This window comes from Pseudomonas sp. HY13-MNA-CIBAN-0226 (assembly GCF_040310305.1).
GTDB lineage: Bacteria > Pseudomonadota > Gammaproteobacteria > Pseudomonadales > Pseudomonadaceae > Aquipseudomonas > Aquipseudomonas gregormendelii.
Genome location: NZ_JBEOPS010000020.1, coordinates 1 through 113,628 on the forward strand (window position 1 = coordinate 1; position 113,628 = coordinate 113,628).

Genomic DNA, 113,628 nt, shown 5'->3' on the forward strand with positions numbered 1-113,628 from the left:
GAATGAGCCCTGTGGAATACAGAACACAGTCCGCTGGCTAGCAACAAAGACCGTCCAACATTTGGGGGTCAGTTCACTTTATGTCCTGCAGGCGCGTCCGACAGGCCATGCCCTACAGGGGTTGGGTCAATCTGCGGGCAAGCGCTTTGGCCTGCAATGCAACGTCCGTCACCGCCGTACTCTCCCACCACATTCCACGCAACGGCGGCCCCATGGCGAACAGCCGACTGGCGACTTGCCCATCGGCACCGATCACCGCGCCGTCCGCAGTGGCGGCGATTCCCAATGCCAGCGGTCCGGGCTGAACCAGGCCCCGCGCCAGCAACTGCCGGGGCAGAGGTCGGGCAACCCGTCGCCAGTCATATTCGATGCCACTGGAATTGATCAACGCCAGGCCATGTACCACGCACTCACAAGGCTCGCCACGCCGACGGATGCGAATTCCCAGCTCATCCCCCGACGAAGGTTCAAGCCCCTTGAAGGACGCCGCCTGAATCCGCAGCCGCCCTTCCCCGTGCAACCGCGCGACCAGCTCGGCACTCAAGGGTGGCGAGCGGTGGTGATGGCTCTCCCACCACGGCCGTACGTGCCGCACGAACTGCCTACGCTGCAAGTCCGTCGCCTGGCTCCACAGCCGTGGAATGTGCACACGCACAGTGTCCAGGGGCGCTTGCCAGTCGATCCCCCGGGCAATGGCATCGCGGCAATGGCGGCGCAGTTCGCGTACCAGTTGCCGTGGCGTACGGATGCTCGGGTCTTCGCCGAGGAAATCGGCCCAGGCCGGCGGCTGGCGGCGCACATGGGGCAGCAGGCCGTGGCGGGAAAACACTTCGATCGGTCCGCGGTGCCCAGCCTGCTCCAGCGAGACCACAGCATCGACCATGGTCAGGCCGGAACCGATGATCAAAACCGTCGACTGCGGATCAAGCTGGCGCATCGCAGCCACGTCCCAAGGGTCCAGTGCCGCTGCATTCAGGCCACTGGAGTGGGCCTGTGGCGTGCGTGCGGCGGGAAACATTCCAGTGGCCAGCACCGCATAAGTCCCGCGCAGGCGCTGCCCGTCGCTCAAGGTCAACCGCACGCCATCGGCCAGGTTCTCGAGGTCGACGACCTCAGCGCGCACGTGTTCCACGCTCGAACCGTTCGCGGCGCCAGCCACCTGGGCTTCGGCCAGGCGCTGTTGCACATACTCGCCAAATAGCCCGCGCGGGGGGAACAGCTCACTGACCGGCACAGACTGCTGATCGGACTCGGGCCAGCCGCCCGCCGCTATATGTGCCGTCAGCCACTGCGTCAGGTCATCGGCACTGTCCGGGTCGACGCTCATCCGCGCCGCGTTACCGTTGAGCGTGTGACCGAGTTCCACCGCACTGTAGGCCTCGCCGCGACCCAGCTCGGCCCGGGGCTCAATCACCAGCACCGAGCGCCGGCCTGGCAGGCGCAGCAGCTGCACGGCCAGCATCGCGCCACTCAGGCCGCCGCCGATGATCAGGATGTCCGCCTGGCGGATGGCGTCATTCGCCTGCTCGTGGGGGATTTCACTCATGGCGTTCTCACAGGTCAGTGTTTTCCTGGACGATCATAAGCGCCAAACCCGGGCCAGCGTCATAGAGCAGTACCAAAGTAGCGATAGCAGCCTTGGCGATCGGCGCTGCTGGCCGTTCAGATCACCACGTTACGCACGAAACGCGCGGCGACTTCGCCTTCATTGCGATAGGAGTGCGGCTGGTTACTGGCGAACATGTAGAACTCCCCGGCCGCAATAGTGTGGGGAACGTCACCGAGCATCAGCGTCAGGCAACCTTCGAAGACGTAAAGCTGTTCGCTCCAGCCATCAGCATCGGGTTCGGAGGGATAGTGTTCGCCTGGCTCCAGGCGCCATTCCCAGAGCTCCACCTCCCTGGTGGCGCTGGCTTTGGACAGCAACACCGCCTTGCTGCCGGGAATGGTGCCGGCCCAGGCCAGTTCGTTGATGCGACTGGGATCGCGGGCATCGGGGGCCTGGATCAGGTCGCTGAAGGCCACGTCGAGTGCTTCGGCAACGCGGTCGAGGGTGGTCAGGCTGACATTCTTTTCACCGGCTTCGATTGCCACCAGCATCCGCCGGCTGACCCCGGATTTTTCCGCGAGGGCGGTCTGGCTCATATCGGCGGCGTGGCGCAGTCGCCGGACATTAAGGCTGACGTGTTGCAGGACCGAAGCCCGTTGCGTGGAATCTTTGTGCACTATATTGCTCACTCGGTAGGGTTGGGCAGTATACTGCGCAACATACGGCGCATTGTGCGTCCCCCTCCGGTAGCGCGCAAGGACATGACGTCGGTGAACTCCTCCCCCAATACTTCTCCCCGCTTCTCGCGGTTCAGCAAAGCCGAATGCGTGCTGGTGGTGATCACCATGGTCTGGGGCGGGACTTTCCTGCTGGTGCAGCATGCGATGACCGTCAGCGGCCCGATGTTCTTCGTCGGCCTGCGCTTCGCCGCAGCGGCGCTCATCGTCGCGTTGTTTTCCTGGCGGCACCTGCGCGAGCTGACACTGTTCGAGCTCCGGGCCGGGTCGTTTATCGGTGTGGCGATCATGCTGGGCTACGGCTTGCAGACGGTCGGGTTGCAGAGCATTCCAAGCAGCCAGTCGGCGTTCATCACGGCGCTGTACGTGCCCTTCGTGCCGTTGCTGCAATGGCTGGTGCTGGGGCGGCGTCCGGGGCTGATGCCGAGTATTGGCATCATGCTGGCGTTTACCGGCTTGATGCTGCTGTCGGGGCCGGCGGGGGCCTCATTGAATTTCAGCCCGGGTGAAATCGCCACCCTGATCAGTGCCGTGGCGATTGCTGCAGAAATCATTCTGATCAGTCGCTTTGCCGGTCAGGTCGATGTGCGCCGGGTGACGGTGGTACAACTGGCGGTCACCTCGGTGCTGTCGTTCCTGCTGGTGGTGCCGACCCAGGAGCGCATTCCGGACTTTTCCTGGCTGCTGCTGTGCAGCGCCCTGGGCCTGGGTGCGGCGAGCGCGGCGATCCAGGTGGCGATGAACTGGGCGCAGAAAAGCGTCTCGCCGACCCGCGCTACCCTGATCTATGCCGGCGAGCCGGTCTGGGCCGGAATTGTCGGACGGATGGCCGGGGAGCGGTTGCCGGCGATTGCGTTGGTCGGCGCGGGGTTGATTGTGGCAGCGGTGATTGTCAGTGAGTTGAAGACCAAGGGTAAGGCGGTGGTGGCGCAGGAGGACCTGGAGAGCGAAACCCAACGCTGACCGGCAATAGGTGCGGCGTTTGATCGAGAGTCTTCGCGAACAAGCCCGCTCCCACTGTGGATCTGTGCCAAACGCATGCCCTGCATTCACCGATGATCTAATGTGAGAGCAGGCTTGCTCGCGATGAGGCCAGACCTGCATGTCACAGAATGCCAAACCCCCAGACAGCATGACTTTTGCGCACTCCATGTAGGATTCTGCCACAGGTTAGCGTTTGGTAATCCGGGGACTGGCACGTATGATGCTTCATAAACCTCCGCAGATTAGAAGCCTATGTCCCTGATAGTTCTACTGCTTCTGCCCTTTGTTGGCAGCTGTGTGGCCGCCGTTCTGCCGCACAACGCGCGTAATGCCGAATCATTGTTGGCTGGCCTGGTCGCCCTCATCGGCACCGTCCAGGTCGCTTTGCTGTACCCGCAAATTGTCGATGGCGGGGTCATTCGCCAGGAATTCTTCTGGCTGCCCAGCCTGGGCCTGAACTTCGTCCTGCGCATGGACGGTTTTGCCTGGCTGTTCTCCATGCTGGTGCTGGGCATCGGCACACTGGTCTCGTTATACGCTCGTTACTACATGTCGCCGGACGACCCGGTGCCGCGCTTCTTCGCGTTTTTCCTGGCGTTCATGGGCGCCATGCTCGGGCTCGTCATCTCCGGCAACCTGATCCAGATCGTATTCTTCTGGGAGCTGACCAGCCTCTTTTCCTTCCTGCTGATCGGCTATTGGCATCACCGCGCCGACGCCCGACGCGGCGCCTACATGGCGCTGATGGTCACGGGTGCCGGCGGTTTATGCCTGCTGGCGGGGGTCATGCTGCTTGGCCATGTGGTCGGCAGCTATGACCTCGACAAGGTCCTGGCCGCCGGCGAGCTGATTCGCGCACATGCCCTCTACCCTGTCCTGCTTCCTCTTATCCTGATCGGCGCCCTGAGCAAAAGCGCGCAATTCCCCTTTCATTTCTGGCTGCCCCACGCCATGGCGGCGCCGACGCCGGTCTCCGCCTATCTGCACTCGGCAACCATGGTCAAAGCCGGGGTGTTCCTGTTGGCGCGGCTCTGGCCGTCGTTGTCCGGCAGTGAAGAATGGTTCTACATCGTCAGCGGCGCCGGTGCCTGCACCCTGTTGCTGGGCGCCTACTGCGCAATGTTCCAGAACGACCTCAAGGGGCTGCTGGCCTATTCGACCATCAGCCATCTGGGCCTGATCACCCTGCTGCTGGGCCTGAACAGCCCCCTTGCAGCAGTCGCGGCGGTATTTCATATTCTCAACCACGCCACCTTCAAGGCTTCGCTGTTCATGGCCGCCGGGATCATCGACCACGAAAGTGGCACCCGGGACATTCGCAAGCTCAGTGGCCTGATCCGGCTGATCCCCTACACTGCCACCCTGGCCATGGTCGCCAGCGCCTCCATGGCCGGCGTACCGCTGCTCAACGGTTTCCTGTCCAAAGAGATGTTCTTCGCCGAAACCGTGTTCATCAATGCCACGGCCTGGGTCGAAATGGCCCTGCCGATTGTCGCGACCATCGCCGGCACCTTCAGCGTCGCCTACTCGCTACGGTTTACCGCTGACGTGTTCTTCGGCCCGACCGCTACCGACCTGCCCCACACGCCCCACGAGCCGCCACGGTGGATGCGTGCACCGGTCGAGTTGCTGGTGTTCGCCTGCCTGATAGTGGGGATTTTCCCGGCACAGGTGGTGGGCCCGCTGCTGGCTGCCGCTGCGCTTCCCGTTGTCGGTGGCCAATTGCCGGAGTACAGCCTGGCCATCTGGCACGGCTGGAATGCGCCGATGATCATGAGCCTGATAGCCATGAGCGGCGGCATTGTCCTTTACCTGCTGCTGCGCAATCAGCTCAAGCGTGGACGCTTCAAGTACCCGCCGCTGATTGGCCGCTTCAACGGCAAGCGCCAGTTCGAACGCAGCCTGGTGGTGATGATGCGCCTGGCTCGGCGCCTGGAGCGGCGGATCAGCACCAAGCGCCTGCAAACCCAGCTGTTCCTGGTGGTACTGGCCGCCGTACTGGTCGGGCTGATCCCGATGCTGCACGGCAGCCTGACCTGGGGCGACCGACCGAAAATCCCGGGCTCGGCCGTGTTCGTGACCCTGTGGCTGCTGGCGATCGCCTGTGCCCTGGGCGCCGCCTGGCAGGCCAAGTATCACCGCCTGGCAGCCCTGACCATGGTCAGCGTCTGTGGCCTGATGACCTGCATCACCTTCGTCTGGTTCTCCGCGCCGGACCTGGCCTTGACGCAACTGGTAGTCGAAGTGGTCACCACGGTGCTGATCCTGCTTGGCCTGCGCTGGTTGCCGCGGCGGATCGAAGAGGTGGCGCCGTTGCCGAGCACCTTGCGCAAGGCGCGCATCCGGCGCTTGCGCGACTTGCTGTTGTCGACGGCTGTCGGTGGCGGCATGGCGCTGTTGTCCTACGCCATGTTGACCCGCCAGACCCCCAACGACATTTCCTCGTTCTACCTCAGCCGCGCCTTGCCCGAAGGCGGTGGCAGTAACGTGGTCAACGTGATGCTGGTGGATTTCCGCGGCTTTGACACCCTGGGTGAAATCACCGTGCTGGCCGCCGTGGCGCTGACCGTGTTCGCCCTGCTGCGACGCTTCCGCCCCCCCAAGGAGAGCCTGCAATTGCCGGCCCAGCAACGCCTGCTGGCGCCCGACGTGGTGACCGACCTGGTCAACCCGCGCCAGGCCAGTGATACCGCCCTGGGCTTCATGATGGTGCCGGCGGTACTGGTGCGCCTGCTGCTGCCGATCGCCTTCGTGGTGTCGATCTACCTGTTCATGCGCGGTCACAACCAGCCCGGTGGCGGGTTCGTTGCCGGGCTGGTGATGTCGGTCGCGTTCATCCTGCAGTATATGGTGGCCGGGACCCAGTGGGTCGAGGCGCAAATGAGCCTGCGGCCGCTGCGCTGGATGGGCACCGGGTTGTTGTTCGCCACGATCACCGGGCTTGGGGCCATGGCGGTCGGTTATCCGTTCCTGACCACCCACACCTGGCATTTCGACCTGCCGGTGTTCGGCGCCATCCACATCGCCAGCGCCCTGTTTTTCGACATTGGCGTGTATTCAGTGGTCGTGGGTTCGACCTTGCTGATCCTCACCGCCCTCGCCCACCAGTCGGTGCGTGGCCACAAGACCGCGGCACTGCCCAAATCCGTCGCCAGCAAAGGAGCCGTCTGATGGAAGAAGTCATCGCAATCGCCATCGGCGTCCTGGCTGCGTCCGGAGTGTGGCTGGTCCTGCGGCCGCGGACATTCCAGGTGGTCATGGGCCTGTGCCTGCTGTCCTACGGCGTCAATCTGTTCATCTTCAGCATGGGTAGCCTGTTTATCGGCAAGGAGCCGATCATCAAGGACGGCGTGCCCCAGGACCTGCTGCACTACACCGATCCATTGCCGCAGGCGCTGGTGCTGACCGCCATCGTCATCAGCTTCGCCATGACTGCACTGTTCCTGGTCGTGCTGCTGGCTTCCCGGGGCCTGACCGGTACCGACCATGTGGACGGCCGGGAGCCTAAGGAATGAACCTGATGCCGCACCTGATCGCCGCACCGATTCTGCTGCCGCTGCTGACTGCCGCCTTGATGCTGATGCTCGGGGAAAAACACCGTCCGCTGAAGGCCAGGATCAACCTGTTCTCCAGTCTGGTCGGGCTGGGCATTGCCGTGCTGTTGCTGCAATGGACCCAGGAAACCGGCATTCCCGGCTCCATCGGCGTGTACCTGCCGGGTAACTGGCAGGCACCGTTTGGCATTGTGCTGGTGGTCGACCGCCTCTCAGCGATGATGCTGGTACTGACCGGGATCATCGGCGTCAGCGCCCTGCTGTTTGCGATGGCCCGCTGGGACGGTGCGGGCTCGAGCTTCCACGCGCTGTTCCAGATCCAGATGATGGGCCTGTATGGCGCCTTCCTGACCGCCGACCTGTTCAACCTGTTTGTGTTTTTCGAAGTGCTGCTGGCCGCCTCCTACGGGCTGATGCTGCACGGCTCGGGACGCTCACGGGTCTCGGCCGGCCTGCATTACATTTCGATCAACCTGTTGGCCTCGTCGCTGTTCCTGATCGGCGCGGCGCTGATCTACGGCGTCACCGGCACCCTGAACATGGCCGACCTGGCGCTGAAGATCCCCCTGGTGACGGAGGCCGATCGGGGCCTGCTGCATGCCGGCGCGGCGATCCTGGCGGTGGCGTTCCTGGCCAAGGCCGGCATGTGGCCGCTGAATTTCTGGCTGGTACCGGCCTATTCCGCGGCCAGCGCCCCGGTGGCGGCGATGTTTGCGATCATGACCAAGGTCGGCGTCTACACCTTGCTGCGCCTGTGGACCCTGCTGTTTTCCGGGCAAGCCGGGGCGTCGGCGTATTTTGGCGGCGACTGGCTGATCTATGGCGGCATGGCGACCATTATCTGCGCAGCGGTGGCGATCATTGCCGCGCAACGCCTCGAACGCCTGGCCAGCCTGAGCATCCTGGTGTCGGCGGGCATCCTGCTGGCTTCCATCGGCTTCGCCCAGCCCAAGCTGATCGGCGCGGCGCTGTTCTACCTGGTCAGCTCGACCCTAGCGTTGAGCGCGCTGTTCCTGCTGGCCGAGCTGATCGAACGTTCGCGCTCGGCCAATGAAATACCCTTGTTCGATGACGGCGACCTGCTGCCCCGGCCCATGGAATCCCTGCAGCCAGCCAAAGGCATCAACCTCGATGACGAACAGAAAGCCGTGGTCGGCCAGGTGATTCCCTGGACCATGGCCTTCCTCGGCCTGAGCTTCATCGCCTGCTCACTGCTGATCATCGGCATGCCGCCGCTCTCGGGCTTTATCGGCAAGCTGGGTTTGCTGCACGCCCTGCTCAACCCAATGGGCCTGGGCACCGGCAGCGATCAACCGGTATCGAACGCCGCGTGGGGCCTGCTGGCGCTGCTGATCATCTCGGGCCTGGCATCGCTCATCGCTTTCTCCCGCCTGGGTATCCAGCGCTTCTGGACGCCCGAGGAGCGACCGTCGCCGCTATTGCGCCGTTTTGAATGTGTGCCGATCTTCGCGTTGCTGGGCTTGAGTATCGCCCTGACCTTCAAGGCCGAGCCGCTGCTGCGTTACACCCAGGCCGCTGCAGACGCCTTGAACAATCCCCAGCAGTACGTCATGGCAGTGCTCGGCACTCGCGCCGTGCCAAGCCCCGAAGCGCAAGCCGCGATCGTCGAGGTGCGCCCATGAGCCGTCTGTTTCCCGCCCCCTGGTTGTCACTGGCGCTGTGGGTATTGTGGCTGGCGCTGAACCTGTCGATCAGCCCGGGTAATGTTCTGCTGGGGGCCATCCTCGGCATCTGCGCGCCATTGATGATGCGCAAATTGCGCCCACTGCCGATCCGCATTCGCCGCCCTCTGGTGATCCTGCGCCTGTTCCTGCTGGTGGGCCGTGACGTGGTGGTGTCCAACCTCGCCGTCGCCTGGAGCGTGCTCAATGCCGGACGCCGACCGCCACGCTCGCGCTTCATCAAGGTGCCGCTGGAGCTGCGCGACGCCAATGGCCTGGCGGCCCTGTCGATGATCACCACGGTGGTTCCCGGCACGGTCTGGTCGGAACTGGCACTGGACCGCAGCATTCTATTGCTGCACGTGTTCGACCTGGATGACGAAGCGCTGTTCATCGAGCACTTCAAGGCGACCTACGAACGCCCCCTGATGGAGATCTTCGAATGAGCCCGCTGCTGTCGAATGCGATCCTGCTGAGCCTGTTCATCTTCTCGCTGGCCATGGTCCTGACCCTGATTCGCCTGTTCAAGGGCCCTTCGGCACAAGACCGGGTACTGGCGCTGGACTACCTGTACATCGTCGCGATGCTGATGATGCTCACCCTGGGCATCCGTTATGCCAGTGACACCTACTTCGAAGCAGCGCTGCTGATCGCGCTGTTCGGCTTCGTCGGCTCGTTTGCCCTGGCGAAATTCCTCCTGCGCGGCGAGGTGATCGAATGAACGCTGAATTGTCTTTGTGGGTTGAAGTGCCGGTGGCGATCCTGCTGGTGCTCAGCAGCCTGTTTGCGCTGATCGGCGCCACCGGGTTGCTGCGCATGAAGGATTATTTCCAGCGCATGCACCCGCCAGCCCTGGCGTCGACCCTGGGCGCCTGGAGCGTGGCACTGGCGTCGATCATCTACTTCTCGGCGCTCAAATCCGCGCCGGTGCTGCACGCCTGGCTGATTCCGATCCTGCTGGCCATCACAGTACCGGTGACCACCCTGCTGCTGGCCCGGGCGGCGCTGTTTCGCAAGCGCATGGCCGGGGATGATGTGCCGGCCGAGGTAAGTAGTCGGAGCATGGAAAGCGGGAACTGAGCCACGGGCACCCTGGGATACTGTGGGAACGAGGCTTGCTCCCACAGCTCATCGGTAAATCAATGAGTGCAGATTTCTCAAACAGCCTGTGGGAGTTTCCTGTTATCGACCGCCGACTACTGAAGGTTCAGTTCAGTTTTTTTCTAATGGTTCTGGGCGGACGCTGCAATCAACTTGCCGTCGCTTGGTGGGTGCTTCAGGAAACCGGCTCGGCGCTCTACTTCGCCAACATGATTGCCTGTTCCATCGCGGCAGAGGTGTTGGCCAGGCCCCTGCTGGGCTGGATGGGCGACAAGTACAACAAAATCCGGATCATCAAACTCGCCTCATGGCTCAGCCTGACCAGCGCGCTGCTTATGTTGGTGCTGTCTGCCACCGGCGCGTTCAACCCCTGGACGGTGGGGGCGCTGATGATGCTCAGCAGCGCGATCGTTGGCGTGCGTGAAGCGCTGCAGGCGTCGATCATTCCTTTGTTTGCCAGCGACGACAAAGTCTCGCTGGCCTTCAGGAGCAAAAGCGTGATGTCGTCGTTGTCGATGCTGCTGGGACCGGTATTGGCGAGCGGCTTGATTTACGGATTTGGCATCACTTTCGCTTTAGCTGCGGATTTTTTTGCGATCCTCGTCGCCGGGTTATTGATTGCGACCATCCCAAGCGCCATCGGCGCTCCCGACGACAGCCTAAACCCTGCGACCGCCAATGGCTTCAGCATGATCTACTCCGGCTTCAAGGTGGTCTACGGCGTGAAAGTGGAGTTTTACCTGGCGCTTGTTGCGATGTTGATCAACTTTGCCCTCTACCCGTTTTTCACCCTTCTGATTCCGCTGTATGTCAAAGACGTCATCCAATACCCGGTGACTTACATCGGTTTGCTGGATGCCAGCTTCGGACTAGGCATTCTGCTGGGCAGCTACAAGATCATCGGATGGTTGTCCGGCCTAATCCCTCGGGACATGTGTGTGTCCGCAGGGTTCGCACTATTGGGTTGCAATCTGTTGGTGTTCGGGACCGTTACCTCTTCGGTTATCGTCACCGTCGCGTTTTTCTGCGGTGGCGTCGGACTGATGCTGATCAACATCCCTACCTCGTCCGTACGGCTGCTGGCGACACCAAAATCGCACCGCAACCGCGTGTTCGCCACGGTTGCGTTCCTGTCCGCAGCGGCCAGTCCCCTGGGGAGCTTTGCCATGAGCACCTTCATTGGTCAGCTGGGAGTCGCGACGACCATTACGCTGCTGGGTGCCATGGTGCTGCTGTTATCCCTGCTGGTTCTGCTGATACCTGATTTCAAGCGATTCATGCGCTCCCAGGATACCCAGCTCAACGATGCTTACCTGGACAAGTACCCTGCAGCGTTCAGCGGGGCTTCCAGCAAGGCTTGATAGCCCCCTTGCCGTGCCCGCTCTTCAGATCCACGCCACCGCCAGCAACCCTGCCCCCAGCACCACACACAACGGCGAATACGCCCAGGTATCGAGGCGGGCAAATTTGGAATCCTTGACCTGTTTGAAAAACCCTACAAGATTCGAATCGCCAATCGCCCGGGCGAACATCAGCATCGCAATGGCGCTGATCACCCACTGCAGTGACCAGTGATGCACCGTCGGCAGGTACAGGCCGACCCGCAGGCACACCAGCATCGCGATCAGCAGCAGGCCGACCGCTACCAGTAGCGTGGCAAATCCAGAAGGCTTGAAGGCCGGCCTGGAGCCTTGGTCGTCCTCCATGGGCACTCGCGGCACGGCGGCCTCGCTGCCCAGCTTGCCACCGGCCGCCCAGTACAGGTGGACCAGGCTGATCAGGAGGAAGACGGCAGCCATCCATTGCGCAATTACCAGGCTCATAGTCAAACTTCCAGCGTGAAATGTGCGCGCAGGATGAACCTACCCGACCGATTATGTAAGGGCAGCCCCAAACTCACTTCAACTCGGCAGCAACTTTGGCGGCGACATCCTTGGGCACCCAGGCCTGCCACACGTCCGGATGCGCCTTCATGAACGCCTCGGCCGCCTGGCGTGGCGCGGTGTGTTTTTCGCTCATCTGGGCCAACGCCTTGTTCAATGGCTCGATCGGGAAATCAACCTTGCTGAAAAACTCGGCAATCTGCGGGTACTGCTTCTGGAACGGGGTGGACACACCGATCGACAGCTTCGACGCCAGCGAGCGGGTCGGCTGCGGATTGGGATTGTCGGCATCGGTGAGGGTCTTCCAGGCTTCGGCATTGAACGGCGGTTCTTCCAGCTGGATCAGCTTGAAGCGGCCGAGCAGCGGCGTCGGCGACCAGTAATAGAACAGGATCGGTTTGCCTCGACGAATCGAAGAACTGATCTCGGCATCCAGCGCCGCCCCGGACCCGCTGCGGAAGTTCACGTAGCTGTCGTCCAGCCCGTAGGCCTTGAGCTTCTGCTTGTTGACCACCTCGGACGTCCAGCCGATCGGGCTGTTGAGAAAGCGGCCCTTGCCAGGCGATTCCGGATCGCTGAACACGTCCTTGTACCTGGGCAGATCGGTGACGCTGCGCAGGTCAGGGGCCACGGCCTTGATACCCTTGGCCGGGTCACCCTTGATCACATACTCGGGCACCCACCAGCCTTCGGTGGCGCCCTTGACCGTGTCGCCCAGGCTCACCACCTTGCCTTCAGCCTCAGCCTTGACCCAGACCGGACTACGCCCGGCCCATTCTTCGCCGATCACCTGGATATCGTTGTTGGCCAGCGCGGTTTCCAGGGTAATGGTCGTGCCCGGCAAGGTATCGGTGGGCAGTCCGTAACCCTTCTCGACGATGATCCGCAGGATATCGGTGATCAGGCTGCCGCTTTCCCAATTCAGGTCGGCAAAATGGATGGGCGCCTGGGCGGCGGCCACCGGGCCGGATGAAGCGAACAAAGCGCCAGTGGCCAGGGCAGCGGCCAGGAACCGTCGTAATCCTTTCATGCTTTTGCACCTCGTGCTGTTCACAGCAATAGCAGGATGGCCGGGCAGAAGACCGCGAGCCTCAAAATACTCAGTCCACTGACTGTAGTAGAGGTTCCTGCTTTCGAAGGGCGTGAATCTGTTTTCGCAAATGTACTGCAGTGCCGGCCGCTTATTCGCTGGCCTTGAAGGTCACCAGTTCACCCTTGCGCCATTTCGCGGCCTTGGCCGTAACGGCCTTGAGTGTCTTGGTCAAACCTTCCTGCAACTGCTGGTGCGCGGCGAATACCATCACCACGCTATGGCCTTCCTTGAACACGATGCCGTGGCCATCAGCGGTAGTCACGAACGCATAATCGCCAAGGCCGTAAACGGTCAGTTTAATTTCGCGAAACTTGATATCCAGCTTGCCGCCTTCGCGACTGGGTAGCACGGATGCGCTGAAGTGATCGCCAACCTTGAGCTTGAGCCCGGGTTTATCATCAACGACCAACGACTCTTCGGTATCGATTTCGGCAATGTAAATGCCTTCGGCGTTTTGTTCGGTGATGTAAACGAAACGTGACTGAAACTGTTTAACCAGCTTTGCCCGCAGATCACCCAGCACGAACAAAGCATGCATATCGAGATTACTTACTGCCAAGGAAACATCCCCACATCTGAAATGGTGCCGCGCGCGAAACGGGCGCACGGCAGAAAATAGCGGCAATGCCGAAATGAACACATAAACCGGGGTGAATCCCAGGATCAACAGGATAATGGAATACCACCCACGTCGTCCTGTCTGGCGTTTTTCAAGACTTGGAGTACAGCGCCTTTTTTACGCCAGAGAAAACGGACTATCAACTCCGGGGAAAAATCGCTTTGAAAAAAGCATTTTTCCAACAGATCGCCAGGCAAAAATTGCTTTGGAAAGGCACGTACGCCCGGAACTGCAGGTGATTCTAGAGCAGCGACGCTCTTCCAGACTACCCATAACGACGAACAGACGTCGGCAAACCCGTGAAAAGGACTTCACAGGTGCACTTAAACACACTTCAGCCAACTGCCTGGCTCCCCGTGCAATCATTTGCAGGCCACGCCCTCGAGTGCCGCCACTGACTGCGGCTTCGACAGGCGTTTCGTCATGCCGGCGACTTATCTCAGCCGGCGGCAGGCAACTACTGCCATAATGCCCGACCAATGAAATCCGTCCCAACGGCGGGCGGCGTTCAAAACAACAGAATATTCTCATGGGAAGGCTGCGACGTGACGGAATTTGATATCGGCGAATTTTTCATCCGGGGCGAAGTCAGGGAAGTAGAGGGTGAGTTCCAGGCAGTCATCATCATGCGCGCCAAACCGCCGCTGACCACCGTCACCTGCCACCAGGTCGAAAAGGACCGCTGGTTCAAGACCGCCGACGTGGCCGCCATTGCCGCCCAGGATGCCGCCAAGGCACTCAAACTGGCTGTCGATGAAGGCGCGTTAAAGGCCTGATCTTCAGTTTGCCGTCTATGCTTGCCCTGCTTTAGAACATCGCTATCGAACTCCTGGAGCGCGGCCGCCTCAGATGCAATGAGCCGTACTTCAGCACTTGCACTCGACGCGACACTCAAGGAGATCAACATGGATGCACCTACACATGATTTGAAAGGCCTGTTTGACCAGCTGGGCCTGGATTCCAGCGAGAAGGCGATCGACGACTTCATCGCCAGTCACTCTCCCCTCCCCGACGACAAGAAGCTGATCGACGCCGAATTCTGGACGCCGCAGCAGGCAGCCTTCCTGAAAGAACAATTGCGCGAAGATGCTGACTGGGCGCGGGTGGTCGACGACCTCAACCTGCGCATGCACCAGGTTCACTAAGCAGCGGACTCAGTGCAGGCTGCCTTGTTGTTTTGCGCTCAATTGCGCAAGCCAGGCAGCTTTGCACTCCTGCGCTTCATTGCGACTGGCGAACGCCGTACCGCGACGCTCCCCGTTCAGCAGCACCACCCAGCAGACACTCTGCCCCATCGCCCGCAGGTTCGAGGGCACAGCGCTGCCAATCATCACCGCAACATCCACTTTGCTTTGCATATTGCCTCGCCTAATTCATTAGCCACCTAACTATGTCGGTAGGTTAATGAGTTTCCCGGCGAGGAAACAGCAACGCCGCTGCACAGCTTAGTTGCCGAACCGGTAACAATGGCCGCCAGGTCAGCGCGGACTCTCTGGTTTATAGCCCAGGCGCAAACCACCCCAGTGACGCCCTTTGAGCAGAATTGGCACCGAAAGATCGTGCATCAATTCACCGGTGTCGCGGGTATAGGTTTGCAGCAGCACGGGTTGCCGATGGCTGCCACAACGAATGCCCGTGCGATCGGCAAACTTGCGTTTGGTGCGATTGTTCAGCGCGTCCAGTTGCGCATCGCCAGTCAACGGTTGGCTGAACACCTTGTTATGGGTGGGCACGTAGCCCTGCTGCGTGCAGGCGATGGCGAACACCAGGCCCTCGTGACGGGCCAGCAGCGGTTCCTGGATGGCCGGCAACACCTGGTCGGTGTAACGATCGAAGCGGGTCTGAAACTTGCCCGGATGAGTGTTGGGAATCGCCTGGTAATTGCGATCGAACAGGTCATCGAGGCTGACACGTCCCTGGTCGATATCAGCTTCGAATCGCGCCGTGATCTGGCTTGCGCCTTCGCGGGCGAGGTCGTAGATGCGTTGGTGGTAATCATCCAGGCCGACTTCGGCAAGCCGCTCGCTGATGGTTTCGGCCTGCCCTTCCATTTGCACTGCGGCCAGTGCCAGTCGTTGGGTCTGCTGGTCGCTGACGCCCAGGTCGCTGCGCATCTGCTCGATGGCGTGGAACAGGCTGTCCAGTTGCTCGCGGTTGGTCGCCGCGCCCTGGGCGATTTCGCCGACCTGGTGTTCGACCCCGGCTGCCAGCCGCGCGATGTTCTCCAGGTGCTGTCCGGTTTGCTCGACCTGTTCGACGCCCTGGTCCAGGTCGCTGGACAGTTGACGAATCTGCTCCACCACTTGCGCCGTGCGTTGCTGGATATCGGCGACCATCTCGCCGACTTCGCCCGTCGCGGTCGCCGTGCGCGCAGCCAGGCCGCGCACTTCATCGGCAACAACCGCAAAGCCCCGGCCATGTTCACCTGCCCGCGCCGCTTCGATGGCCGCATTCAGGGCCAGCAGGTTGGTCTGGCTGGCAATGGACTGGATCACCAACGTCACTCGCTGGATGTCGTCGCTGCGCAGGCTCAAGGCTTCGATCATTTCCCGGCTGTTGCTCGCGCGCAGACTGAGCTGATGCATGCGCGCGATCGACTCGACCAGTTGCGAACGCCCGGCCGCGCTGCTGTGATGAGCTTCGCTGGCGGCCCCCAGCGCTTGCTGGCTGAGCAGTGATGTGGCTTGTTCGGTGGCAATCAGTACTTCGGCATTGCTGACGATTTGCGCAGCCGCCCCCAGTTGCGACTGCAGGCGGTCGGCCAGTTGCTTGACCGAATAGGCGACGCCGGCGGCTGAAAGCGCATTGTGGCTGGTGGCGTACGACAGATCGCGGGTCAACCCGGCGATGCCGTCGGATGTGTCGGCAGGCGCCTCAGGGGCTCTGCGCTGGCGCAGGCGCGGCAGCCAGATAATCAGCATCGCCAGCGGCAGGCCGACAGCCAGCGACCAGCCTCCCAGCGTGATGCCCCCTAGCAGGAGCAGCAGCGCGACACTTTGCAGCGTCGGCGTGAGCCATTGGTTGCGGGTTGCCGGTACTGGTGCCGGCACTGGCCCAACCAGAGATCCGTCTCTCGTCATCGTCATCACCCCACGTGTCTTCTAATTGTTGTACCCGCATTTAACGCCACTACCTGGCCATTATCCATGGTCCGTTAGTCGCGGTTATTGCAGCAGATCAATAGAAGCGTGTCGGGTTTTCTGCGGACGATAAAAAGCATCGCGGGCAAGCCTGCTCCCACAGGTTCAACGCAAACCTTGCGGGAGCGGGCTTGCCCGCGATTTAAGCGCTACGAAACGAAATCAGGCCTGACGCTGGTGCTTGTCGATCTGTTCGTGACGCTCTTGTGCTTCGATGCAGTACTTGGTGGTCGGGCTGATCAGCAGGCGCTTGAGGCCAATTGCCTCGCCGCTGTCATCGCACCAGCCGAAGCTGTCTTCCTTGATGCGCTCAAGGGCTTGTTCCAACTGAGGCAGCATGCGCTGGTCGCGATCGATCGCGTTTACCAGCCAGGTGCGCTCTTCTTCGACGGAAGCAGCGTCGGCCGGATCGGCTGGGGTGTCCAGGCTCTCGATGGCGATGCGGTTCTGTTCGATGCGCTCATGGGTTTCAACTTTCATGTTTTGCAACAGCTCGGAGAAAAAAGCATGTTGCTCGGCATTCATGTAGTCATCCGCCGGCATGGCCAGCAACTTGTCCTTTGTCATTGATATCTCTATAAAAAAACGTGCATTAAGGCGAATTAGGGAGCGTTCCGCTGGGCCTGGGAAGGCCAACGCAAAGGCGCCATTTATTCCAAGCGCCACCCGGCACTCAATTTACGAGGGGCGGCAGTCTAAGGCCGACTTGAGGCCTCAGCAACTGAAAAGACAGTGAATTCGTCCGACAAGACCCCGAAAATGCTCTACGGCAGTCGTTGCAGTGGTTATCGGAGTGCGTTTATAGCAAGAAATTCAATCGGGTGGCTGTATATAGAGGACAAACGGCGGCTCCCCCGTACATCTATTGCACCGCGCCCAACCTGAGCTAAGGTTGAGCATCCCATAAGCCCGACCCCAAGGAGAATATCCATGAAGTTGATCGGCATGCTCGATTCGCCCTACGTACGGCGCGTGGCCATTAGCGCCAAGTGCCTGGGCATCCCTCTGGAACACCAATCAGTCTCGGTGTTTCGTCACTTCGAGCAGTTCCAGCAGATCAATCCAGTGGTCAAGGCGCCCACCCTGGTGCTGGACAACGGCGATGTGCTGATCGACTCCACGCTGATCATCGACTACCTGGAGGCGTTGGCCGGGTCGGACTACACCCTGATGCCCGGCGAACTCGATCAACGCTTGCGCGCATTGCGCCTGACTGGCCTGGCGTTGGCCGCCTGTGAAAAATCCGTACAGCTGTATTACGAACGCAACCTGCGGCCCGCCGAGATTCAATATGAACCCTGGGTGGAACGGGTGGAGGGACAACTGGCAGCGGCGTATTCGGCGCTTGAGCGCGAGCTGGAGTTTGCGCCTTTGAAGGCCGATGGTTCGATCGACCAGGCCGGGATCAGCGTGGCGGTGGCCTGGAGCTTCTCTCGGCTGGTGGTGCCGGAGCAGGTAGACAGCGAGCGGTTTCCACAGATCAGCGCGTTTACCGCGTATGCGGAGCAGCTGGAAGCCTTCCTGGACACGCCGATCGAATGAATCCCCCTTAAACAAAAACGCCGCTTCTACCAGAGGCAGAAGCGGCAGGAGCACAAGCTCCAGGACTATGAGTGCATAAACAGGGCGATCAGGATAATGATCGGGATCGGTACACCGAGAAAGAACAACAGTAATGAGCGCATGAGGTTTCTCCTGGTTTAACGAATCGAGTTGGTAGTAGTGACGTAGGCGTCGGATTCGACATACACCACGGCATCACGGCGACGACCGCCGAAGGTGGCAGCGAGGCTGGCGAAGAAGGCACCGATCAGCAGCGCAACGAACATCCACAAGGTGGTAGTGGCAGCCACTTTGGCAGCGGTGTCCGCCGCTTCCTTGGCAGCCTGTTTGGCGTCGGCCACGGCTTTCTGGGTACGGGCATACACCTCGTCGACACGACGCTCGGCATCGGCCTGGGTCAGGTTGGTACGCTGGGCAACCAGTTGTGCAAGGTAGGTACGGTCTTCGGCGGCGAGTTGGCCGTCGTTCAGGCTGCGTACGAAGATGCGGGTGACGGTGCCACGGGCGGCGTCATCGCTGACGGCGGCTGGACGATCATCACGGAACAGGCTGTCGATGAAGTAACCATACTGGTCACTGTCGGTGTTACCGGCTGCCGAACCTGCTGCCTGGGTAGCCATGCTGGCTGCACCCCCGACCACACTGGCACCGGCTTGCACGCCACCACTGATGATGCTGCTGACCGAACCGACCACCAGGGTCGCGGCCACCAACGTTGCAACGCACCACGAAAGGAAGCCATGGGCGGTATCACGGAAGTAGACTTCATCGCCGTGCATGTTGGCCCATTTGACCCGCAGGCGGCCCGCAATGTAGCCACCCAGGCCCGATGCGACGATTTGCGTGAAGGCCAGCCAGACGATCGTGGAAATGCCCAGCCCCTTGGCGCTCACGCCTTCATTGGCCCATGGCGAAACCGCCGAGAAGCCAAGGCCAAATCCCAGCAATACGAGGATCAGCGACAACGCCGCCGCTGCAGCGGCACCGGCAAAAATCGCACCCCAGGAAACGCCCGACCGCGCGTTTGATTCTTCTGCGGCAGGATAGAAACCATCCGAGGATCTATTCATTATTGTGTCGCTCCAGGCAGGAAAGATGTTGTTACAAGTAGCTGCCTGAACAATTGCAGTCGGCGTGCCAAGCGCGCTTTTTTGATAAACCTATATTTTTCAATGATTTATAAAAATTGAACTTGCTAAAATCATGCAAATTGCAACAAAACGCCGATATCAGCGGGTTTTATGCACTGCATTCCCGGATGAATTTTTATTTAGAAAGAATGAGCGGTTTTCTTGGCAAAATGGGTCCACCGTTGTGAACCCCAATCAGGCCCGCCAATGACCCGAATCTTGACCATCGAAGACGACGCCGTGACCGCCCGGGAAATCGTTGCCGAACTCAGCAGCCATGGCCTCGACGTAGACTGGGTGGATAACGGCCGAGAAGGCCTGGAGCGGGCAGTCAGTGGCGACTATGACCTGATCACCCTAGACCGCATGCTGCCCGAGCTGGATGGCCTGGCGATCGTCACCACCTTGCGCACCATGGGTGTGGCCACGCCCATCCTGATGATCAGCGCCCTCTCCGACGTCGATGAGCGGGTTCGGGGGCTGCGCGCAGGCGGTGACGATTACCTGACCAAGCCCTTCGCTACCGATGAAATGGCAGCCCGGGTGGAAGTCCTGTTGCGCCGGCAGAACACAGTCACCTCCCAAGTAACTACGTTGCGGGTCGCCGACCTGGAGCTGAACCTGATCAGCCACGAAGCCAGTCGCGACGGCCAACTGCTGACACTGCTGCCCACCGAATACAAACTGCTCGAATTCCTGATGCGCAATACCGGGCAGATTCTGTCGCGCATGATGATTTTCGAGGAGGTGTGGGGTTATCACTTCGACCCTGGCACCAATCTCATCGACGTGCATATCGGTCGCCTGCGCAAAAAGATCGACCCGCCTGGCAATGTCCCACTGATTCGGACCGTGCGAGGCTCAGGTTATGTCATTGCCGAACCCCTCTAACGGTTGGCGCTCCTCCAGCAGCCGGTTGCTGGCGCTTTACAGTTCGCTGTTCGTGATCTGGAGCGGGATTCTGATGGGCGTGATGTACTACGAGGTGTCCACCTACCTCGACAATCTGGCCAAGCACTCGCTGCTGCAACGCCAGCACCTGTTCTCGCATTTCCAGGGTCAGCAACTGCTCGACGCCCTCGCCGTCAGCATGACGTTCGACATTCGCGGCATCGACGCCTATGGCCTGTTTGACGATCAGCACCGCTACCTCAGCGGAGCGCTGGATCACATCCCGAAAGGTCTGCTGCTGGACGGCAAAATCCACATGCTGAGCGACTGCGCCGATTCCGATGACCCGAGCCTGCCAGCCGACAGTTGTGACGCGGTCGCCACCCAGACGAAGGACGGTCGCTGGCTGATCCTGGTGCGCGACAACGGCTCGCTGTTCGCTGTGACGCGGATCATTTTGCACGCGCTGTTCTGGGGAGTGACCCTGACCATACTTCCGGGCATCGCTGGCTGGCACCTGTTGCGCCGCCGCCCCCTGCGGCGAATTCGCGCCATCCAGGCCAGCGCCGAGGCGATCGTCGCCGGCGACCTGACCCGCCGCCTGCCGCTGTCCAATCGCCGTGACGAACTGGACATGCTGGCCGCCATCGTCAACGCCATGCTGGAACGCATCGAGCGCCTGATGAATGAGGTCAAGGGCGTCTGCGACAACATCGCCCACGACCTGCGCACCCCACTGACGCGCCTGCGGGCGCAGCTGTACCGGATTCAGCAGCAGGCGGACGACGGCTCGCCCCTGGCCGCGCAGCTTGATTCAGTGTTGGGTGAGGCGGATACCCTGATGGCACGCTTTCGTGGCCTGTTGCGGATCTCCGAACTGGAAGACCGGCAGCGGCGCTCCGGCTTTGTGCAGCTTGACCCATTGCCCATGCTGCAGGAGCTGCATGATTTCTACTTGCCACTGGCGGAAGAAGGCGAACTGACGTTCAAGCTGCAACTGCCCGCTACGTTGCCGCCGCTCAATGGCGATCGGGCTTTGTTGTTCGAGGCCTTGGCTAACCTGCTGAGCAACTCGATCAAGTTCACGCCACCGGGTGGCGAGGTGATTTTGCGCGGGATCGATGCGGGTGGGCATACGCGAATCGAAGTGCTCGACTCTGGACCTGGCATTGCGCTGGCAGAGAGAGAAGCCGTGTTCCAGCGCTTCTACCGCGCCGAGGGCGGGAATCAACAAAGCGGATTTGGCTTGGGCCTGTCGATAGTCGCAGCGATCGTCAGCCTGCATGGGTTCACCCTGGACCTCGGTGAAAGCGAACTGGGCGGCGCTCGGCTGGTGCTCGATTGCCGGCAACCGCCCATTGCCCAGACTTGAGGTTCATGTGGCGATGGATCGCGATGAGGCCGGCACATTCAAAATGTGCGTCGCCTGACCCACCGCCATCGCGGGCAAGCCCGCTCCCACACTGGCCCCATGTCGATCGGGGTTACCCGGGGTAATTAGCCCGCAAAGCTTGCACGCCACCCTGATAAATCCCGCTGAACAGCTCCACAACCTCCTCCTCGGTCACGCCCACCGGTACAAACCGCCCCGACCACGTCACGCGCGCACCCTCGCCCTGAGCCTCAACGCGGATCGTCGCCAGATAATCAGTGGCCGGAAACGGCGCCTGCAAAATCGAGTAGCTGTAAGTCTTCCCGGCGTTATCAAAAAATTCAAGCCGCTCAACCACTACCGCACCGTCCGAGGTCTGCAGGCTGCGCACGCGCCCGCCTTCGCTCAGTTCGCTTTTTGGAATGAACGGCAGCCAGTCCGGCAGCGAATTGAAGCCACCAATCAATTGCCAAACATCGTCGGCCGAAGCCGGAATATCAATGAACGCTGATGCAGTTGCCATGTAGGTTCTCTCTCAAATCAATCAAAAAAATCAGATCGCCATGCTGTCCACAACACCGCCATCGACGCGCAAAGCAGCGCCGGTGGTGGCCGAAGACAATGGCGAAGCGATGTAAGCCACAAGATTGGCCACCTCCTCGACATCTGCCACGCGCTGGATAATCGAAGTCGGGCGCGCCTTGCGTACAAAGGCGTCAGCTTCCTCCCGGGCGCTGCGGCCGGATTCGGCGGTGGCATCCTTGAGCATCTGCTCCAGGCCGTCGGTGAACGTCGGGCCGGGCAAGATCGCGTTGACCGTCACACCGGTGCCCGCCAGCCGCTTGGCCAGGCCATGGGACACCGCGAGGTTAGCACTCTTGGTCACGCCGTAATTGATCATGTCGGCCGGCGTCGCCACCCCGGATTCCGAGGACAGGAAAATCACCCGGCCCCAGCCTTGCTTGACCATGTCCGGCACATAATGCCGGGACAGGCGCACGCCGGAAATCACGTTGACCTCATAAAAGCGCGTCCATTCACTGTCCGGCGCGTCGAAGAAATCCACCTCATTGAAGATCCCCAGGTTATTCACCAGGATGTCCGCCCGCGGCTCGGCAGCGAACAGCTGGGCTGCGCCTTCTGCGGTCCCAAGGTCCGCCGTCAGGCCCCGCACCTGCGCGCCCGGCACGCTCTGGCGAATGCTCTCAAGGGCCTGCTCGACCTTGGCCGTATCCCGGCCGATCACCACCACCGTCGCACCGGATTCGGCCAGCGCCTTGCTGATGCCCAGGCCAATACCGGCCGTACTGCCACTGACAATGGCCAGTTTTTCGCTCAGATCAATTTTCATCTTCAAGCTCCCATCGTTGGCAACGGCGCCCGCTCGGACACCAGTTTCGCTTCACGCATTGCCTGCCAGAACGCCGCAGGAATAACCGCCGACAGCGCCGCCACATCCTCGGCAATCCGCCCCGGCCGACTGGAACCTGGAATGACCGCCGCCACTGCCGGGTTAGCCAGGCTGAACTGCAACGCAGCAGCCTTGATGTCGACACCATGGGCCGCGGCAATGCGCTTGATCTGTTCGACCTTGCTGACGATCTGCGGGCTGGCCTTCTGGTACTCAAAATGTGCACCGCCCGCCAAGATCCCGGAACTGTAAGGGCCACCGACCACAATCTCGACATTCTGCGCCAGCGCCGACGCCATCAAGCGCTGCAGGGCCCGGTCGTGATCAAGCAAGGTATAGCGCCCCGCCAGCAGAAAACCATCCGGCTGCGCTTCGGTCAGGTCCAGAGTCAGCTCACAGGGCTCGACCTTGTTCACCCCCAGCCCCCAGCCTTTGATCACCCCTTCTTCACGCAGGCGTGTCAGCACCTTGAAGGCACCGGTGCGGGCCTGATTGAAGTATTCGAGCCATTGGTCCCCGTAGAAATCCTGGGCAATATCATGCACCCAGACGATGTCCAGGCGATCGGTTTGCAGGCGTTCGAGGCTGTCTTCAATTGAGCGCAGCGTCGCGTCGGCGCTGTAGTCATTGACGATTTTGTTGGGCCGGCCGTGTTCGAACACTCCGCTCTTCTCGCCCAGGTCCCGCGCCGCGGCATCCTCGACCTCATCGAGAATCACCCGCCCGACTTTGCTGCTCAACACATAGTCGTCGCGCTTGTACCCAGCCAGCGCCGCACCCAAGCGGATTTCCGCCAGGCCCGAGCCATAAAATGGCGCGGTGTCGAAATATCGCACGCCGGCATCCCAGGCTCCGTGCACGGTGGCCAGCGCCTCTTCCTCGGGAATGGCACGGAACATGTTGCCCAGCGGCGCGGTGCCAAAACCCAGGGCGCCGGGCAGTTTGTCTTTCAAGCTCATGATGCAAACCTCGTCGTATTCAGAGATCGGTCAATCGACCGTTGAGCAGATTCTGGATTGTGATGATCGGACCGTCCAAGACATAATGTGCAGCACTTGAGTCCCTGAGGGTCTGACATGATCGACATCCGCCAACTGCGTTACTTCGTCGCTGTCGCCGAAGAAGAGCACGTCGGCCGCGCCGCCGAGCGCCTGCACATTTCCCAGTCGCCCTTGAGCCGGCAGATCGCCCAGCTCGAAGAACGCCTGGGTCTGACCCTGTTCGAGCGCAGCCAGCAACGCATCCGCCTGACCCGCGACGGCCAGACCTTCCTTGCCGAAACCCGCGCCCTGCTGACCCATGCCAACCGCCTGGAATCCCTTGGCAAACGCCTGGGTCGCGGTGAGGAAGGCGGCCTGTGCATCGGCTACATCGAAAACGCCATGCACGCCGGGGTACTGCCCAATGCCTTGCGCGTGCTGCGGGCAGACCGGCCAGGCGTGCACGTCGCGCTGTACAACCTGAGCTGCGCCGAACAACTCGAAGGCCTGCGTCAGCGTAGTCTGGATATCGCCCTTGTCAGCGAACCGCCGACCGACGACGACCCCGACCTCCTCGGCTTTCAGGTCCTCGACGACCCGATGCTCCTGGCCCTGCCCGAGCACCATCCGCTGGCACGGCAAAGCACACTGGCCCCCGCAGACCTGGCCACCCAGGAGTGGATCGGGGTGCAACACCGGCAGAACTGCGCCAGTCGCGAAGACTTCGTCAGTGCCTGCATCCGCGCCGGCTTCACTCCGGACATCCGCATGGAAGCCACCGAACCCTTCACCGCCCTGGGGCTGGTCGCCTCAGGGCTGGGGATTGCGATGATTCAGAAAGGCTTGAGTCGAAATGCGCCACCAGGGGTGGTGTTACGGGAGGTACCGTGGATAGCGTTTACCACGCCGTTGTGGGTGGCCTGGCACCGGATCAACTTGCGGCCGTTGGTGGAAACGTTCAGGAAGGTGCTGACCGAGTAAAGTTTGATCGAAGGCAGCAGCCAGTTGCGTGCCGACGCTCCGCCCTTCGACATTGGGCTGACGCCGCTGTCGAGGGTGTGAAGCGGCGTCAACGATAACGGTCCGGCAAAACGTTGGTGGCGCTCGCGAATAGCCCGACACATGACGGCGCCGCCGCAGGTGCTTTCTGCGTCTTCAGCTGCGGATCATGTTCGCGCAGGAACACCGGCAGGTCCGTTACCGGTGGCATGGCCGGGATCTCGAAGTACATCTGCACCACCCAGCCACGGTGATAGCTGGCATGGTTGATCACGTGCATCAGCATCGCGCCCGCGCTCATGGTGCCGTTTTCGCCGGAAACGAATGCGAACTCGACCGGTTTGAGCAGCGAGGCATCGGTTTGACTGGCGCTCCAGTCGCAGTACCAGTGATCGATATCCTTCTGCGCCTGGCGCAGTTCCGGCAGGTCGGCGTGGAGCAGACCGTGTGAGGTTTTGAAACCGTGTCCGCGGCCCTCCAGGTGGGCTTGCCAGATACAGTCCACCACGTAGATGTGGTTCAAGGTGCCAATCATATTGTTGAACACCGAGACCCGTTGTTTATCGACTTCACCGGGTGGCAGCGCGGCGAGGCTGTCGAACAGGCGCAGGTCCGCCCAGCGCTTGTAATCGGCCAGCATGCAGGCAGTAGCTGTATTGATCATTGCAGTTCTCCCATTGCGATGGGCGCACTGCCAAGTTTAGACCCGCTGAGCCCCGCCAGCCTGGGCGCTGATCACCGGTACAGGTGACGATTTGGGGAAACAGACAGCTGCGGGCAATCTATCCGCGTTGCGGTATCACACGGCATGCCTGCCAGGGCCTGCATAGGTGCACAAGAGCCTTGAAATGGCGAGTGAGGATTGTTGTCTGAAATGATTATCTGCCGCTCAAGGAACTACTGAGCCCCGACACGCATCTTAAGGTATGTGGTAATTCACTTACGCTTCAAGCTGTCGGAGGACACCGTCATGCGCCGTCTTGTTCTGATCTCTTCACTGGTACTTTGCTTGCCGTTCGGTTCCGCCATGGCCAAAGTCGATGCCGGCGATGTCGCCACTTCGGCCGGGGTTTCAGCGTCGCTGTATTCCACGTTCAAGGATCACAAATTGATGATTCCAGCCAAGGATGATGCCTCAAGCTTCGTTGCCAGCGGCGGCGCCATTCGCGGGGTGTATTTGGAGTCGGTGATGCATCAGATTCGCCAGGACAATCCTGGCCTGAACGCCAGCGATGAAGACCTGGCCCGGGCCATCCTGATCAATGATGGTGCTGCGTCGGGGCAGTAAGCCAACCCGACACGTCCTGCGGCGTCCCTGTAGGAGCTGCCGCAGGCTGCGATCTTTTGATTTTTCGTAATTGCTGAAGATCAAAAGATCGCAGCCTGCGGCAGCTCCTACGGACGGAGTTGTTATCGCAGTCTGCGGCAGCTCCTAAGGACGCAGTTGTATCGCAGCCTTCGGTAGCTCCTACGGGCGGAGTTGTTTTAGAGCTGTTGCAAGGTCAGTTGCCCGTCTGCACACAACACAACACCCACCCGTTCATAGCTTTCCAGCGTCGCGTGGGGCGTATCCATCGGGTGCGGATGCGTCGAGGTGATCACCAGCAGATCAGCGCCGGACGTCTCAGCCGCCTGGATGCCCACACTGGCATCTTCAAAAATCAGGCACTCGCCAATCTCTACCCCCAACCGCTCGGCCGCCAGTTTGTAACCGGCAGGATCAGGCTTGCCCGCGCTGACATCCTCGGCGGTGATCATCACGGCGGGCGCCGGGACACCGGCCGCTGCCATCCGCCGCAAAGCCAATGCCTTGGGCGCCGAAGTTACTATCGCCCACTGCCTGGCCGGTAGCGACTGCAAGAACCGCGCGGCCCCCGACACCTCGACAATGCCCTCTACGTCCTCGATCTCGGCCTGGGTAACCCAGGCTGCTTCTGCCTGTGCATCAATCCCCGGCAAACCTTGACGGTTAACCGTGTCGATGGCACGGGCGCCATGAATGGTGGGCAGGAACGACGCGACATCGATGCCGTGGCGCAGGGCCCAGGTAGTCCAGATTCGCTCGGCGGCAGCAATGGAGTTGAGAACGGTGCCATCCATGTCGAAGAGAAAGGCGCGGTAAGCGCGATTGAAAACAGCGTCGTCAGCAGGCAAAAGCAGACTTCCTATCCAGATAACGGGCGGGGTTTCACCCAATGTACAGGATCAACGTTGCACCGGGGCTTTCTTCAGCGCCCCTTCAACGCAATCGAGCAATTGCCCGAGCGCCCAAGGTTTCTTGATGAAAGAAACATCGTGCCGAACCCCGGAAGTCTCCGGCGTTTCGAACCCTGACATGATCATGATCGGCTTGTCCGGCCAGCGATCGCCGAACTGATTCGCCAGGTCGGCACCGTTGAGTTTGCCGGGCATGGTGATATCGGTCAGCAACAAACTGACCTTGTCGGAGTGCTGCTCCAGATAGACCGCTGCCGCGTCCGCACTGACCTGGGGTTCAACGGTAAAACCTTCGTCCTGAAGAATTTCGCAGAGAAACTCCAGGATCAACGGATCATCCTCCACTACAAGAATCAACCCGTCGGGAAGGTGATCGCTTGCCGTTGTGACTGGACTCATGACGGTGCCACTCCCTGATTGCTCAAAAATTTCGCGGGCTCAAATCCGCTGCTTACAGGTATGAGCAGCGGACTCGGCGGAAATTCATTTTTGATACAGGCAGTCGACGAAATCAGGCGTCCAGCCGTTCACGAAGCGTAGATCACTTGGCCATGTCGTCCTTTTTCATGGCGTCTTTGGACATTGCGTCCTTTTTCATCCCGTCTTTGGACATGCTGTCCTTTTTCATCCCGTCCTTGGACATGCTGTCCTGCTTCATGGCGTCCTTGCTCATGCTGTCTTTGTTCATCGAGTCTTTTTTCATCGCGTCCTTGGACATCGAGTCCTTGCTCATACCGTCCGGACTCATGGTATCGGCGGCAAACACGCTGGCGGCCCCTGCTGCGAGGCACATGGACAGGGCAATGCTGGTCAGTTTTTTCATGATGAATCTCCTGGAGCTGAGGTGCGAATGTGCGCAACACGGGCTGCGCGGATGAACCTGGCGGGTGTCCGTCAGCTGCCACCGAACCAGTTGTAACCCTGGTCTTCCCAGTAGCCGCCGGTGTAGGTGTTACTGACGAAAATCGCCTGGATATGCTTGGGATTTTTGTAGCCCAGCTTGGTGGGCATGCGCAGCTTCATCGGGAAGCCGTACTCACGCGGCAGCACCGCGCCGTCGTAGGTCAGCGCCAGCAGGGTTTGCGGGTGCAGCGCGGTGGCCATGTCGATGCTGGTGTAGTAATCGTCCGCGCATTTGAAGCCCACGTATCTGGCGTGCGTATCGGCGCCGATACGCCTGAGGAAATCGCTGAAAGGCACCCCGCCCCAGCGACCTATCGCGCTCCAGCCTTCGACGCAAATGTGCCGGGTGATCTGTTCGGCCTGGGCCATGGCGCGCAGTTCCTCCAGACGCCAGCTGCGTTTGTCGGCGACCAGGCCGGTGACTTCCAGTCGGAAACTGTCGGCCTCGACGGTCGGCGCTTCGTCGATACCGTAGAAGGCATTGAACGGAAATGGCCGGGTGATCATCGACGCCGGATAGGTGGGCGCCAGTGCATTGGGGTTGAACAGCCAGCCCTGCACCCGATCGTTGAAGCGCGACATCGAAGACAACGCGCTCTCGACGCTGTCGTTGCCGGTCAGGTTGCAACCGGACAACATCGCCACCCCGCCGAGGGTCAGGCCACGCAACAGAAACGAGCGGCGCGAGCGGTCTTCGATTTGCGGGGCGATGATTTTGCGAGCGTCGGCGAGAATGGACGCTTCATCCAGCCCGGGTCCTTGAATGCGCTTTTTCATAAGGGTTCCTTGTGACCGAACAGCATGGCAACCAGGGTTTTGGGGACCAGCGCGACCATCACCAAGTGCACCGCGACAAACCCCAGCAACAGCGCCATGGCAATAAAGTGAACGTGCCGCGCCGCTTCGTAGCCCCCCAGCAGCTCGCGCAACAAAGGGAACTGCACGGACTTCCACAGCACCAGTCCGGAGACCACCAGCAGCGCGATGTCGAGCATTACAAACAGGTAGGCAAGGCGCTGCACCTGGTTGTACTGGCGCAGGTCCGCATGCCCCAACTTGCCCCGCAGCGCGGCCAGCAGGTCGTGCCCGACACCTTTGGGCGACAGGGGGAAAAACCGTCGCGACAGGCGCCCACTGATGAGGTTGACCAATAAATAAATGACGCCATTGACGACCAGAAACCACATCGCCGCGAAATGCCATTGCAGCGCCCCGCCGAGCCAGCCACCCAGGGTGATCGACGGGGGAAAACTGAAATCGTAGAGCGGCGAGGCGTTGTAGATGCGCCAGCCGCTGGTGACCATCACCAACACCGCCAAGGCATTGAGCCAGTGAGTCAGTCGTAACCAGCGCGGATGCGTGCTGACCGTGGGTTGCTGCAACATGGTGGCTCTCCCGGCGACTGGTGTTCGATGGAACCGAGTATGTGGGCCATCAGATCGCCAAATCCTCACGAAAAGTTAAATTAAACGTGATAACTCCCGACACCCGGAAAGCAGGCGCTAGCCCAAGTTGTGGTTAAATGCCGCCCCCTCAAATGACCGAACCAGGCCGATGAATCCAGAAGCGCTCGCCCTCCTCCACGCCCATCTGCTGACCGCCCTGGCAGACGCCCCCGCCGAAACCCGCCGGCTGTTCCATGGCCGCGGGCGTTGCTGGCCGGGCCTGGAACAGGTGACAGTCGACTGGTTGCAAGGGGTGGTGCTGGTGTCGCTGTTCAAGGAACCGCAGGCGGCGCAATTGGAGGCGCTGAAGGCAGACCTGTTGCGGCTGGCCGCTTCGCCTGCCTGGGTGGCCTGCGGCGCACATACGCTCGCGTTGCAGCACCGCTACCTGCCGCAAAGCACCACCGAATGGCTGGTGGGGGACGCCCTCGATGACATGACCATCACCGAGGGCGGCCTGCGCTATCGGGTGGACCTGGGCCGCAAGCAGAACAACGGCCTGTTCCTCGATATGCGCTACGGGCGCGACTGGGTGCGGGCCAATGCGCAGGGCAAGCGCGTGCTCAATCTGTTTGCCTACACTTGCGGCTTTTCCGTGACAGCAATCGAAGGCGGCGCCGAGCATGTGGTCAACCTGGACATGTCAAGCGCGGCCCTGAGCCGCGGTCGCGACAATCACCGGCTCAACGGGCACGACCTGGGCAAGGTGACGTTCCTGGGGCACGACCTGTTCAAGTCCTGGGGCAAGGTAATCGGCAAGGGGCCCTATGACCTGGTGATCATCGACCCGCCGTCCTTCCAGAAAGGCAGCTTCCTGCTGACCAAGGATTACCAGCGAGTCTTGCGCCGGCTCCCGGAGCTGCTGGGCTCCGAGGGCACGGTGCTGGCCTGCATGAACGACCCGGCATTCGGTGCAGATTTCCTCATCGAAGGCGTCACCCGGGAAGCGCCGAGCCTGCGGTTCGAGCGGCGACTGGAAAACCCGCCGGAGTTTCCAGACGCTGATATCGAGTGTGGGTTGAAGGCGCTCGTGTTCCGGCTATAGGACCATCGACCCCGCGTCGTGCACGTATTCCGCGCCCGGCGAAGATCCCCTGTGGGAGCGAGCCTGCTCGCGTTCGATCGTGGTGTGCCTGGCCTCCGACTCCGCCTAAGACAACGGCCATGCGGTGCCGGGACTGGACGCACACACGCTGCTCAAAGCCCTGGGTCAGGCCGGCTGGCCGGGCGCTGCGACCCGCTCCCGGTAAGTGCTCGGCCCGGGAATCACACTCACCGGGCCACTCCTCCCACCACGCCCTCCCCGTGCAACTGCTGCAACAAGGCCAGGCCGCTCGCCACGAAAGCGGGCACGTCTTCAGCACCGGCCTCCTGTGCAAGGGCTTGCAACTGGGCCTGGCCATTGAGTGCGGGAAACTCGTTTATGCGCTGCAACAGGCGCCAGGCCAATGGGCTCAGTTCGGAAAACTTCACGCTCCAGTCTTCGCCGCGACGCACCAGCAGCAACGTAGGCTGGGCCGGCGGCATTGACGGCTGGAAATCCGGCCCGACCTGCTGGACCGGCCAGGCATACGCCAATGGCCAGGCGAGCGGCGAAACGCGCAGCGGGCGATCCAGTAAGCTTGCGCCAGTGCTGACAGGCAGGGGTTCGGCGTCGGACTGTTGCAACGCCATCTCGACCCATTCGTAATGTGCCAGTTCGACCATGAACCCGGGCCAGTCGCCTTGGGGGACAGTCGCCACAAAGCCCACGAACTCCTCGGCGATTTCGCCGAATTTCGGCGTGCGCGCGCGATGGTCACGCAGAAAACTGCGCACCAGCAGGCGCCAGCGCGCCTCGCCGAGGATCCTGATCAACACAGGGAAAGTAGCGCTGAGCAATTGCGACAGATTGGCAAAGATCAGGTCGCGGTAAACCTGGGCCCTTGCCGCGTCCATGTGGCCGGGCGGCGCGCAATGGTCGGGGTCGCGCAGGTAGCGGCCAAAGGTAATCTGCTCCTGAAACAGGCCGGGCTTATCCACGATTCACTCCTGCGGCCTGCAGACGGCGGATGGTTTGCAGTTCGGCGACCAACTCGGCAAATACCGGGAAATTGAAGTCCCGTTCCAGCAGCGTCGGTTGCGCACAGAACCGCGCATAGGCCTGCGCCAGCAACGACCAGACCGCAGGCTTCACCGAAGCCCCGTGGGTGTCGATCTTCAAGGTGTCCGACTCGTCGAAATGTCCGGCCACGTGCATGCCCACCACCCGCCCCGGGTCGATGCCGAGCAGGAACGCCTGCGGATCAAAACCATGATTGATCGAGTTGACGTACACATTGTTGACGTCCAGCAGCAGGTCGCAGTCAGCTTCACGCAGCACCGCATTGGTGAACGTGACTTCGTCCATGTCCTGGCGCGGCGCCGCGTAATAGGACACGTTTTCCACCGCCAGGCGCCGCCCCAGGATGTCCTGGGCCTGGCGAATCCGCGCGGCCACGTGGTGCACTGCTTCTTCGGTGAACGGCAAGGGCAGCAGGTCGTAGAGGTGGCCGTCATCACTGCAGTAGCTCAGGTGTTCGCTGTACAGCGGCACATTGTAGAGCTCGAGAAAAACCCGGACCTCGCGCACAAATGCGACGTCCAGCGGTGCCGGCCCACCCAGGGACAACGATAAGCCATGACACGACAGCGCAAACTTTTCCGCCAGGGCGCGCAACGCCGCACCCTGTGCGCCCCCCACGCCGATCCAGTTTTCCGGGGCGAGCTCGAGAAAGTCGAAATCCCCTGCCGGGGCAGCCTGCAAGTCCTTCATCAGGACTCGACGCAGGCCGAGGCCGACGCGGTTTTTTGCTGGGGGCTTGGGACTGTGCATGCAGTTGATTCCGGGGTGGTGGAAACGGATGTCCAGTTAAGCGTCGGCATGTATCGGGCCTGTGTTCGGTGGGGGCCGGGAGTGTGGGCATTTGTATCGCCAGGCGGGCTGGATACACTCCAATACACGCAACACCCGAGTCCCCCTGTGGGAGCGGGCTTGCTCCAGTTAGCACTTTCGTCGTTTGGAAACGCGCCTTAGATCCTGCGAACTAAACTTAATGCACACAGGACACCCCTGGCGTCCTGTTCATTCCGTTCAACCTGATACTGGAGGCGCGCAAATAACACGCCGGTGGGGTCCGCGCAGGAGCAGCCGAAGGTTCGGCCCGCGATCGGACGATCTCTTGACCTTGATCTTTAACAATCAAAATCAAAAGATCGTCCGATCGCGGCCCGAACCTCCGGCAGCTCCTACAATGGGAAGATCTCTGGAGTGTTGAACATGCTAGATGGCCGAATCCGCGAACAACTCGATCAGCTCCGACACCTGATGACCGAACAACCCTTCGTGGTACTGACCGGAGCCGGTATCAGCACGCCCTCGGGCATCCCCGATTACCGGGACAACCAGGGCGTGCGCCGTGGTCGGCAGCCGATGATGTACCAGGAGTTCCTCTCGGCTGCCGAATCCCGCCGCCGCTACTGGGCGCGGGCGATGCTGGGCTGGCCGCGCGTGCGCCTGGCCCAGCCAAACGTGGCGCACGAGGCGCTGGCCGATTTGCAATGCAGCCAGCGGATCAGCGCGCTGATCACTCAGAATGTCGACTCCCTGCACGATCAGGCCGGCAGCCATGACGTTATCGAACTGCATGGCAGCTTGCAGCGGGTACTGTGCCTGGATTGCGGGGAGCGCAGCGAGCGCGACTCGATCCAGGAACAGATGGAACAGCACAATCCTTACCTGGCAGGTGTGGATGCAGTGCAGGCGCCGGATGGCGACACCCTGCTCGACCCTGCTTTCGAAGCGCGCTTCCAGGTGCCGCGTTGCCCGCATTGTGCGGGTGAGCGGATGAAACCCGACGTGGTGTTCTTTGGCGAGAACGTCGCACAGGGAACGGCCGCCAGGGCCATGGCGACGGTTGAGAAAGCCGCTGGATTACTGGTGGTGGGGTCGTCGTTGATGGCGTATTCGGCGTTTCGCTTGTGCCGGGCAGTGGTGGATCAGGGCAAACCGTTGATTGCGATCAATCTGGGCAAGACGCGGGCCGATGAGCTGCTAGGCCTGAAGATCGAAGCGTCGTGCGAACAGCTGCTGCCGTTGCTGGCGCAACACCTGTCCACCTGATTTTCCGGGGACCCGGTGAGGCTTGCCCGCGATGGCGTCTGCACATTCGTAATTGGTGTGACAGGGAGATTGCCATCGCGGGCAAGTCGAATCGTCGCACCGCCGCTCCCACAGGTATTGGTGGTGGACGCAGCATTTGTGTTCGGCGCAGACCACTGTGGGAGCAAGCCTGCTGGCGATGGCGTCTGCGGATTCGACATTGATGTGGCAGGGAGATTGCCATCGCGGGCAAGTCGAATCGTCGCACCGCCGCTCCCACAGGGTTTTTGTGGTGGGCGCAGCACTTGTGTTCGGCGCAGATCACTGTGGGAGCCGGGCTTGCCCGCTCCCACAGGTATCGGTGGTGGGCGCAGCATTTGTGTACGGCAGATATCTCTGTGGGAGCCGGGCTTGCCCGCGATGGCGTCTGCAGATTCGATATTGATGTGGCAGGGGGAAGACAGTTGCTCCCACCCTGGACGCTCTTCAGTTCATGAACATTGTTGACCCGCGTTTTCTTGCTTCAGCACATCAAACAACGCCTGCGCCGCCGCCGACAACTCCACCCCAGGCTTGGTCAACACCCCGATCGCCCGCTCAATCACCGGGTCATGCAGGGTCAGGCAATGCGCACCCAGTTCGCGCATCTGCCCGGCGCACAATGCCGGGACCGCGCTGACGCCCAGCCCGCTTGCGACCATACGCCCCACCGTTGCCAGCTGATGGCTTTCAAACTCCACCGGCAATTTCATACCACGCGCCTGAAGGTGCTCCTCGAGCATCACCCGTACGGTGGACGGGCGCTGCAGGGTGATGAACGGTTCCTGCAGCAGGGTCTTCCAGGCGATATCGTCAAGCCGGGCCAGCGGTGAATCCAGGGGCACCACCGCGACGAAGCGATCCATGTACAGCGGTGTGAAGGCCAGCGACGAGCTGGTGGTTGGCTCAAACGCCACACCCAGCTCGACCTGTCGATCCCGCACCATTTCCAGCACCTGCTCGTTGATCACGTCATTTACCGTGACATTGACCTTGGGGTAACGCGCACGAAATGTCTTGAGGATCGGTGGCAACAGGTTGCCGGCAAACGAGGGCATCGCGGCCAGCGTGACTCGCCCGCGTTGCAGGGTGAAGCGCTGGCGCAAATCGTCCTCGGCGTTGTCCCAGTCGGCGATCAGGCGCCGCGCCAGGGGCACCAGAGCCTCACCTTCGGCGGTCAGTGCGACGTTGCGGGTGTTGCGCGCAAACAAGCGCCCACCCAGGCCTTCTTCCAGCGCCTTGATGGTCAGGCTCAGCGCTGATTGCGACAGGTGCAGGCGCTCGCAGGCCACGGCGAAACTCAGACTCTGGGCGACGGCGAGGAAGGCGCGGATCTGTTTGACGGTCATGTCGCTTGGCTCCTGGAATCTCGAGACTGTGAGCTGCAAGCTTGTGGGTGCATGGCCTGCGTGCAATGGCGCCCTCGGAATGACTATCGCGAGCAAGCTTTGCTCCCACAGCGCAGAGTGGCCTTGGTCAGTGTGGGTGCCTGGCCTGCCTGCGATGGCGCCCTTGGAATGGCTATCGCGAGCAAGTTTTGCTCCCTCAGTGCAGAGTGGCCTTGGCAAATGGAAAACTCTATTAGTGAGTTTTATCTATTAATACTTGCTAAAAATCAACTTAACAAATCAATCTTGCGGCGAGACACTTCAGTCATTCGGCTAGCCAGCCGCCCATAAAGAATAAAAGAGGTGCATATGGCAGGTTTCGACAAGCGTGTGAGTTCCTACGAGGAAGCGCTGGCAGGTCTCGAAGACGGCATGACCGTCATCGCCGGCGGCTTCGGTCTGTGCGGGATTCCGGAAAACCTGATCGCCGAGATCAAGCGCAAAGGCACACGCGACCTCACTGTGGTGTCCAACAACTGTGGCGTCGACGGCTTTGGCCTGGGCGTGCTGCTGGAAGACCGGCAGATCAGCAAAGTAGTGGCCTCGTACGTCGGTGAGAACAAACTGTTCGAAGACCAACTGCTCAAAGGCGAAATCGAAGTCGTCCTGACGCCCCAGGGTACCCTCGCGGAAAAAATGCGCGCTGGCGGCGCTGGCATTCCAGCCTTTTTTACCGCCACCGGCGTCGGCACACCGGTTGCCGACGGCAAGGAAGTGCGCGAATTCCACGGTCGCCAGTACCTGATGGAAGAGTCCATTACCGGTGACTTCGCCATCGTCAAAGGCTGGAAAGCCGACCACTTCGGCAACGTGATCTATCGCCACACCGCGCAGAACTTCAACCCGCTGGCGGCCACTGCCGGCAAGATCACCGTGGTCGAAGTCGAAGAAATCGTCGAGCCCGGCGAGCTGGACCCGGCGCAGATCCATACCCCTGGCATCTACGTCGACCGGGTCATTTGCGGCACGTTCGAGAAGCGCATAGAACAGCGCACCGTGCGTAAGTGATCACCTGCCCCCGGCCCGAATTGAAGGAATAACAACAATGGCACTTTCCCGCGAACAAATGGCTCAACGCGTCGCCCGCGAAATGCAGGACGGCTTTTACGTGAACTTGGGCATCGGCATCCCGACCCTGGTCGCCAACTACATCCCCGAAGGCATGGAAGTCATGCTGCAGTCGGAAAACGGCCTGCTCGGCATGGGTCCGTTCCCGACCGAAGAAACCATCGATGCCGACATGATCAACGCTGGCAAGCAAACCGTGACCGCGCGCATCGGCGCGTCGATCTTTTCCTCGGCCGAGTCCTTCGCGATGATTCGCGGTGGGCATGTCGACCTGACCGTGCTGGGTGCCTTCGAAGTCGACGTGCAAGGCAACATCGCCTCGTGGATGATCCCCGGCAAGCTGGTCAAGGGCATGGGCGGCGCCATGGATCTGGTGGCCGGTGCAGACAACATCATCGTCATCATGACCCACGCCTCGAAGGACGGTGAGTCCAAGCTCCTGGCAAAATGCAGTCTGCCGCTGACCGGCGCCGGTTGCATCAAGCGCGTGCTGACCGACCTGGCTTATCTTGAAATCGAAAACGGCGCGTTCATTCTCAAGGAGCGCGCACCGGGTGTCAGCGTCGAGGAAATCGTCGCCAAGACCGCGGGTAAACTGATCGTGCCTGATCACGTTCCGGAAATGCAGTTCGCTGCGCAGTGAGGAATAATTCCATGCAAGACGTTGTAATTGTAGCCGCCACCCGTACCGCCATTGGCAGCTTCCAGGGTGCGTTGGCCAATGTGTCCGCCGTGGACCTGGGCGCCGCAGTGATCCGTCAGTTGCTGGCGCAGACCGGGCTCGACCCGGCGCAAGTGGATGAAGTGATCATGGGCCAGGTGCTGACCGCCGGCGCCGGGCAGAACCCCGCGCGCCAGTCCGCCATCAAGGCCGGCCTGCCGTTTACCGTGCCAGCCATGACCCTGAACAAGGTCTGCGGTTCGGGCCTCAAGGCCCTGCACCTGGCCACCCAGGCGATTCGCTGCGGCGACGCCGAGGTGATGATCGCCGGCGGCCAGGAGAACATGAGCCTGTCCAACTACGTCATGCCCGGCGCCCGTACCGGCCTGCGCATGGGCCACGCGCAAATCGTCGACACCATGATCAGCGACGGCCTGTGGGACGCGTTCAACGACTACCACATGGGCATCACCGCCGAGAACCTGGTTGAGCAGTACAACCTGACCCGCGAGCAACAGGACGCCTTCGCCGCGGCCTCGCAACAGAAAGCCTCGGCCGCCATTGAAGGCGGACGTTTTGTCGATGAAATCACGCCGATCCTGATTCCCCAGCGCAAGGGTGAACCGCTGTCGTTCGCCACCGATGAGCAGCCGCGAGCCGACACCAGCGCCGCCGCCCTGGGCAAACTGCGCCCGGCGTTCAAAAAAGACGGTTCGGTGACCGCCGGTAATGCTTCGTCGCTCAACGATGGCGCCGCGGCCGTAATGCTTATGAGCGCGGCAAAAGCCAAAGCCCTGGGGCTGCCCGTGCTGGCAAAAATTGCTGCCTATGCCAATGCGGGCGTTGATCCGGCGATCATGGGCATCGGCCCGGTCTCGGCCACTCGCCGCTGCCTGGACAAGGCCGGCTGGTCGATCGGTCAGCTTGACCTGATCGAAGCCAACGAAGCCTTCGCCGCGCAGTCCCTGGCGGTGGCCAAGGACCTGGGCTGGGACATGAACAAGGTCAACGTCAATGGCGGCGCCATCGCCCTCGGCCACCCGATTGGCGCATCGGGCTGCCGGGTGCTGGTGACCTTGCTGCACGAAATGATCAAGCGTGACGCCAAGAAAGGCCTCGCCACCTTGTGCATCGGTGGCGGCCAGGGCGTGGCGCTGGCCATCGAGCGGGCGTAAAGCGTTCAACAGGCGGCGCGGGGACCCACGAAGAACCGCGCAGCCTGGCAACACACCCGGTGTGACACCTGTCGCACCGGGCTCCACGCATCAGCAAAACGATCCCCGTGCTCTACACATCAATCAAACATCCCCCTGTAGGAGCTGCCGCAGGCTCGGGCCGCGATCGGACGATCTTTTGATCTTGTCTGTGTTGGGAGCGCTTGCAAGCAAGATCAAAAGATCGCAGCCTGCGGCAGCTCCTACCGAGAGTTGGCTACGCCCATCAATTGCTCGCGCAGCTGCGGATTGCGTGTTCGCGGGTCCAGCCAGATATCAAAAAACGCCCGGGCGAATGCCGGGTCGTTCACCTCGTGCTGCAAGCGCTGCCCGACATAAAACCGTGCCCCCTGCCCCGGCAGATACACCCCGGTGATCCGCGTTCCGGCCTGCACATCGACAAATGCCTGTTGCATCTGCTTCTGCCATGCCTCCAGTTGCGCGGCACTCACCGACTCGCCTGACAGGCGCCTGATTTCATCGACGCTGGCCTGAACCAGGTCGTCCCGGGAAATCTTGCGCTGGTAAATGAGTTCAAGGGCGAACGGCTGGTCGCTCGCCAAAGGCTTGGCTGCACTCCACAGGCGGGCGTTATAGACATCAAAACCAAACCAGCGAAATTCGCCGGCACCAATGATCCGCGCCCCAGGCAAAGCCTCCTGCCAGTTGGCCAGCGCATGACCGGCCAACAAGGCCAGCAGCCACAAGCTATGACGCAGAATGGATCGGGAGCGATTCATGATGGGCTCGATTCAGCGCAGAGGATGCCCAAAATTTATACGCCAAAACCCAAACTGTACAAGCTTTGAATGTTGTATACAAAAACCGCAAAGCTATACAACAATCCGTCCGGCGCATGCTAACGTGGCAGTCTCACACAGGATGGAGACGCGTGCGTGCTATTGCTCAAACTGCTGGTCATTCCCGGATTTCTGCTACTCATCTCCCTGGCGGGCAAACGCTGGGGCCCCAGCGTAGCTGGGTGGCTGTCAGGACTGCCAGTGGTGGTCGGGCCGATTCTGTTCTTCCTGGCCATCGAACAAGGCGAAGCATTCGCCGCCCGCTCGGCCACCGCCGCGTTATCGGCCATGTTCGCGATGATCGCCTTTTGCGTCACCTATGCCCAAGTCGCACAGCGCAGCAACTGGCCGACCGCGCTGAGTCTTTCGTTAGCCGTGTGGGCCATGTTGGCGGTGGTGTTATCGTCGATCCCCGCGTCCCTGGTGTTTTCCACAATCGCCGCTGCGAGCGCGTTGCTGGCGGCGCCTTATCTGTTTCCGTCGGTGCAGCCCGTGATCTCAGGCACCGCCCCCAAGTCTGACAGACTGCTATGGCGCATGGTCGCCGGTGCCCTGCTGACACTGGCGGTCACCTTGTTGGCAAGTACCGTGGGCGAGCGCTGGAGCGGCCTGCTGGCGGTGTTCCCGGTGCTCGGCAGCGTAATGGCCGTGTTCTCCCAGCAAACCCGTGGGCCGGCGTTCACGGCTGCGTTGCTGCGCGCCACGGCGACTGGCATGTATTCGTTTGCCGCCTTTTGCCTGGTCCTGGCCCTGGCCTTGCCCACAATGGGCCTCAGCGCATTTGCCCTCGGCGTCGCGGTCTCGGTGGCCATGCTCGGTGTGACCCGGCGCCTGCTGGCAAAACCTGCGGTCAGCGTGCGCGCCCAGGCTTGCGACGAGTGACTGGCCGAGCACCGGTACTGGAGTGACTTGCACGTGGCATGGGATGATCGCGTCTGAACCGATCGCGGCTGACGCGCGACAACCCCTGGAGATCCCGAATGTCATTGTTTAGCAACAAAGCCGTTGTCCTGTTGCTGGCCGTCGCTGCCAGCCTGGGGGCCCTGAATGCTCAGGCGGCCAAGGCCACCAGCAGTTCCGCATCGTCGCAGAAGGTGTCGATGCTGGGCGGCAAGTTCATCTTTACCCTGCCCAAAGGCTTCGTCGCCACGCCATTGCCGGCCAGCTCATCGGGCGCCAGCGGGACCATGTACGCCAACGAAACCACCAAGACCGTGGTGATCGCCGCAGAAAACACCCTGCCCGAGGGTCTCAAGGTCAAGGACAATGACGGCGCCTTTCTCGACGGCACTGCGGCGGACTTTGACGCGGCGCAGCGCAAGGCCCTCCCCGACTACAACAAGTTGAGCGAGAAAAGCCTGACCCTCAAAAGCACTGGTCTGGGTGTGCGCCAGGTCGACAGCACGGCCACCCAGGGTGGTGGGCAAACCCTCAACACCACGCTGATGGCGGCCTCTGGCAACCACATGGCGGTGGTCCGGGTGATTTCCCGGCCCGGCGACATGGCGGCGCATGAAACCCTGATCAAGCGGATGCTCAGCGGTAAATAAACCTAAGGGTTTAGGCTTTGCAGCCAGGCGTTCAAGTCCTGCATTTCGGCTGCGCTGATGCTGTGACCCACCCCCGGATAGGCATGAAATTGGGGCTTGAGCGACAGGCTTTGCAGAAGGCTGTTGGCGTCTGTGCCATCGACGTAAGGCAGGCGTTTGTCTGCGGTGCCATGGCCGATGAAGATCGCCAGCTGCTGGCGTTTTTCATCGGGTTTGAGCTCGGCCTTGAGCACCGGCAGGATACGCCCGCTCAGCGCTGCAATGCCTCCCAGCGCCTGCGGATGACGCAGCGCCACCTCGTAGGACATGATCGCACCCTGGCTGAAGCCCACGAGGAACACCTTGTTCGGTGCGGTGCGGTATTTGCTGGCGGCTTGGGTGATGAAGTCCAGCAAAACCTGGCTGCTGTTTTTCAGGTCATCGGTTTCGCCGTTGTAGGCACCCTGGCCTTTTTGGCGGAACCACTGGTACCTGCCTTCTTCCATCACCATCGGCGCGCGTACCGACAGGTAGTTGTACTGCTCGGGCAATTGATCCTTGATGCCGAACAGGTCCTCTTCGTTACTGCCATAGCCGTGGAGGAAAATCACCAGGGGCAGATTGCGCGAATCGGCGTGGGTCTGCTCCAGGTATTGGAGCGGCAGATCGGCTTGCAGCGGGGTTTGGGCGTGGACGGCGGTGGACGCCAGGAGTGTCAGCAGAGCGAAAAACTTCAACATAAACCTTCCTTCACAGGAGCTCTTTTTCTAGACGACGATTTTAATAAGAAAGAAAAAATCATTAATCTCAAATAGGTAGAAAACAATTTGACACTCAACCTTGGAATGACTTGATGGGCAGTACTCTGAACCCGCTCTGCCAAACACACAAGCACGGGGTGACGCAAGATATCGGCTACCCGTTAGTCAAAATTATGAAAGGAGCTTTCGACTCTCGCGGCAATGATGCTCGTGAATCTCTGCTCTCGTAATTGCTGGTTGGCTTTGACAGGAGCAGTACTCACCAATGGTGGGCGGTCGATCCTGGGGTCGGGCGCGGTGTGCTCACCACACGCCGAAAGAAGCAAGCACAGAGCAATTGGGGTCCGGGTAAGGCGAGCGTATGTAGACTTCTCAAAACGGCAAATCAGGCATCACTGCCTTGCCTACGGAGTTTTCCGAAGGTTTGAACTGTGCAGTGGGCGGTCGAGTGCCCACTCAGTCTGTCGATCCTGAAGCGGGATTCTACCCAAGCAGGTTGTGCCAATAAAAGACTTGAAGAAGATGCATCGATTCATTGTCTTCGCGCTGGGAGCCGCCAAGGAAGCGCTGACGTCCGTTACGCATTGATCCCGTTTCCGTTGGGATTGCAGGGACAACAGCAAATCTCGAAATCATCTTCACGCCCTCTCCAAGCAACTCATCACCATTAGCGGCTATGAGCCACTCTCGCAAGCGAGCGCAGTCAGGTTCCGATGAGAAGCACGACCGGACATGAGTCGATTGGATGGATCGCAGGAAATGTTCACCGTCGCTTTTAAGCATAAGAGCCGGAGTTCTCGCTAGCCACTCCCAGCTCCCTCATCAGGCTACGCAGCTTTCACGAGCCGATCTGCTAGCTATGTTGGTGCATTCTCTAAACCAGCTTGCGACAGGCTGCAAGGCCTTCACTCAGCGAAACGAGAAAATACCTATACAAAATGAAATTCTTGTATAGGTTCTCAGTAATGTATGTCACTCTGCCACCAGTCGGTTAGCATCCTCTGCTGCGCTAGTGCCTAGCCAGGCTGTCGTAACTTTCAAATGGGCGGTAGCGGTACACCAGTAGCCCTGACACGGATAGCAAAATGGAAGCACCAAGTCCTGCCCGTACAGGGTCTATCTATGAGCACCGCCCATGAAAAACTCAATCTCACTAGCCTCGCGCATAGGCCTTGGCTTCGCCGTAATTGTATCGTTGCTTATCCTAATCACCGCCGTGGGCATTCAACGGGTAGGCTTTATCCACTCCACCCTGGAACACGTGAGCGAAAATGCGGCGAAAATTCAACGCTACGCTATTAACTTTCGGGGGAGCGTGCACAACCGAGCTATTGCCATTCGGGACGCAGTATTAGTGGATAGTGATCAAGACTTAGCCGTCCATCTCAACGAAGTTACCAATCTAGAACAGGCCTACTCCGATTCAGCAACACCAATGGATCAGCTATTCGCAACTGCTGGTGTAACATCGCAGGAGCAACAGCTGCTAAGAGCGATTAAAGATATCGAAACGCAAACGCTCGCTTCCACTAAATCGGTAATCGCCCTGCGCCGCGCCGGAGATATCTCTGGAGCACAAGCTTTGCTGCTGCGCCAGACCTCAGGTGAATACAGCGAGTGGTTGAAACGCGTGAACGCACTGATTGACTACGAAGAAGCCTCGATCAAGAGCCAACTCACTGCTGTACAGGCCACTGCCAGTGAGTTTAGAGGACTGATGCTCATGGCAACCGGCATAGCACTGCTGCTGAGCATCATCCTGGCAATCTCTATCATCCGCTTCGTCAAGTCCACGCTGGGCGCTGAGCCGACTCAGGTTGCGCAGGCTATCCAACGGTTGGCCGCAGGCGATTTGCAACAAGTGATCGTTACCGATTATCCGAACAGCGTGATGGGCGTTCTGAAAACTGCTCTTAGCCGTTTGGCTGATACCATTAGTGAAGTACGTATAGCGGCCCAAGAGGTCAACAATTCATCTCGGCAACTGTTGACCACATCGTCCACCAATAACAATCAAATCAGCCTGCAGACCCGTGAAGCCGAGCAGGTGGCAACTGCAATTACGCAAATGGCGGCAACGGTCAATGAAGTTTCAGGCTATGCCTCTCAAGCAGCGGACGCGACGCGTCTAGCCGATGCTGAAGTTGTAAGCGGAAATCGCGTCGTTGCGGACACCACTCTCGCTATTGAACAATTGGCGGACACACTGGTTGAAACCACCAATACCGTAGAGCAGGTGTCCAAGCGCAGCGAAGAGATTGAAATAGTGATCGAGGTAATCAATTCAATTGCCACGCAAACTAACCTATTGGCGCTTAACGCTGCCATCGAAGCGGCCCGAGCAGGTGAGCATGGCCGAGGGTTTGCGGTTGTGGCCGATGAGGTGCGCTCTCTAGCTAATCGAACTCAGGAGTCGACGCGGGAAATTCGCGAAATGATCGGTACCCTGCAGAGCGGAACTGAAACTGCTGCACAAACCATGCGTAATAGTTGCGAACTGGTAAGCCACACCGTTTCGCAAACCCGCAATGCCCAGGCGGCGCTAGGTAAAATTAGCCAGCAAGTCGGCGCCATAAACCACATGAATGCACAAATCGCCAGCGCATCTGTCCAGCAAAGCGTGGTGGCCGAAGACGTTGCGCAAAATATCACGCGCATCCATACCTCAACGGTGCAATCGGCAACTGGCTCTCGAGAAGTTGCGACGGCCAGTCAGGAGTTAGCGCAGCTAGCTGATCGCCTTACCCAGAAGGTCGCATTTTTTAGGGTGACTTAAACGCTACCAATTCCCCACAACAGCGCACTTCCCTGATCACATCGCCGCATGCTGCTAGAGAAGACCAGTGGTAGGTGGTTTCAAATGCACAGCTATTCAGGTTTTTCCTATCTGGTCGATACGCTGCACAGAGCACGCATTTTGCGGGCTGCCTATTGATGCCATGTCGAATCAAATTTGATGGTGGCATTTGGCTTCAGCTGAGCAATTATCGGCACCTACTTATCTCTCCGGCAAGGACTGCCCACTAAAATCGCTTTTGCTTGGAATCGGTATGGCCAGGATTTGCTCGCTTCTTTCGCTAGTTACAGCTTTGATATGTGCTGATGGTTGGGCTGGTTTAGCCAAGCTTGAGGTCGTAATAAATGAGCAAGACGGCAATCCGCTGTCCGACGCGGTGCTCACTCTTCAAGGGCCAATTGGCCAGCCCTCAGCTCATCGAAACGCCGATATGGATCAGCGCTCTCAACAGTTCGCCCCGCATGTGCTGGCAGTGCATACCGGTACGCCTATCAAGTTCCCTAACAGCGACAACATCCGCCATCAGGTCTACTCGTTCTCGCCGGCAAAACGCTTCGAGCTACGTCTTTACGAAGGCACACCGTCCGACCCAGTCCTGTTCGACAAGACTGGTGTTGTGGTGCTTGGATGCAACATCCATGACTGGATGCTTGGCTACGTTTACGTCACTGACGATCCGCGCTTTGGCGTCACTGACGCTCAAGGAAAATTGACGCTTGATAACCTTCCCGTCGGTGTTTACCAGGTCACTCTCTGGCATCCACAACTCAAAGACATGCAGCCGCTCAGTGCAGGTTCTATAAAAGTACCTGTCGACGGCCTCAAGCAGACCTTTAACCTCACCCTGGAGCCTTTGTCTACGAACGCTCCAACCGCACCTGCACCGAGTACCTTCGGCGACGCGTTCAAGCGAGCTGCCCGTGAAACTGCGCAATAGTTTTCAGGCTCAAGTTACCGCAGTTCTGATCCTGCTTTTACTGGTGGTGATTGGCTCACTTTATTTCAGCGTAAAGGTTGCGACCAACTCAGCGGTGCGTAGCCAGGCCAATACTCAACTGGACGTCGGTACGCGAGTCTTCGAACGCCTGCTTGAGGTGCGAGGGCGACGCTTGGCAGACGGAGTGCAATTACTCGCAGCCGACTTCGGTTTTCGCGATGCGGTGGCCAGCAGAGATTCTGCAACCATACGTTCGGTGCTGCTCAATCATGGCAAGCGCATCAACGCCAGTGACATGATTCTACTCAGTATGGATGGAACAGTTCTCGCTAGCACTCTCGACGATGTGGCGGATGGCTCGCTGTTTCGTTTCGACCAAGCTCTGCGCGAAGCCCGGCGCATGCAAAAAACCATGTTGATCGTGCCACTGCAGGGTAAGCCCCACTTGCTTGTTGAAGCGACAGTGCTCGCGCCTCTACCGATTGCCAGGGTGGTGATGGGCTTCAGCATGGACAGTGCATTTGCCCGGGAGTTGCGCTCGCTTACCAATCTTGAAGTGTCGTTTCTGGCAGTGGATAAACAACAGCCGGGGCCACTCGTCAGCACCCAACCTGACATTCTTGGCCCAAGTATCACAGGGCTGATGCTTAACACGTCTATGCGCGACGCGGTTCAGCTGACGGAGCACTTGGAGAATAATTTCCTGAGCCAGTCCTTGGTGTTGGCTGGCGGCGCGGATGGATATGACGGTCAAGTGATAGCTTTATTGCAAAGCCCACTCGATGCTGCCATGCGAGCGTTTGCTCCCCTTGATGAAAAAATCCTTGGCATTGCCTTGATAGCCTTGCTTGCCTCATTAGCGGGGGCTCTCCTATTGGCCCGAGGTGTGTCGCAACCCGTTAGATCTTTGGCCCTAGCAGCGGAGCGAATCGGCCAAGGCGATTATCAAACTCCCGTAATACTAAGGAGAAGTGACGAATTCGGATTACTGGCCAAAGCAGTCAACTCTATGCAGCGCGGCATCGCAGAGCGTGAACAGCAACTGGCTCACAACGCCCTGCATGATCCCCTCACTGGCTTGCCCAACCGCGCTTTAGCAGTAGAGCGATTAGGCAGCGCGATTGCCGCAACACGACCGATGGCATTGATCGTCTTGGGCATTCAAAACCTGCGGTCTATCAACGAAACAGCCGACCCTGAAACGGTTGATCAGTTGCTCCGCCAAACCGGTCAGCGCCTACAGGAATCGCTGCATCCCGGTGATACGGTAGCGCATCTGATCGCCGACGAGTTTCTGCTCTTGCTTGATGGCTTCGACAGTGATGCGGCAGTCGCAGTAGCTGACCGGATTCAGCAATTACTGCTTAAGCCTCAGCATATCAACGGTCACGATTTGGCTCTGGATTGCAGACTCGGTATAGCGGCATTTCCCGCTGATGGGCAAAGCGCGCAGACGCTACTGGAACGCGCCTCCATTGCCATGAAAGACGCTGCGCAGTTGCCCGGCCATTTACAAATTTATCAACACGGGCGTGACTTGGCCCACCGTCGACAGATCACTCTGATTCGTGACCTGCGCCACGCTGCCAGCAAAGGCGAGCTTCTACTGCATTACCAGCCGAAGTTGGATATCCGTAAAGGTCACGTCCGCCAAGCCGAAGCCTTATTGCGCTGGCAGCACCCGCAACTTGGAATGGTTTCGCCTGCGGAGTTCATTCCTTTGGCAGAACGTACTGGAAGCATCCAAGTGCTTACTAATTGGGTGATCAACGAGGGGATGCGCCAACTCTCCGAGTGGAATCAGCGGGGTCTTTGCTTGCAGCTTTCGCTAAACATTTCCGCCGATGACTTACTTAGCGATGAACTGGCCGCTCGCGTCTTGGCATTATTACGAAACTACCGCCTGCCAGCGGAGCAATTGATATTCGAAATCACCGAAAGCGCAGTCATGCGGGAGCCGGAGCGTGCATTAAAAGTCCTGCATCAACTGCGTGATTGCGGCATTAGCTTGTCGGTGGATGACTTCGGTACTGGCTACTCGTCCTTGGCTCACCTCAAGCGACTCCCTGTACAGGAGTTGAAAATTGATCAGTCCTTCGTCCGTGACCTGGATGAAACCAGTGAGGACGCCGTGATCGTCCGCTCGACCATCGAAATGAGCCATAACCTTGGTCTTAAGGTAGTTGCCGAAGGCGTCGAGTATGCACACAGCCTGCGCTTACTCGAACGCTGGCACTGCGATACGGCGCAGGGTTATCTCATCAGTCGGCCACTTACTGCCGCAGCATTTGAAGCCTGGGTGGCCTTGCCTCTTAACTTTCATACATCCATTGTTCATTGATCGCCATGACCTATCGTTTCTCTCTGCTGATCGGCTGTCTCATCGGCCTGAGCCTCCAAACCTCCCTCGCTGATAATGGACGGCTGATTGCCACAGGTGGTGCCAGTAGCCTCGAGGGTGCAGCAGGCGGAGGTATTACACCTTGGGCAATACTTACTGGCTACGGCGAAAAGAACGAGTGGGACGCGACCGCGTTCGCCACTACGGTCAATTTGCCGGACTATCGGCTGGATGTTGCTGGGTTAGCTTTGGCCTATGACAACCGTATCGAGCTGTCTTTCGCCCGGCAGCGTTTTGATCTGGGGTCTTTGGTTAGCAAACTGAATCTCCCTGAAGATAACCTAAGCCAAGACGTACTCGGGCTAAAGGTGCGTTTGTTTGGTGACGTGATCTACGACGATCTCCCGCAGGTGTCGCTAGGGTTGGAGTACAAACATCAGCGCGATTTTCTGATCTCGAGCCTGGTTGACGCTCAGCGTGACAGCGACACTGAGGGATATATAGCCGCAAGTCGCTTGTTCATGAGCGCAGCATTTGGCTACAACCTCTTGGTCAATGGCAGCCTGCGGTACAGCCGCGCCAATGAAACCGGGTTGCTGGGTTTTGGTGGTGACCGTCGAGACACTCGCAGTGTACTGAAGGAGGGGTCGATTGCCGTGCTGTTCAACCCGCACTGGGCGCTGGGCGTCGAGTACCGGCAGAAGCCGGACAACCTGTCCTTCGCCGGTGAAAGCGATTGGGCGGATCTGTTTTTAGGATATTTCCCCAACAAGCATATGTCGGTGGTCCTGGCCTATGCACGCCTGGGGGAGATCGCCACGCTAGATAACCAAAACGGCACATATCTGTCCTTGCAGGGAAGTTTCTGATGCGATTGTTGCCACTGTTTCTCGTTTTGCTATTGAGTGCTTGTGCGCAAAAAGCTCCTAAGGATGACAGCCTTTATCAAGCCCTGGGCGCACATCTGGGGATCACTCGAATTGTTGAGCGCATGCTGCTAAACATTGCTCGGGACGAGCGAATCGTTGAGCGGTTTCGCAAGATCGATATCCAGCGGCTACGGGACAAATTGATTGAGCAATTTTGTGTTGAAGCGGGCGGCCCTTGTACCTATACCGGTGACAGCATGGCCGAGAGTCACAGGGGGCAAAATGTCAGCCGCAGTGACTTCAATGCGCTGGTCGAAGACTTGATTGCAGCGATGGATGATCTGGGGATCGCGGTGCCGGTGCAGAATCGTTTGATTGCGCGACTGGCCCCTATGCGCGGGGAAGTAATTGAAAAGTGAGCCGGAGATTCGCTTAGAGTTCTGCTAATCGTATAGGGAAGTGATGGAGCGATGCTATCTCACGTCCGTAAATGCGCAACCATCGGCTATCTCATTTATGGATGAGAGGTCTCCCGCCCACTCCCAGCCTTGTGCACGGAGGCGATTCCCGAATGAAGTAGGGAATAACACACCGCATCATGGGAAATAACTCGATTGGCTGAGTGCTCAAGCACCACTCTGTTACCCCAGTAGCTTTAGCAAATAGTAAATCGCATTGTCCGCTACAGAATGCGAATAGCCTATGCGCAGGGTGATTATCCTCACCGGCCGGAGCCCATTGGGGCACTGCTTGACGAAATGGCTCACTGTTCTTCGTTTCACATAAAGCCACATGACACGAATTTCATTAGCGATTACGGTACAGAAGCACATCGGCATAACCGCATACCCGACTCAGCAACCGCACCGGCCTCCTCTGCCACAGTTGCCCTTTACCCCAGGCAAGAGCTTTGTCAGGTACGAATTTGTGCTGGGCCGGCAGCTAACTGCCGCCTCTGCCGCGCTGGATTTACCAGCGATGAGAGCAATCGAGATCACGGCTGAGCTATCCAAGGGCCGGGCATCACCGTTTACTCAGAATAAAACAGTGACGCCCATTGTAAGTCCAGATATTTCGGAATACCTTGTACAATACCTATACAACATTGGAAGCTTTGTACAATAATGGCCAATGGCATCTAGTGATGCATTTTGCGGGTGAATGCTCACTGCTCCGCCAAGAAATAAAAATTGTGCAACGCCGTGGCCAGGACGCCAAGCTGGTATTTTTTGACATTAGGCATGCTGAGTTCGGCGCCAAGGCTTTGTGCGCCAATCTCGATCAGATGCAGTCGTCATTGCATGCGAGCTTTGCAGATGGCCGCTGGATTGCAATCCTAGACTCGACCCGATGGAGTGCCAACTGCCCACCTAGGTTTTTGAGTAATTGCACTGAAATGGGGGGCATCACTGCCGCTCCTCGCGTTAGTTGAACGTCTATGCTGCGTACGCCCCGATTTGAAATGGATATTCCATGCTGACGGGTGACGCCGCTGTAGAGAAAATCGCTGCGAGGTGTCAGCGCTAAAACTCAGGGATGGCAAACGGCCTAAATTGTAAAAAGCAGGCTCAACTATTTCCATTAAAAATCGCCAAGTTAAGAAGCTCGGCAATTTTAGTTTTAGAGAGATCCACCTCAACCTGTCAGGTGGTATCTGATATTAGTAAATTCACCAACACCAAGCCATTGTTGTTGATACTCTTAATTTGCGTTCAGTAACAGGTAGACGCGCGCCATCTCCAGTGCGACGTCTTGGCCACGTCATATGCCGATTACAATGTAGGAAGCTTCTTGCACGTGCGCCTCAGACGCAAGCGCGCGAGCCACGCTCTTATTTCCTTTGCAATACTGGAGAACTCTGTGACGCTAAGTATTTCTCGTTTGATGGTTTTCTGTGCAGCAGGCTTGGTCGCAACCGCAGTGGGTTTGACCTTATTAATGCACACCCAAATCAATGACCTCGATGACATGGAGCTCAATAGCAAGCAATTAGGAACCGCTCTTGAATCAACCCAAGAACTGCGTTACGACAGCGCACAAATCCAACAGTTTTATACTGATGCAAGCCTAACCCAAGACGCTGAACCCTTAGACGATGCGCAGAAATATTACACCGCATCGCTTCAGTTACTTGATGAACTTACGCCCATGGTTCCGAGCCTTTCCAGCCGTATTCAGGCTTTGCGCACTCCACTTGAGCAGCTTAACAGTACCGGTATGCTCATGGTGCAGGCCTATGCCCGTAATAAAGTTGATGGAGATAAAGTCATGGAAGACTTTGACCTGCGTTCAGCAAAAGTTATTTCCGACTTTGCCGCTTTTAGTGAGCCGCTGGATAAGCTATATCGTCAGCAGCTAACTGACAGTAAGGCTGAGCGCACAATGATTCGAACCACTAACCTCATCGCGTGGAGCACGGTCTTGGTCATTATGCTTGGGGCATTGTGGTTAATTGCCAATCGGGTACTACCGCCCATGCAGTCTTTGAGTAAGGCTCTGAGCGCGTTGAATGACGGTAGTGGCGACCTGAGCCGCACTATCAAATCGAATCGAAATGACGAAATTGGACAGGTTATCGAGCTGTTCAATGCGTTCCTTGGAAACCTACGCCTCAAAATCACCACAGTTGCAGATGTTTCAACGGGCCTGGAGCGCTCCGCCGAACAATTGCTCCGCGATGCTGGCGCGTCTCAGCGCAGTGCTACGGATCTGCAAGTCGAGGTGGAACAAGTTGCGGCGGCGGCTAATCAGATGGCCACCAACGTGCAGGGCGTGGCTACAAACGCCCAAGCCAGCGCGGCTCAAACTCAAGATGCCGATAAGCAGGCACAAGCGGCGATCACCGTCGTCAATGAAACTATCATCGATATTCGCGCCCTTGCAGATGAAGTGGGTCGTGCTGCGATTGTGATTTTCGATCTAGAAAGCCATTCACGCGAGATAGGTGGGGTACTGGAGGTGATTCGTACTATTGCCGAACAAACCAATTTACTGGCTCTTAACGCAGCCATTGAAGCCGCTCGTGCAGGCGAGCAAGGTCGTGGTTTTGCCGTAGTGGCTGACGAAGTGCGTACGCTCGCTAGCCGAACGCAAAAGTCTACTCAAGAGATAAACGGCATGATCGACCGCCTGCAAAAAGCTTCAAAACAAGCCGTAGAAGTAATGGACGATAGCCGTATCTTCGCGGAGCGCGGCGTGCAGCAGGCGATTAGCGCTGGCGAGGCGCTACAACGAATCAGCGGACTGGTGTCTTCTGTATCAGACATGAGCCTACAGATAGCTCAAGCTGCAAATGAGCAGGCCATGGTTACCGATGAAATTAATCGACGAATCAGCAGTGTGTCGGTCGTCGCGAACACCACTGCAGCGCTAGCGGAAAGCACTCTTAAGCGCGGACGCGAAAGCGGCGGAGACGCCGAGCGTTTATTGAAAATTGTGCATCAGTTCAAACTCTAATCCTGAATCGGCCCAGGTTTTCTAGAAACCTTGCAAACTCTTGAACGGCTTCGCATACCTCGCCCTCTCGAAGCTTGATATCGAAGGGAAGGACGATCCATTGTAACCGTCCGCCCAACACACCGTCCCGATCCCAACGCTTAGGGCAATGATGCCGAATCAATCCAAAATGGGCACCTGAAATGCCATATACCGGCACAATCTCACTCGTTTTGGCTAACGTCAATGATCCTACCACGCGTCGCGAGAAGTGTTTGCCTGCGATAAAAGGCGTGAATAGACCACACCACCCCTACGAATAGCACCCCTGTCCCAAGCGCTTCCGTAGGAGAGGGCCAGCGTTGGTTGATGAGCAGGCCCATCGTAGTTGCATAAATGGTTCCGCTGGCGATCAATTGCCCGCTTAGAGCCAGAGGTAGCCGCCGAGTTGCGATTGACCATGCCCAGGCACCTGCAAGGGTGGCCCCTAACCCCTGAATTACCCCACATACCATTAGCGCCTGAGTACCTGCTAACCCGCCCGGATGGCCGGCGAAGTGGGACAGTTTCAAGTACAGCCCAACTGGGATGAAGGCCAGCATTTCGACGCTGCACATGAAGATCAGCATGGCTGACCACAACATGGGGGACATGGTTGGGCGTCGAGCCAAAGCACTTTCATTTAATAGGCCAAAACCAGTCCAAAATCCGATTGCCAGCAACGATGCGAGCAGCCCAAAAAGTATCGAAGTTGTCGGGGGCACCGCCGTCGCGCTGCGAGCATCAAACACGCTTAAGTTGACCAAACTTATGCCCAGTGCCGCCACCACCAGCGGCCCGGAAATGGCGCGCCAGGGCACGCTGGAGCTTCGCATGTTGCCGGCAATTGCGAGCACGATCGGTACTGACCCCATCATCACCGGAGGGATCACCGGCCCAGCTGCCAAGACCGCAGTGGTAATCAGAAAGAAATATCCGATGTACCCCAAGAAGCCCAGCAGTGCGGCGCAGGCCCAGTCGCTCAGTCGCAAATGCCGCACTTTGTTACGGTAAACAAATAGCACTAGCAGGCTACCTAAACCAGCAAAGGCATAGCTCACCACAGCCAGATCAAAAAGGCTGTAATCGCCGACTAGCCCTGGAAAGATATAGAGCAGCGACCAGGAAAAAGTGGCGGCAATGGCGGCCAATAAGCCTAGGGTCATACGTTATGCTCCTGCTTGGCCAGGTTCCGGATCCAGCAATCAGCAATTTGCCGGGCAGTGTCGAATACCCGAACTTCCTGGCCCATGGCGCCGCTGACAAAACTGCCCTCCAGCAAGATAAAAATCCCCTCAGCAACTAAGCCAGGATCGCTAACACCGGCGCTCTTGGCCAATGCAGCGAGATTTTCGCGTATACCTTGCTTATGCCTGCTCACTGCCAAATGCACAGGGTGGCTAAACTTGGGGAATTCAGCCGCACTGTTGACGAACAGGCACCCGCGTTCGCTATCTCGCAAAAGAAAGCGTTGATACAAATCGAAAAAAGCGAGCATGCCACTGACCGGGTCAGGATGCCCTGCCAAGGTGCACGCTACCTCTTCACGCCAACGTCGGTCACGCTCCTCAAGGCAAGCCACTATCAGCGCATCCTTGGAGGGGAAATGGCTGTAGAGCGTCATCTTGGTAACACCCGCCATCGCGGCGATGGCCATCACACCAGTAATGTATATACCTTGTGACAGAAACAACTTTAGCGCCGAATCAATCAAGCGCTCACGGGTATTGTCCAATTTAAGGCACTTAGTCATCGTGACGGATGATGACTATACTGACCGGTAAGATTGAGGCGTATGCCAATACGACCCAAATCGTGGCCTTTACGACACTGACCGCAGCACGCCGGCGCAGCAGAAAGGCCAATCAGAAGTTTCGTTACGCTAGCTAAGCGCACCCACACCCGCGTGGATCGACGGACGCCCCCTATGCGGCAGCAGCTCGGCATTGTCATTCGGCAGCCGCGTCGGCAGTCGTGTGCGACCATTCTTCAAGTGTGCGATTAGTGTGTCAGGGCAATTACCGGGACTACGCGCCGATGGAACGCGTGTTCCGCAACTTGAAAACGGAATGGGTACCTGCCGTGGGTTAAGGAACCGCCCAATAAGTCCGGCGTGATATCAGTCATTTCTTAATGCATTAGTACAACTGGATTCGACCCCATCAATTTAACGGTGGGCTTGCGCTTGCTCAGTCAGACCGAAGAAAAACATAACGTCATGTCCGGGATTAATTGGTCATTACAAGCCCTGTCGCCCATTCGCCAGGAGGCAGCCCACTGGCGGCCGCCACCTTTTTGGATTTACTCCTGCGAGCCAGCAGAGGCTTGGTCGCGGGTTTTCCAAAGTGACAGCAGCACCCCACCCAGCAGCAGCCCCACGGTCACGCTCAGGGAAATGACCGCCGGAATCTTGCCGATGATGCCGACTGGGAAGCTCTTGCCACCGATAAATACCAGTACCAGTGCGAGCGTCCGCCCTCTCAACGAGTTTGAAGAAGTCATCCTCAATAGCTGAGGAGACGCCTATCAAGCCATTCAGTCATCACGTTGGCGCCAACCCTCTAAGCAACACGTTCTCGCGCCCTGCATACAGCTGACACACGCCCTATTGCCCCCCAAGTGAGACCAGCTTTCGCCAGATAGTTAAAAAGCTTGTTAGGATAGGGATGCAAACATCTCGTTTTTACATAGGAACAGCGGGGCTTACGACCACTGCACGTCATAACGTGCCACCATCAAGGAGGCTCTCATGGGCCGAACACCTGGGGATGATCTACCAGAAAAACCTCATACAAGCAGTGAGGATGGCATTCCTGCTCCTAGCGGGGCCGCCAATCTGATTGATACCGACTACGTGATCGGACAGGACAATATCAAAGGTGAGTTTTCATTTTCCCTTGATATCCATGGCAAAGTGTTTGTCATCTCGGCTGCCACTATCTTGTTGTTCGTCATTATGACGCTGGCACTCCAGAATGAAGTAGAACCGCTGTTCAGTGCCATCCGAAACTGGCTGACGGGCAATCTCGCCTGGCTGTTCATGAGTATTGCGAACATATTCGTCTTGCTTTGCATCGGGCTAATTTTCTCGCCGCTAGGGAAGGTTCGTTTGGGCGGTAGGGATGCCAAACCAGACCATAGCTACGTGGGCTGGTTCTCAATGCTTTTCGCTGCAGGAATGGGCATTGGCCTAATGTTCTACGGCGTAGCCGAACCCATGTCTCATTATCAAGCGTCCATGGGAGGTGTGACCGTCGATGCAAGTGGAGCCCGCACCGACTGGGCACCGTTAGGAGGTGCAGCGGGCGACGCTAAGGCATCGGCCGACTTGGCGATGGCCGCTACTATCTTTCATTGGGGGCTCCACCCTTGGGCGATCTACGCGATTGTCGCTCTGTCCCTGGCATTGTTTTCTTACAACAAGGGCTTGCCGCTCTCGATACGATCGATCTTCTATCCATTGCTAGGGGAGCGCGTCTGGGGATGGCCAGGGCACTGTATAGATATCTTAGCGGTATTCGCCACATTGTTCGGACTGGCGACATCGCTAGGGATAGGAGCTGAGCAGGCGGCAGCGGGGATTGAATATCTCTTCGGTATTGAATCAACAAATTTAAGCAAAGTAGTGCTAATCGTTGGTATCACCATAATTGCCCTTTGGTCAGTTCTTGCTGGCTTGGACAAAGGCGTCAAGATGCTGTCACAGATCAATATGGGCCTGGCGTTGCTTCTGCTGGTGTTCATTATTGTTGTCGGGCCCACCTTGGCAATCTTCACTGGATTCTTTAAAAATTTGGTGACCTACGCTGAATACCTACCGGCGCTTTCCAATCCTTTCGGTCGCACTGACACGGAATTCACTCAGGGCTGGACTGCGTTTTATTGGGCATGGTGGATCAGTTGGTCTCCATTTGTAGGGATGTTTATTGCGCGAGTCAGTCGTGGCCGAACGGTCAGGGAGTTCCTGATCTCGGTCTTGTTGGTTCCTACTATAGTTTCGGTATTATGGATGACGACGTTTGGTGGCACTGCCATCGACCAAGCTACTGTACAAAACTTGGTTGGCGTCAAGGATGCTGTGCTGGAGTTGAAACTGTTCGCCATGCTGGGAGAACTGCCACTAAAAGAAATTTCTTCGTTCTTGGGCATTGTTCTGGTCATCGTCTTTTTCATCACCTCCTCAGACTCCGGCTCCTTAGTCATCGATACGATAACAGCAGGGGGCAAGGTCGATGCTCCCGTTCCACAACGTGTATTTTGGGCGGTCATAGAAGGAGTAATTGCAATTGCGCTGTTGTTGGGCGGAGGTCTCGTGGCACTACAGGCTATGGCGGTATCTACGGGTCTGCCTTTCGCTCTTGTGCTGGCTCTGGGCTGCGTGTCTCTTGTGAAGGGACTGATGTCTGAGCCCCGCTAGTTAACGATTGAGGGTGCCAAGCATCCCGTAATCCTTCCATAACCCGCCAAGTACGAGCTGGCGGGTTAAACCTCTAAAAAATAGGCCAGAACACTCCAAGAAACAGTACGTTTTTCATGACTTACGATTCTCTGAGAATCTCGTTAGCCAACTGGGCTTTCGCTGTTTTGTTAGCGATAATTTGTTTCGCTTGGCAAGAACTGTGATTGGTTTTTTCCTTAGGAAGCTTCGAAAAATATCAGCCCTACCGAATACGCCCGTTAGTAATATCGCGGTCGTAGTGTTTTCAGGTACAAGCAATACACTCTTACTGCTGGCATCGATACTCGTTGGTGTAGGCGTCCTTGACCTACCCGAGCGCTGGTTAGGACGAGTCCGCATCCTTTGGTTCGTAGTCGCTGCTTTGCAAATAGGCTTGTGGGTGAACCGCGCCTGTGCTTTGGCGCTCGCTCAAGACGGTATCGCTACAGCCTTGGCTATGCAGATTATTCTAGCTGATGTATCCGCTTCGCTGTCCATTGCGGTAGATAAACCATTTGAGGTAGGCGATTTCATTGTCGTGGGGTCATTGTTTGACACTGTCGAGCATGTTGGATTGAAGACAACTCGGATTCGTAGCTTGGGCGGTGAATAAATCGTTATGGCTAACGCGGAAATGATCGAAAGTACCATCAGAATTACAAACGGTTTCTGGAACGTATAATTGTCTTTGAGATAGCGCTTACTTATAATTGCTCGGTGCAGCAGGCCAAGAAGTTAACACAACGAATCGAGCAGTTATTAGGCAGCAAAAAAGAGTCAGATTTGACCGAGGCCATTTTCAGAATTTCGAGGAAAGCGCCTTGGAATTTTAGGTCGTATACATTGTGCTGGACCCAAGTTACAACATCTATATGGATGTTCAGCAGGACATTAACCTATCAACAATGGAGGCCTTTAACGAGATAGGGGTCAGCTTTGCACTGCCATCACGCACCGTTTACGCTGCATCGATTCCCGGTGATGAGGCGTCTGTGGGTCATAGCAAAGAGTGGCTGTAAGGACTTCAGAGCACTCGATATAAACGCATGCTCAGCACTTCTAGAACCATGAATATCTCCTGACAAATGTCGAGGCGTTGAGGAATCTCCCACCACGGCTTCTCGGGCGACCCCGCTCAGAGTGCAGCGCGGTCAGTCCCATAGTGCGCCAATAGGTGAGGCTGTTGAATAATGGGTAGCTATCTGCGCTTGTAACAACTCAGCAGTAGCGAGGGCATCGGTTAACGCATGGTGCCCCTGATAAGCTGGAAGGTTATAACGCATGCGGCTGTCGGCCAATCGTATGGATGTCTGCGGGCGGCGCATGAGCCTGGCAATCCACCCTTGCTTTTGCCGATGCATTCTCGCTTCCAATTGCATCGTGTCTACGACCGGAAACCTCAGACCTTCTCCAAGGTGCCTATGCAGTGCTGCATCAAGGAACTCACGCTCGATATTTCGATAATGGACGACCACCACTTTGCCTGCCATGGCGTCCAGAAGCGGCTCCAGCACTTCCGGGAGCGAGGGAGCATTCAAGATCTCAGCATGGGTAATGTGGTGCAGGGTAACTGACTTTTCATTCAGTTCTGATGACGGGTTTAGCACCCAATACGCCGCCTCGCTGCAGTAGATGCGCTTTAAGGTGAACGGCACCAAACCAATGCTGACAATACTGTGAGCCTGTGCATTGAGCCCGGTTGTCTCCACGTCCATTGCAAGAAATTGCACGTTTTCTATTAGGGTGTGCGGTGAGACGACGCCCGCCTGATAAAACTTTCTCAAGCAAGAGTCAACCGAATTCTGCGCCAATTCCCGGAACAGATCTGGCCAGTTCACCGGGTAATCTGGTTCCGCCTTGACCTCATTCATTTTTAGACACGGCCCTTTGGCGGGTAGCGGAAGCGCAAAAAATTCTGACCGTTACTCAAGACCTGGAAGGCCTCTTTGAGATTGTGTCGCTCGCTATTAGAGAAGCGCTCAGGCTCGATCAAGTTATTGGGCGTTTCTCCCTGCTCCAGCGCCTCCACCTGATGCCGGATCCGCACCAGGGAGAGGAACTCCAGAGCATAGCGCAGGTGCTTCAGTGCTTCGGGCGGCATGATGTTAGCGCTAGTGATTGCATCGATACGGTCAAACGAGTTCTGCGCTGTACTCCCGCAAGCGAGAGCATGGATGCGAATAAGGTCGGTGAGCGGTGCGGTACCGCGTCCCTTGAGATTGATGATTCTTTTCTGTTGTCCATCTGTCTCGACGACAAAAGTACGAAAGAATCCCAAGGGTGGTGTCCGGTTGAGCGCAATCCTCGCCATGGCATTGAGAAATCCGGGATGTAAACTGGATTTTTGAGCACATAGAACTTTGAGTTCTTGCACCAGCGAAAGCTGGCCAAATACGCCATCCAGATCGAAAAAGATGCAGCTATTAAGCAAGGTTGTCGGGTTCGGTTTTTCGATCCACTGCTCAAAATAGCTTCGCCAAATCCTCAAAGGCTGGCGCCATTGATCGTTGGTCGCCATGACTCCGCCCTTACAGTAGCTGTACCCACACGCTGCTAGGCCATCACTTACGAAAGATGCAAGGCTACGGAAATATGCATCATGCAAGGCGGGATCGAATCGATCATCCAGCACCAAGGCGTTGTCTTGATCGCTTACCAGCAGTTGTTCATCGCGCGCCATCGAGCCTAGCACCATGAAGCAATAAGGTACGGGAGGTGGGCCCAATTTTTCTTCTGCAAGTTCCAGCAACCGCTGCGTGAAAGCTCTGCCGATACCTGAGATGGCGCTACCGATCATGTGCGCGGTCGCGCCATCTCTCACCATCCGGATGTACGTTCCACGCAGGTCTCGTAATAGCGACTTTAGACCGTCGACCGACGTCTGGTTAGATATTCTGCTTACCAGGTACAAGCTACTGTGGGACTCGTACCGAATAATATCTGAGAGGTTGATTACGCCAATCGGTCGCCCGTGGTTGAGAACCGGCAAGTGATGGATATTGTGGCGTAGCATGACAAGCATGGCTTCAAAGCCTGAATCGTCAGCATTTATGGCCACTGGATCGGTCGTCATGATGGCGCTGATAAGCGTTTCGCCGGCGCTCCTCCCGACCGCGACAACGCGGGTGCGAAGATCCCTGTCGGTCACGATCCCCCGGATGTCTCCTGCCTGCAGTCCCGCTGGCGACATGACCACGACACAGGCAACGCGTTGTTCGGTCATCAGCTTTGCAGCCTCGCCAACCGTGGTACCCGACGTCACCCAGACTAGGGAGCGTGACAGCAAGGCTCGGCATTTGAGCTGGATCAATTCGCTCGACCGACCTTGCGCCTCGACTGCAGACTTGAGCCTCGAGTGCCCTTCAGCTTCAACGAAATCCGCAAAGGCGTCATGCTGTGCGCATAGATCGGCGAAGACGTCGGCAGGGATGTAGTAAATCAGGCTGTCTTCAAGTGCTCTCGCAGGAAAACGGACTTTGTTGCTGCGTAAAAGCCCTGCCTGGCCAAAGATATCGCCTTCGACAAGCCGGTTGTAAAGCTCGCCGTTGCGTCGATAAATCTCCACTGCGCCGCTGCGCACATAGTGCAAATCCTGGATCACTGCACCCGCTTCCAGAATGTCGCTGCCGGCTTTGAAGTAACGCACATCAACTCTCCGAGCCATAGCATCTACGGACTCCTTGGGCAGTTGATCAAACGGGGAAAAACGATAGAGATGGTCGCTGATCTCCTGCATCTCGGCTTGCATGGAACCTCGGTATGCTGGAAGGGAAAGATCGCCAAAAGGCGTGCGCTTAAATTTGCTGATCGCCCGAAAAGCCTATCAGATACTTCCTATCGGATTATTAGATTAATGCAATTCAAGCCGAGTGGGCGGTAGCGGCCTTCGCAGAATATGGCATCCATCCGCTCTTAACAGTGGACTGACGATTTGAGTGAAAGCTCTGTAGCCACCGTATTCGGCAGTCCGGTAAGCCAGCATCTGCCGCATGGGAAACACCTCTTCGGCAGCCACATACGTAGGACATGGGTCATAGTTTGACTCATGGTACCGATGTGCCGCTAGTGGCCAAGCTGCAGCGAGCAGCTTGGCCAGTTCAGTAAGATTGGCTGTCGTCACGATGTCATATTCTCCTCGACTGCTCAGCCGATGCAACTCTCGAGCCTTTTTGACCCGTTCCAGTAAAGGAACAACAATCCCTGACGCCCTTTCAAAAAACTCGCTAATGTCTGCCCGTGTCTGAGGGATCTTGTAGCATTGTCGTGTAGCTCCAACTGCCTGAAGGCTTAGGTAGGCCAGAAGAGGTAGTTTATAGCCAGGGCGCAAACTAACATCGACATTACGAATAAACTTCTGCGCCGCCCCGCACTCAATTGACGTAGTCACTTGAAGGATTGCACATGATCGCTCGTTGGCGTTGGGTAACGAATCAACTCACCAAACGGCTGTGGTTCAGAGCCTCCCTATTCTCCCTTCTAGGGGTGGCTACGGCACTGCTTGCTGTTGTATTCAAAGACTTCATCCCGGAGTCATTGCCAGCGCGTATCGGCGCAGATGCCGTAGACAAGATTCTGGGGATCATTGCCTCCAGCATGCTGGCCGTCACAACCTTCTCGTTAAGCACGATGGTCACCGCTTACGGGGCCGCGAGCAGCGGAGTGACACCTCGTGCCACCACCCTGGTGATGGAAGACACCACGACCCAAAATGCCCTTGCTACGTTTATAGGCTCGTTCCTCTTTAGCCTGGTAGGGATCATCGCATTGAGCACGGGCGCCTATGGCACACAAGGTCGAGTATTGCTGTTCGCAGTGACGATAATTGTGGTCATCCTGATCGTTTACACCCTCCTGCGCTGGATCGATCACCTGTCAAAACTCGGAAGGGTGGGAGAAACCATCGACCGCGTCGAGAAGGCTACGATAAACGCAATTACTCGACGAGTTCAGTGGCCCTACTTAGGCGGTTCAGCTTACCCGACCGATCTGTCCCTACCTCCTGGCGCAATCACAGTAAAAAGTGAGCTAACGGGGTATGTGCAACATATCGATGTGAGCGCACTTGGAGCTATCGCGCAGAACGATCAAATACAGATTTATCTGGAGGTACTTCCGGGTACATTTGTGCACGAGGGAATGCCACTCCTACACATTGTGAGCTTGGGCAACACGCTGGCAGGTGATACCGATACTGCGAGACGGAAGGTTCTAGCGACTCTGATCATCGGCGTTCGGCGAACCTTTGAAAATGATCCCCGCTTCGGACTTTGCGTGCTCTCGGAAATCGCTTCTCGCGCCTTATCGCCTGCGGTGAACGACCCTGGGACAGCCATCGATGTCATTGGCCGGGGAGTGAGGACATTAACTTGCTGGAGCAAGCCTCATGTATCTGGCTCGCAAATAGACCAAGGCTGTAAACAGATCTTTCTCCGAGGATTGACGGTAGATGATCTGTTCGATGATTTTTTCGCCCCGATCAGCAGGGACGGTGCAGCTTTGCTAGAAGTTAACCTTCGCCTGTTAAAAGCCCTCATCAGTCTCGCTGAGATAAACCCTGCGATCTTTAAGGGTGCCTGCGCCAGGCACGCGGCTGTTCTGATCACTCGTGCAGATACCACGTTAATGCTGCAGCATGAGAAAGATCAACTCATCTCATTGGCTAGAACGATGACACGGTAAGGCCTATCGAGTTGGATTCTTTGGCGTGGTGGCAGGTTCTGCGAGAAAGCCTCGCGCCAATTGCTGATACAGCTCAGGGCCCATTCTTGAACTGACAGCCTTGGCGATCAAAGCTACCGCCATGAGACTGATCACCATACTGTGGCTATCAATCATCTCCATCACAATGATTGCGGAGGTGATTGGCGACTGAGTAACGGCAGCCAGAAAACCAACCATGCAGAGTGCAATAGTGGGCTGCGCGGCCAAGTGGAATAGCTCTGCGGTATTGGCGCCGACTGCTGCCCCTACAGCGAGCGAAGGGGCGAAAATACCTCCTGGAATACCAGAGAAGTAGGTCACTACAGTCGCTAAGAATCGCGTAATGGGGGCGTGCCATGGCAGGACTACATCGGATGCGATGACCTGGGAGGTAATGCCGTATCCGCTACCAAATGACATTCCGCCACTGAGCCAGCCCAATACTGCGACGACTAATCCACAGATACCGGCAAACCACACTGGGTGCAGGCGTCGCCATTGCCAAATGATGAACTGTGGGTACCGCTGTGGCCATAACAACACTCGGCTAAATAACCCCCCCAATAGCCCACATCCAACCCCTATTACCAATGCCGGGACGACTATGTCGAGGTTGATGCCCTGAATGCTGAAATGACCGAAATAGTTGTAGTTTCCCTGCAAGGCAATGGCAACCATCCCAGAGAGTATGATTGTGCTAAGAAGAACGCCGCTGGTACGGGTTTCAAGCTTGCGTCCCAGCTCTTCTACCGCAAATGCGATCCCGGCCAGTGGCGTATTAAATGCAGCCGCAATACCCGCTGCACCTCCCGCCAGAAGGAGATCCTCGCTGCGCACGATTCGCGCGTTTGGCAGGAAGCGGTGAAAGAAGTGCATGATGGATGCCGCAACCTGAACTGAGGGGCCTTCACGCCCCGCCGAAAAGCCGCCCGTCAGCGCCAGAGTTCCAAGGCCTATCTTGGCAAAAGCGATACGCAGTGAAACCAGTTTGTTAATGGGCTTACCTTGGCGGGCAAGCCGTGTTGCTGCGATAACCTGCGGAATTCCGCTGCCTTGTGCACCCACGAAAAAGCGCGTTGTCAGCCAAACTACGAGCATGCCGATCAGCGGAGTGTAGATAAGAGGAAACACTACACTGAAAGCAAACAGTCTTTCAGTGTGCTTGCGACTCCTACGTTGCTACTCAGAAAAGCTGTCGCCACTGAGAGGACTAATACCTCCAAAAAACCGGTGTGATGAGTACCAGTACCGTTAGGATTTCCAATCTCCCCAGCAGCATGCCAATGGTGAGTAACCATTTTGCTGCGTCGGGTAACGATGAGAAATTACCCGCAGGCCCAATGACCTGGCCGAGCCCAGGCCCCACATTGCATACAGCAGTAGCCGCACCACTTAATGCAGTAACCCAATCGAGTCCGATCAAAGCGAGCCCTAAGGCGATCATTGCAATGGTGATGGTGAAGAAAAATGAGAAGGTCAAAAGCGAACGCAAGATCTCTTCGTCAATGGGGTGACCGTTGTACTTTTTCTGAATCACCGCTCGAGGATGGATCAACTGCTTAAGGCTACTCACTAATAGAGCACCAGCAACCTGGAAGCGGAAAATTTTAAGGCCTCCAGCCGTCGAGCCTGAGCACCCACCGACAAAGGTCAGATAGAAAAAAAGCAAGACCGCGAAGCTGCCCCACAAGGTGTAATCGCCCACCGCAACTCCGGTGGTCGTGACGACCGAGGTCACATTGACGGCCACGATACGAAACGCATCCCACCATCCGTAGTCGCTGTGAAAACACAGCCACGTACCCACCGCCAGCCATGTGACGATCAAGAACCCCACGAATCCGCGTACCTGGTGATCCTTGATCAGCGCACTCCGATTACCGCGCAATGTCGCGACGTACAAGGTAAAGGGCAGGCTCCCCAGAATCATGATGACCACCGCCACCCAGTGAATCGCCGGCTGCGTCCAGTGGCCAAGTGACGCGTCCGACGTTGAGAATCCCCCGGTAGAGATCAACGACATTGCGTGATTGACCGCCTCAAACGGCGTCATTCCCGCTATCCAGAGTGCCAGAGCCCCGATGCCAGTAAGTCCCAGATAGAGAAAGAGGATGTACTTAGCGGCCACATGGGAGCGCGGTGTAACTTTCTCCGACCAGTCTGAGGACTCAGTCTGAAAGAGACGCATGCCACCTACCCGCAGCAATGGAAGTATTGCCACAGCCATGCCGATGAAGCCGATACCACCCAGCCAGTGCAGCATCGAACGCCATATCAATAGTCCAGGTGACGCGGTATCCAAACCACTTAAAACGGTAGAACCAGTAGTTGTAATACCGGACATGGTTTCAAAGAAAGCGTCGGTGTAGCTGATGCCACTGATAAACACCATCGGCAACGCTGCGAAGGTGCATACCACCACCCAACTCCCAGTCGTCAACAGGTACATATCCCTAGGGCGAAGGTGTACAGAGTCTGGCCGCCCACGCACGATCAACAGTAGCCCGCAGATAAAGGTAATAAGGCTCGACCAGAGAAAGGCAGACAGGTCGTCGCTACGTTCATAGGCCACAAGCGTAATCATGGGTATAACCATGCTCACAGCTAGAGTGACTAGAAAAATGCCTAAGATGAAGCCTATAAGACGCATTGCAGCGAGGGACATGACCGTAGCCCGAAGATTTAGCGCCGAGCAGTATCGGATGCCCAGCACTTGAGCCCCGTAAATTTTTCGTAAAAATCCTTTGGCTAATCGGTAGCCAAGGTCGTCACTTTAGTGTGAAAAATTCACCAGCCCATCCTGATCACAGCCAGCAGCTATAAAAAAACCGAAAAGGTGATGATCGCATTTGACGGTAGTCCCACAGCCTACAGAACCGTGCAGATTTTAGCAGAAAGTGCCTTAGGGAAAACCCGCCAATTCACCTAGTCATGGTCGGGGCTAATTCAGAGGGGAATGTGGCGCATCTGGTTACAGCACGTGGGATAATCGGAGCTGCGGGATTGACTGCAGATGCAGAGATCCGCCAAGGAGAGGTTGAGTCGGCACTTCACGCTTATCAGGCAGAGCACGGAATTGATCTTCTCGTCATGGGCGCCTATGGGCACTCGCGTATCAGACAATTTCTGATAGACAGCACGACTACTACGATGCTTCGTACCACCACCATGCCAGTGTTGTTGCTTCGTTGAGTACCATCTACTGCCGAGGATTGAATCGCACCGAAGAAACCAGGTGCGATTCAATGATCCATGCCCCTTACGAGCAATTATGCTCAGGAGATACAAATGGCCATTGATTGGATCAACTTCACACCTTGGACTTCATTAGGTGGAGGGGTTTTAATTGGGCTGGCAGTTAGCTTGTTCGTTCTCGCTAATGGTCGCATCGCTGGGATCAGCGGCTTGCTTGGAAGCGTGATGCGATTTAGTAGTGAAGGCTGGAGTGAGAAGGCACTGTTTCTTCTTGGCCTGCTGCTTGCGCCATTGTTGTGGGGACTGTTTGCCGTCTTGCCAGAGATCGAGATCAAAACAGAGTGGCCGGCCTTGGTGATTGCGGGGCTGCTCGTTGGGGTGGGAACTCGCTACGGCTCAGGCTGTACAAGCGGTCACGGAGTTTGTGGGATCTCTCGGCTGTCTCCCCGTTCCATCGTGGCAACGTTGTGCTTTATGGCTGCCGGTTTTGCAACGGTGTACCTCATTCGTCATGCGCTGGGAGCATTTGGATGATCAAGTTGACCGCATTTTTTGCAGGGATGATCTTTGGCCTGGGTCTGCTACTGGCAGGCATGGCGAACCCCGCCAAGGTATTGGCCTTTCTTGATGTGGCCGGGGCCTGGGATCCGTCACTCGCGCTGGTTATGGGAGGTGCCATCGCGGTGGCGGTGATCCCGCTAAACTGGGCACCTAAGAACAAGCACTCCTTACTGGGTACCCCCACGCAGTTACCTGTGAAAAAGGAGTTGGACGCCCGCTTGATTGGCGGCAGCCTGGTGTTCGGTATAGGTTGGGGAATTGCGGGGATTTGCCCTGGGCCAGCGGTCGCTATCTTACTTTCGGGACACTGGCAAATCATCATATTCGTATTGGCTATGTTGGCCGGTATGTATTTGTTCTCTGCTTTGGAAAACCGACGCAAGTCTTGATCAGGTGATAGCCACGGACTCACTAAAGACTCGATTCGGCTTTGTGGTTCTTCAGTTTTTGCAGGCTCGTTTGCTGACTCAACTCAATGCCATCAAAGTTTTGAGGATTTAGCGAAGCTGCTTGATCAGCCACAATCAAAGCAAGCATTAGAATAGTAAAGCCTACTAATACTGGAAATGAGCCGCACCAAAAGACGGTGCGTCGGTGGCGCTGGTATGTATTCATTTTGATAGCCTTTTTCAGGCCACCGTACTTCTCAGGTTTAAGAAATACGATGGTCAATCCAAGCGACCTTACCTGGCTACGACGGCTCCCGCCACAGCGCTGCTTCGACGCAGTATCAGAACACCACCAATCGCAGCCAGAATCGAACCAATCAACACCCCGACTTTGACCTCATCAATCAAATGGGCCGACCCAGCAAACGCCAAGTTGCCAATGAACAGGCTCATGGTGAAGCCAATGCCGCACAACAGCGCTACGCCGTAAAGCTGCGTCCAAGTACTCCCTTCCGGCAACTTGGCCAGGCCCAGACGAATGGCCAGAGCAGCTAATAGGAAAATTCCGACCTGCTTGCCCACCAACAGACCCAGCGCCACACCCAGCGGAACCGGATCGACCAGGTTCTCCATGGAAATACCGGCCAATGAAACACCCGCGTTGGCGAAGCCAAAAATCGGCACCACAGCGAACGCTACCCACATGTGCAGCTTCTCTTCCAGAAAAAGCAGCGGAGACCGGGCTTCCTCCTCAGGCTTGCCCATGGGGATGCAGAGTGCCACAGCGACACCCGCAAGGGTCGCATGCACCCCCGATTGCAGCACGAAGAACCACAGCACACCACCGACCAGGAGATACGGGAGCAACCGCCTTACGCCCAATCGATTCATTGCAATCAGAATGACCAGGGTGGCGAGCGAGCCCAGCAACATCGGCATGGAAAGGCCCGATGTGTAGAAAAAGGCGATGATGACCACGGCGCCCAAGTCGTCAATGATCGCCAAGGCAGCCAGGAAGACCTTCAGCGAAGTAGGGACTCGCTTACCCAGCAGCGATAAGACGCCCAAAGCGAACGCGATGTCTGTAGCGGCTGGAATAGCCCAACCTTTCAGAGTCTCAGAATTGCCCCAGTTGATCGCAATGTAGATCAGTGCAGGAACAACCATGCCGCCTATGGCGCCAAATCCTGGCAATGCGCGCTGGCCCCATGTGGAGAGCCCACCGGCCAACACTTCTCTTTTGATCTCGAGACCGACCATCAGAAAGAAGATCGCCATCAGGCCATCGTTGACCCAATGCTCCACAGACATGCCGAGCCAGGTACTGTGTAGCGCTGCGAAGTAACTTTGGGAAAGAGGCGAGTTAGCCACAATCAGAGCGGCCAGAGCGGCGCCCATCAAAACAAGACCTCCAGCGGATTCCGATGACAGGAAGCGAGCCAAAATTGCAGCTGCTCTAGGGGTTTCTGCGGGAGCTTTATGATGGGTCATCAGTGTCCTTGCGGCTAGATCTAAAGCGAATATTTTAACATCCCAGCTGTACCAGTGCGGCTGTCCAAATAGCCTGTAACGATTATTGTCACAGGCCGAAATCAACCCCCAACCTGTTCAACTGAGTCCCGGCACGGGCCCGTTCACGAGATTCAGGAGCACGCCCAAGCGGATAGCCTCACTAGGCAAGCGAATGTTGATTCGACTTTCCATACGTGTGGTTCTCCGGGCAATTGATGATCGGAGCAACTGAGGGGCAAATCACACCTCCCTCAGCGTCACCTTCCGACAGAGGCATCTCAATCTTGCGTAAACCTACTTTGGCATTTACGCCGCTACCGACTTGCAAATCTCTTCCCGCGCTTCATCCGCGCTTCCCCACCGGCCCGTCCTCACCCACTTACCCGGCTCCAATGCCTTGTAAAGTGCTGGATCTGTGCGATGAGTAACGCAGGGAGCGTCTGAGCACTCCTTCACGTCGTTGTACATAGAGGTGAGTTTCTTGTGAGGCACTGCGATCACCTTGGCATCCGCACCAGCTTCGTCCGTCATGCACATCATAACTTCGGCAATTCCCCCTGGAAGATACTGCGGTTCCTGCCGGGCATGCCGTGCGGGCAACACAATTGCGTGCACTGCCTATACCTTCAACGGCTACTTCGGTTCGTGGCGGACACTTAGTGAACATCGGCGCTATCGCCGGTGAAGTCCCTATAGACCTGCATTGGATCATGGACAACGACATCCAGATCAGTAGATCTGCCTGGTTCACCACTGGTCAAGGACAAGCCATGGCGCAGTTGTGGGCGCCCCCAGCAAATCCGGTACGCCTCGAACAGGAACGTGATCCCACGCTAGGTAACTCTTCACTGATTCCTCCTCAGGGCGGTACCAGCATCGCCATGTTCGATTTCCCACCGGACTCGGTGATGCAGAACCCCATCGATGGTGTCCGGGCCTATGAAGAGTTGGGGGCGGCGTTGCCTGGCTTGATCGAAAGCTTTGAACCGGAAAATCCGGGCATGCACACCACAGCCACCATCGATTACGGAATTATTCTGCAGGGTGAGATATGGCTGGAGTTGGATAACGGTAAGAGCCGCATCGTGAAGGCGGGCGACATCGTCATTCAAAATGGTACACAAAAGCGGGCTGTAACTGCTTGAAAGGCAGGAGCAAGAGCAAGAGCATGTCAAAGAGGCGGGTGTCTAGAAAATGCAGGATTGGGGTGAAGCCTAACACTGTGAGGTATTCGGTGTTGTCCAAGCCGCCATCGCGAGCCTGCTCGCGAAGCGGACTTGCACCCACCGCAGAACCGGGCTATCAGTCGTTGATCAACTTCCCGACCCGAATCGGCTCGCGCCCCGCCACCTTCGCCTGCCATGTCCCGGGCTGGGTGTACCGCCCGCGATCAATGGCGAACAATACGCCACTGGTCCCGGCACACACCGTGGTAGCCCGATCATTCAACGGGTCCACCACTTCGAACAAAGGATCGCCCTTTTCAACCCACTCGCCCGCTTCGCGCAAAAAGCTCACCACGCCATGATGAGGCGCAAACAGATACTCGGTGCCCTCGAACGGCATGCCTTCACAGCATGTGTCCGGTGCTGCCGGCCATTGGCCCTTGATCACACCCTGCTCGGCGAGAAAGCCCAGTATTGCCTCGCAATTGGCCTGTGCCTGATCGACCCGGGTGTCGCCCATGCTCCCCAGTTCCAGGGTGGTGGCCAGGTTGGCAGGTGGAATAGCCGCTTCAGGGAACGCCCGCGCCAGGCGCAACCAGGGCGACGAACAGGACTCGTCGAACGAGCTGCCACCGGAATCTTCGCAGAGCAGTGCCACACCGGCCTGCAATCGCGACGCGAGGGACTGCCACTGCGGCCAGTGTTGCGGCAAGGCATACAGGTGAATCGCCGCCTCGAAATCGCAATGCAGGTCGAGGGTAATGTCGGCATCGCAGGCATGGCGCAGCAGCAGGCGATGCATGGCTTCGAGTTGCGACATGGGGGCGGGCAAGCCGTCCAGCACCTGGACCATGGCCTGGCGAATCAGGGCGATATTGGCGCCGGCATCGGTGCCCAACCGCTCACCGATCAACTGCCCGACCGGTGCGCTCAGTTCGACGAACGAACGGTTGAAGTTCTTGCCGCTGCCCAGTTCAAAGCGGCCCATATGACTGCCTTGCACATGCTGATCGAGGCCAATCGGGTTGGCCACCGGCACCAGTTCGATCACCCCTTGCAGCTGCCCCCGGGCCTCGAGTTCGCCCAGGCGCTTTTTCAATTCCCAGGCGGTACGCATGCCCGGCAATTCATCGGCATGCAGGCTGGCCTGGATGTACACCTTGCGCGTGCCCTCGCCATAACGAAATACACTGAGGGTGCGTTCGGTGCCCAGGTGGCTCCAGGGCAGTGAATGGTCGATGCGTTGCATGAAGAACTCCTGCGTTTGCAAAAAAAAATGGCAACCGCGCTAACGGTTGCCACTTTTTTAATCGGTTTGATTAATGACCGTAAACGTCAAAATCGAAATACTTGTCCTGCACTTGCTTGTACTTGCCGTTGGCGCGGATCTCGGTGATGGCGGTGTTGAATTTTTCCGCCAGTTGCGTATCGCCCTTGCGCACTGCAATACCTGCGCCGCCGCCGAAATACTTGGCGTCTTCGTAGGTGGGGCCGACAAACGCGAAGCCCTTGCCTGCGTCGGTTTTCAGGAAACCGTCGTCCAGGTTGACCGAGTCGGCCAGCATCGCGTCGAGGCGACCGGACACCATGTCCAGGTTGGCTTCCTGCTGCGAACCGTAGCGCACCAGGATGATGCCGGCAGGCTGCAGCACTTCAGTGGCGAAGCGGTCATGCGTACTGGCGCGCAGCACACCGACTTTCTTGCCCTTGAGTTCGGTCAGCGGATCCTTGACCTCGCTGCCCTCCTTCATCACGAAGCGTGCCGGGGTGTGGTAGTACTTGATGGTGAAATCGACGTTCTTCTTGCGGTCGTCGGTGATGGTCATGGACGACAGGATGGCGTCGATTTTCTTGACCTTCAGCGCCGGGATCAGGCCATCGAACTCCTGCTCGACCCAGGTGCACTTGACCTTCATCTGCTCGCACAATGCGTCGCCGATATCCACGTCAAAACCGGTGAGTTTGCCGTCAGGTGTCTTCATGGAAAATGGCGGGTAGCCGGCTTCGATACCGATACGGATCGGCTTGGCGTCATCAGCCACGGCGCCGAGGGACAGCATCGACAGTGCCAGGGCACCGAACATCACTAGCTTCTTCATTCACAACTCCTGTGTGCGGAGGTTTTTATTGGCAGCGTTCGATTGGTCGCTTTCGGTTGGAAAAAACCGAAGTGGCCGGCAGTCTAGAGCGGCTACAAGCCGTTAAATTACGTCCAGGCGACAAATATTTACAAGAACACAGCAAGAATGATCAGCGTGATGATCCGGTGTGGAAGATCCGCGCCAACTGGCCAAATGGCCGGGTGGCGCGGTGCACTTATCGGGTTGCTGGCGGGCTCAACATTCGCAGCCAAGGCCCGGGGTGACGATGCGCGGCACGGCAACATTCAGGGCAAATCCCTCATCCAGCCATCCGGTCACCCCGCCGATCATCTCCTTGACCGGGTAATCCAACGCGGCCAGCTTCACGGCAGCCTTGTTCGCGCCATTGCAATGCGGGCCGGCGCAATAGACCACAAACAGGCTGGTTTTGGGGTAGTGCGCCAGGCTTTCAGCCGTGAGCAATCGCCCTGGGATATTGATCGCCCCCGGCACATGACCGCGCTCGAACGCCCGTGGCCCGCGGACGTCGACCAGGATGAAATCCATTTCACCGGCCGCCTGGCTGCCGTAGACGTCGGAGCAATCAGTCTCGAAGGTCAGGCGATTGCTGAAATGCATGAGGGCGATGGCCGAGGGTGCAGCGGGGATTTCACGAACGAGGCTGGTCATGGGCAGTACTCCTGGGTGTTGAGGGGTGTGGGATGACTTTATCGACAGCTCGCTTCGGGCTACAGTGGCGCACAAGACACTTACCGGGAATTTTCCGCCAAATGCATTCCGCCCCTGGATCGGTCGCGATCCTGGCCTACGATGGCCTGTGCACATTCGAGTTCGGCATTGCCGTGGAGATCTTCGGCCTTGCCCGGCCGGAGTTCGATTTCCCCTGGTACACCCACTGCATTGTCGCCGTGGACCCGGGCCCGATGCGCGCCACGGGCGGTATCCGGGTGCTGGCCGATGGCGGCATGGATCTGCTGCTAGAGGCCCGCACCATCATCATCCCTGGCTGGCGCGACCGCAGTGCCCCGGTACCCGAGGCGCTGTTGACGGCCTTGCGCCAGGCCCATGCACGGGGCGCACGGTTGTTGTCGATCTGCTCGGGGGTGTTCGTGCTGGCGGCCACCGGCTTGCTCAACGGCCACAGCGCCACCACCCATTGGCGCTACAGCAGCGAACTGGCTGAGCGCTTTCCCGAGATTCTGGTGGACCCGCAGGTGCTGTATGTCGATGCAGGCCAACTGATCACCTCGGCCGGCAGTGCCGCCGGTATCGATGCCTGCCTGCACCTGGTCGCCCGAGACTTCGGTACCCAGGTCGCCAACTCGGTGGCGCGGCGCCTGGTGATGTCGCCGCAACGCACCGGCGGCCAGGCGCAATTCATTCCGGCGCCGGTCAGTGTGGCGGCGCGCAGTGATCTTTCGCGGGTGATGCAATGGGCCCGCGAGCGCGTGCACCAACCGCTGGAGGTGCGCGACCTGGCCAGTGAAGCGGCCATGAGCGAGCGCACCTTCCTGCGCCGCTTCACCGAAGCCACCGGCCTGTCGCCCAAGGCCTGGCTGCAACATGAACGGGTGGGTCGGGCGCGGGAGTTGCTGGAAGGCACCCGGGAGAATACCGAGCAGATTGCCGAGCGCTGCGGTTACCGGTCGGTAGAAAGCTTCAGGGTGGCGTTTCGCAGTGTCGTGGGGGTGCCGCCATCGGTGTATCGGGAGCGGTTTGGACGTGGGCTTGCTCGCGAAGGGGCCGGCATGGACGGCGCCTGACTCAAGGCTTGCGCAACAGGTAGGTATCCATGATCCACCCATTGGCCAACCGAGCCGCCTTGCGCACCCGCTCGATTTCCTGCGCCACCTCCTCGAGCCTGCCGTGGATCAGCAGCTCATCCGGCGTCCCCAGATAAGCGCCCCAGTAAATCTCGGTCTGCGGATCTGCCACCTGGTGGTAGGCATCCTGGGCGTCGAGCATCACCACCAGGCTGTCGGCATCGCTTACCTGCCCCGCCGCCAGACGACGCCCGGTGGTGATTTCGATGGACTGGCCAATGCGATTGAGTGGCACCTTATGCCGGGCGCACAGAGCCTGGACGCTGGTGATCCCGGGGATGACTTCAAATTCGAACTCACAGCGGCCCGAATCGAGGATCGCCCGGAGGATCCTGATGGTGCTGTCGTACAACGCCGGATCGCCCCACACCAGGAAACCCGCGCACTCGTCGTCGGCCATCTGCTCATGGATCAGCCGCTCAAAGGTCGACTGCCTGGCCAGGTTCAGGTCTTCCACGCTGGCCCTGTAGTCCACCTCTCCCCGCTCCCGCTCGGGACTTGGGGCCTCGACGAAACGATAGGCCTTGTGGGTAATGTAGCGCTCGCAAATGTCGCGCCGCAGGTCGATGAGTTTGTCCTTGCTCTGACCCTTGTCCATGAGGAAAAACACATCGGCGCTATTCAGCGCCTTGACCGCCTGCAGGGTGATGTAGTCAGGGTTGCCGGCGCCGATGCCAATCACCAGGAGTTTTTTCATGGCTGCGATTCCTCATGCCCATCGCCTGTTAAACGAAAACGCCAGCGCCCGTTGAATCGCAACTCGACGATCGACAGCGGTTCAACATCAATCTGGTTAAACGCCGAGCTTTGCAGGGCCCAGGTCAACGCCGCACGAATCACGAACGGATGGGTGACCGCCACTATGTGCCCGGGTGTCGCCTCAAGCGCGGTCAGCCAGGCCGCCACCCGGCGAGTGAGCGCGGCGACCGATTCGCCGCCATGGGGGGCCGAATCAGGATTCTGTAGCCAGGCCTGCAGCGCCTGGGGTTCGGCCTCGTGCACGTCATCAATCTGCGCGCCGCACCACCGACCGAAGTCGCAGTCGCGCAGCGCCTCCACAGTCTCCACTTCACGACCGAACAAACCAGCGGTTTGCCGTGCACGCAGCTCCGGGGCAGACAGGAGCCTTGACGAAGTTTTGAATTGGCGACTGCGGGAGCCCTGTGCAGATTGCCAATCCATTTCCAACGGCTCATTTGTAGGAAACCGCGCCAACTTTTGTGCGACGGTTCTCGCATGGCAGATCAAGGTCAAACGGGTCGCCCGCACTTGGGAATGCTCGCTGCAAAAAGTCAGGAAACGGTAACACGCTGCAGCTTGTCTGCAGGCGTTTTCTTGGGTGCAAGACGGCAGTGTCTGACACACGGATTGGCAAGTGGCCTACACGAACTACGACCATGCCTGTAGGCCTTTACTGACAGGCCTCAGGCCGTGTTCAAGGGAGCAAAAAGCCTTGAAAAAATCACTAGACAGCCACGGCGCGTTGCATAAATACTGGATCCATCAATCTGTGAATTAAACGAAAAAACATCCAGCAGGAGCCCGGATGCCCTCTCTGAATCTTCAGAATAATGACCTCCTTCACCCCGTGATCTTTGTGGCATAGCGCTGCCGGCCTCAGCGCGTTTAACGACTCGCCGGGACCCTGCCAGCGTCGTGAAAAGCTGAAAAACATGAACAGTGGCGCCTGATACAGATCAGGTGAGCCGCCCCTGCAATGCGTGGAAACCGACAGTGACAGTCAGGTCGGGTGCTTGTCACCCGACCCTTTGATACAGGAGTGCATCCATGCTGGTCTTGCGTCCAGTCGAATTGAGCGATCTGCCCCAGCTGCAACGACTCGCCCGTGACAGCCTGCCGGGCGTCACGTCTTTGCCCGACGACACCGGACGCCTGCGCGAGCGGATTATCGGATCCTGCGATTCATTTGAAAAAGACGCCGCCGTGCAAGGACCGCAGAACTACTTCTTCGTGCTGGAAGACCTCGAGACCCAACGCCTGATGGGCTGTTCGGAAATTCTCGCCACGGCGGGTTTCGAAACGCCCTTCTACAGCCTGCGCCACCGGGATTACACCGCCGCCTCGCGGGAACTCAACGTCGAACATGCCGTACCCGCCTTGTCGCTGTGTCACGACCTGAGCGGGCACACCTTGTTGCGCGGCTTTCATGTCGAGGCGACCCTGGTCGGGAGCCGGTTCAGCGAATTGCTGTCACGGGCTCGCCTGATGTTCATCGGCGCTCACCGCCATCGTTTTGCCGACTCGGTGATTACCGAGATAGTCGGGTTCAGCGATGATGAGGGCCATTCACCGTTCTGGGATGCGGTGGGCAAACACTTCTTCGACCTGCCCTACACCGAGGCCGAGCGCCTGTGTGGCCTGCAAAGCCGGACTTTCCTGGCGGAGCTCATGCCGCATTACCCGATCTATGTGCCGATGCTGCCCCAGGCTGCGCAGGCCTGCATCGGCCGCATCCATCCCGATGGCCAGGAAGCCTTCGATATTCTCGAACGCGAGGGCTTCAAGACCAATCATTATGTCGATCTGTTCGACGGTGGGCCGACCCTGCATGCGCCTCTTTGCGCCATCCGGTCGGTGGCCCGGGGATTCACTGCCAGCGTCAGGCCGGTTACCGCCATCGATGCGCGCGGCCGATATCTGGTCAGCAATGACTCGCTCAGGGACTTTCGCGCGATCGTTGCCGACCTGGACGTGCGTGCCGGGCAACCTGTGGCGTTGCCCCTGCAACTGTGCGCCGCGTTGAATGTGCACGCCGGCAGCCTGATCCGCTTGGTCGCGCTGTGAACAGCCTTCGACGACCCACCCCAGGACGGGCTGCGGGAGCGCCGCAATGATCGTGCGCCCGGTCAGCGCCACCGACTTGCCTGCCCTGCTAGCGCTGGTCCGCCAGGCCGGTCCCGGGTTTACCGGCCTTGCGGCCAACGAAGATCGGCTGGCGCACCGGGTGCGCTGGGCCCGGCGCACCTTTGCCGAGCAGGTCGAACGCGCTGATGCCGATTACCTGTTCGTGCTCGAGGACGACGAGCAGCAAATCGTCGGCGTGAGCGCCTTGAAGGGCGCCGTAGGCCTGCGCGAGCCCTGGTACAACTATCGGGTCGCAATGACCCACAGCTCGTCGCCAGACCTGGGGATCGAGCGTCAGATCCCGACACTGGTCATGAATAACGAGATGACCGGGCAATCGGAACTCTGCTCGCTGTTCCTGCACCCCGACCTGCGCTCGGGCAGCAACGGCAGGTTGCTGTCCCTGGGACGCTTGCTGTTCGTGGCCGAGTTCACCCATCTGTTCGGCGACAGGCTGATTGCCGAACTGCGGGGGCATGCCGACCTCGATGGCTGCTCGCCCTTCTGGGACAGCCTGGGCCGGCACTTTTTCAGGAAGGATTTCCACCATGCCGACCAGTTGTCCGGCATGGGCAGCAAATCGTTCATCGCCGAACTGATGCCCCGCCAGCCTCTCTACACCTGCCTGTTGACCGAGCAGGCCCGGGCGGTGATCGGCAAGGCCCACCCGAACACCGAACCGGCGCTGAGGATCCTCAGCGCCGAGGGATTTACCCATCAGGGTTACATCGACATCTTTGACGCCGGGCCGGTCATCGAGGCCCCGGTGTCCGACATCCGCACGGTACGCGAAAGCCAGGCGCTGACGCTGGCCATCGGCAGCCTGGACGAGCAGGCGCCGCTCTGGCTGATCCACAATCGCCGCCTGGAAAACTGCCGGATCACGGCGGCCCATGGGCGGCAGGTGGACGGCAGCCTGGTGGTCGATCGTCTCACTGCCAAGCGCCTGCAACTGCAACCCGGTGACTCGGTACGCGCCGTGCCACTGGTCGACCCGCTGCGAGAGGCGGCCGCCGCCTGATCGGCCCTGGCAAGGGCTTTGCCAGGGCACCCGGTAAATTCGTCATCATTCTTCCTGCGCTCGCGTGATAGCCTTTTGTTTCTTCGGCGTTGACACTTTTGCTCAAGCCCGTCCATTTCAATGGTGGAACTCATATGTCCAGGCTTTCTCATCAAGACTTACGCCGTAACTTCCGCGAGCTGTTCGCCTCCAATGCCTGCTACCACACCGCTTCGGTGTTCGACCCGATGTCAGCGCGCATTGCCGCAGACCTGGGTTTCGAAGTGGGCATTCTCGGCGGCTCGGTCGCATCGCTGCAGGTGCTGGGCGCCCCCGACTTTGCCTTGATCACCCTCAGCGAGTTCGCGGAACAGGCCACGCGCATTGGCCGCGTCGCTCAACTGCCGGTGATTGCCGACGCCGACCATGGCTATGGCAACGCGCTGAATGTGATGCGCACCATCGTTGAACTGGAGCGCGCGGGCATCTGCGCCCTGACCATTGAAGATACGTTGCTGCCAGCGCAATTCGGCCGCAAATCCACTGACCTGATTACGGTTGCCGAGGGCGTCGGCAAGATCCGCGCGGCGCTGGAAGCCCGGGTTGATTCGGAGATGGCGATTATTGCCAGGACCAACGCCGGCATTCTGCCCGTCCAGGAAATCATCAGCCGAACTCAGCAATATCAACGTGCCGGGGCGGACGGGATTTGCATGGTGGGTGTGCGTGATTTTGATCATCTTGAACAGTTGGCCGAGCACCTGACTGTGCCGTTGATGCTGGTGACGTATGGCAACCCGCTGTTGCGTGATGACAAGCGCCTGGCCGAGTTGGGTGTGCGGGTGACGATTGATGGGCATGGGGCGTATTTTGCGGCGATCAAGGCGACCTATGACAGTCTGCGTGAGCAGCGGCAGATTTTTACTCAGGCATCGGATTTGAGTGCTACCGAGTTGACCCATACCTATACCCAGCCTGAGGAATATATTCGTTGGGCTGAGGAGTTTATGAGCGTCAAGGAGTGATGGCTGGCCCAGCGCGGCTAAACCGGCATCCTTGCCGGTTTCCCCGCTGCGCAACGCCTGCGTTCGGCCAGCGTGGTTAACGGGGCGCCTGCGATCTACAGCTCGCCGTGGCGGCCTTCGGGCCGACCAAAGCGTCAAGCCGGCGCGCTGAGCTTATCTGATTGTGCGCACCCTCCGGGCTAGCTAGAACTGCGTAGGAGCTGTCGAGTGCAACGAGGCTGCGATCTTTTGGCGCTATCCCTGACGGAGCAAAGCTTGCTCGCGATGCGCTTGCCGCACCACGCATCCGAAGTCGCTATACCGAATCCAGCAATTCCCACTCAGACCGGCTGTCATTGCTGCAGATAACCCGATTGCGCCCGGTGGTCTTGGCTTCATACAGCGCCTGGTCCGCATCATTGAGCCACAAGATGGCGTCTGTGTGGGTCGGGTTCAATGCTGCCAGGCCAATGCTCAGGCTGACTCTCAGCGCCGGGTCCTGTTCATGGCCCAAGGTCGCAAAACGGTCGCGCAGTACATCCATGGCCGCCGCCGCGCTGCTCAGGGGCAGGTCTGGGAGGATCACGCAGAATTCGTCACCGCCGTAACGCCCGGCCAGGTCGGTTACCCGCAGGTTCTGCCGGAGCATTTTGCTCAGCTGGCGCAGGACGATGTCGCCGGCCACATGCCCGTAAGTGTCGTTGATCGCCTTGAAGTGGTCGATATCGATCAACGCAATCGCCCCGCCCTTGCCCTGCCGGCGGCACCGTTGAAACTCCAGTTCCAGCTGGTCTTTCCAGGCACCATGGTTGAGCAGGCCGGTCAGGCTGTCGGTGCGACTCAACGCCAGCAGCTCACGTTTGTGCTGGCCAAGTGTGTGGGCCTGGCGGAAACAGATCCAGCCCAGAGCCAAAGGATAAAGGCACAGCAGGGGCAAGGAGGCGTACAACTGCAGTTGGCTGGTTTCAGGCACGAAGGCAGGCGCGAAGATCAGCAGGCCGACGCCCAGGCCAAGGATCTGCGCCGCCGTGCCGGCCAGCAGGAAACGCAGCCCGCCAATTGCGACGTTGTTCATGGCCATCATGGAAATGGTCGCGGCGCTGGGCAGCGGATTGAATTGCATGGCGGCGACCCAGAATCCGCCGAGAAAGGCATCCACCAGGAGATTACGCTGTTCGGCGTGGTAAGGAATTTTCCTGCGTCGGGCCCATTGATAAGCCACGTGTGGCCAGACCAGGCCATTGAATAGCATCAGCGCCCAGACCCAATGCGGCGGATCGAGCGGGTACATGGCTGCGGCCACGCACAACAGGCCCAGGGCCAAGCCTAACGTTCGCGAGGTGTAGAGCCTGCGTGCCAGTGAAAGTCCTTTGACTCCCGATTTTTCCATGGGGCCTCTATGCCACTGAACAGAACCTGCTGACACCTGGGTTGCGTGTGTGCTGAAGTCTATCAGGGCAACGTTAAATAGCCATCACCGGCTGGCGGCCTGAATATCCCGACATTGATGGCAGGCGTGGGCCGAATGTTTGGCTATACATGAAGGGGCGCGCCATCAAAAAAGGAAGTCCATGCAAACTTTTAAAGTGCTGATCATCGGCAGCGGATTCGGCGGCCAGTGCGCGGCAATCAATTTGCTCAAGGCCGGTATCGAAGATTTCCGCCTGCTGGAACGGCGGGATTTCTTTGGCGGGACCTGGTGCCAGAATACCTACCCCGGCGCTGCGGTGGACGTGCCCTCGCCGCTCTATTCCTTGTCATTTGCGCCGTACCGCTGGACGCAGATGTTCGCCGAACAGGCCGAACTGCAACGCTACACCGAGTACGTGATCGAGCATTTCGGCTTGCGGGACAAGGTCGAACTGCAGACCAATGTCGAGCGCATCGAATGGGACGATGACAACAGGCGCTGGGTGGTGCACACCTCGCGGGGGATGTTCCAGGCGCAGTTCCTGATCAATGCCACCGGGCCGCTGAGCCAGCCGGTGGTGCCCCGCTTTGAAGGCCAGGAACGTTTCAAGGGCAAGACTTTTCACACCAACCAGTGGGACCACGCCTACGACTACCGCAACAAACGCGTGGCCATTGTCGGCAGCGGCGCCAGTGCTGCCCAGGTGATCCCGGCGATCGCGCCGCACGTTCAGCAGCTGCATGTGTTCCAGCGCACTCCACACTGGGTGCTGCCCCGGGCAGATCGCCGGTTTGGCCGGTTCCAGCGCTGGCTCCTGGGCCTCAAGCCGGCCTACAAGCTGTTGCGCTGGATGATCTACTGGCAATTTGAAACCCGGGTGATTGCCTTCAAGTACTCCCGGCCGGCGATTCGCCTGGTCCAGCAACAGGCGCTGGGTTTTCTCAAGCGCCAGGTGGCCGATCCCGAACTGCGGCGCAAGCTGACCCCGGATTACGCCATCGGCTGCAAACGGGTGATTGTTTCCAGCACCTTGTACCCGGCGCTCGGGCGCAGCAATGTGACACTGCACAGCCGCGAACAAGGGATTGCCCGTATTGACGAGAGCGGCATCGTGACCAGCGATGGCCAGCACATCGATCTGGACCTGATCGTCTGGTCCACCGGTTACGACGCCACCGACGGGGTGATTTCCTATCCGGTCTACGGAAAGAACGCGACGCGTCTGCAAGATGTCTGGGCGCAATACCCCCGGGCCTACCTCGGCACCAGCCTGCCGGGCTTTCCCAACCTGTTTATCGTCACCGGGCCCAACACCGGAATCGGCCACACCTCGGCACTGTTCATTATCGAATCGCAGATGAACTACATTCTCGACTGTATCGGCACGTTAAAAAAACAGGGTTTACGCAGCATAGAGGTGCGCCCTGAGGCGGAACGTACCTACACTGAAATGATCCACAGAGAAATGGAGCGCACGGTATGGAAGTCTGGCGGTTGCCACAGCTGGTATCACAGCAAGAGCGGTCATGTAATCGCCATGTTTCCGGGGTTCAGTTTCAGCTATCACCGGCTCACCCGGGCGCTGAAACCCGCCGATCACCTGCTCTCCTGATTCGTTAGATAGAAGGAAGACGCTGATGCTTTTATTGGTTGTCGCTATCGCTGTTTTCGTGGCCTGGAGCTGGTTGAGCTACCCCGCTATCGGTTACTTGCTGTATGACTTGAGCACCGCCATCGAAGCCAAGCTGTACCGGCTGCACAAGATCGTCGTGCCGATCCCCGAAATGACGGTCTCGACCTGGCAAGGTGGGCCATACGAGGCCACCAGCAGCGTGCTGATGCTGCATGGCTACAGCGCCGACAAGAACCTGTGGCTGCGCTTCGCCCGGCATTTTGTCGGCCAGTACCGGGTGATCATCCCCGATATTGCCGGCCATGGCGAAACCGGATTCAAGGCCGGTGGCGGCTACGACATCCCGCTCCAGGCCAAGCGCATGATCCAGCTGCTCGACGTCTGCGGCGTGGAAAAAGTGCATGTGATCGGCAACTCCATGGGTGGTTACATGGCGGCCTGGCTTGCCGCCCACTACCCGGACCGCATCGCGTCGGTTGCGCTGATCGACCCGGCCGGCGTCACTGCGCCGGAGATCAGTGATCTGGAGCGGCAGCTGGGCAAGGGGCATAACCCGTTCCTGATTCATTCCCGGGAGGAATTCCGCCAGTTCTACGCCATGACCATGGCCAATCCGCCCTGGGTGCCGGGGGTGGTGCTGGATGCCTTTGCCCAACGCTATCAACAGTCTCGCGATGAGCTGGAGGAAATCTTCAGAGACTTTCGCGCCAGCCCGCCGATGGAGCCAAGACTGGCCGATATCAAGTGCCCGGCCCTGCTGGTGTGGGGGCGCAAGGACCGGCTGATCGATGTCAGCAGTGTGGCGGTCTGGAGCAAGGGCATTGCCGACCTGAGGGTGGAGATCGGCGAAGGCGTCGGGCATATGCCGATGGTCGAACAGCCCGCACACACGGCGCGACTGTATGGAGAATTTTTGGCATCCCAACGCTCGCACTTGCCGGTCTGACCCCTGTTTGCAGTCCGTGACAGAATGAAGTTCGGAAGATTCTTCGTTTGTCGGGGACGCTGAAGGCTGCGATCTTTTGCCCATCCTTCACGCCAGCGCCAGGAAAACCTTCCATGAGCCATCCGAGCTTCGTCAGCCCCGACCTGATCCGCCAACGCTTCTCCAAAGCGATGTCCGACATGTACCGCGAAGAGGTCCCGCTGTACGGCGCGCTGATGCAACTGGTGGAGCAAACCAACCGTCACGTGCTGCAAAGCGATCCACAGGTGGCCCGGCAACTGGACAGTACCGGCGAAATCCAGCGCCTGGACCTGGAGCGCCATGGCGCAATTCGCGTGGGCACGGCCGATGAACTGGCCACCCTGGCCCGCCTGTTTGCGGTCATGGGCATGCAGCCCGTTGGCTACTACGACCTGACCCCGGCGGGGGTGCCGGTTCACTCCACCGCGTTTCGCGCGGTGCACGAAGCCGCATTGCAAGTCAGCCCGTTTCGGGTGTTCACCTCATTGCTGCGCCTTGAGCTGATCGAAGATCAGGCACTGCGTACCTTTGCCCAGGCGGTACTGGATAAACGCAGGATCTTCACCCCGGCAGCGCTGCACCTCATCGAGTGCGCCGAACGCGAGGGCGGCCTTGGCGAAGAGCAGGCGCAACAATTCGTCGAGCAGGCGCTGGAAACCTTCCGCTGGCACCACAGCGCCACCGTCACCGCCGAGCAGTATCAAAAACTCAGCGCGCAACATCGCCTGATCGCCGACGTGGTGGCGTTCAAGGGCCCCCACATCAACCACTTGACGCCGCGCACCCTGGACATCGATATCGTACAGGCACAAATGCCCGACCACGGCATCACCCCCAAGGCGGTGGTCGAAGGCCCACCCCGTCGCCAGTGTCCGATTTTGCTGCGCCAGACCAGTTTCAAGGCGCTGGATGAGCCGATCGCCTTTACTGATCAAGCCGACAGTCGCGGCAGCCATAGCGCCCGCTTTGGCGAAATCGAACAAAGGGGCGCCGCGCTGACCCCCAAAGGGCGCGCACTGTATGACCGCCTGCTGAACGCGGCTCGGGATGAACTCGGCGAATTTCCCAACGAAAGCAACGCCACACGCTACAACACGCTGATGGAGCGGCATTTCAGCGAGTTTCCTGACACGCTAGAGGGCATGCGCCAGCAAGAGTTGGCGTATTTTCGGTACTTCGTCACGGACAAGGGCCGGGCTGCGGGAGCGCTGCAAACCATGGCGCTGGAGGACCTTCTACGCGATGGCTATCTGCGGGTGGAACCGCTGGTTTACGAGGATTTCCTGCCGGTCAGTGCGGCGGGGATATTTCAGTCCAACCTTGGGGACGCTGCGCAAAGCCACTATGGCGAGCACTCGAACCGCCAAGCCTTCGAGCAGGCCTTGGGACGCGCAACCATTGATGAACTGGCGCTGTACGCCGAAACGCAGCGCCGTTCAATCGAGCAGTGTTTCGCCTGATTCCAGGTCGCGCAACCTGGCGCTTTGGCGAAGGGTTAGCGCAGCTTGGCCAATAGCGCCTCGGCCACTGCCTCGGACGACGCCGGGTTCTGCCCTGTCAGCAGCAACCCGTCGGTCACCACATAACTGGCCCAATCGTCGCCCTTGGAGTAGAGGCCACCGTTGGCCTTGAGCGCGTCCTCAACCAGGAACGGTACGACATCGGTCAGTTGCACCGCCTCCTCCTCGGAGTTGGTAAAGCCCGTCACCCGCTTGCCCTTGACCAGCGGTTTGCCGTCCGCGCCCTTGACGTGACGCAACACACCCGGCGCATGGCAGACCGCCGCGACGGGTTTTCCAGCCTGGTAGAACGCTTCGATCAGCGCGATCGACACCTTGTCTTCGGCCAGGTCCCACAGCGGGCCGTGGCCGCCGGGGTAAAAAACCGCATCGTAGTCCTCGGCCCTGGCGCTGCTCAGCAACGCGGTTGAAGCCAGGGCGGCCTGCGCAGCAGAATCCTTGCGAAAGCGCTCCGTGGCGGCGGTCTGCGCATCCGGCTCGTCGCTTTTGGGGTCCAGGGGCGGCTGACCGCCCTTCGGTGACACCAGGGTCAGCTGGGCGCCGGCATCCTTGAAGGCATAATACGGTGCAGCGAATTCTTCCAGCCAGAAACCGGTTTTCTTGCCAGTGTCACCCAACTGGTCGTGGGACGTCAGAACCATCAGGATTTTCATGTCGTAGTCGCTCCGGGTCGATGTGCCTGTTTCATTGACCATCAGCCAGGTCGGTTCGTTTCAGTCCCAACGGCGCAATTTTCAATTGTGCAAACCAGGCAATCTACAATTAGAGATGACACTCGAAATTTAAAGACAAAAAAGAGCGACCCTGTGATCGCCCCTGTTGTGAACGCCGCATAACCTTGCAATGACGGATGAAGAGGGGTTCGCCCAGTGCAGTGGCCTTGGCAATCCATGCACTGGTAAAGAGCCATGACACTGGGCGAACGAACACTATTTTAATATAGGTTTGAAGATAAATCGCCGAACCCAACATGAAATTTATCGACATGATATTTAACAGTATGTCACTTTAAATATCATGCAAACAAATTTTCGAATTCACCGGTCCGACCAATAAACTTACTGTCACAAACTGTGTGAAAGTTATGTTTGAATAATCATCAGGGATTGTCAGCCGTCTCCTGCGCAGTCGATTCCCCGCTGTCGGTGCCTTTGCCCTGTTCCTTGCGGCGATTGGGGTCAGTGGGCCGCAACGCATCATTATCGCGCTCGACCTCCCCGGGTGGCCGGGGCTCGTCAGGGTGTTCCGTCTCGGTTACCGGTTTCATTGCTGGCCTCCTCAGGCTCAGGATCGTCGACTGTCCCGGCCACGCTCACCGCAGTCATCAAATTGCGGCGTTCCCGGCAGGGGTTCGTACGGTAGAGAGCCGCAGGCGGGTTGGAGTTCCAAGCCGTTTGCGCGGCTAATACCCGGTCATTTCCAGGTAGCCCTGGCCGGCGTGGCTCCCGCTCAGGCGCACCGGTCCTTCCCAGTAGGGAATGCGCAAATCCATCCAGGCATTCGGGTTCAGCGCACGGAGGCGGATGTCGAGTTGCTTGCCCGGAATCCTGATCGACCAGCTGACGGGCATGGTGCGACCGGCCACTTTCGCTGTGCCCTCGGGCGCCAGGCTGATCTCGCTGGCGTGCAACGCCTGGGTGTGGCCCTGCGCATCGATCCAGGTACCGGTCAGGTAAGGCTCGCCGTCCTTTTGCCGCATGCGATAGAGCATCACCTGCTCGCCACTGTCCAGGTGCAGGGAGAACCAGTCCCAGCCCGTCTGGCTGGCGGTCAGTGGCTGGCTACTCCATTCCCGATCGAGCCACGCCGGGCCGCTGACCTGATAGCGGGTACCATCGATCTCCAGTTCGCCGCTGGCCTGGAAAAACGGCTGGCTGTAGTAGTACGACGCCTGGCCCTGTTCCGATTTTTGGCTGAAACCCTGATCGCCCTGCAATACCAACGGGCGGGTGGACGTCAGCCGCAGGTTGTAGCTGAAGTGCTTGTCCCGAGCGCTGAGTTGCAGGTCGGCCAGCGCATCGCGCCCCTGGCTGCTGAAGTGCCAGTCATCGATCCACGCATTGAACGGCGCCAGTGCGACGCCCGCCTGCGCCACCCCTCCCCGGGCATAACGCTCGGCGGCGTGGTGCGCGGTGGCCGAGGTCACTGCCGCGTGCCCCAGCCAGATCACCTGGCTGGCCCAGCCCGCCGCTGGCGGCCCGGCCTGCAGCGCGCTGCGGAACAAGGTCCATTGCACCCCGAACTCGCGGCCCTGGGCGTCCTTGAGGTTGGCGGTCACGTACCACCATTCGATGCGAAAACCATCATGGGGGCCGTGATCAGCCGGAAAGCTGAACAGCCGCCCTGGAACGACAGGGGTAAATGACGACGCTGCAGTGCCCAGACCGGCAAAACCTTTTCCGACCGGCGCCGGCTGATCACAGCCACTGAGCAGGATCAACAGCAGCACTGCGAGCTTAATCCTCATGAGCAAAAGTCCTCAGCAGATCCGCCGGTTGCGTGCGATACAACGAGTACAGCGGCCAGGCCGACGCCAGCAGTGTCGCCAGCAGGGCCAGCCCCATCAGTTGCAACAGCTGCCAAGGAAACACCCGCAGCGGCAGGCGCCAGCCGAACGCCTGGACATTGATCACGGCGTCCAGGCACCAGGCCAGGGCGATGCCCAGCGGCAATGCCAGGATCAGAGTCAGCACCGCCAGCAGCCAGGTCTGGCCCAGGTTGAGCAGCATCAGCTGGCGCCGTGTCACCCCCAGCGCCCAGAGCGGCGCCAGTTGCCCCAGGCGACTCTGGCTCTGGGTCAGCAGGCTGATGAACAAAGCGACGCCGGCAACCGCCAGGGTCAGGCTGTTCAGCGCGGCGGTCGCGGCAAAGGTGCGCTCGAACACCTGTGAGGACCAGTCCTTGAGCCGCGCCTGATCGACGATCCGATTGTCATCCAGGGCGAAGCGCGCCTGCAGCGTGGTGAGGAAAGACGGAATCGAGGCCGGATCAATTCGCAGGTTGAATCGATTGGGCGTCAGCTGTGGCCAATGTCGCAGCAGGTGTCGCTCATTGACCAGTACGTGGCCTTTGGGATTGCCGTAGTCGGCATAGATGCCGACGATCTGCGGCGACCAGGTTCCACCGGGCGTGGTCATTGGCAGCGAATCCCCCAGCCGGACCTTCAACCGGCGGGCCAGCTGTTCGCTCAGTATCACGCTATCGTCGCTCGCCAGGCGCTTCCATGGGTCGTCACCCTGGGCCTCCAGCAGCGGCCAGTGCTGGCGATAGGTTGGGTGGTCGATCACGCCAAAGACGTCCGTGGGCCAACCTTGCAGTTGCGTCGACACCTGCCAGTTGGGCAGCACCGCCTCGACCTGCGGTTGCTGTTTGAGCCAGGCGTACAACTCGACCGACTGCGCCGGGCTCTGTGGGTTGAGGTACAGCTCGGCGCTCAGGCGTTGTTCCAGCCAGTGACTGAAGGTCTCGCGAAAACCGCCGGTCATGCTCCCGGCGCCAATATTCGCGGCCAGCGCCAGCAGCAGCGCCATCAGTGCCAGGCTCAACGCCGGCAACTGCTGGCGGCAATCAGCGACGAACCATTGGCCAAGCACCGAGCAGCTGCGCTGCAATACTGCGTTCAACACCAGATTGAGCACCACCGGCAGCGCCAGCGCGGCACCAAGCAACAACGCAGCCAGCAACACAAAGCCGCTGGCCAGGCTATTGCCCAGGAACAATGCCAACAGCGCGATCACCGCTGCCAGCGCTGCGACCCAGCCCTGGCGGCGCAGCCAGCGCGCGTGGGCCTGGTGCCAGGCCTGGGGATCGGCCAGCGCCAGCAAGGGCAGGCGCGCCGCCCGCAACAGACTATGGGTACCGGCCAGCAACGCCCCGAGCAGGCTCAAGCCGATGCCACTCAACCACCACCACGGGCTCAGGTTCAGTTGCCCGGCGACTTCGGCACCATACAGGCCCCGCAAGCTGGCAGCGACATCCGGCAACAGCACACTCGCCAACAGATAGCCGCTGGCGACCCCGGCCACTCCACCGACCAGCGCCAAAGCGCCCAGCTCGACGACCAGGCAAGCGATCAACATCCGCGCGCTGACGCCGCAGGCACGCAAGGTCCGCAGCAGACCACGGCGTTGCTCCAGGGCCAGGCCGATGGCCGCATGGACGATGAACAGGCCGACCACGAATGAAAGAAAACCCAAGGCATCGAGGTTCAGGTGAAAGCTTTCGGTCAGGCGCGCCAGATTGTTTTCTTCACCACTGCGCGTGAGTTGCAGCACAGCGCTGAACCGGTCCGGCAGCGGCGCGCTGAAATCCTTGGGCAACAGCAGGCGCGACACTTGACCGGGCTGGTCGAGAATCTGCTGGGCAAAGCCGATGTCCACCAGCAGTACGCCAGGCGCCATGTCGGCCTGGGCATGCAGCGGTGGCAAGGTCTGGCCGTTGGCACTGACCGGCCGTTCGCCCTCATGCAACCCCATGGCCCGCAACGTTTGCGGTGCGACCCAGGTGCTGCCCGGGGGCGTGAAAAACTCGACGATCTGCTCGATCGCCAGTGCCCGCCCGGCCACCGCAGAACCTGCCGGCAGCGACACCGGTTCAATGCCCATCAGTTGCAGTCGCTGTTGTTCCAGTCCCTTGAGCGTCACTCGCCCCTGCAGCACCGGCGAAACCGGCCAACCCGCACGCCGCAGGTCCACAAACAGTTGCTGGGAAAATGTTCCCCCGCCCGGGGCACTGAGACCGGCCTGGGGTTCGCCCCCAATCAGTTCGCTGGCCCGGGCGTAACTGTCCCGCGCCTGGCTGTTCAAGGCCTGTACGCCCGTGAGCAGGCTGGTGGCGAGCCACAGCCCGGTCAGCACGCTGAAAAATTGCACCGGGTGCTGCCGCCAGTGGCTCAGCAGCGCGCGTAATGCCTGGTAGAAAACCTGCACCTCAGCGCGCATCCGCGCCAGCCAGGCGACCACGGTGCAACACCACTTTGTCGGCGAGGCGCGCGGCGACCCGAGGGCTGTGGGTGACCATCAGCAAGGTCGTGGGGCTGTCGTCGAGCAGTTCCAGCAGCAGCTTCAATACCTCATCGCTGGTGCCCTCATCGAGACTGCCGGTGGGCTCATCGGCGAGCAGCAATTTGGGTCTGGACGCCAGCGCGCGCCCCAAAGCAACCCGTTGCTGTTGTCCTCCGGAGAGTTGTTCCGGGTAGCGGCGCAGCAGATCCGCCAACCCCAGGCGCTGCACCAGGTGCGCTTGCCACTGCGGATCATGGCGCCCGGCCAGGCGCGCCTGAAATGCCAGGTTATCCTCCACGCGCAGGCTGCCGATCAGGTTGAACTGCTGGAACACCAGGCCGATTTCACTGCGGCGCCAGTTAGCCAGTTGTCGTTCGTTCATCTGGTCCAGCCGATACTCGCCGCTGGTGATGGTGCCGTGATCCACCTTGTCCAGCCCGGCGATCAGGTGCAGCAAAGTACTCTTGCCGCTGCCGGATTCGCCCATCAAGGCCAGGCTGCTGCCCGGTTTCAACATCAGGTCGACGCCTTGCAGCACCGGCAAGGGCCCTTGCGGCGTTGCGTAGCTTTTGAACACTGCGTGGACTTCAAGCATGGGTCGACCCGTTCGGTGAGCGTCGGCCAAGGATAGCGGCCTGGCAGGACTTTTGTCCGATCACGATTGCCCGGGTGCCGGGCGCCTGCGGCGACTGACGGCGATTTGCGTCCAGCCAATTCCCAGCTACAAATGACATGTGGGTTTAACTGTCCAAAATCTTGACTGTGGTTGTCATGGGTCGGACTTGGCTGGCTGGCGAAAGCTTTAGGGATGGTCAGGCGCATGGCTGAAGGCAAATACCGCTCGGACATAGATGGTCTACGAGCTGTAGCGGTGATCGCGGTATTGCTGCACCACCTCAATACCAGCCTGCTGCCAGGCGGTTTTGTGGGAGTGGATGTATTTTTTGTGATCTCCGGTTTCCTGATCACTTCCCAGGTGTATTCCGAGGTCAAGCGCAACGCATTCTCGCTCAAGGGCTTCTATCAGCGACGCATCAATCGCATCGTCCCGGCGCTGGCCACGGTGTTGCTGGCGACGGTGATCGTTGGCGCCTTTATCCTGTCCCCGGTCGACCTGATCCGGCTCAACGTCAGCGCCCTGCTCTCCCTGCTGGGCGTTTCCAACATCTATATCTGGATCAAGTACGGCAACTACTTCGCCGCCGATGCCGGCGAGGCACCTCTTCTGCATACCTGGTCGCTGGGCATCGAAGAGCAGTTCTACGTCATCTGGCCGCTGTTCATCGTGCTGCTTTATCGCCTGGCACCGCGTTACGTCCTGCCGATCCTGGGGATCGGCGTGGTACTCGCAGTGGCCGTTTCCGAATACGCGACGGGCGTCTTCGCCACGGCTGCCTACTACCTGCTGCCGACGCGTTTTTTCGAGCTGATGCTGGGCGGGGTGTTGGGCATCTATCTGCAGCAGCCCCGTGTCATGGGCAAGCTGACCGCCCATGCCCTCGCGCTGGCGGGCTACCTGCTGATCGGTTTCGCGCTGTTTGCCTTGAACGCGAAATCGACCTTTCCCGGACTTAACGCCCTGATCCCTTGCCTGGGTGCAGCGCTGTTGATTCTCGCGGGCAGCGGCGACAGGCACTCGCGATTGCTGACCTGCCGGCCAATAGTGTTTATCGGGCTGATTTCCTATTCGCTGTATCTGTGGCACTGGCCACTGATTGCCTACCTCAATTATCTGGAAATCCCGGTCGACATACCCGTCGGTGCGCTGCTGATCGCGGTGTCGATCGGGCTGTCGTGGTTGTCCTGGCGTTATGTCGAGGTGCCCTTCCGGCGCGCGGGCGCGAGCTGGCATTTTTCCCGGGTGTTCGTTCGCCGATTTGCGCTCCCGGCCCTGGGACTGGCTGCCATTGCAGTGCTGAGCGTCGTTTTCAACGGTTTCCCGCAACGTTTTGGTCCCCAGGTTTCAGCGCTGGAAGCGATGACCCAGAACAGGCCCAACGAAATTCGTCGCGGCTGTCATGTCACCAATGCGCTGTACAGCACAGGGCCTGATGATTCATGCCGCCTGGGCGCGAAAAAAGAGAGGTTGGACGGCATCATGATCGGCGACTCGTTTGCCAATCACTTCACGGGAATGGTCGATCTGCTGGCCAGACCCGACAATCTATCGATCATGGATTACACCATGGACTCGTGCCCGCCGATCCCCGGCTACGACGCCGATATGTCCCCGGTGTACGCCGCCCACTGCGCGAAACGCAACGAGCGAGTGTTCAGCCTGATCGAGCAGAACAAATACCCTTATGTGGTGTTGGCGGCGATCTGGCCCAAGGAAGCCGATGCCAGGGATATCGTTGAGGCGAGCATTCGGCGGGTGGTGGAGAGCAGCGGCCAGGTCATCGTGATCCTGAGCAACCAGCACATCGAAAAGGCCGCCAGTTGCCCGATCAGGCGCTTGATGTTTGGCTCCGAGCGCGATTGTTCGGTAGTCCAGAGCGCGCTCGCACCGTATTGGGCGGACGTGCGAGCAAAATTTCCCCAAGTGCGCTTTATCGACCCCAATCAGGTGATATGCCCGGCGGGGGTTTGCAGCCCGATCATTCAAGGGCAGTTGTTGTATCTGGACGATTCGCACCTGAATGAGGGTGGTTCGCGATTAATCGGCCGCACGCTGCTGGAGCGCGGATATTCGCTGCTGCATGATCCGGTGCGCACTGCACGCACGGAGATGCTCAAGGGGTCGTCCGCAGTGATGAACTGAAGCGCTGCTCGCTACCTAACGCGCCTTGGCATGAGGGTAGATGCAGTATCCGCGCGGTGATTGTTCGCGCGAATCACCTCGAATAACCGCAAACTTTCTCCCCGAAGAGTTGCCGCCCGGCAACGCAGTTTGCCAATAGTTTGTCGGCTATTTCTTGGCGCTGGCACATAGCCATTTTTGCGCAAGAAATGTCGGACTTTTTTACAAAGCGTCAAAAAAAAGTTGACTCAAATCTGACACACCTGAAGCGTCCAAATCCTCCCCAGAATCGCCCAGCGACCGTCTATCGTTTTCTTTGAACAGCCCTCAAACCCCTCAAAAACGGGGCAAACGCAGCTGCGACAAGCACTTGATGGCATATCGCCCCCAGCCTTGGGGTTTGTCTTGCCAATGCAACACGTCATTTTGCTGACACGGATTTCCACGGCTGGTCTATACCCATTTTGACAGTCTAATTCTGATCCTCTCCACCGTCTTACGAGGCACGCCAAAATGGACGTGAGCGTATTTGGTACGGGCTACGTTGGCCTGATACAAGCAGCGGCACTGGCCGATGTCGGACATCGCGTCCTGTGCGTCGACATTGATCCGAACAAGATCAAGCAGCTGCAACAAGCGGTACCGCCGATCAGTGAACCAGGACTCTCCGGCACGCTGGAAGAGAACATCAAGGCCGGTCGTTTGCTGTTCACCACCCAGGCCAGCGATGCAGTGGAACACGCCGAGCTCATCTTCATCGCCGTGGGCACGCCCGCCGATGAGGACGGTTCCGCCGACCTCAGCCATGTGCTCAACGTGGCCCGTCAGATCGCCAGTTTCATGGAGGCCGATCGCACGTTGATCATCAAGTCCACCGTACCGGTCGGCACGGCGGATCAGGTGGTCGCCGCCGCCAGCGAAGAATTGCGACGCCGGGAAAGGACAATGTTTAAGGTACGTGTGGTGTCCAACCCGGAGTTTCTCAAGGAGGGCAGCGCGCTGGCCGACTGCATGCGCCCGGACCGAATTATCGTCGGCACCGACGACGAGCAGGCCCGCGAGCAGCTGAGCGAGCTCTACGCCCCCTTCTGTCGTAACCATGAAAAAATCATGTTTATGGACAATCGCAGTGCCGAGCTGACCAAATACGCGGCCAATGCGATGCTCGCCACTCGCATCAGCTTCATGAACGAACTGGCCAATCTCACCGAACTGCTGGGCGCCGACATCGAAGCGGTGCGCAAGGGCATTGGCTCGGACCCGCGCATCGGTTATCACTTTATCTACCCGGGCTGCGGCTTCGGTGGCTCATGCTTTCCCAAGGACCTGCGCGCCCTGCTGCACACCGCCGAACACAACGGCATGCCATTGCGCCTGCTGCGCAGCGTGACCGACGTCAACGACAGCCAGCGTCACATCCTCTTCAGCAAACTCAAAGCGCGATTCCCCGAAGGCCTGGCCGGCAAGTCCATTGCGATCTGGGGCCTGGCGTTCAAACCCAATACCGACGACATGCGCGAAGCCCCCAGCCGCTACCTGATGGAAGCCTTGTGGGCCGAGGGCGCCAGCGTGCAGGCCTACGACCCGGAAGCCATGTCCGAATGCCGTCGCCTCTACGGCTATCGCAACGACCTGCACCTGTGCGCCACTCGCGATGACACCCTGGAAGACGCTGATGCCCTGGTGATCTGCACCGAGTGGAAGAATTTTCGCGTAGTCGACTTCGAGCTGCTGGCCAGCAAGTTGCGTTCGCGGGTGATCGTCGACGGGCGCAACCTCTATAACCCCGAGCACGTGGCGGCCGCCGGCCTGCACTACAGCGGCATCGGCTTGCGTCACATCGTGCCCGAGGCGCTGCGTCCATGAAGATTCTCGTGACCGGAGCCGCCGGCTTCATTGGTGCCCATTGTGTGTTGCGGCTGCTGCGCGACGGGCATCAAGTGTGCGGGCTGGATAACTTCAACGACTACTACGAGCCGCAACTCAAACACGATCGAGTGTCCTGGGTGCAGGAGCAGGTCGGCCGTTTCCAGCTCGAAAGAGTCGACCTGGCCGATGCCGCGGCCATCGAGGCACTGTTTGCCCGTGAAAAACCCCAGGCAGTGATTCACCTGGCCGCCCAGGCCGGCGTGCGTTACTCACTGGAAAATCCAAGGGCCTACCTGGACAGCAACCTCAGTGGCTTCCTGAACATACTCGAAAGCTGCCGGCGCCATCCGGTCCAGCACCTGATCTACGCCTCTTCCAGTTCAGTGTATGGCGCCAACCAGCACACGCCCTACTCGGTCAGGGACGGCGTCAATCACCCGCTGTCGCTGTACGCCGCGACCAAGAAAGCCAACGAACTGATGGCCCACAGCTACAGCCATCTGTTCGGCATCCCCTGCACCGGGCTGCGCTTTTTTACCGTGTACGGTCCCTGGGGCCGCCCGGACATGTCGCCGATCCAGTTCGCCCGGGCGATTGCCGAAGGCCAGCCGTTGAAGCTGTTCAACTACGGCGAGCACCAGCGTGATTTCACCTACATCGACGACATCATCGAAAGCATCACCCGCCTGATTGAGCGGCCACCGCAGGCCAACCCTGAATGGGACCGGGAAACCCCGGACCCGGCCAGCAGCATGGCGCCGTGGCGCATTTTCAATATCGGCGGGCAACACCCGGTCGAGCTCAAGGCTTACCTGGCGCTGCTGGAAAAACACCTCGGACAAACAGCCGTGGTCGAGTTGCTGCCCCTGCAACCCGGCGATGTGCTCAATACCTGTGCCGATGCCAGCGACCTGGCCCAGGCCACCGGTTTCCAGCCACGGATCGCGCTGGATGAGGGACTTGGGCGCTTCGTTGCCTGGTTTCGCGACTACTACCCACTGCCTATCGCCCACGCGCCGTTCGCGGCTGAACTTCAGCGGAGGATTCCATGACTGGACATGAAAAAGGTGTACCTCTCAAACAATTGAGGCGAGACAAGCGGCTGGACCCCGAACACCGCATCCGCATGGATGCCGCCATCCACATGCAGGGCCGTGGCTGGATCACTGGTCGCGATGGTGGTCGCCCCTGGACGTTATCGCGCACCAACCGGGTACTGGCTTGCCTGGGGGCGTTGATCATCCTGGTGCTGATCTCGCCGTTGCTGCTGGGCCTGGCGCTGGTGATCAAGTTCAGCAGCCCGGGGCCGGTGATGTTCGTGCAAAAACGCACCGGCTACCGCGGTCGCACGTTCGGCATGTACAAGTTCCGCACCATGGTTGCCAACGCCGAGGAGCTCAAGGAATCCCTGCGTCACCTCAACAAACACGGTGCCGATGCGATCGATTTCAAGATCGACAAGGACCCCCGCATCACCAGCATCGGTGGCTTCCTGCGGCGCAGCAGCCTCGACGAATTGCCCAACCTGTTCAACGTGGTGGCCGGCGACATGCGCCTGGTGGGCCCTCGGCCCACCTCGTTCAATGCCTACCGCTACAAAGACAATCATCTTGCGCGCCTGAGCATTTACCCCGGCATGACCGGCCTGTGGCAGATCTCCGGGCGCAGCAATATCGACTTCGACCAGCGCGTTGAGTTGGACCTCAGCTATATCGCCGAGCAGAGCCTGCTGCTTGATCTGAAGATCCTGTTGAAAACCCCCTTCAAAGTATTCAGCGGCCACGGAGCGAGTTAAATGGACGGTTCAACTGCAAAAAGCCTGACAATCGCGAACCCGAGCGAGTCCAACCTGACTTCGACTGTGCTCGATCAAGATCTGCGGATCCTCTTCCTGACCGCCGCCAACCCCGGCGCGGGCACGACCACCAGCGCCCTGGTGCTGGCCAGTCAACTGGCCCAAATGAGCAGCGGCCAGGTGTTGCTGGTCGACGCCAGCCAGTCCACCAGCAACCTCACCCAACAGCTTGGGCTGACCAAAGAGCGCGGCTTTCGCGACCTGTTGTTCAACACCCAGAGCCCGCCCTTGCTGCAGGACTGTGTGGTGGACGTCTCCAGCCTGCCCTTCCACGTGCTGCCCAACGGACGTTATGCCCGGGGCGACGAACACCTGACCCCTGAAACCCTGAGCCCGTTGCTGGACCAGTTGGGCAGCCGCTACCGCTTTGTCGTGATCGACGGCGACGCGGTGTACTCAGCCGCCGACACCCTGGTCATCAGCACCCAGGTGGACGGCGTGATCATGGTCGTGCGCGCCGAAGACACCCGTTGGGAAGTGGCCCAGGCCGCTGTCCAGCGCCTGACCCAGGCCGGGGCAAAACTGGTGGGCAGTGTGTTTAATCGACGCAAGTACTACATGCCTAAATGGCTCTACAAAAACCTGTGAGCGAACGCCAAAGGATGACGACATGAACGCCAGAATGCTTGTCCTGCTGTTGCTGCCGCTTGCAGGTTGCTCCAGCACCTCCCAAGAAACCCAGTCGATGCCGGTGCAGATTCTTACGGCTGCACCGACCAATGCCCAGGCCACTGACGTGCCCCAGGTCGAGCAGACCCTGCGGCCCCAGGATGTCCTGGACGTGATCTTCCACGTCAGCACCAGTGGCTCTGACGCCTACCGCGTGCAATCGGGCGACATGGTTGCGCTGAATTTCACCGCGGCCAGCCAGCTCAACGGTAACCAGCTGGTACTGCCCGACGGCACCATCGAGCTCCCGGGGGCCAATACTTCGGTGAAAGTCGAAGGCCTGACCCGCGAACAGGCCCGCGTGGAGATCCAGCGTGCGTATGAGCGCAAGCAGCTGTTCCAGCCCAATCGCAATACGCTGTCGCTCAATGTGGTCAGCCCGCTGACCAACGAGCAGAACCTCAAGTCGACACTCAACCACCCCAATACCGGCATGAGCCGCGAGATCATCGTCGGCACCGACGGCTACGCCAGCTTTCCGGAAATCGGCGCCGTACCGCTGCAGGGCATGACGGTCAACCAGCTGGAAACCTTCCTCAATAAACGCTACGCCACCCTGCCGGGACGCATGACCGTGGACGTGCTGCTCAAGTCCACCGCCGGCAACGAGATCTACGTACTGGGCGAAGTCGGCCAGCCGGGCTCCTACCCGATTCGCCGTCCGGTGTCGGTGCTCGAGGCCCTGACCATGGCCCGCGGCTCCAACGTCAAGGCGCGCCTGGACTCGGTAATGATCATGCGGCGCAACGGCAACCAGGTCACTGCCCATCGTTATGACGTGGAGAAGGCGCTGTCCGGCGATGCCACGCAGATCGCCTACCTGCAGCCTGACGACATGCTGTACGTGCCCAAGACCAAACTGGCCAGCGCCGGCGAACTCGCCAGGCAACTGGCGGACGTGGTGCTGTTCCAGGGCGTGGGCATGAGCTTCAGCTACCGCGTCGACAACAAAGGCAGCGACAACTAACTCTCAGGTGACCGTCATGAATCCAAAAGAAAACTACCTGCACGAGTTTTTCAGGATCTTTTTCGCCAACAAGCAGTTGGTGAAACGAGTCTTCCTGATCTTTGCAGTGATCGCACTGATCTTGCCGCTGATGCTCAAGCAGAGCTTCGATATCACCGCCCAGGTGATCGTGCAGTCCAAAAAACTCTCCCAGGGAGATGCCACCACCTCCCTCAACCAGGAGAACGCCTCGTTCATTCCGCCATCGCTGGCAGACATGGAAACCGAGAGCAATATCCTGCGTTCGCCGGGGCTGATTCGCGAAACGCTCAGCCAAATGCGCGAGAACAGCGAGTACACGCCGCCGGTGAGCACGTTCAACAAACTGGTAGCGCAGCCATTCAAGGACTACGTCACCACGCCCATTCGCGAACACCTGATCAATCCTGTGCGTAATGCACTGGGCCTGGAAACCGACCCGGTACGGGACACCGAACTGGATGCACTGACGCAGCAAGCCATGAGCGACCTGAAGGTCGAAACCCTGCCCGGTTCCAACGTGATCTCGATCGTCTACAGCTCACCCGACCCGGCCCAGGGCACCAAGTTCGTTGCCGCCCTGCTGCAGAACTACCTGGTCAGCCGTCAGGCTCTGCAATCCATCGACCTGCCGCAGAGCTTTTACGAAACCAAGAAAATGCAGTACCAGGTGCGTCTCGATGGCCTGGAAGGCAACCGGCTGGCACTGCTTGAGGGCGTCGGCTCGGCTGATCCTCGGGAGGAAATCACTTTCCGCCTGAACGCCATCAACACCGAGGAGCAGGCACTCAACCTCTACCAGGATCGCCTGCTGCAAAGCAAACGCTGGCTCGACTACCTGAAAACCAGCCTGGCTGCGGCCAAGGACGCCAAACTCAACGACTACTCCTTCCCCTACACCTTTACTACCACCACCGACAACGTGGCGTTCGAGGATCGCGAGGTCAAGCAGCTCGGCGAACTGCTGATCAGCCAGGTCAGCCGTTACATGAATGACCTGTCGGTGTTCCAGCCTGGCAGCGAGCCCATGTTGCTGCAGCGCGAACAGATCACCCGGACTCGCGGGCAGTTCCTCAAAGTGGTGAACAACCGCATTCAGGAACGCACCGCCGACCTGGCCGTGATCGGCTCGGTGATCGACCAGAAAACCGCGCGCATTGCCCAGTTCAAGAACCGCATCCACCAGTTGCAGGAAACCCAGAGCAAGTTGCGCCAGATGGACACCGAGATCGAGGCATTGCACGCCGCGTTCTCCACCTACGCCCAGCGCTTTGCCGAAAGCAGCACCGCCCGTTCGCTGGACAACGACTTGTCCAACGCACGGATTCTCAGCCCACCGTTCGAGCCGACGGAAGCCGCATTTCCCAAACCGATGCTGATCATCCCATTGGGACTGCTCACCGGTTTGCTGCTGGCGATCGCCTTCGTCTACGTACGTGAGTTCTTCGATCACCGCTTCAAGCATCCAGCGCAAATCTCCCACGAACTGGGCTTGCCAGTGCTGCTGGTGATCAACGATCAGAACGTCGAGCCGATCAACCCGCACAAGAACTGGACCGTGCCGCGCTTCGCGCATTGGGTGCGCAATTGAACGCGCCGCTCAGCCAGACTGCACCTGCAAGCACCCTGCCGATCATTCATTTGCTCAGCAGCGGTGGCTTCTATGGGGCTGAGCGGATGTTGCTCGATCACTGCCTGGCAACACCCGGGCAGCACCAGGTGCTGTTTCTGGATGCGCCGCCGGAGCTGATCGCGCGGTTTCGCGAAGCCGGCGTCGACTGCCGCAGTTGCGCGGGGCTCAGGGCCTTGCTCAGGCACCTGCGCCAGCGCCGCCGCGAGCGGCCGCTGATCAACACCCATAACTTCAAGGGCCTGTTGTTCGGCTGGGTTGGCGCGACGCTGTTGCGCCTGCCGCTGGTGATTACTCAGCACGGCTTCACCCCGCGCAGTCGCAAGCAGAAGTTCTACACCTGGCTCAGCCTGCAATTGTGCCGCACGGCTTCGGTGGATCGCGTGGTCTGCGTCGCCGAAAGCATCGCCGCACTGCACCGTCAAGCCAGGGTCAGGGGGCTGAAGCTGCAGGTGATTCCCAACGGTTTGCCAGCCGCCACCGGCCAGTTGCTCCCCAGTACCGACCGGCAGCGCTTTCTCGCCGGTTACGTTGGACGCCTGAGCGGTGAAAAAGGCCCGGACCTGTTTCTCGATGCGCTGATGCCGCTCTGTCAGCAGTACCCGCACCTGGACGCCGTGATGCTTGGAGACGGCCCGGAACGCGAGGAACTGCTGGCACGCATCGACGCAGCGGGTTTGCAGGAGCGCATCCGCTTGCCCGGTTACCAGACGGACATGGGCCAGTGGTGGCGACAACTTGATGCGCTGGTGATCAGCTCGCGCACCGAGGGCACGCCGATGATTCTGCTGGAGGCGATGCAGGCCGGGGTGCCGGTGGTGGCGTTCGCGGTCGGCGGGATTCCCGACGTGCTGCAGGACCGACACAACGGTTTGCTGGCAACGCCGGCCGACAGCAGCGCACTCGCCCGCCAGATCGGTACGTTGCTGTCCGAGCCGGCACTGACCGGCGAACTGATCGACAACGCAAGACGTACGCAACAGGATCGCTATGACCTCAAGGCCCTGGCCGAACGCTGGTCGCAGCTTTATATCCGTACTGCACGGGAGGCACGCGCGTGATTGTTCCGCTCTCGATCGTCAGTTTGCTCGCCCTGGTCTGCCTTGGTTTGCTGGCCAGCCCTTTTCCTTTCCTGGCGCCGGGGGTGGTCCTGGGCGTGGTCGGCGTCGCGGTCCTGTACCGCAAGCCGACCTGGGGCCTGCTGGGCATCGCCGCCATCCTGCCGTTCGAGGGCCTGTTCAAGGACAGCGCCTTTCCCGGTTCGAAAATCCTGGGTGCCTCGCTGGTGCTGATCCTGATGTTGCAACTGGCGATGCACCAGCTGCCGGCCGAACGCTTGCGCAGCAATATCTGGCGCTTTCTGCTCAGCTTCATGGCGTTGTACCTGCTCAGCCTGCTGAACAGCGACAACATGAGCGTATCGCTTGGGCATCTGCGTGACCTGAGTGTCGGCCTGGTGCTGTTTATCATCACCTTGCTGATTGGTCGCGAACTGAATCTGAACACCTTTGCCAAACTGGTCACCCTCAGCGTCGCGGTGACCTGCGCCATGACGCTGTTCTCCGTTAAATACCAGGACGCCGGGCGTGCTGCCGGCTTGTTGAAAGACCCGAACAATTTCGCCCTGATGATCGCCTTTGCCGTGCCCCTGGCGCTGTTGCTGGTCATGCGTAGCTCGAACATGCTGCACCGAATGTTCTGGGGTGGGTGCACCCTCCTGCTGTTGGTCGGCATTACCAAGACCGAATCTCGTTCGGGCCTGGTGGTGCTGTTTATCAGCCTGTTGATCGGCGCCTGGCACTACCGGGCATTGCTGCCCCGCATCCGTCCACGGCACCTGGGGTTTGCCATGCTGGGTCTGGCAATCGTGATTCCGCTTGCGCTGTACGCCATGCCGGCCAGCTACATCAAACGCATCGAGTCCTTGAGCATCCTGAGCTCCGGCGCCAGGAGCCAGGACGCATCCCTGGGCCGCCGCGCGTCCTACATCGTGGTCGGCAGCGGGATGATTGCCGAGAACCCGTTGATCGGCACCGGTCCCGGTACCTTCCCGCTGCACTACGCAGCCACCGGCTATTCAAAGGCCTTCGCCTTCAACAGCAACCCCGAAGAACTGTACCGACACGCGCACAATACCTACCTGGAGATTTTCAGTGAGCTGGGGATTCCTGCCGGGCTGATGTTTGTCGGCATGCTCGGCCTGGCCATGTACAACCTGACGCGGGCGCGTCGCGCCTGGAGGCAGCGCGGCAATAGCGAGCAGGTCGACATGCTGACGCACCTGAGCATGAGTTTTCTCTCGTTGACACTGTTCCTGATGTTCCTCAGTGCGCCGAACCACAAGTACCTGTGGATCATGCTCGCGCTGACCAGCGTGCTGCGTATCAAAGCTGAAGAAAGCGCTCCGTTCGAGGCTCGGAAATGAACAGCATCAGCATCGTCATCCCGATGTTCAACGAGGCGCGGCATATTGGGCGCACGCTGCTCGCCGCGCAGAAGGCCGCGCATGCCGCCGACCTGCAATGCGAGCTGATCGTGGTCGACAATGGCTCCACTGATCGGGGCCCGCAGATTGCACGGCAGTTCGGCGCCCAGGTGCTGGTGATGCCTGGCCTGGCGATCGGCGCCTTGCGCAATCGTGGTGCCGCCGTCGCCAGCGGTCACTGGCTGGCCTTTATCGACGCCGACATCGAGATGCCCGAGGACTGGCTGACCCGGCTGATCGAACTCGACGCCGGCGGCCAGGCCGATGTATTTGGCCTGGACCTGCACACCCCCGCCGAAGCGCCCTGGTACGCGACCGCCTGGCAGCGCCGTACGCTGCGCCCCAGCGCCCATACCGTACAGACGGTGGACTGGCTGCCCAGTGCCAACCTGCTGATGCAGCGCAGCTGGTTCGACAAGGTCGGCGGTTTCGACGAAAACCTGCGCACCGGGGAAGACAAGGAGTTCACCCTGCGCCTGGGCAAACACGGCGCGCGCCTGCTCACCGCCAACCAAAGCGTGGCCCTGCACTGGGGTTACGAAGGCAGCTGGCGGGAATGGATGGGCAAGGAAATGTGGCGTCAGGGCAGTCATCTGCAATTGCTGCGCACCCACGGCATGAGCTTGCGACTGCTACGCTTTCCGTTGTTGTCGATCATGGCCTGGGTGGTGGATTTCCTCGCCATTTCAGCACTGCTCAACGGCTACCCGCATCACGCGCTGCTGATGTTTGTGCTGACACTGTTACCGGCGCTGATGCTGAGCTTGCGCCAGAGTGCCAGGCACCGCAGCGTCGGCCTGACGGTGCAACTCTGGGGCTTGCACTGGGTGCGTCTGCACCTGGCCGGCGCCGCGTTCATTCTCAGCCTTTGCCAATGGAATGCCAGGAGGCCCGCCCGTGGCTGAATTCATTTTCTGGATGTGCCTGCTGCTGCCGGTGTACGCCTATCTGGGTTATCCCGTGCTGCTGACGTTGCTCGCACCGCTGTACCCGGCGCGCCGTCCGGCGCCGGCGCCACCGATGAACGTGAGCATCGTGATTGCCGCCCACAATGAGGCGCGGCACATCGAGGAAAAACTGCGCACGCTGCTGGCCCAGGATTACCAGCCACGCTCGCTGCAAATCATCCTCGCCAGCGACGGCTCTACCGACGACACCGTGGCCTGTGCGCACAAGGTTGTCGACCCGCGCATCACAGTGCTTGACCTGCCCCGCGGGGGTAAGGCCGCGACCCTCAACGCCGGGGTCGCACTGAGCAGCGGTGACATCCTGGTGTTTACCGACGCCGACAATCAATGGGCCACCGACACCCTCGGCCACCTGCTCGCGCCGCTGACAGACCCTGCGGTCGGCGCCTGCGCCGGGCACATGGTGATCCCGGTGACCGGCAAAGGCCTGAGCATCGGCGACAGCCTGTATCGACATTACGAAGGCTGGTTGCGCCGGGTGGAGAATCGCACCGGCTGCATGGTCTCCGCCGATGGCGCGCTACTGGCGTTGCGACGCGAGTTGTTCCAGACCGTGCCGGCAGAGGTCAACGATGATTTTTTTATCAGCACCTGTGCGCCTGTGGCGTTCAAACGCATCGTTTACGTGCCCCAGGCCCAAGTGATCGACCAGGGCGTCGACGAGGCAGACAAACAATTCCGCCGGCGCCAGCGCGTGACCGTCGGCGGTCTGCAAAGCCTGGCCCAGCGCCGCGAACTGCTCAACCCGTTCAAGCACGGGCTGTACGCCATCGCGCTGATCAGCCACAAGCTGATCCGCCGCCTGGCGCCCATCCTGTTGCTGCCGTTGTTGCTGAGCAATTTCTGGCTGTGGCAGGAGCATGCTTTCTACCAGGTGTTCCTGGTCGCGCAACTGCTCGGTTACGCGATCGCTATCGCCGGTCTGCTGGACTCGCAACACCGCCTGCCCAAACCCTTCCGCCTCGCCGCCTTCCTGCTGGTCACCCTTGCCGGGATGAGTAGCGGGCTGTGGCAGTTCCTGCGCGGTCAACGCTATGCACGATGGAACCCCGAACAAAATCGCTGAGAGGATGGAACCATGGGGATTATGCAATTGTTCAAACAGACCAGCGGATGGCTCTACCTGAACTCGTCAGTGGGGCGCAATCAACTGCACGGCGCCGGGGTGATCCTGATGCTGCATCGGGTGCTGCCCGATGACGACGCCGCCGACCTGCCCCATCGCAACGAACTGTGCATCGGCACCCAGGCCTTTGACCACTTTCTGGGCTGGCTGAGCAGGCACTTCGACTGCGTGCCGCTGATGGACATCCTGCAACCCACCCAAAGCCCGACGAAGCGGCCAAGAGTGAGCCTGACGTTCGACGACGGCTGGCGCGACAACGCCCTGCACGCCTTTCCGGTATTGCTCAAGCATCAAGTGCCGGCGAGTATTTTTCTCTCCAGCGATTTCATCGGCAGCCGCCAGCGGTTCTGGTGGGAAAGCCTTGGCGAAACGCTCTGGGGCAGTCATGGCGAGGAGGCGCGGATACACCTGATCGAATCCCTGCAACAGGCCGGCCGGCCACTGCCGGCGCAGTTGCACGATGCCAACGAGCAACGCCGCAGTCTGGCGCTGCTGCGCTTTCTGCAAAGCCTGAAAACCCTGCCGCCCCAGGCGCTCAGCCGACTCACCGACGAGTGTCCGGCCGAATCCATGCCCCAGGCACTGGACTGGCAGCAGGTGCGCGAGCTGGAAAATTCCGGGCTGGTGCGCTTCGGTCCGCACGGGGCCAGCCATGCGATCCTCACCGGGCTCGACGATCGCACCCTGGCGGAGGAAATCCGCCGTAGCCGCGATGCGCTGCACAACGGCTGCCAGCGACCGTTGCCAGTGTACTGCTACCCCAATGGCGACAACGATGCACGGGTGCGGCAACAGGTCGCCGACCATGATTTCCCGTTTGCCCTGGGCACCGCTGCCGGGATTTACCGTGGCCACCCGGATCCGCTGGCACTGCCCAGGTTCGGCGTCAGCCAAAGGGTGGCGCGCAATCCGCAGTTGTTGTCCTGGCGCATCTGCCGCGGAGCCCGCGCATGAGTCGCAACACGTACCTGAAAAACCTGGCTTTGAGCATGGGCACCAAGCTGGCGATGATCGCCGTGCGCCTGCTACGCAACGTTTTGCTGGCGCGGATTCTGGGGCCAAGCGAGCGTGGTCTGTTTGCCCTGCTCAGTACCCTGCCCGAACTGATCAGCGCCGCCACCAGTGGCGGGCTAAATTCGGCCGTCGGCTTCCAGGCAGCGCAGCATCGGCCCATGGGTCTGTTGCTGAGTCAGGTATTGGTGTACGGCTGCTTGCTCGCCGGGTTGCTGACGTTTGTGGTGGTGGCGCTGACGCGGGAGTTCGGCAGCGAACTGGACATCACCCTGCAACTGGGTTTGCTCGCCTGGTTATTGTTGTTGGCGGTGCCGCTGACGGTACTCAAGAGTGGCCTGTTGACGCTGCACAACGCCTCGGGCAACGTGATGGCGTTCAACGTCTTGCGCCTGATCGAATCGGTGGCGCCGCTGCTGCTGTTTCTCGCCCTGTTCTGGATGTGGAAAAACGCGGCACTGGAAGCCGCGTTGATCAGTTGGCTGGCCGGGCTCAGCATGGTGGTGCTGACCGGCTGGATCTGGCTCAAGCGAGCCCAGCCGGTGATCTTGCAGTGGGACCGGGCCAGCCAGAAAGAACTGCTGCGCTACAGCGCACGCAGCCATCCCGACCTGTTGTTCCAGCAGGTGATCCTGCGCTCCGACTATCTGTTCATCGGCGCCCTGTTAGGTACCACGGCCCTGGGCCATTACGCGATGGCCAGCGCGGCTGCCGAATTGCTGCTGATCGTTCCCGAAGCCGTGACCACTCCGCTGATGAAGAACCTGCTGCAGCAGGAAAAGGGCATTGAGAAACTCACGCCCCTGGCATTGCGCCTCACCGCCACGGTGATGATTGGTGCGTGCCTGTCCATGGCGCTGATCGGTGAATGGCTGATCATTACCTTGTTCGGCGTTGCCTATCAACCGGCCTACCCGGCCCTCCTGGCGCTGCTGCCGGGCCTGCTGGGCCTGTGCTACATGAGCATCCTGCGCCTGGACCTGCTGGGCAAGAACCGTCCCGGCGCGATTTCCATGCTGATGGGTTTCAGCGCCCTGCTCAGCCTGCCGCTGAACCTCATACTCATCCCCGCCTATGGCATCGTCGGTGCAGCAGCGGCTTCTTCAATTGCCTACCTGGCGGTGACTGTGGCGCTGCTGCTGCTGTACTGCCACTTGAGCCGGGTGCCTATCTGGCAAACCCTGATCATCCTGCCCAGCGACGTGGCGCCCATGCTGCAAATGCTGCAACGGAAGTCGGCATGAAGTGGCTGTTACTGTTCATCAGTCTGAGTCTGAGCGCCGAAGCCGCCCCCATGCGCTGGGCGCAAATTCGCGACGGCAGCCTGTACCTGCAACCCGATAGCCCTGACACCCTGACCGTGCGCTGGACGCCGGCCTGGCAGGCACAAGCCAACGAAGAACAGTTGTACCTGATCGATGGCCAGGGCAAATTGCAGGCCGAACGCAAGATCGCCGCGAGTGAAACCAGTGGCAGCCAAAGCTGGCCGCTGGCACCGAGCGCGGCCAGTTATCGCCTGGAAATTCCAGGCTACAGCTTCCGCCGGTACACGGTTGAGCACGACGAGCGCACGGTCGCGCTGTTTGCCCCGGCCAAGGTGCATTTCAGCGCCGAACCCGGGGACAACGAGGAGTTGTACTTCAAGGTCGCGGCCGGCGAGCGCGCGGTACTGGCCGGCAAGTTCCACGGCGGCGTGGAGGCCTTACAGGCGCAACGGCTGGATGACGGCAAGCAGGTGTCGCTGGCCCTCAAACCCTACCCGGCGTATTGGCAGTTCGACAAGGTCGAATTGCCAGTGGCCGCCGCTGACCAGGTCTGGCGCCTGCGCTTGCGCGGCAGTGGCAAAGTGGCGTTCTGGCTCGATGGCACGGCCAACCTGTTTGCCCAGACCCCACAGCAACTCAAACCCTTGCGCGAGGACTTCGGCAAGACCCGCCTGACCCTGCACCCGGGCGTGATCGGCAAGACCCCGAACCTGGGCATCGCCATGCCCTACGCGTTGCCGCCGCCCTCGACTTTTGCCTTGTTCGATGCGCTCAACGCCACAGCCGCGACCCACTACAGCCTGGTCGACATCATGGCGACCCGGCCGCATTACGAAGACAAATTCCGTCGCCTGTTCCAGGAGCGTTTCGGCATCACCCAGAACCTGACCCTGCTGGCCGGCCGGTACCGAGTGGCCGACCTGCGCCTCGATGCCAACAGCACCGCCGGGCTCGATGCCTGGCTGGCCGCCACTCGCGCCCTCGGCGGCAAGGGCACGCACTACATCGGCTTCGCCGACGAGCCAAACCTCAACTACCGCGACTACGCGAGCTATCAGGCGATCTTCAACAGCATGGCTCGCCAGGTACGCAGCGACCCGGCCAATGCCAAGGCCGGCGTGCGCATTGTGATGCCAGCGAGCTCGCGGTTCATCAACGGTCCGTTCATCGAAAACGCCGAAGACCGGCGTGGCATCGACTGGGCCAGGCGCCTGCTCGCCGAATCCGGGGACAGCATCGATGCCCTGGCCTGGCACGAATGGATGGTGCGCGACCTGCTGGCGACCCGGGTCTATCGCGACAGCGTGCGGCGCGCCGCCGATCTGGTCGGGCTGGATGCCCAAGGTCGCCCACGCAAGGCCTTGCTGCTGGACCAAACCAACATGTCCAGCGGGAGCAGCCTCAGCCCGTACGACCAGGAGACCCATTACGCTTCACTGTGGTGGGCCTCGGTAGCGATCAATTCATCCCAGGATGGCTTGCTCGACATGCTCGGCTGGTTCCAGGCCGCCGACGAATCCGACCATCGCAAGGGCATGCTGCGCATGCTCGACGAAGAGCACTACGAGCTCAAACCGGTGGGATATGCCCAGCAGTTCATGCAGCAGCACTGGCTGCACGACGTGATGCGCCTGGAGAACGACGCCTTCGAAGTGGATGTGCTGGCCATGGCCAGCGACCATCAACGCAGTCTGTTCGGGGTCAACAAAGGCGCGCGCATCCAGTTGGTCAGCCTGGAGGGCACGGCCTGCCCGCTGAACAACGGCACATTGCATTACTTCGGCGCGGACAATCGCAGCCGCGAAGCACCTTTCAAATGCCAGGGCGGCCGCATCAGCTTCGAGCTGCCTGGGGAAACCTTGTTCGCCCTGCGCTGGAGCGCCTCATGAACGCCACGGACCGACCTGAACCTATGACAGCACGATTTGAATGGCGTACTTCGCTGTGTACACCCGACTTCCCGGCAGCGGCTTATGAAGCGTTGCGCCTGCGGGTCGCGGAGCACACTCCGTTCAACACGCTGGCCTGGATGTGCGCGTCGGAACAGGCCCTGGCCGTCGGATGCCAGGTGCATGTGCTGCTGGCCTGGCGAGGCGATGAGCTGCAGTTGTGCCTGCCCTTGGTGGCATCGGTGGAGCGTTTCGGCGGGTTGCCCTTCCGGGTGCTGCACCACCTGGGCTACCCCCTGGCCGATCGCCTGGCGCTGCTTGCCCGCCTGGACGCCGGGGACGTGCGCCAGGCATTGGCGCAGGTTCGCCGCAAACTGCCCCACGCCTTGCTGCAATTGAACGAGCTTTGCGCTGCCGCTGGCGAAGAAAGCGCCCTGACCCACTGGATGGCGCACAGCTCTACCGGTGAACGGCGCCTGAGTTGTCGCGTGCCCGTGCACCAGATCAGCGAGGCCGACCACCAGGAAATCTCCGGCGACCCGCGCTACAAACTGCGCCGCGCACGCAAACGCATCGCTGCCTGTGGTGCACAAGTGCGGCGCATTACCCCGGATGCGTCGACCATGGGTGCGTTGCTGCAGGCCATCAGTGAAGTCGAGGCGGTAAGCTGGAAAGGTGACGAAGGGGTGGGGATTTTTGCCGATGAGCGCCACCGCCAATGGATGAATCAAGCCTTCACCGCCCTCGCCGCCCAGGGGCTGGTGCGGGTGGTGATCCTCGAGCTGGACGGGCGCTGCATCAGTTACCGCCTGGGGCTGCTCGAACAGGGTCGGTTGTACGATTACAACCTGGCATTCCTGCCGCAATACGCCGACCTGGGCAGCGGCCGCGTCTTGCTCGAAGAGTGGATTCGCTGGGGCCTGGACGACAACTGGCGCTGGATCGATGCCTCGCGCGTCAGTCTGGAAAATTCCAGTCATCAACTGCACGAGCGCATGACCGGGCAACTGGAGCACTGGCGCTGGAGCTTCTATTCCTGGCGACCCAGCGGTATCGCCCTGGGGCTGGCCTTACGGGTCTGGCAGGCGCTCAAGCCACGGTTGCAACAATGGAAAGCGCGGCGTGCGGCCAAGCCCGTAAAACCGGAAGCGGTGCAACCAGTGGCGGCCGCCGTGGCCACGCCCACCCCCGCTGCCAAGCAGGTCAAGGCCAGGAACACCGCCATACTGGAGGGCAAACATGCCACGTCAAGTCATAGTCAACGCTGATGATTTCGGGCTCAGCCCAAATGAAAACGCCGTGATCCTCGGTGCATTCCAGGCGGGCGTTATCAGCTCTGCCACGGCCATGGCCAACATGCCGGCCTTCGAAGCCGCATGCGCCATGGCCCGGCATCCGCTGCTGACCGGTCGCATCGGCCTGCACTTCAACCTCACCTACGGCCAGCCGTTGAGCCTGGGCATTCTTTCGCGCCCGCACTTCTGCGACAACGCCGGGGTGTTCGACCTCAACCTGCCCCGCCATCGCCTCTGGCTCAGCCGCGAAGATCGCCAAGCTGTTCTGGAGGAGCTTGAAGCGCAATGGCAACGCTGCCTGGACAACGGCGTGCGGCCCAGCCATCTGGATTCCCATCAACACGTGCACAACATCTGGCCGATCGGCGAAATCGTCGCGCGCTTCGCCGCCCGCCAGGGCGTGCCGGTGCGCCTGGCGCGCAACCTGGGGCAAAACCTCAGCCTGCCCAAGCGCGTATTCAAACGCTTGCTCAACGCCCGTCTCCAGCAATTGGCCGGCGCCACCGCCGACTATGTGTGCACGCCTGTGGACCTGCGCAACGCAGCAATGCCGACCAAAGGAGTACTGGAAATCGTCGCCCACCCGAACCAGATCGGCACGGATTTCGGCGACGCTTATCTGAATCCCGGAGAGTCGCTTACGCAGTTGCTGGAGCAGCGGATGCGAGGTGTGCCGCGGGTGTCCTATGGGGCGGTGAACAGCGTCGGGCTACCCGGCGGGGCGGTGGTCGTGAAACCGTAAGGCAGAGCATCTTGCAGGCGCTGGCTTGCCGGCGATGGCGAGCTCACGGGCGTCATCGCCGGCCAGTCAGGCTCCCACAGGTCAGGTATTTCTTATAGGCTTGGCAGATTCCCGGAATAAAAAGAGGAACCTCCCATGCTCGACACTTCCCTGCAAGACAGCGCCGCGCCAGAAGGCGTCTGCTATGGCTGTGGCGGCAAGAATCCCCATGGTTTGCATATCAAGAGCTTCTGGCACGAAGACGGCATCCATGTCATGGCCGAGCACCTGCCCGATGCCCGTTACTGCGGTTGGCCCGACCTGGTTTACGGCGGACTGATCGCCATGCTGGTGGACTGCCATTCGAACTGGACGGCCATGGCCTATCACTACCGCGCCGAAACCCGCACAGCCGATAGCCTGCCGCGCATCGACTGCGTCACCGGCAACCTGGGCATCAAATTCATCAAGCCGACGCCCATGGGTGTGCCGCTGACCCTGCGCGCCAAAGTCGAAGGTGACGTTGGCCGCAAGACCCGGGTGATCTGCGAGGTGTATGCCGATGGCGTACTTACAGCGGTGGGCGACTCGGTGTTCGTGCGGGTCGATACCGGACAGCTGGCCGCCGCTGCGCATGGCCGCGAGGGTTGAGGCTTCGGTACTTTTTTTGCCGGCGGCGCGCCCACTCTGGTGCAAAATAGGCACTCGGCCGATAAGCTCAGGCCCTGTCGCGAATGCAGTGCAACGAGAGTCATATGAATATCCAAGTTGAGAAGTGTGATGCCCCCCGGACCCAGCGTGTTGGTTCAACGAAGCACATCATTCAAACAATGTCGGGGGTAACCGCATGATCGAGGTCACTGAGGTTTCCATTGCGCAGCTGCGGGCGGCGCTCGAGTCGGGCCAGACCACCGCGGTTGAACTGGTCCAGGCTTATCTCGCCAGGGTCGATGCCTACGACGGGCGCGACACGCCGACAGCGCTGAACGCAGTGGTGGTGCGCAACCCTGAAGCCCTCGCCGAAGCGCAGGCATCCGATGAGCGCCGCGCCAAGGGCCAGACCCTCGGCCCGCTCGATGGTATTCCCTACACTGCCAAGGACAGTTATCTGGTCAAGGGGCTGACGGCCGCCTCCGGCAGCCCGGCCTTCGTCGACCTGGTGGCTTACCGTGATGCGTTCACCATCGAGCGCCTGCGTGGTGCGGGTGCGATTTGCCTGGGCAAGACCAACATGCCGCCCATGGCCAATGGAGGTATGCAACGCGGGGTTTATGGCCGTGCAGAGAGCCCGTACAACGCCGATTACCTCACGGCGCCCTTTGCTTCCGGTTCGTCCAATGGCGCGGGTACGGCAACGGCGGCCAGTTTCGCCGCGTTCGGGCTGGCGGAAGAAACCTGGTCGAGTGGCCGTGGGCCAGCATCGAACAACGGCTTGTGTGCCTATACACCTTCGCGTGGGGTGATTTCGGTGCGCGGCAACTGGCCCCTGACGCCGACCATGGACGTGGTCGTGCCCTTCGCCCGGACCATGGCGGATCTGCTCGAAGTGCTCGACGTGGTGGTCGCGGAAGATCCCGACACCCGCGGCGACCTGTGGCGCATGCAGCCCTGGGTACCGATTCCGAGCGTGGCCTCGGTGCGTCCGGCGAGCTATCCAGCGCTGGCCGCTAAGGCTGAGGCTCTGGCCGGGAAACGCCTGGGCGTGCCGCGCATGTATATCAATGCCGACCCCGAGGCTGGCACGGCAGAAGCGCCGGGCATCGGCGGGCCGACAGGCCAGCGCATCATCACCCGGGATTCGGTGATCGGGCTTTGGCAACAGGCGCGTCAGACGCTGGAAGCGGCGGGCGCGCAAGTGATCGAAGTGGATTTCCCGCTGGTGTCCAATTGCGAGGGTGATCGCCCCGGAGCACCGACGGTCTTCACTCGGGGCCTGGTGTCGAAGGAGTTTCTGCACCACGAACTCTGGGACCTGACGGCCTGGGCGTTCGATGATTTCCTGCAGGCCAACGGGGATCCAAAGCTCAACCGGCTGGTCGACGTCGACGGCCCGCTGATCTTTCCCCACGACCCAGGCACCCTGCCCAACCGCGAAGGCGACCTGGTAGCGGGCATGGACGAGTATGTGCGCATGGCCGAACGCGGCATCACACCGTGGGACCAGATCACCACGGTGCCTGACGGCCTGCGCGGACTGGAACAGACCCGGCGCATCGATCTCGAAGACTGGATGGATCGCCTGGGCCTGGACGCGGTGCTGTTTCCGACCGTCGCCGACGTGGCCCCGGCGAATGCCGATGTCGATCCCCGTTCTGCGGACATCGCCTGGAGCAACGGCGTCTGGGTCGCCAATGGCAACCTCGCTATCCGCCACCTGGGCGTCCCTACGGTGACGGTCCCGATGGGCGTGATGCCGGACATTGGCATGCCGGTGGGCCTGACCTTTGCCGGTCGTGCCTATGACGATTCATCGTTGCTGCGCCTGGCCAGTGCGTTCGAGGCCACCGGCTCCAAGCGCCTGATCCCGCCGCGTACGCCTGTGTTGTAGGGAAAATGCCTGTGGGAATTGGGGCGACATGTTGGTGGCTGGTGTGCGCTGGGTGTTAAAAGATCGCAGCCTCGTTTCACTCGACAGCTCCTACGGGGTGGGGAGTGGGTTGGGGGGCTGGGTGGGGAGCGAGGTTGGGGCGGCGGGGAGTGCTCGGCGTTGCTCGAGCAGATTGACCATCAGGCATGCGTACAGCGTCACGGCGATAAACAACCCCATGCGTATGGCAAAGGCGGTGTAGACGTCCTTGCCCGCTGCGCTGTCCTGCACCGACTGGCCCAACAGAATGATCATCGTGATCAGGCTGTTGAGCCAGAACCCCGGGCTTAAACCCGTTGGGCTGAGCCGGTAAAGCTTGCGCGCCAGCACCAGGCCGAACAGCAGCATCCACAGGAAAAACATCCACAGGTGCACAAACAGGCTCAGTGCACACCACAACAGGATCGCCAGCAAACCGCCCAGCAGGGTCGAGCCGACCAGCTCCCGACCGGCGCTGTGAGTGTGGCTGGTCGAGCTTTGCTGACCCAGGCTGACCGCCTTGAGAATGATCGGCAGGTAACTGGCCGGGTCGATCAGTGCCAGCAGGAAGGTCGGCAGGACGATCAGGGTGGCTCGCAGCGCCACCCGTGCGGCCTCTGCAGGCGGGAAGCCTGGGGGACTGGGCGATGGCGGAGCATCCGCCGGTTCGGCAAACAGCCAGTGACTGCCTGCCACGGCCAGCACCGCGAGCAGCAGGCCCTTGACCAGCGCCTCGATGACCGTCGCCGCCAGGCCGAAATCGGCAACCCCGGCTGACGAAATCATGGTCAGGCCGATGACCAGGAACGTGACGATAAGCGCGTTGCCACCGCGCAGGCCGAAGCGGAATACCAGGAACAGACAGAGGCCAATCAACAGCACGCCACTGAGCGGGTAGTACCGCAGGACCGGAATCAACAACAGACCGCTGCCGGTCGTCAGCAGCGCCGCCAGCGCCAGGACCAGTGCTGCCTTGAATGGCAGGGGCTGATTCAGCGTCGCCAGCAACAACACCGCCAGCACCGGCGCCACGAAAGGAATCGGCAAGCCCAGGCCGAAACTCGCCGCCAGGCACAGCGCCGTGCCCGTCGCCAGGCGCAACGCGCGCCGGGCCCTGATCGTGGTTTCAGTAGACATACGACAGCCAGCTCATGAAACCCAAGAACAGGCGGCCGAGTGGGTTGAGTGGATTGCCCTCGCGGGGAAAGGCCATGACTTCAGCCTGCCCGCCGGCGCGGATCCCGCGACTGTCGCGCAAGTGCTGCTTGGCTTCGGAGGAGAACTCGATAATCACCGGGAAGCGCTGCGCCGGGCGCAACCAGTCGCGGCTGTTCTGCACACTGGGCAGGGTTCCGGGCGCGGGCGCCTGACCGACGCTGACCCCGTAACCCACGCTACGCACGCGCCCCTCGAACACCTCCCCCGGCAGCGCATCCAGCACGATCGCCACCGGCGTATCGATTTGGACCAGACCCAGATTATTCTCGGTCATGTCGGCACTGACCCATACATCGTGGATCGCAATCAGGGTCATCACCGGACCTCCGGCAGCAGCAAACTGGCCGGCATCGGTGCGCAGGTCCGTGATCAACCCGGAGGATCGCGCGCGCACCCGGGTATTGGCCAGATCCAGTTCGGCTTTCGATAACGCCGTGGCGGCACTGCGCAGGGTCGCGTTGTCCTCATCGCTGCCGCCCTCCTGTTCCCGTGCCCGCTGGACTTCGGCGCGGGCCGCAGCGACCTGGCTCACGGCCTGTTCGCGATTGGCCCGGGAGACTTCCAGCAGGCGCACCGAGATGGTCCCCGGATCGTCCCGATACAAGCCTTCAAGGCGCTGATTGTCCTGGCGCGCCTTGAGTTCGTTGGCCTGGGCCGCCCTCAGATTGGCCTGCGCGGCAGCAATCCCGGCAGTGCCGGCGCCGATCTGGCGCCGGGTCGACTCAAGATCGGCCCGCGCCCGATCCACGGCAATCTGATACGGCTGGGGGTCGACCTCGAACAGCACCTCGCCGGCCTTCACATCCTGATTGTTCCGCACGTTGACCCGAATCACCCGCCCTGCCACTTCCGCCGCCACCGGAATCACAAAGGCCCCTACCCGCGCCTGCTGCGTATACGGCGTGAAGCGATCCGCCAGCAGGTACCAGGCCAGGCTCAGGACAATCAACAGCAACACCCACTTCAGGCCCTTGCGGCTCGGGTCTGGAGCGGGTGCAGGTGCTGGCACCGGCGGTGTTTCAGCCGAGGGCGGGACAGTGTCGCTCATGGTGTTTTGACCTCGTCGGGCTGGGGAAAGGCAGGCTGGGCAACTCCAGGCTCGTCCAGCAGATCGCCCCAGTCGGTGCGCTCTTGCATCTGCCTGCGAGTGGCGGGATCGACCATTGGCTGGGCGCTGGACCAGCCGCCACCCAAGGCTTTGTACAGGGCAATGACATTGCTCACGGCATTGCTGCGGGCCACCAGGTAGTTGTCCTGTTGCTCCAGCAGCGCCCGCTGCGCATCCAGCACTCGCTGGAAGTCCGAATAACCTTCGCGGTACTGCGCGCTGGCCAGCACCAGCGAGCGCTTGGCGGCCACTTCGGCCTCGCCCAGGATACGCTCGCGCTCAAGGGATTTGATCAAGCCGCCAGCGGCATCATCGGCTTCCCGTGCCGCCTGGCGAACCTTGTCGCGATAGACTTCGATCAACTGCTGCAACCGCGCATCCTGCACTCGCACGTTGTTGCTGATCTGGCCATGATCGAACAGATTCCAGCGCAGGCTCGGCCCCCCTATCAGGTCCAGGCTGCGCGGGGTGCCATCCAGTGAATCAGCGGACCAGACGATGCTGCCAAGCAAGGTCAACGAGGGATAAAAATCGCTTTCGGCCACGCCGATCAGCGCCGACTGCGCAGCGACATTGAGCTCGGCAGCTCGCACGTCGGGGCGACGCAGCAGCAGGCTGGCGGGCACATCCTGCAGCACCGCCCGATCCACCAGCGGAATCAGCCCGTCACTCGTCGCCAACTGCGGCA

At 59.6% G+C, this 113,628-nt stretch carries 102 protein-coding genes and 8 pseudogenes (1 of these 110 only partly in view); 63 read left to right on the top strand and 47 right to left on the bottom strand.

Translation table 11 applies throughout. The features are described 5' to 3' along the window. Positions 1-112 precede the first annotated feature (112 nt). Positions 113-1,546, bottom strand: coding sequence for an FAD/NAD(P)-binding protein (locus AAEZ05_RS20970; protein WP_045060415.1), 1,434 nt, complete (start codon positions 1,544-1,546; stop codon positions 113-115). 116 nt (positions 1,547-1,662) lie between these two features. After that, positions 1,663-2,226, bottom strand: a complete 564-nt coding sequence (locus AAEZ05_RS20975; protein WP_045060414.1) for a helix-turn-helix domain-containing protein — start codon at positions 2,224-2,226, stop codon at positions 1,663-1,665. Between AAEZ05_RS20975 and AAEZ05_RS20980 the strand changes: the two genes are divergently transcribed. From AAEZ05_RS20980 to AAEZ05_RS21015, 8 genes are all read left to right on the top strand, one after another. After that, on the top strand, positions 2,221-3,249 hold the full coding sequence (locus tag AAEZ05_RS20980) for a DMT family transporter (RefSeq protein ID WP_052673000.1): 1,029 nt from the start codon (positions 2,221-2,223) through the stop codon (positions 3,247-3,249). The genes AAEZ05_RS20975 and AAEZ05_RS20980 overlap by 6 nt on opposite strands. A 273-nt stretch (positions 3,250-3,522) precedes the next feature. Continuing rightward, positions 3,523-6,441, top strand: coding sequence for a monovalent cation/H+ antiporter subunit A (locus AAEZ05_RS20985; protein WP_045060412.1), 2,919 nt, complete (start codon positions 3,523-3,525; stop codon positions 6,439-6,441). Continuing rightward, the gene (locus AAEZ05_RS20990) at positions 6,441-6,785 is read left to right on the top strand and encodes a Na+/H+ antiporter subunit C (protein WP_003202835.1); all 345 of its coding nucleotides are present in this window, start codon (positions 6,441-6,443) and stop codon (positions 6,783-6,785) included. The genes AAEZ05_RS20985 and AAEZ05_RS20990 overlap by 1 nt, the downstream gene beginning before the upstream one ends. Further along, on the top strand, positions 6,782-8,467 hold the full coding sequence (locus AAEZ05_RS20995) for a monovalent cation/H+ antiporter subunit D (protein WP_350648675.1): 1,686 nt from the start codon (positions 6,782-6,784) through the stop codon (positions 8,465-8,467). Before AAEZ05_RS20990 ends, AAEZ05_RS20995 begins: the two co-directional genes overlap by 4 nt. Next, positions 8,464-8,952, top strand: a complete 489-nt coding sequence (locus AAEZ05_RS21000; RefSeq protein ID WP_045060410.1) for a Na+/H+ antiporter subunit E — start codon at positions 8,464-8,466, stop codon at positions 8,950-8,952. The genes AAEZ05_RS20995 and AAEZ05_RS21000 overlap by 4 nt, the downstream gene beginning before the upstream one ends. Next, entirely contained in the window at positions 8,949-9,227 is a 279-nt protein-coding gene (locus AAEZ05_RS21005) for a K+/H+ antiporter subunit F (RefSeq protein ID WP_045060409.1), read from the top strand. The genes AAEZ05_RS21000 and AAEZ05_RS21005 overlap by 4 nt, the downstream gene beginning before the upstream one ends. Next, complete coding sequence (locus AAEZ05_RS21010) at positions 9,224-9,586, top strand: Na+/H+ antiporter subunit G (RefSeq protein ID WP_045060408.1); 363 nt, start codon at positions 9,224-9,226, stop codon at positions 9,584-9,586. The genes AAEZ05_RS21005 and AAEZ05_RS21010 overlap by 4 nt, the downstream gene beginning before the upstream one ends. 62 nt (positions 9,587-9,648) lie before the next feature. Further along, positions 9,649-10,968 carry an MFS transporter gene (locus AAEZ05_RS21015; RefSeq protein ID WP_350648677.1) on the top strand — a complete coding sequence of 440 codons (1,320 nt, stop codon included), beginning with the start codon at positions 9,649-9,651 and terminating at the stop codon, positions 10,966-10,968. Positions 10,969-10,992: 24 nt separating this feature from the next. On the opposite strand, the gene AAEZ05_RS21020 is transcribed toward AAEZ05_RS21015, so the two are convergent. The 3 genes from AAEZ05_RS21020 to AAEZ05_RS21030 form a co-directional block, all read right to left on the bottom strand. Further along, complete coding sequence (locus AAEZ05_RS21020; protein ID WP_045060406.1) at positions 10,993-11,430, bottom strand: DUF3995 domain-containing protein; 438 nt, start codon at positions 11,428-11,430, stop codon at positions 10,993-10,995. Between the two features lie 73 nt (positions 11,431-11,503). Beyond that, positions 11,504-12,520, bottom strand: coding sequence for an ABC transporter substrate-binding protein (locus AAEZ05_RS21025; RefSeq protein ID WP_045060405.1), 1,017 nt, complete (start codon positions 12,518-12,520; stop codon positions 11,504-11,506). A gap of 151 nt (positions 12,521-12,671) precedes the next feature. Next, positions 12,672-13,142, bottom strand: coding sequence for a hypothetical protein (locus tag AAEZ05_RS21030; RefSeq protein WP_082069195.1), 471 nt, complete (start codon positions 13,140-13,142; stop codon positions 12,672-12,674). A gap of 605 nt (positions 13,143-13,747) precedes the next feature. Between AAEZ05_RS21030 and AAEZ05_RS21035 the strand changes: the two genes are divergently transcribed. Both AAEZ05_RS21035 and AAEZ05_RS21040 read left to right on the top strand, forming a co-directional pair. After that, the gene (locus AAEZ05_RS21035) at positions 13,748-13,978 is read left to right on the top strand and encodes a hypothetical protein (protein WP_045060403.1); all 231 of its coding nucleotides are present in this window, start codon (positions 13,748-13,750) and stop codon (positions 13,976-13,978) included. Between the two features lie 129 nt (positions 13,979-14,107). Next, positions 14,108-14,347, top strand: a complete 240-nt coding sequence (locus AAEZ05_RS21040; RefSeq protein WP_045060402.1) for a DUF2789 domain-containing protein — start codon at positions 14,108-14,110, stop codon at positions 14,345-14,347. Between the two features lie 9 nt (positions 14,348-14,356). Here AAEZ05_RS21040 and AAEZ05_RS21045 read toward each other — a convergent pair whose 3' ends face one another. The 3 genes from AAEZ05_RS21045 to AAEZ05_RS21055 form a co-directional block, all read right to left on the bottom strand. After that, positions 14,357-14,560: a hypothetical protein gene (locus AAEZ05_RS21045; protein WP_045060401.1), complete on the bottom strand. Its 204-nt coding sequence runs from the start codon at positions 14,558-14,560 to the stop codon at positions 14,357-14,359. Between the two features lie 120 nt (positions 14,561-14,680). Continuing rightward, on the bottom strand, positions 14,681-16,288 hold the full coding sequence (locus AAEZ05_RS21050) for a methyl-accepting chemotaxis protein (protein WP_502947782.1): 1,608 nt from the start codon (positions 16,286-16,288) through the stop codon (positions 14,681-14,683). 216 nt (positions 16,289-16,504) lie between these two features. Further along, positions 16,505-16,909, bottom strand: coding sequence for a TraR/DksA family transcriptional regulator (locus AAEZ05_RS21055; protein WP_007907888.1), 405 nt, complete (start codon positions 16,907-16,909; stop codon positions 16,505-16,507). Between the two features lie 363 nt (positions 16,910-17,272). Between AAEZ05_RS21055 and AAEZ05_RS21060 the strand changes: the two genes are divergently transcribed. Next, entirely contained in the window at positions 17,273-17,884 is a 612-nt protein-coding gene (locus tag AAEZ05_RS21060) for a glutathione S-transferase (RefSeq protein WP_045060400.1), read from the top strand. Between the two features lie 158 nt (positions 17,885-18,042). Here AAEZ05_RS21060 and AAEZ05_RS21065 read toward each other — a convergent pair whose 3' ends face one another. Beyond that, on the bottom strand, positions 18,043-18,975 hold the full coding sequence (locus AAEZ05_RS21065) for a hypothetical protein (protein ID WP_045060399.1): 933 nt from the start codon (positions 18,973-18,975) through the stop codon (positions 18,043-18,045). Positions 18,976-19,242: 267 nt separating this feature from the next. On the opposite strand from AAEZ05_RS21065, the gene AAEZ05_RS21070 reads away from it, so the two are divergent. Together AAEZ05_RS21070 and AAEZ05_RS21075 are read left to right on the top strand one after the other, a co-directional pair. After that, a complete protein-coding gene (locus AAEZ05_RS21070; protein ID WP_045060398.1) occupies positions 19,243-19,926 on the top strand; it encodes a response regulator transcription factor in 684 nt (227 codons plus the stop codon). Further along, positions 19,904-21,298, top strand: coding sequence for a sensor histidine kinase (locus tag AAEZ05_RS21075; protein WP_045060397.1), 1,395 nt, complete (start codon positions 19,904-19,906; stop codon positions 21,296-21,298). The genes AAEZ05_RS21070 and AAEZ05_RS21075 overlap by 23 nt, the downstream gene beginning before the upstream one ends. Before the next feature lie 112 nt (positions 21,299-21,410). Here AAEZ05_RS21075 and AAEZ05_RS21080 read toward each other — a convergent pair whose 3' ends face one another. From AAEZ05_RS21080 to AAEZ05_RS21090, 3 genes are read right to left on the bottom strand one after another with little or no spacing between them, the layout of a single operon-like run. Continuing rightward, entirely contained in the window at positions 21,411-21,821 is a 411-nt protein-coding gene (locus AAEZ05_RS21080) for an SRPBCC family protein (protein WP_045060396.1), read from the bottom strand. 30 nt (positions 21,822-21,851) lie between these two features. Continuing rightward, positions 21,852-22,649, bottom strand: a complete 798-nt coding sequence (locus AAEZ05_RS21085; RefSeq protein ID WP_045060395.1) for an SDR family NAD(P)-dependent oxidoreductase — start codon at positions 22,647-22,649, stop codon at positions 21,852-21,854. Positions 22,650-22,651: 2 nt separating this feature from the next. Then, positions 22,652-23,668, bottom strand: coding sequence for an aldo/keto reductase (locus AAEZ05_RS21090; protein WP_045060394.1), 1,017 nt, complete (start codon positions 23,666-23,668; stop codon positions 22,652-22,654). Positions 23,669-23,785: 117 nt separating this feature from the next. On the opposite strand from AAEZ05_RS21090, the gene AAEZ05_RS21095 reads away from it, so the two are divergent. Next, a complete protein-coding gene (locus AAEZ05_RS21095; RefSeq protein WP_045060393.1) occupies positions 23,786-24,670 on the top strand; it encodes a LysR substrate-binding domain-containing protein in 885 nt (294 codons plus the stop codon). Positions 24,671-24,758: 88 nt separating this feature from the next. On the opposite strand, the gene AAEZ05_RS21105 is transcribed toward AAEZ05_RS21095, so the two are convergent. Further along, complete coding sequence (locus AAEZ05_RS21105; RefSeq protein WP_045060392.1) at positions 24,759-25,352, bottom strand: DinB family protein; 594 nt, start codon at positions 25,350-25,352, stop codon at positions 24,759-24,761. 306 nt (positions 25,353-25,658) lie between these two features. Between AAEZ05_RS21105 and AAEZ05_RS21110 the strand changes: the two genes are divergently transcribed. Further along, entirely contained in the window at positions 25,659-25,976 is a 318-nt protein-coding gene (locus AAEZ05_RS21110; protein ID WP_045060428.1) for a DUF2388 domain-containing protein, read from the top strand. 197 nt (positions 25,977-26,173) lie between these two features. Here AAEZ05_RS21110 and AAEZ05_RS21115 read toward each other — a convergent pair whose 3' ends face one another. The 5 genes from AAEZ05_RS21115 to AAEZ05_RS21135 form a co-directional block, all read right to left on the bottom strand. After that, positions 26,174-26,842: an HAD-IA family hydrolase gene (locus AAEZ05_RS21115; RefSeq protein ID WP_350648683.1), complete on the bottom strand. Its 669-nt coding sequence runs from the start codon at positions 26,840-26,842 to the stop codon at positions 26,174-26,176. Between the two features lie 51 nt (positions 26,843-26,893). Next, the gene (locus AAEZ05_RS21120) at positions 26,894-27,304 is read right to left on the bottom strand and encodes a response regulator (RefSeq protein WP_205893355.1); all 411 of its coding nucleotides are present in this window, start codon (positions 27,302-27,304) and stop codon (positions 26,894-26,896) included. Positions 27,305-27,446: 142 nt separating this feature from the next. Further along, positions 27,447-27,728 carry a pentapeptide MXKDX repeat protein gene (locus AAEZ05_RS21125; protein WP_045060390.1) on the bottom strand — a complete coding sequence of 94 codons (282 nt, stop codon included), beginning with the start codon at positions 27,726-27,728 and terminating at the stop codon, positions 27,447-27,449. Positions 27,729-27,799: 71 nt separating this feature from the next. Further along, positions 27,800-28,585, bottom strand: a complete 786-nt coding sequence (locus tag AAEZ05_RS21130) for a molybdopterin-dependent oxidoreductase (protein WP_350648685.1) — start codon at positions 28,583-28,585, stop codon at positions 27,800-27,802. Further along, on the bottom strand, positions 28,582-29,193 hold the full coding sequence (locus AAEZ05_RS21135) for a cytochrome b/b6 domain-containing protein (protein WP_045060388.1): 612 nt from the start codon (positions 29,191-29,193) through the stop codon (positions 28,582-28,584). Before AAEZ05_RS21135 ends, AAEZ05_RS21130 begins: the two co-directional genes overlap by 4 nt. A gap of 169 nt (positions 29,194-29,362) precedes the next feature. On the opposite strand from AAEZ05_RS21135, the gene AAEZ05_RS21140 reads away from it, so the two are divergent. Continuing rightward, positions 29,363-30,298 carry a class I SAM-dependent methyltransferase gene (locus AAEZ05_RS21140; RefSeq protein ID WP_045060387.1) on the top strand — a complete coding sequence of 312 codons (936 nt, stop codon included), beginning with the start codon at positions 29,363-29,365 and terminating at the stop codon, positions 30,296-30,298. Positions 30,299-30,525: 227 nt separating this feature from the next. Here the strand turns inward: AAEZ05_RS21140 and AAEZ05_RS21145 are convergent, their stop codons facing one another. Continuing rightward, entirely contained in the window at positions 30,526-31,275 is a 750-nt protein-coding gene (locus AAEZ05_RS21145) for an HvfC family RiPP maturation protein (RefSeq protein ID WP_045060386.1), read from the bottom strand. Continuing rightward, positions 31,268-32,107: an HvfB family MNIO-type RiPP peptide maturase gene (locus tag AAEZ05_RS21150; RefSeq protein WP_350648688.1), complete on the bottom strand. Its 840-nt coding sequence runs from the start codon at positions 32,105-32,107 to the stop codon at positions 31,268-31,270. The genes AAEZ05_RS21145 and AAEZ05_RS21150 overlap by 8 nt, the downstream gene beginning before the upstream one ends. A 444-nt stretch (positions 32,108-32,551) precedes the next feature. Between AAEZ05_RS21150 and AAEZ05_RS21155 the strand changes: the two genes are divergently transcribed. Then, positions 32,552-33,394 (top strand): NAD-dependent protein deacetylase, encoded by an 843-nt coding sequence (locus AAEZ05_RS21155; protein WP_350648690.1) that lies wholly within the window; start codon positions 32,552-32,554, stop codon positions 33,392-33,394. 470 nt (positions 33,395-33,864) lie between these two features. Here AAEZ05_RS21155 and AAEZ05_RS21160 read toward each other — a convergent pair whose 3' ends face one another. Beyond that, entirely contained in the window at positions 33,865-34,761 is an 897-nt protein-coding gene (locus AAEZ05_RS21160; RefSeq protein ID WP_350648692.1) for a LysR family transcriptional regulator, read from the bottom strand. A gap of 348 nt (positions 34,762-35,109) precedes the next feature. Between AAEZ05_RS21160 and AAEZ05_RS21165 the strand changes: the two genes are divergently transcribed. From AAEZ05_RS21165 to AAEZ05_RS21175, 3 genes are read left to right on the top strand one after another with little or no spacing between them, the layout of a single operon-like run. Then, positions 35,110-35,808, top strand: coding sequence for a CoA transferase subunit A (locus tag AAEZ05_RS21165; protein ID WP_045060543.1), 699 nt, complete (start codon positions 35,110-35,112; stop codon positions 35,806-35,808). 37 nt (positions 35,809-35,845) lie between these two features. Then, on the top strand, positions 35,846-36,511 hold the full coding sequence (locus AAEZ05_RS21170; RefSeq protein ID WP_045060542.1) for a CoA transferase subunit B: 666 nt from the start codon (positions 35,846-35,848) through the stop codon (positions 36,509-36,511). An 11-nt stretch (positions 36,512-36,522) separates the two neighbouring features. After that, complete coding sequence (locus AAEZ05_RS21175) at positions 36,523-37,704, top strand: acetyl-CoA C-acetyltransferase (protein WP_045060541.1); 1,182 nt, start codon at positions 36,523-36,525, stop codon at positions 37,702-37,704. 242 nt (positions 37,705-37,946) lie between these two features. Here the strand turns inward: AAEZ05_RS21175 and AAEZ05_RS21180 are convergent, their stop codons facing one another. Then, a complete protein-coding gene (locus AAEZ05_RS21180; protein ID WP_350648695.1) occupies positions 37,947-38,483 on the bottom strand; it encodes a chalcone isomerase family protein in 537 nt (178 codons plus the stop codon). Between the two features lie 156 nt (positions 38,484-38,639). On the opposite strand from AAEZ05_RS21180, the gene AAEZ05_RS21185 reads away from it, so the two are divergent. Then, complete coding sequence (locus AAEZ05_RS21185; protein ID WP_205894241.1) at positions 38,640-39,425, top strand: hypothetical protein; 786 nt, start codon at positions 38,640-38,642, stop codon at positions 39,423-39,425. Positions 39,426-39,523: 98 nt separating this feature from the next. Further along, positions 39,524-40,093 (top strand): DcrB/PsbP domain-containing protein, encoded by a 570-nt coding sequence (locus AAEZ05_RS21190; RefSeq protein WP_350648697.1) that lies wholly within the window; start codon positions 39,524-39,526, stop codon positions 40,091-40,093. Positions 40,094-40,095: 2 nt separating this feature from the next. Here the strand turns inward: AAEZ05_RS21190 and AAEZ05_RS21195 are convergent, their stop codons facing one another. Then, positions 40,096-40,812 (bottom strand): alpha/beta hydrolase, encoded by a 717-nt coding sequence (locus AAEZ05_RS21195; RefSeq protein ID WP_045060537.1) that lies wholly within the window; start codon positions 40,810-40,812, stop codon positions 40,096-40,098. 1,156 nt (positions 40,813-41,968) lie between these two features. Here AAEZ05_RS21195 and AAEZ05_RS30820 point away from each other — a divergent pair. The 8 genes and pseudogenes from AAEZ05_RS30820 to AAEZ05_RS30835 all read left to right on the top strand — a co-directional run. Then, positions 41,969-42,481: pseudogene (locus AAEZ05_RS30820) on the top strand (MCP four helix bundle domain-containing protein); the annotation flags it as partial. Between the two features lie 600 nt (positions 42,482-43,081). After that, positions 43,082-43,609 (top strand): annotated as a pseudogene (locus AAEZ05_RS30825) (methyl-accepting chemotaxis protein); the annotation flags it as partial. Positions 43,610-43,883: 274 nt separating this feature from the next. Further along, complete coding sequence (locus tag AAEZ05_RS21205) at positions 43,884-44,567, top strand: methylamine utilization protein (protein ID WP_045060535.1); 684 nt, start codon at positions 43,884-43,886, stop codon at positions 44,565-44,567. Beyond that, on the top strand, positions 44,551-46,908 hold the full coding sequence (locus AAEZ05_RS21210) for a putative bifunctional diguanylate cyclase/phosphodiesterase (RefSeq protein ID WP_350648700.1): 2,358 nt from the start codon (positions 44,551-44,553) through the stop codon (positions 46,906-46,908). Before AAEZ05_RS21205 ends, AAEZ05_RS21210 begins: the two co-directional genes overlap by 17 nt. A gap of 5 nt (positions 46,909-46,913) precedes the next feature. Beyond that, positions 46,914-47,777, top strand: coding sequence for a DUF3034 family protein (locus AAEZ05_RS21215; protein WP_350648702.1), 864 nt, complete (start codon positions 46,914-46,916; stop codon positions 47,775-47,777). Then, on the top strand, positions 47,774-48,196 hold the full coding sequence (locus AAEZ05_RS21220; RefSeq protein WP_350648771.1) for a group I truncated hemoglobin: 423 nt from the start codon (positions 47,774-47,776) through the stop codon (positions 48,194-48,196). The genes AAEZ05_RS21215 and AAEZ05_RS21220 overlap by 4 nt, the downstream gene beginning before the upstream one ends. 2,011 nt (positions 48,197-50,207) lie before the next feature. Continuing rightward, a pseudogene (locus AAEZ05_RS30830) lies at positions 50,208-50,375 on the top strand (HAMP domain-containing protein); the annotation flags it as partial. Positions 50,376-50,498: 123 nt separating this feature from the next. Further along, entirely contained in the window at positions 50,499-51,233 is a 735-nt protein-coding gene (locus AAEZ05_RS30835) for a methyl-accepting chemotaxis protein (RefSeq protein WP_414704667.1), read from the top strand. 203 nt (positions 51,234-51,436) lie between these two features. Here the strand turns inward: AAEZ05_RS30835 and AAEZ05_RS21230 are convergent, their stop codons facing one another. After that, the gene (locus AAEZ05_RS21230) at positions 51,437-52,417 is read right to left on the bottom strand and encodes a DMT family transporter (RefSeq protein WP_045059739.1); all 981 of its coding nucleotides are present in this window, start codon (positions 52,415-52,417) and stop codon (positions 51,437-51,439) included. Then, the gene (locus AAEZ05_RS21235) at positions 52,414-52,986 is read right to left on the bottom strand and encodes a TetR/AcrR family transcriptional regulator (RefSeq protein WP_350648704.1); all 573 of its coding nucleotides are present in this window, start codon (positions 52,984-52,986) and stop codon (positions 52,414-52,416) included. Before AAEZ05_RS21235 ends, AAEZ05_RS21230 begins: the two co-directional genes overlap by 4 nt. A 275-nt stretch (positions 52,987-53,261) precedes the next feature. On the opposite strand from AAEZ05_RS21235, the pseudogene AAEZ05_RS21240 reads away from it, so the two are divergent. Further along, positions 53,262-53,465, top strand: a pseudogene (locus tag AAEZ05_RS21240) (IS3 family transposase); the annotation flags it as partial. Positions 53,466-53,552: 87 nt separating this feature from the next. Here AAEZ05_RS21240 and AAEZ05_RS21245 read toward each other — a convergent pair. Then, positions 53,553-53,720 (bottom strand): annotated as a pseudogene (locus AAEZ05_RS21245) (TerC family protein); the annotation flags it as partial. Positions 53,721-54,000: 280 nt separating this feature from the next. On the opposite strand from AAEZ05_RS21245, the gene AAEZ05_RS21250 reads away from it, so the two are divergent. After that, entirely contained in the window at positions 54,001-55,668 is a 1,668-nt protein-coding gene (locus AAEZ05_RS21250; protein WP_045059736.1) for a BCCT family transporter, read from the top strand. 116 nt (positions 55,669-55,784) lie between these two features. Then, positions 55,785-56,708: pseudogene (locus tag AAEZ05_RS21255) on the top strand (mechanosensitive ion channel family protein). A 132-nt stretch (positions 56,709-56,840) separates the two neighbouring features. Here AAEZ05_RS21255 and AAEZ05_RS21260 read toward each other — a convergent pair. Then, entirely contained in the window at positions 56,841-57,560 is a 720-nt protein-coding gene (locus AAEZ05_RS21260; RefSeq protein WP_045059735.1) for a 3'-5' exonuclease, read from the bottom strand. Between the two features lie 2 nt (positions 57,561-57,562). Beyond that, a complete protein-coding gene (locus AAEZ05_RS21265; RefSeq protein ID WP_045059734.1) occupies positions 57,563-59,437 on the bottom strand; it encodes a DUF294 nucleotidyltransferase-like domain-containing protein in 1,875 nt (624 codons plus the stop codon). A 653-nt stretch (positions 59,438-60,090) separates the two neighbouring features. Between AAEZ05_RS21265 and AAEZ05_RS21270 the strand changes: the two genes are divergently transcribed. Beyond that, on the top strand, positions 60,091-61,368 hold the full coding sequence (locus AAEZ05_RS21270) for a DUF2254 domain-containing protein (protein ID WP_045059733.1): 1,278 nt from the start codon (positions 60,091-60,093) through the stop codon (positions 61,366-61,368). 3 nt (positions 61,369-61,371) lie between these two features. On the opposite strand, the pseudogene AAEZ05_RS21275 reads toward AAEZ05_RS21270, so the two are convergent. Next, positions 61,372-62,514: pseudogene (locus AAEZ05_RS21275) on the bottom strand (chloride channel protein); the annotation flags it as partial. Between the two features lie 85 nt (positions 62,515-62,599). Then, a complete protein-coding gene (locus AAEZ05_RS21280) occupies positions 62,600-64,054 on the bottom strand; it encodes a TrkH family potassium uptake protein (RefSeq protein ID WP_350648707.1) in 1,455 nt (484 codons plus the stop codon). 120 nt (positions 64,055-64,174) lie between these two features. Here AAEZ05_RS21280 and AAEZ05_RS30840 point away from each other — a divergent pair. From AAEZ05_RS30840 to AAEZ05_RS21295, 3 genes and pseudogenes are all read left to right on the top strand, one after another. Continuing rightward, positions 64,175-64,581: pseudogene (locus AAEZ05_RS30840) on the top strand (universal stress protein); the annotation flags it as partial. 96 nt (positions 64,582-64,677) lie between these two features. Beyond that, positions 64,678-65,118, top strand: a complete 441-nt coding sequence (locus AAEZ05_RS21290) for a YeeE/YedE family protein (protein WP_045059732.1) — start codon at positions 64,678-64,680, stop codon at positions 65,116-65,118. Beyond that, positions 65,115-65,534, top strand: coding sequence for a YeeE/YedE family protein (locus tag AAEZ05_RS21295; protein ID WP_045059731.1), 420 nt, complete (start codon positions 65,115-65,117; stop codon positions 65,532-65,534). The genes AAEZ05_RS21290 and AAEZ05_RS21295 overlap by 4 nt, the downstream gene beginning before the upstream one ends. Before the next feature lie 22 nt (positions 65,535-65,556). Here AAEZ05_RS21295 and AAEZ05_RS21300 read toward each other — a convergent pair whose 3' ends face one another. The 3 genes from AAEZ05_RS21300 to AAEZ05_RS21310 form a co-directional block, all read right to left on the bottom strand. Further along, complete coding sequence (locus AAEZ05_RS21300) at positions 65,557-65,817, bottom strand: hypothetical protein (protein WP_152644273.1); 261 nt, start codon at positions 65,815-65,817, stop codon at positions 65,557-65,559. A gap of 11 nt (positions 65,818-65,828) precedes the next feature. Next, positions 65,829-67,025, bottom strand: a complete 1,197-nt coding sequence (nhaA, locus tag AAEZ05_RS21305) for a Na+/H+ antiporter NhaA (protein WP_045059730.1) — start codon at positions 67,023-67,025, stop codon at positions 65,829-65,831. 327 nt (positions 67,026-67,352) lie between these two features. Next, positions 67,353-67,586 (bottom strand): inorganic diphosphatase, encoded by a 234-nt coding sequence (locus AAEZ05_RS21310; protein WP_350648773.1) that lies wholly within the window; start codon positions 67,584-67,586, stop codon positions 67,353-67,355. Positions 67,587-67,705: 119 nt separating this feature from the next. Here AAEZ05_RS21310 and AAEZ05_RS21315 point away from each other — a divergent pair, with 119 nt between their 5' ends. Next, positions 67,706-68,191 (top strand): cupin domain-containing protein, encoded by a 486-nt coding sequence (locus tag AAEZ05_RS21315; protein ID WP_502947783.1) that lies wholly within the window; start codon positions 67,706-67,708, stop codon positions 68,189-68,191. Between the two features lie 157 nt (positions 68,192-68,348). On the opposite strand, the gene AAEZ05_RS21320 is transcribed toward AAEZ05_RS21315, so the two are convergent. The 3 genes from AAEZ05_RS21320 to AAEZ05_RS21330 all read right to left on the bottom strand — a co-directional run bounded on the left by AAEZ05_RS21320 (position 68,349) and on the right by AAEZ05_RS21330 (position 70,983). Then, the gene (locus tag AAEZ05_RS21320; protein WP_045059729.1) at positions 68,349-69,461 is read right to left on the bottom strand and encodes a succinylglutamate desuccinylase/aspartoacylase family protein; all 1,113 of its coding nucleotides are present in this window, start codon (positions 69,459-69,461) and stop codon (positions 68,349-68,351) included. A 70-nt stretch (positions 69,462-69,531) separates the two neighbouring features. Then, positions 69,532-70,311 carry an L-arginine-binding protein AotJ gene (gene aotJ, locus AAEZ05_RS21325; protein ID WP_045059728.1) on the bottom strand — a complete coding sequence of 260 codons (780 nt, stop codon included), beginning with the start codon at positions 70,309-70,311 and terminating at the stop codon, positions 69,532-69,534. A 237-nt stretch (positions 70,312-70,548) separates the two neighbouring features. Next, the gene (locus tag AAEZ05_RS21330; protein ID WP_205893862.1) at positions 70,549-70,983 is read right to left on the bottom strand and encodes a rhodanese-like domain-containing protein; all 435 of its coding nucleotides are present in this window, start codon (positions 70,981-70,983) and stop codon (positions 70,549-70,551) included. Between the two features lie 101 nt (positions 70,984-71,084). Between AAEZ05_RS21330 and ftrA the strand changes: the two genes are divergently transcribed. Next, the gene (ftrA, locus tag AAEZ05_RS21335) at positions 71,085-72,077 is read left to right on the top strand and encodes a transcriptional regulator FtrA (protein WP_350648711.1); all 993 of its coding nucleotides are present in this window, start codon (positions 71,085-71,087) and stop codon (positions 72,075-72,077) included. Position 72,078: 1 nt separating this feature from the next. Here ftrA and cobF read toward each other — a convergent pair whose 3' ends face one another. Both cobF and AAEZ05_RS21345 read right to left on the bottom strand, forming a co-directional pair. Next, complete coding sequence (gene cobF / locus AAEZ05_RS21340) at positions 72,079-72,834, bottom strand: precorrin-6A synthase (deacetylating) (RefSeq protein ID WP_350648713.1); 756 nt, start codon at positions 72,832-72,834, stop codon at positions 72,079-72,081. Continuing rightward, positions 72,831-73,406, bottom strand: a complete 576-nt coding sequence (locus AAEZ05_RS21345; RefSeq protein ID WP_350648715.1) for a histidine phosphatase family protein — start codon at positions 73,404-73,406, stop codon at positions 72,831-72,833. The genes cobF and AAEZ05_RS21345 overlap by 4 nt, the downstream gene beginning before the upstream one ends. A gap of 519 nt (positions 73,407-73,925) precedes the next feature. Between AAEZ05_RS21345 and AAEZ05_RS21350 the strand changes: the two genes are divergently transcribed. The 3 genes from AAEZ05_RS21350 (at position 73,926) to AAEZ05_RS21360 (ending at position 77,027) form a co-directional block, all read left to right on the top strand. Next, complete coding sequence (locus tag AAEZ05_RS21350) at positions 73,926-74,942, top strand: arginine N-succinyltransferase (RefSeq protein ID WP_045059722.1); 1,017 nt, start codon at positions 73,926-73,928, stop codon at positions 74,940-74,942. A gap of 46 nt (positions 74,943-74,988) precedes the next feature. Further along, complete coding sequence (gene astA, locus AAEZ05_RS21355; protein WP_350648717.1) at positions 74,989-76,023, top strand: arginine N-succinyltransferase; 1,035 nt, start codon at positions 74,989-74,991, stop codon at positions 76,021-76,023. 134 nt (positions 76,024-76,157) lie between these two features. Next, positions 76,158-77,027, top strand: a complete 870-nt coding sequence (locus AAEZ05_RS21360; RefSeq protein WP_045059720.1) for an oxaloacetate decarboxylase — start codon at positions 76,158-76,160, stop codon at positions 77,025-77,027. 295 nt (positions 77,028-77,322) lie between these two features. Here AAEZ05_RS21360 and AAEZ05_RS21365 read toward each other — a convergent pair whose 3' ends face one another. Further along, positions 77,323-78,396, bottom strand: coding sequence for a diguanylate cyclase (locus tag AAEZ05_RS21365; RefSeq protein WP_350648719.1), 1,074 nt, complete (start codon positions 78,394-78,396; stop codon positions 77,323-77,325). Between the two features lie 181 nt (positions 78,397-78,577). Here AAEZ05_RS21365 and AAEZ05_RS21370 point away from each other — a divergent pair, with 181 nt between their 5' ends. From AAEZ05_RS21370 to hglS, 3 genes are all read left to right on the top strand, one after another. Then, entirely contained in the window at positions 78,578-80,029 is a 1,452-nt protein-coding gene (locus AAEZ05_RS21370; RefSeq protein ID WP_205893858.1) for a flavin-containing monooxygenase, read from the top strand. A gap of 25 nt (positions 80,030-80,054) precedes the next feature. After that, complete coding sequence (locus AAEZ05_RS21375) at positions 80,055-80,996, top strand: alpha/beta fold hydrolase (protein ID WP_045059717.1); 942 nt, start codon at positions 80,055-80,057, stop codon at positions 80,994-80,996. 113 nt (positions 80,997-81,109) lie between these two features. Then, positions 81,110-82,477, top strand: a complete 1,368-nt coding sequence (gene hglS, locus AAEZ05_RS21380) for a 2-oxoadipate dioxygenase/decarboxylase HglS (protein WP_045059716.1) — start codon at positions 81,110-81,112, stop codon at positions 82,475-82,477. A gap of 35 nt (positions 82,478-82,512) precedes the next feature. Here the strand turns inward: hglS and AAEZ05_RS21385 are convergent, their stop codons facing one another. From AAEZ05_RS21385 to AAEZ05_RS21405, 5 genes are all read right to left on the bottom strand, one after another. Further along, positions 82,513-83,190: a type 1 glutamine amidotransferase domain-containing protein gene (locus tag AAEZ05_RS21385; protein ID WP_350648722.1), complete on the bottom strand. Its 678-nt coding sequence runs from the start codon at positions 83,188-83,190 to the stop codon at positions 82,513-82,515. Between the two features lie 446 nt (positions 83,191-83,636). After that, positions 83,637-83,804 (bottom strand): hypothetical protein, encoded by a 168-nt coding sequence (locus AAEZ05_RS21390; RefSeq protein ID WP_177328588.1) that lies wholly within the window; start codon positions 83,802-83,804, stop codon positions 83,637-83,639. A 135-nt stretch (positions 83,805-83,939) separates the two neighbouring features. Continuing rightward, on the bottom strand, positions 83,940-85,004 hold the full coding sequence (locus tag AAEZ05_RS21395) for a lipocalin-like domain-containing protein (protein WP_350599649.1): 1,065 nt from the start codon (positions 85,002-85,004) through the stop codon (positions 83,940-83,942). Next, entirely contained in the window at positions 84,994-87,477 is a 2,484-nt protein-coding gene (locus tag AAEZ05_RS21400; RefSeq protein WP_502947785.1) for an ABC transporter permease, read from the bottom strand. Before AAEZ05_RS21400 ends, AAEZ05_RS21395 begins: the two co-directional genes overlap by 11 nt. Further along, the gene (locus tag AAEZ05_RS21405; protein ID WP_350648724.1) at positions 87,467-88,135 is read right to left on the bottom strand and encodes an ABC transporter ATP-binding protein; all 669 of its coding nucleotides are present in this window, start codon (positions 88,133-88,135) and stop codon (positions 87,467-87,469) included. The genes AAEZ05_RS21400 and AAEZ05_RS21405 overlap by 11 nt, the downstream gene beginning before the upstream one ends. Positions 88,136-88,360: 225 nt before the next feature. Here AAEZ05_RS21405 and AAEZ05_RS21410 point away from each other — a divergent pair, with 225 nt between their 5' ends. The 18 genes from AAEZ05_RS21410 (at position 88,361) to AAEZ05_RS21495 (ending at position 110,596) form a co-directional block, all read left to right on the top strand. Continuing rightward, positions 88,361-90,301, top strand: coding sequence for an acyltransferase family protein (locus tag AAEZ05_RS21410; RefSeq protein WP_350648726.1), 1,941 nt, complete (start codon positions 88,361-88,363; stop codon positions 90,299-90,301). Between the two features lie 492 nt (positions 90,302-90,793). Further along, positions 90,794-92,146, top strand: coding sequence for a UDP-glucose dehydrogenase family protein (locus AAEZ05_RS21415; RefSeq protein WP_205893855.1), 1,353 nt, complete (start codon positions 90,794-90,796; stop codon positions 92,144-92,146). Then, entirely contained in the window at positions 92,143-93,201 is a 1,059-nt protein-coding gene (locus AAEZ05_RS21420) for an NAD-dependent epimerase (protein WP_350648728.1), read from the top strand. Before AAEZ05_RS21415 ends, AAEZ05_RS21420 begins: the two co-directional genes overlap by 4 nt. Next, a complete protein-coding gene (locus AAEZ05_RS21425) occupies positions 93,198-93,944 on the top strand; it encodes a sugar transferase (RefSeq protein ID WP_045061559.1) in 747 nt (248 codons plus the stop codon). The genes AAEZ05_RS21420 and AAEZ05_RS21425 overlap by 4 nt, the downstream gene beginning before the upstream one ends. Then, on the top strand, positions 93,945-94,592 hold the full coding sequence (locus AAEZ05_RS21430; protein WP_045061560.1) for a CpsD/CapB family tyrosine-protein kinase: 648 nt from the start codon (positions 93,945-93,947) through the stop codon (positions 94,590-94,592). It begins immediately after the preceding gene. Between the two features lie 22 nt (positions 94,593-94,614). Beyond that, a complete protein-coding gene (locus AAEZ05_RS21435) occupies positions 94,615-95,640 on the top strand; it encodes a polysaccharide biosynthesis/export family protein (RefSeq protein WP_045061561.1) in 1,026 nt (341 codons plus the stop codon). 16 nt (positions 95,641-95,656) lie between these two features. Further along, positions 95,657-97,249 (top strand): GumC family protein, encoded by a 1,593-nt coding sequence (locus AAEZ05_RS21440; protein ID WP_350648731.1) that lies wholly within the window; start codon positions 95,657-95,659, stop codon positions 97,247-97,249. After that, a complete protein-coding gene (locus AAEZ05_RS21445; protein ID WP_350648733.1) occupies positions 97,246-98,349 on the top strand; it encodes a glycosyltransferase family 4 protein in 1,104 nt (367 codons plus the stop codon). The genes AAEZ05_RS21440 and AAEZ05_RS21445 overlap by 4 nt, the downstream gene beginning before the upstream one ends. Then, entirely contained in the window at positions 98,346-99,713 is a 1,368-nt protein-coding gene (locus AAEZ05_RS21450; protein ID WP_350648735.1) for an O-antigen ligase family protein, read from the top strand. Before AAEZ05_RS21445 ends, AAEZ05_RS21450 begins: the two co-directional genes overlap by 4 nt. Next, positions 99,710-100,678: a glycosyltransferase gene (locus AAEZ05_RS21455; protein WP_205893851.1), complete on the top strand. Its 969-nt coding sequence runs from the start codon at positions 99,710-99,712 to the stop codon at positions 100,676-100,678. The genes AAEZ05_RS21450 and AAEZ05_RS21455 overlap by 4 nt, the downstream gene beginning before the upstream one ends. Continuing rightward, positions 100,671-101,807 (top strand): glycosyltransferase, encoded by a 1,137-nt coding sequence (locus AAEZ05_RS21460; protein ID WP_350648737.1) that lies wholly within the window; start codon positions 100,671-100,673, stop codon positions 101,805-101,807. The genes AAEZ05_RS21455 and AAEZ05_RS21460 overlap by 8 nt, the downstream gene beginning before the upstream one ends. 12 nt (positions 101,808-101,819) lie before the next feature. Further along, positions 101,820-102,821 carry a polysaccharide deacetylase family protein gene (locus AAEZ05_RS21465; RefSeq protein WP_045061566.1) on the top strand — a complete coding sequence of 334 codons (1,002 nt, stop codon included), beginning with the start codon at positions 101,820-101,822 and terminating at the stop codon, positions 102,819-102,821. Then, entirely contained in the window at positions 102,818-104,122 is a 1,305-nt protein-coding gene (locus AAEZ05_RS21470) for a lipopolysaccharide biosynthesis protein (RefSeq protein ID WP_350648739.1), read from the top strand. Before AAEZ05_RS21465 ends, AAEZ05_RS21470 begins: the two co-directional genes overlap by 4 nt. Further along, a complete protein-coding gene (locus AAEZ05_RS21475) occupies positions 104,119-106,032 on the top strand; it encodes a hypothetical protein (protein WP_205893849.1) in 1,914 nt (637 codons plus the stop codon). Before AAEZ05_RS21470 ends, AAEZ05_RS21475 begins: the two co-directional genes overlap by 4 nt. Before the next feature lie 23 nt (positions 106,033-106,055). Further along, entirely contained in the window at positions 106,056-107,300 is a 1,245-nt protein-coding gene (locus AAEZ05_RS21480; RefSeq protein WP_205893864.1) for a GNAT family N-acetyltransferase, read from the top strand. Next, on the top strand, positions 107,272-108,069 hold the full coding sequence (locus AAEZ05_RS21485; protein ID WP_045061569.1) for a ChbG/HpnK family deacetylase: 798 nt from the start codon (positions 107,272-107,274) through the stop codon (positions 108,067-108,069). The genes AAEZ05_RS21480 and AAEZ05_RS21485 overlap by 29 nt, the downstream gene beginning before the upstream one ends. Positions 108,070-108,204: 135 nt before the next feature. Further along, a complete protein-coding gene (locus tag AAEZ05_RS21490; RefSeq protein WP_350648742.1) occupies positions 108,205-108,699 on the top strand; it encodes a PaaI family thioesterase in 495 nt (164 codons plus the stop codon). A gap of 196 nt (positions 108,700-108,895) precedes the next feature. Continuing rightward, the gene (locus tag AAEZ05_RS21495) at positions 108,896-110,596 is read left to right on the top strand and encodes an amidase (protein ID WP_205893847.1); all 1,701 of its coding nucleotides are present in this window, start codon (positions 108,896-108,898) and stop codon (positions 110,594-110,596) included. 90 nt (positions 110,597-110,686) lie between these two features. Here AAEZ05_RS21495 and AAEZ05_RS21500 read toward each other — a convergent pair whose 3' ends face one another. The 3 genes in view from AAEZ05_RS21500 to AAEZ05_RS21510 are tightly spaced (each overlapping or abutting the next) and all read right to left on the bottom strand, a layout consistent with a single transcriptional unit that may run on beyond the window. Further along, positions 110,687-111,751 (bottom strand): DUF2955 domain-containing protein, encoded by a 1,065-nt coding sequence (locus AAEZ05_RS21500; RefSeq protein WP_350648744.1) that lies wholly within the window; start codon positions 111,749-111,751, stop codon positions 110,687-110,689. Next, positions 111,741-112,880: an HlyD family secretion protein gene (locus AAEZ05_RS21505; RefSeq protein WP_350599664.1), complete on the bottom strand. Its 1,140-nt coding sequence runs from the start codon at positions 112,878-112,880 to the stop codon at positions 111,741-111,743. Before AAEZ05_RS21505 ends, AAEZ05_RS21500 begins: the two co-directional genes overlap by 11 nt. Then, positions 112,877-113,628, bottom strand: the 3' end of a protein-coding gene (locus AAEZ05_RS21510) for an efflux transporter outer membrane subunit (RefSeq protein WP_350648746.1). 802 nt of this gene lie beyond the right edge of the window; the window shows 752 of its 1,554 coding nt (coding positions 803-1,554); the start codon falls outside the window, past its right edge; it ends in the stop codon at positions 112,877-112,879. The genes AAEZ05_RS21505 and AAEZ05_RS21510 overlap by 4 nt, the downstream gene beginning before the upstream one ends.

What these genes read in the sequence shown, in the direction of transcription:
- AAEZ05_RS21435 (WP_045061561.1), top strand. Translation starts at nt 94,615, where the DNA reads ATGAACGCCAGAATGCTTGTCCTGCTGTTGCTGCCGCTTGCAGGTTGC.
- AAEZ05_RS21465 (WP_045061566.1), top strand. Translation starts at nt 101,820, where the DNA reads ATGGGGATTATGCAATTGTTCAAACAGACCAGCGGATGGCTCTACCTG.
- ftrA (WP_350648711.1), top strand. Translation starts at nt 71,085, where the DNA reads ATGCATTCCGCCCCTGGATCGGTCGCGATCCTGGCCTACGATGGCCTG.
- AAEZ05_RS21395 (WP_350599649.1), bottom strand. Translation starts at nt 85,004, where the DNA reads ATGAGGATTAAGCTCGCAGTGCTGCTGTTGATCCTGCTCAGTGGCTGT.
- AAEZ05_RS21195 (WP_045060537.1), bottom strand. Translation starts at nt 40,812, where the DNA reads ATGTTGAAGTTTTTCGCTCTGCTGACACTCCTGGCGTCCACCGCCGTC.
- AAEZ05_RS21160 (WP_350648692.1), bottom strand. Translation starts at nt 34,761, where the DNA reads ATGACCGTCAAACAGATCCGCGCCTTCCTCGCCGTCGCCCAGAGTCTG.
- AAEZ05_RS21050 (WP_502947782.1), bottom strand. Translation starts at nt 16,288, where the DNA reads ATGACGATGACGAGAGACGGATCTCTGGTTGGGCCAGTGCCGGCACCA.
- AAEZ05_RS21120 (WP_205893355.1), bottom strand. Translation starts at nt 27,304, where the DNA reads ATGAGTCCAGTCACAACGGCAAGCGATCACCTTCCCGACGGGTTGATT.
- AAEZ05_RS21190 (WP_350648697.1), top strand. Translation starts at nt 39,524, where the DNA reads ATGTCATTGTTTAGCAACAAAGCCGTTGTCCTGTTGCTGGCCGTCGCT.
- AAEZ05_RS21015 (WP_350648677.1), top strand. Translation starts at nt 9,649, where the DNA reads ATGAGTGCAGATTTCTCAAACAGCCTGTGGGAGTTTCCTGTTATCGAC.
- AAEZ05_RS21415 (WP_205893855.1), top strand. Translation starts at nt 90,794, where the DNA reads ATGGACGTGAGCGTATTTGGTACGGGCTACGTTGGCCTGATACAAGCA.
- AAEZ05_RS21420 (WP_350648728.1), top strand. Translation starts at nt 92,143, where the DNA reads ATGAAGATTCTCGTGACCGGAGCCGCCGGCTTCATTGGTGCCCATTGT.
- AAEZ05_RS21495 (WP_205893847.1), top strand. Translation starts at nt 108,896, where the DNA reads ATGATCGAGGTCACTGAGGTTTCCATTGCGCAGCTGCGGGCGGCGCTC.
- AAEZ05_RS21375 (WP_045059717.1), top strand. Translation starts at nt 80,055, where the DNA reads ATGCTTTTATTGGTTGTCGCTATCGCTGTTTTCGTGGCCTGGAGCTGG.
- AAEZ05_RS21480 (WP_205893864.1), top strand. Translation starts at nt 106,056, where the DNA reads ATGACAGCACGATTTGAATGGCGTACTTCGCTGTGTACACCCGACTTC.
- AAEZ05_RS21000 (WP_045060410.1), top strand. Translation starts at nt 8,464, where the DNA reads ATGAGCCGTCTGTTTCCCGCCCCCTGGTTGTCACTGGCGCTGTGGGTA.
- AAEZ05_RS21310 (WP_350648773.1), bottom strand. Translation starts at nt 67,586, where the DNA reads ATGATGTGCATGACGGACGAAGCTGGTGCGGATGCCAAGGTGATCGCA.
- astA (WP_350648717.1), top strand. Translation starts at nt 74,989, where the DNA reads ATGATCGTGCGCCCGGTCAGCGCCACCGACTTGCCTGCCCTGCTAGCG.
- AAEZ05_RS21080 (WP_045060396.1), bottom strand. Translation starts at nt 21,821, where the DNA reads ATGGCAACTGCATCAGCGTTCATTGATATTCCGGCTTCGGCCGACGAT.
- AAEZ05_RS21060 (WP_045060400.1), top strand. Translation starts at nt 17,273, where the DNA reads ATGAAGTTGATCGGCATGCTCGATTCGCCCTACGTACGGCGCGTGGCC.
- nhaA (WP_045059730.1), bottom strand. Translation starts at nt 67,025, where the DNA reads ATGACCCATCATAAAGCTCCCGCAGAAACCCCTAGAGCAGCTGCAATT.
- AAEZ05_RS21095 (WP_045060393.1), top strand. Translation starts at nt 23,786, where the DNA reads ATGATCGACATCCGCCAACTGCGTTACTTCGTCGCTGTCGCCGAAGAA.
- AAEZ05_RS21295 (WP_045059731.1), top strand. Translation starts at nt 65,115, where the DNA reads ATGATCAAGTTGACCGCATTTTTTGCAGGGATGATCTTTGGCCTGGGT.
- AAEZ05_RS21260 (WP_045059735.1), bottom strand. Translation starts at nt 57,560, where the DNA reads ATGAATGAGGTCAAGGCGGAACCAGATTACCCGGTGAACTGGCCAGAT.
- AAEZ05_RS21065 (WP_045060399.1), bottom strand. Translation starts at nt 18,975, where the DNA reads ATGAATAGATCCTCGGATGGTTTCTATCCTGCCGCAGAAGAATCAAAC.
- AAEZ05_RS21230 (WP_045059739.1), bottom strand. Translation starts at nt 52,417, where the DNA reads ATGACCCTAGGCTTATTGGCCGCCATTGCCGCCACTTTTTCCTGGTCG.
- AAEZ05_RS20995 (WP_350648675.1), top strand. Translation starts at nt 6,782, where the DNA reads ATGAACCTGATGCCGCACCTGATCGCCGCACCGATTCTGCTGCCGCTG.
- hglS (WP_045059716.1), top strand. Translation starts at nt 81,110, where the DNA reads ATGAGCCATCCGAGCTTCGTCAGCCCCGACCTGATCCGCCAACGCTTC.
- AAEZ05_RS21105 (WP_045060392.1), bottom strand. Translation starts at nt 25,352, where the DNA reads ATGATCAATACAGCTACTGCCTGCATGCTGGCCGATTACAAGCGCTGG.
- AAEZ05_RS20985 (WP_045060412.1), top strand. Translation starts at nt 3,523, where the DNA reads ATGTCCCTGATAGTTCTACTGCTTCTGCCCTTTGTTGGCAGCTGTGTG.
- AAEZ05_RS21130 (WP_350648685.1), bottom strand. Translation starts at nt 28,585, where the DNA reads ATGAAAAAGCGCATTCAAGGACCCGGGCTGGATGAAGCGTCCATTCTC.
- cobF (WP_350648713.1), bottom strand. Translation starts at nt 72,834, where the DNA reads ATGAAAAAACTCCTGGTGATTGGCATCGGCGCCGGCAACCCTGACTAC.
- AAEZ05_RS21500 (WP_350648744.1), bottom strand. Translation starts at nt 111,751, where the DNA reads ATGTCTACTGAAACCACGATCAGGGCCCGGCGCGCGTTGCGCCTGGCG.
- AAEZ05_RS21365 (WP_350648719.1), bottom strand. Translation starts at nt 78,396, where the DNA reads ATGGAAAAATCGGGAGTCAAAGGACTTTCACTGGCACGCAGGCTCTAC.
- AAEZ05_RS21470 (WP_350648739.1), top strand. Translation starts at nt 102,818, where the DNA reads ATGAGTCGCAACACGTACCTGAAAAACCTGGCTTTGAGCATGGGCACC.
- AAEZ05_RS21165 (WP_045060543.1), top strand. Translation starts at nt 35,110, where the DNA reads ATGGCAGGTTTCGACAAGCGTGTGAGTTCCTACGAGGAAGCGCTGGCA.
- AAEZ05_RS21250 (WP_045059736.1), top strand. Translation starts at nt 54,001, where the DNA reads ATGGGCCGAACACCTGGGGATGATCTACCAGAAAAACCTCATACAAGC.
- AAEZ05_RS21215 (WP_350648702.1), top strand. Translation starts at nt 46,914, where the DNA reads ATGACCTATCGTTTCTCTCTGCTGATCGGCTGTCTCATCGGCCTGAGC.
- AAEZ05_RS21005 (WP_045060409.1), top strand. Translation starts at nt 8,949, where the DNA reads ATGAGCCCGCTGCTGTCGAATGCGATCCTGCTGAGCCTGTTCATCTTC.
- AAEZ05_RS21025 (WP_045060405.1), bottom strand. Translation starts at nt 12,520, where the DNA reads ATGAAAGGATTACGACGGTTCCTGGCCGCTGCCCTGGCCACTGGCGCT.
- AAEZ05_RS21265 (WP_045059734.1), bottom strand. Translation starts at nt 59,437, where the DNA reads ATGCAAGCCGAGATGCAGGAGATCAGCGACCATCTCTATCGTTTTTCC.
- AAEZ05_RS21270 (WP_045059733.1), top strand. Translation starts at nt 60,091, where the DNA reads ATGATCGCTCGTTGGCGTTGGGTAACGAATCAACTCACCAAACGGCTG.
- AAEZ05_RS20970 (WP_045060415.1), bottom strand. Translation starts at nt 1,546, where the DNA reads ATGAGTGAAATCCCCCACGAGCAGGCGAATGACGCCATCCGCCAGGCG.
- AAEZ05_RS21360 (WP_045059720.1), top strand. Translation starts at nt 76,158, where the DNA reads ATGTCCAGGCTTTCTCATCAAGACTTACGCCGTAACTTCCGCGAGCTG.
- AAEZ05_RS20990 (WP_003202835.1), top strand. Translation starts at nt 6,441, where the DNA reads ATGGAAGAAGTCATCGCAATCGCCATCGGCGTCCTGGCTGCGTCCGGA.
- AAEZ05_RS21205 (WP_045060535.1), top strand. Translation starts at nt 43,884, where the DNA reads ATGGCCAGGATTTGCTCGCTTCTTTCGCTAGTTACAGCTTTGATATGT.
- AAEZ05_RS21405 (WP_350648724.1), bottom strand. Translation starts at nt 88,135, where the DNA reads ATGCTTGAAGTCCACGCAGTGTTCAAAAGCTACGCAACGCCGCAAGGG.
- AAEZ05_RS21390 (WP_177328588.1), bottom strand. Translation starts at nt 83,804, where the DNA reads ATGAAACCGGTAACCGAGACGGAACACCCTGACGAGCCCCGGCCACCC.
- AAEZ05_RS21140 (WP_045060387.1), top strand. Translation starts at nt 29,363, where the DNA reads ATGAATCCAGAAGCGCTCGCCCTCCTCCACGCCCATCTGCTGACCGCC.
- AAEZ05_RS21425 (WP_045061559.1), top strand. Translation starts at nt 93,198, where the DNA reads ATGACTGGACATGAAAAAGGTGTACCTCTCAAACAATTGAGGCGAGAC.
- AAEZ05_RS21085 (WP_045060395.1), bottom strand. Translation starts at nt 22,649, where the DNA reads ATGAAAATTGATCTGAGCGAAAAACTGGCCATTGTCAGTGGCAGTACG.
- AAEZ05_RS21075 (WP_045060397.1), top strand. Translation starts at nt 19,904, where the DNA reads ATGTCATTGCCGAACCCCTCTAACGGTTGGCGCTCCTCCAGCAGCCGG.
- AAEZ05_RS21155 (WP_350648690.1), top strand. Translation starts at nt 32,552, where the DNA reads ATGCTAGATGGCCGAATCCGCGAACAACTCGATCAGCTCCGACACCTG.
- AAEZ05_RS21020 (WP_045060406.1), bottom strand. Translation starts at nt 11,430, where the DNA reads ATGAGCCTGGTAATTGCGCAATGGATGGCTGCCGTCTTCCTCCTGATC.
- AAEZ05_RS21280 (WP_350648707.1), bottom strand. Translation starts at nt 64,054, where the DNA reads ATGTCCCTCGCTGCAATGCGTCTTATAGGCTTCATCTTAGGCATTTTT.
- AAEZ05_RS21135 (WP_045060388.1), bottom strand. Translation starts at nt 29,193, where the DNA reads ATGTTGCAGCAACCCACGGTCAGCACGCATCCGCGCTGGTTACGACTG.
- AAEZ05_RS21180 (WP_350648695.1), bottom strand. Translation starts at nt 38,483, where the DNA reads ATGAATCGCTCCCGATCCATTCTGCGTCATAGCTTGTGGCTGCTGGCC.
- AAEZ05_RS21125 (WP_045060390.1), bottom strand. Translation starts at nt 27,728, where the DNA reads ATGAAAAAACTGACCAGCATTGCCCTGTCCATGTGCCTCGCAGCAGGG.
- AAEZ05_RS21410 (WP_350648726.1), top strand. Translation starts at nt 88,361, where the DNA reads ATGGCTGAAGGCAAATACCGCTCGGACATAGATGGTCTACGAGCTGTA.
- AAEZ05_RS21090 (WP_045060394.1), bottom strand. Translation starts at nt 23,668, where the DNA reads ATGAGCTTGAAAGACAAACTGCCCGGCGCCCTGGGTTTTGGCACCGCG.
- AAEZ05_RS21175 (WP_045060541.1), top strand. Translation starts at nt 36,523, where the DNA reads ATGCAAGACGTTGTAATTGTAGCCGCCACCCGTACCGCCATTGGCAGC.
- AAEZ05_RS21370 (WP_205893858.1), top strand. Translation starts at nt 78,578, where the DNA reads ATGCAAACTTTTAAAGTGCTGATCATCGGCAGCGGATTCGGCGGCCAG.
- AAEZ05_RS21290 (WP_045059732.1), top strand. Translation starts at nt 64,678, where the DNA reads ATGGCCATTGATTGGATCAACTTCACACCTTGGACTTCATTAGGTGGA.
- AAEZ05_RS21430 (WP_045061560.1), top strand. Translation starts at nt 93,945, where the DNA reads ATGGACGGTTCAACTGCAAAAAGCCTGACAATCGCGAACCCGAGCGAG.
- AAEZ05_RS21330 (WP_205893862.1), bottom strand. Translation starts at nt 70,983, where the DNA reads ATGACCAGCCTCGTTCGTGAAATCCCCGCTGCACCCTCGGCCATCGCC.
- AAEZ05_RS21400 (WP_502947785.1), bottom strand. Translation starts at nt 87,477, where the DNA reads ATGCGCGCTGAGGTGCAGGTTTTCTACCAGGCATTACGCGCGCTGCTG.
- AAEZ05_RS21040 (WP_045060402.1), top strand. Translation starts at nt 14,108, where the DNA reads ATGGATGCACCTACACATGATTTGAAAGGCCTGTTTGACCAGCTGGGC.
- AAEZ05_RS21475 (WP_205893849.1), top strand. Translation starts at nt 104,119, where the DNA reads ATGAAGTGGCTGTTACTGTTCATCAGTCTGAGTCTGAGCGCCGAAGCC.
- AAEZ05_RS21010 (WP_045060408.1), top strand. Translation starts at nt 9,224, where the DNA reads ATGAACGCTGAATTGTCTTTGTGGGTTGAAGTGCCGGTGGCGATCCTG.
- AAEZ05_RS21170 (WP_045060542.1), top strand. Translation starts at nt 35,846, where the DNA reads ATGGCACTTTCCCGCGAACAAATGGCTCAACGCGTCGCCCGCGAAATG.
- AAEZ05_RS21055 (WP_007907888.1), bottom strand. Translation starts at nt 16,909, where the DNA reads ATGACAAAGGACAAGTTGCTGGCCATGCCGGCGGATGACTACATGAAT.
- AAEZ05_RS21385 (WP_350648722.1), bottom strand. Translation starts at nt 83,190, where the DNA reads ATGAAAATCCTGATGGTTCTGACGTCCCACGACCAGTTGGGTGACACT.
- AAEZ05_RS21320 (WP_045059729.1), bottom strand. Translation starts at nt 69,461, where the DNA reads ATGCAACGCATCGACCATTCACTGCCCTGGAGCCACCTGGGCACCGAA.
- AAEZ05_RS21485 (WP_045061569.1), top strand. Translation starts at nt 107,272, where the DNA reads ATGCCACGTCAAGTCATAGTCAACGCTGATGATTTCGGGCTCAGCCCA.
- aotJ (WP_045059728.1), bottom strand. Translation starts at nt 70,311, where the DNA reads ATGAAGAAGCTAGTGATGTTCGGTGCCCTGGCACTGTCGATGCTGTCC.
- AAEZ05_RS21505 (WP_350599664.1), bottom strand. Translation starts at nt 112,880, where the DNA reads ATGAGCGACACTGTCCCGCCCTCGGCTGAAACACCGCCGGTGCCAGCA.
- AAEZ05_RS21070 (WP_045060398.1), top strand. Translation starts at nt 19,243, where the DNA reads ATGACCCGAATCTTGACCATCGAAGACGACGCCGTGACCGCCCGGGAA.
- AAEZ05_RS21490 (WP_350648742.1), top strand. Translation starts at nt 108,205, where the DNA reads ATGCTCGACACTTCCCTGCAAGACAGCGCCGCGCCAGAAGGCGTCTGC.
- AAEZ05_RS21455 (WP_205893851.1), top strand. Translation starts at nt 99,710, where the DNA reads ATGAACAGCATCAGCATCGTCATCCCGATGTTCAACGAGGCGCGGCAT.
- AAEZ05_RS21110 (WP_045060428.1), top strand. Translation starts at nt 25,659, where the DNA reads ATGCGCCGTCTTGTTCTGATCTCTTCACTGGTACTTTGCTTGCCGTTC.
- AAEZ05_RS21350 (WP_045059722.1), top strand. Translation starts at nt 73,926, where the DNA reads ATGCTGGTCTTGCGTCCAGTCGAATTGAGCGATCTGCCCCAGCTGCAA.
- AAEZ05_RS21150 (WP_350648688.1), bottom strand. Translation starts at nt 32,107, where the DNA reads ATGCACAGTCCCAAGCCCCCAGCAAAAAACCGCGTCGGCCTCGGCCTG.
- AAEZ05_RS21045 (WP_045060401.1), bottom strand. Translation starts at nt 14,560, where the DNA reads ATGCAAAGCAAAGTGGATGTTGCGGTGATGATTGGCAGCGCTGTGCCC.
- AAEZ05_RS21440 (WP_350648731.1), top strand. Translation starts at nt 95,657, where the DNA reads ATGAATCCAAAAGAAAACTACCTGCACGAGTTTTTCAGGATCTTTTTC.